Annotated in this window: 101 protein-coding genes, 4 tRNA genes and 1 pseudogene (2 of these 106 cut by a window edge); 69 read left to right on the top strand and 37 right to left on the bottom strand. The window is 61.8% G+C overall.

Annotated features, from left to right (window positions below):
- The 26 genes from O3297_RS24880 to tatC form a co-directional block, all read left to right on the top strand.
- On the top strand, positions 1-656 hold the 3' end of the coding sequence (locus tag O3297_RS24880; RefSeq protein WP_099390114.1) for a glutamate synthase-related protein. Its footprint begins 4,045 nt before the window's first position; only the last 656 of its 4,701 coding nucleotides appear in the window; its start codon lies off the left edge, out of view; it ends in the stop codon at positions 654-656.
- Positions 657-735: 79 nt separating this feature from the next.
- Complete coding sequence (locus O3297_RS24875) at positions 736-2,199, top strand: glutamate synthase subunit beta (protein ID WP_070257787.1); 1,464 nt, start codon at positions 736-738, stop codon at positions 2,197-2,199.
- A gap of 259 nt (positions 2,200-2,458) precedes the next feature.
- Positions 2,459-3,268 carry an ABC transporter ATP-binding protein gene (locus O3297_RS24870; protein ID WP_034781028.1) on the top strand — a complete coding sequence of 270 codons (810 nt, stop codon included), beginning with the start codon at positions 2,459-2,461 and terminating at the stop codon, positions 3,266-3,268.
- Complete coding sequence (gene mlaE, locus O3297_RS24865) at positions 3,265-4,047, top strand: lipid asymmetry maintenance ABC transporter permease subunit MlaE (RefSeq protein WP_034780952.1); 783 nt, start codon at positions 3,265-3,267, stop codon at positions 4,045-4,047. Before O3297_RS24870 ends, mlaE begins: the two co-directional genes overlap by 4 nt.
- A 79-nt stretch (positions 4,048-4,126) precedes the next feature.
- Positions 4,127-4,597 carry an outer membrane lipid asymmetry maintenance protein MlaD gene (mlaD, locus tag O3297_RS24860; RefSeq protein WP_034753810.1) on the top strand — a complete coding sequence of 157 codons (471 nt, stop codon included), beginning with the start codon at positions 4,127-4,129 and terminating at the stop codon, positions 4,595-4,597.
- Complete coding sequence (locus O3297_RS24855) at positions 4,594-5,478, top strand: VacJ family lipoprotein (RefSeq protein WP_305050607.1); 885 nt, start codon at positions 4,594-4,596, stop codon at positions 5,476-5,478. The genes mlaD and O3297_RS24855 overlap by 4 nt, the downstream gene beginning before the upstream one ends.
- 71 nt (positions 5,479-5,549) lie before the next feature.
- Complete coding sequence (locus tag O3297_RS24850; protein WP_305050605.1) at positions 5,550-6,185, top strand: phospholipid-binding protein MlaC; 636 nt, start codon at positions 5,550-5,552, stop codon at positions 6,183-6,185.
- A gap of 52 nt (positions 6,186-6,237) precedes the next feature.
- The gene (locus tag O3297_RS24845) at positions 6,238-6,585 is read left to right on the top strand and encodes a lipid asymmetry maintenance protein MlaB (RefSeq protein WP_034780949.1); all 348 of its coding nucleotides are present in this window, start codon (positions 6,238-6,240) and stop codon (positions 6,583-6,585) included.
- 211 nt (positions 6,586-6,796) lie between these two features.
- On the top strand, positions 6,797-7,714 hold the full coding sequence (locus tag O3297_RS24840; protein ID WP_034780948.1) for an ABC transporter ATP-binding protein: 918 nt from the start codon (positions 6,797-6,799) through the stop codon (positions 7,712-7,714).
- Positions 7,711-8,472 (top strand): ABC transporter permease, encoded by a 762-nt coding sequence (locus tag O3297_RS24835; RefSeq protein WP_034780947.1) that lies wholly within the window; start codon positions 7,711-7,713, stop codon positions 8,470-8,472. Before O3297_RS24840 ends, O3297_RS24835 begins: the two co-directional genes overlap by 4 nt.
- A gap of 46 nt (positions 8,473-8,518) precedes the next feature.
- Complete coding sequence (locus O3297_RS24830) at positions 8,519-8,755, top strand: BolA family protein (RefSeq protein ID WP_034753824.1); 237 nt, start codon at positions 8,519-8,521, stop codon at positions 8,753-8,755.
- 4 nt (positions 8,756-8,759) lie between these two features.
- Positions 8,760-10,010 (top strand): UDP-N-acetylglucosamine 1-carboxyvinyltransferase, encoded by a 1,251-nt coding sequence (gene murA / locus O3297_RS24825; RefSeq protein ID WP_070257789.1) that lies wholly within the window; start codon positions 8,760-8,762, stop codon positions 10,008-10,010.
- A gap of 12 nt (positions 10,011-10,022) precedes the next feature.
- Positions 10,023-10,691, top strand: a complete 669-nt coding sequence (hisG, locus tag O3297_RS24820; RefSeq protein WP_034780945.1) for an ATP phosphoribosyltransferase — start codon at positions 10,023-10,025, stop codon at positions 10,689-10,691.
- Positions 10,692-10,717: 26 nt separating this feature from the next.
- Positions 10,718-12,043 (top strand): histidinol dehydrogenase, encoded by a 1,326-nt coding sequence (hisD, locus tag O3297_RS24815; RefSeq protein WP_070257790.1) that lies wholly within the window; start codon positions 10,718-10,720, stop codon positions 12,041-12,043.
- On the top strand, positions 12,040-12,972 hold the full coding sequence (locus O3297_RS24810) for a site-specific DNA-methyltransferase (RefSeq protein ID WP_370385446.1): 933 nt from the start codon (positions 12,040-12,042) through the stop codon (positions 12,970-12,972). Before hisD ends, O3297_RS24810 begins: the two co-directional genes overlap by 4 nt.
- A gap of 33 nt (positions 12,973-13,005) precedes the next feature.
- Positions 13,006-14,100, top strand: a complete 1,095-nt coding sequence (gene hisC / locus O3297_RS24805) for a histidinol-phosphate transaminase (RefSeq protein WP_305050602.1) — start codon at positions 13,006-13,008, stop codon at positions 14,098-14,100.
- 19 nt (positions 14,101-14,119) lie between these two features.
- Entirely contained in the window at positions 14,120-14,710 is a 591-nt protein-coding gene (gene hisB, locus O3297_RS24800; protein ID WP_010402123.1) for an imidazoleglycerol-phosphate dehydratase HisB, read from the top strand.
- Between the two features lie 38 nt (positions 14,711-14,748).
- On the top strand, positions 14,749-15,387 hold the full coding sequence (hisH, locus tag O3297_RS24795) for an imidazole glycerol phosphate synthase subunit HisH (protein ID WP_305050601.1): 639 nt from the start codon (positions 14,749-14,751) through the stop codon (positions 15,385-15,387).
- 69 nt (positions 15,388-15,456) lie between these two features.
- Positions 15,457-16,230, top strand: coding sequence for a 1-(5-phosphoribosyl)-5-[(5-phosphoribosylamino)methylideneamino]imidazole-4-carboxamide isomerase (hisA, locus tag O3297_RS24790; RefSeq protein ID WP_034780937.1), 774 nt, complete (start codon positions 15,457-15,459; stop codon positions 16,228-16,230).
- A gap of 60 nt (positions 16,231-16,290) precedes the next feature.
- Positions 16,291-17,052 (top strand): imidazole glycerol phosphate synthase subunit HisF, encoded by a 762-nt coding sequence (gene hisF / locus O3297_RS24785; protein WP_034753845.1) that lies wholly within the window; start codon positions 16,291-16,293, stop codon positions 17,050-17,052.
- 34 nt (positions 17,053-17,086) lie between these two features.
- Positions 17,087-17,524 carry a phosphoribosyl-AMP cyclohydrolase gene (gene hisI / locus O3297_RS24780; protein ID WP_034753847.1) on the top strand — a complete coding sequence of 146 codons (438 nt, stop codon included), beginning with the start codon at positions 17,087-17,089 and terminating at the stop codon, positions 17,522-17,524.
- Positions 17,521-17,892 carry a phosphoribosyl-ATP diphosphatase gene (locus O3297_RS24775; protein ID WP_070257793.1) on the top strand — a complete coding sequence of 124 codons (372 nt, stop codon included), beginning with the start codon at positions 17,521-17,523 and terminating at the stop codon, positions 17,890-17,892. Before hisI ends, O3297_RS24775 begins: the two co-directional genes overlap by 4 nt.
- A 16-nt stretch (positions 17,893-17,908) precedes the next feature.
- The gene (locus O3297_RS24770) at positions 17,909-18,280 is read left to right on the top strand and encodes a histidine triad nucleotide-binding protein (RefSeq protein WP_305050595.1); all 372 of its coding nucleotides are present in this window, start codon (positions 17,909-17,911) and stop codon (positions 18,278-18,280) included.
- 80 nt (positions 18,281-18,360) lie between these two features.
- Complete coding sequence (tatA, locus tag O3297_RS24765) at positions 18,361-18,597, top strand: Sec-independent protein translocase subunit TatA (RefSeq protein ID WP_305050594.1); 237 nt, start codon at positions 18,361-18,363, stop codon at positions 18,595-18,597.
- A 48-nt stretch (positions 18,598-18,645) separates the two neighbouring features.
- The gene (gene tatB / locus O3297_RS24760) at positions 18,646-19,179 is read left to right on the top strand and encodes a Sec-independent protein translocase protein TatB (RefSeq protein WP_034780928.1); all 534 of its coding nucleotides are present in this window, start codon (positions 18,646-18,648) and stop codon (positions 19,177-19,179) included.
- On the top strand, positions 19,176-19,931 hold the full coding sequence (gene tatC / locus O3297_RS24755; RefSeq protein WP_034780926.1) for a twin-arginine translocase subunit TatC: 756 nt from the start codon (positions 19,176-19,178) through the stop codon (positions 19,929-19,931). Before tatB ends, tatC begins: the two co-directional genes overlap by 4 nt.
- An 84-nt stretch (positions 19,932-20,015) precedes the next feature.
- On the opposite strand, the gene O3297_RS24750 is transcribed toward tatC, so the two are convergent.
- The 5 genes from O3297_RS24750 to O3297_RS24730 form a co-directional block, all read right to left on the bottom strand.
- Positions 20,016-20,396 carry a hypothetical protein gene (locus O3297_RS24750; RefSeq protein WP_305050593.1) on the bottom strand — a complete coding sequence of 127 codons (381 nt, stop codon included), beginning with the start codon at positions 20,394-20,396 and terminating at the stop codon, positions 20,016-20,018.
- Between the two features lie 170 nt (positions 20,397-20,566).
- Positions 20,567-22,426, bottom strand: coding sequence for a DUF885 domain-containing protein (locus tag O3297_RS24745; protein WP_099390206.1), 1,860 nt, complete (start codon positions 22,424-22,426; stop codon positions 20,567-20,569).
- A gap of 169 nt (positions 22,427-22,595) precedes the next feature.
- The gene (locus O3297_RS24740) at positions 22,596-23,084 is read right to left on the bottom strand and encodes a hypothetical protein (protein ID WP_099395782.1); all 489 of its coding nucleotides are present in this window, start codon (positions 23,082-23,084) and stop codon (positions 22,596-22,598) included.
- A gap of 69 nt (positions 23,085-23,153) precedes the next feature.
- Entirely contained in the window at positions 23,154-27,335 is a 4,182-nt protein-coding gene (locus tag O3297_RS24735) for a DEAD/DEAH box helicase (protein WP_305050592.1), read from the bottom strand.
- A complete protein-coding gene (locus tag O3297_RS24730; protein ID WP_305050591.1) occupies positions 27,332-29,275 on the bottom strand; it encodes a S9 family peptidase in 1,944 nt (647 codons plus the stop codon). The genes O3297_RS24735 and O3297_RS24730 overlap by 4 nt, the downstream gene beginning before the upstream one ends.
- A gap of 200 nt (positions 29,276-29,475) precedes the next feature.
- On the opposite strand from O3297_RS24730, the gene hemE reads away from it, so the two are divergent.
- Positions 29,476-30,561, top strand: coding sequence for a uroporphyrinogen decarboxylase (gene hemE / locus O3297_RS24725; protein WP_034780918.1), 1,086 nt, complete (start codon positions 29,476-29,478; stop codon positions 30,559-30,561).
- Between the two features lie 571 nt (positions 30,562-31,132).
- Here the strand turns inward: hemE and O3297_RS24720 are convergent.
- Positions 31,133-31,267, bottom strand: coding sequence for a hypothetical protein (locus O3297_RS24720; RefSeq protein ID WP_256607843.1), 135 nt, complete (start codon positions 31,265-31,267; stop codon positions 31,133-31,135).
- A 135-nt stretch (positions 31,268-31,402) separates the two neighbouring features.
- On the opposite strand from O3297_RS24720, the gene O3297_RS24715 reads away from it, so the two are divergent.
- On the top strand, positions 31,403-33,460 hold the full coding sequence (locus O3297_RS24715; RefSeq protein WP_305050589.1) for a primosomal protein N': 2,058 nt from the start codon (positions 31,403-31,405) through the stop codon (positions 33,458-33,460).
- Between the two features lie 13 nt (positions 33,461-33,473).
- On the opposite strand, the gene O3297_RS24710 is transcribed toward O3297_RS24715, so the two are convergent.
- Entirely contained in the window at positions 33,474-34,364 is an 891-nt protein-coding gene (locus O3297_RS24710; RefSeq protein WP_305050588.1) for an ArgP/LysG family DNA-binding transcriptional regulator, read from the bottom strand.
- Positions 34,365-34,492: 128 nt separating this feature from the next.
- On the opposite strand from O3297_RS24710, the gene O3297_RS24705 reads away from it, so the two are divergent.
- Positions 34,493-35,941 (top strand): dihydrolipoyl dehydrogenase, encoded by a 1,449-nt coding sequence (locus O3297_RS24705; protein WP_034780910.1) that lies wholly within the window; start codon positions 34,493-34,495, stop codon positions 35,939-35,941.
- Between the two features lie 166 nt (positions 35,942-36,107).
- Positions 36,108-37,229 carry an HD-GYP domain-containing protein gene (locus O3297_RS24700; RefSeq protein ID WP_254672077.1) on the top strand — a complete coding sequence of 374 codons (1,122 nt, stop codon included), beginning with the start codon at positions 36,108-36,110 and terminating at the stop codon, positions 37,227-37,229.
- 9 nt (positions 37,230-37,238) lie between these two features.
- On the opposite strand, the gene O3297_RS24695 is transcribed toward O3297_RS24700, so the two are convergent.
- Positions 37,239-37,724: an SRPBCC family protein gene (locus O3297_RS24695; RefSeq protein ID WP_034780908.1), complete on the bottom strand. Its 486-nt coding sequence runs from the start codon at positions 37,722-37,724 to the stop codon at positions 37,239-37,241.
- A 209-nt stretch (positions 37,725-37,933) separates the two neighbouring features.
- Here O3297_RS24695 and O3297_RS24690 point away from each other — a divergent pair, with 209 nt between their 5' ends.
- Complete coding sequence (locus O3297_RS24690; RefSeq protein WP_051991465.1) at positions 37,934-39,994, top strand: UvrD-helicase domain-containing protein; 2,061 nt, start codon at positions 37,934-37,936, stop codon at positions 39,992-39,994.
- 7 nt (positions 39,995-40,001) lie between these two features.
- Here O3297_RS24690 and O3297_RS24685 read toward each other — a convergent pair whose 3' ends face one another.
- Complete coding sequence (locus O3297_RS24685; protein WP_305050587.1) at positions 40,002-40,358, bottom strand: addiction module antidote protein; 357 nt, start codon at positions 40,356-40,358, stop codon at positions 40,002-40,004.
- Positions 40,355-40,708: a type II toxin-antitoxin system RelE/ParE family toxin gene (locus tag O3297_RS24680; RefSeq protein ID WP_305050651.1), complete on the bottom strand. Its 354-nt coding sequence runs from the start codon at positions 40,706-40,708 to the stop codon at positions 40,355-40,357. The genes O3297_RS24685 and O3297_RS24680 overlap by 4 nt, the downstream gene beginning before the upstream one ends.
- Before the next feature lie 193 nt (positions 40,709-40,901).
- Here O3297_RS24680 and O3297_RS24675 point away from each other — a divergent pair, with 193 nt between their 5' ends.
- From O3297_RS24675 to ahpF, 22 genes and pseudogenes are all read left to right on the top strand, one after another.
- Complete coding sequence (locus tag O3297_RS24675) at positions 40,902-41,120, top strand: SlyX family protein (RefSeq protein ID WP_305050586.1); 219 nt, start codon at positions 40,902-40,904, stop codon at positions 41,118-41,120.
- Positions 41,121-41,274: 154 nt separating this feature from the next.
- On the top strand, positions 41,275-43,440 hold the full coding sequence (locus O3297_RS24670) for a M3 family metallopeptidase (RefSeq protein WP_305050584.1): 2,166 nt from the start codon (positions 41,275-41,277) through the stop codon (positions 43,438-43,440).
- A gap of 224 nt (positions 43,441-43,664) precedes the next feature.
- Positions 43,665-45,818 carry a M3 family metallopeptidase gene (locus O3297_RS24665; RefSeq protein ID WP_305050583.1) on the top strand — a complete coding sequence of 718 codons (2,154 nt, stop codon included), beginning with the start codon at positions 43,665-43,667 and terminating at the stop codon, positions 45,816-45,818.
- Between the two features lie 109 nt (positions 45,819-45,927).
- Positions 45,928-46,140, top strand: a complete 213-nt coding sequence (locus O3297_RS24660) for a VF530 family protein (protein WP_305050581.1) — start codon at positions 45,928-45,930, stop codon at positions 46,138-46,140.
- A gap of 11 nt (positions 46,141-46,151) precedes the next feature.
- Positions 46,152-46,430: a DUF4404 family protein gene (locus O3297_RS24655; RefSeq protein WP_034753883.1), complete on the top strand. Its 279-nt coding sequence runs from the start codon at positions 46,152-46,154 to the stop codon at positions 46,428-46,430.
- 357 nt (positions 46,431-46,787) lie between these two features.
- On the top strand, positions 46,788-49,049 hold the full coding sequence (locus tag O3297_RS24650) for a YgiQ family radical SAM protein (protein WP_305050649.1): 2,262 nt from the start codon (positions 46,788-46,790) through the stop codon (positions 49,047-49,049).
- A gap of 291 nt (positions 49,050-49,340) precedes the next feature.
- Positions 49,341-49,445 (top strand): annotated as a pseudogene (locus O3297_RS28775) (zinc-ribbon domain-containing protein); the annotation flags it as partial.
- Between the two features lie 186 nt (positions 49,446-49,631).
- Entirely contained in the window at positions 49,632-50,387 is a 756-nt protein-coding gene (locus tag O3297_RS24640; RefSeq protein ID WP_305050578.1) for a hypothetical protein, read from the top strand.
- Between the two features lie 45 nt (positions 50,388-50,432).
- Positions 50,433-51,158: a hypothetical protein gene (locus tag O3297_RS24635; protein ID WP_139144208.1), complete on the top strand. Its 726-nt coding sequence runs from the start codon at positions 50,433-50,435 to the stop codon at positions 51,156-51,158.
- A gap of 66 nt (positions 51,159-51,224) precedes the next feature.
- Positions 51,225-52,340: a zinc ribbon domain-containing protein gene (locus tag O3297_RS24630; RefSeq protein WP_092613221.1), complete on the top strand. Its 1,116-nt coding sequence runs from the start codon at positions 51,225-51,227 to the stop codon at positions 52,338-52,340.
- Positions 52,341-52,348: 8 nt separating this feature from the next.
- Positions 52,349-53,413 carry a zinc ribbon domain-containing protein gene (locus O3297_RS24625; protein ID WP_305050573.1) on the top strand — a complete coding sequence of 355 codons (1,065 nt, stop codon included), beginning with the start codon at positions 52,349-52,351 and terminating at the stop codon, positions 53,411-53,413.
- Positions 53,414-53,574: 161 nt separating this feature from the next.
- On the top strand, positions 53,575-54,456 hold the full coding sequence (locus O3297_RS24620; protein WP_305050572.1) for an EamA family transporter: 882 nt from the start codon (positions 53,575-53,577) through the stop codon (positions 54,454-54,456).
- A 208-nt stretch (positions 54,457-54,664) separates the two neighbouring features.
- Positions 54,665-55,624, top strand: coding sequence for a sugar ABC transporter substrate-binding protein (locus tag O3297_RS24615; protein ID WP_034780889.1), 960 nt, complete (start codon positions 54,665-54,667; stop codon positions 55,622-55,624).
- Between the two features lie 84 nt (positions 55,625-55,708).
- Positions 55,709-57,259 carry a sugar ABC transporter ATP-binding protein gene (locus O3297_RS24610; protein WP_092613231.1) on the top strand — a complete coding sequence of 517 codons (1,551 nt, stop codon included), beginning with the start codon at positions 55,709-55,711 and terminating at the stop codon, positions 57,257-57,259.
- A 17-nt stretch (positions 57,260-57,276) separates the two neighbouring features.
- Positions 57,277-58,248, top strand: coding sequence for an ABC transporter permease (locus tag O3297_RS24605; protein ID WP_034780885.1), 972 nt, complete (start codon positions 57,277-57,279; stop codon positions 58,246-58,248).
- 14 nt (positions 58,249-58,262) lie between these two features.
- Positions 58,263-59,321, top strand: a complete 1,059-nt coding sequence (locus O3297_RS24600; protein WP_305050571.1) for a LacI family DNA-binding transcriptional regulator — start codon at positions 58,263-58,265, stop codon at positions 59,319-59,321.
- Complete coding sequence (rbsK, locus tag O3297_RS24595; RefSeq protein WP_305050569.1) at positions 59,318-60,226, top strand: ribokinase; 909 nt, start codon at positions 59,318-59,320, stop codon at positions 60,224-60,226. The genes O3297_RS24600 and rbsK overlap by 4 nt, the downstream gene beginning before the upstream one ends.
- A 13-nt stretch (positions 60,227-60,239) precedes the next feature.
- Positions 60,240-60,632: a D-ribose pyranase gene (rbsD, locus tag O3297_RS24590; protein ID WP_034780878.1), complete on the top strand. Its 393-nt coding sequence runs from the start codon at positions 60,240-60,242 to the stop codon at positions 60,630-60,632.
- 134 nt (positions 60,633-60,766) lie between these two features.
- Positions 60,767-63,610 carry an EAL domain-containing protein gene (locus O3297_RS24585; RefSeq protein ID WP_305050567.1) on the top strand — a complete coding sequence of 948 codons (2,844 nt, stop codon included), beginning with the start codon at positions 60,767-60,769 and terminating at the stop codon, positions 63,608-63,610.
- A gap of 170 nt (positions 63,611-63,780) precedes the next feature.
- The gene (locus O3297_RS24580; RefSeq protein ID WP_034780875.1) at positions 63,781-64,185 is read left to right on the top strand and encodes a DUF3597 domain-containing protein; all 405 of its coding nucleotides are present in this window, start codon (positions 63,781-63,783) and stop codon (positions 64,183-64,185) included.
- Between the two features lie 188 nt (positions 64,186-64,373).
- The gene (gene ahpC / locus O3297_RS24575; protein ID WP_034780873.1) at positions 64,374-64,937 is read left to right on the top strand and encodes an alkyl hydroperoxide reductase subunit C; all 564 of its coding nucleotides are present in this window, start codon (positions 64,374-64,376) and stop codon (positions 64,935-64,937) included.
- Positions 64,938-65,035: 98 nt separating this feature from the next.
- Complete coding sequence (ahpF, locus tag O3297_RS24570) at positions 65,036-66,631, top strand: alkyl hydroperoxide reductase subunit F (protein ID WP_305050565.1); 1,596 nt, start codon at positions 65,036-65,038, stop codon at positions 66,629-66,631.
- Between the two features lie 68 nt (positions 66,632-66,699).
- On the opposite strand, the gene O3297_RS24565 is transcribed toward ahpF, so the two are convergent.
- The 8 genes from O3297_RS24565 to O3297_RS24530 all read right to left on the bottom strand — a co-directional run bounded on the left by O3297_RS24565 (position 66,700) and on the right by O3297_RS24530 (position 72,020).
- Positions 66,700-67,038 (bottom strand): CzcE family metal-binding protein, encoded by a 339-nt coding sequence (locus O3297_RS24565; RefSeq protein ID WP_305050563.1) that lies wholly within the window; start codon positions 67,036-67,038, stop codon positions 66,700-66,702.
- Positions 67,039-67,174: 136 nt separating this feature from the next.
- Positions 67,175-67,801: an ATP-binding cassette domain-containing protein gene (locus O3297_RS24560; RefSeq protein WP_305050562.1), complete on the bottom strand. Its 627-nt coding sequence runs from the start codon at positions 67,799-67,801 to the stop codon at positions 67,175-67,177.
- A complete protein-coding gene (locus O3297_RS24555; protein WP_305050561.1) occupies positions 67,792-68,889 on the bottom strand; it encodes a hypothetical protein in 1,098 nt (365 codons plus the stop codon). Before O3297_RS24555 ends, O3297_RS24560 begins: the two co-directional genes overlap by 10 nt.
- A gap of 112 nt (positions 68,890-69,001) precedes the next feature.
- Positions 69,002-69,078: transfer RNA gene (locus tag O3297_RS24550), tRNA-Asp, on the bottom strand.
- A gap of 57 nt (positions 69,079-69,135) precedes the next feature.
- Positions 69,136-69,211 (bottom strand) — tRNA-Val (locus O3297_RS24545).
- Positions 69,212-69,428: 217 nt separating this feature from the next.
- A tRNA-Asp gene (locus tag O3297_RS24540) sits at positions 69,429-69,505 on the bottom strand.
- Positions 69,506-69,559: 54 nt separating this feature from the next.
- A tRNA-Val gene (locus O3297_RS24535) sits at positions 69,560-69,635 on the bottom strand.
- A gap of 210 nt (positions 69,636-69,845) precedes the next feature.
- Positions 69,846-72,020 carry a S9 family peptidase gene (locus O3297_RS24530; protein ID WP_305050560.1) on the bottom strand — a complete coding sequence of 725 codons (2,175 nt, stop codon included), beginning with the start codon at positions 72,018-72,020 and terminating at the stop codon, positions 69,846-69,848.
- 173 nt (positions 72,021-72,193) lie between these two features.
- On the opposite strand from O3297_RS24530, the gene dinB reads away from it, so the two are divergent.
- Together dinB and O3297_RS24520 are read left to right on the top strand one after the other, a co-directional pair.
- A complete protein-coding gene (gene dinB, locus O3297_RS24525) occupies positions 72,194-73,348 on the top strand; it encodes a DNA polymerase IV (RefSeq protein ID WP_305050647.1) in 1,155 nt (384 codons plus the stop codon).
- Positions 73,349-73,466: 118 nt separating this feature from the next.
- The gene (locus O3297_RS24520; protein WP_034754435.1) at positions 73,467-74,363 is read left to right on the top strand and encodes a recombination-associated protein RdgC; all 897 of its coding nucleotides are present in this window, start codon (positions 73,467-73,469) and stop codon (positions 74,361-74,363) included.
- 135 nt (positions 74,364-74,498) lie between these two features.
- On the opposite strand, the gene O3297_RS24515 is transcribed toward O3297_RS24520, so the two are convergent.
- Both O3297_RS24515 and O3297_RS24510 read right to left on the bottom strand, forming a co-directional pair.
- Positions 74,499-77,234, bottom strand: coding sequence for a TonB-dependent receptor (locus tag O3297_RS24515; RefSeq protein ID WP_305050557.1), 2,736 nt, complete (start codon positions 77,232-77,234; stop codon positions 74,499-74,501).
- A 520-nt stretch (positions 77,235-77,754) separates the two neighbouring features.
- Entirely contained in the window at positions 77,755-78,240 is a 486-nt protein-coding gene (locus tag O3297_RS24510) for an asparaginase domain-containing protein (RefSeq protein ID WP_034781194.1), read from the bottom strand.
- A gap of 178 nt (positions 78,241-78,418) precedes the next feature.
- Between O3297_RS24510 and O3297_RS24505 the strand changes: the two genes are divergently transcribed.
- A complete protein-coding gene (locus O3297_RS24505) occupies positions 78,419-79,192 on the top strand; it encodes a hypothetical protein (RefSeq protein WP_034781196.1) in 774 nt (257 codons plus the stop codon).
- Here the strand turns inward: O3297_RS24505 and O3297_RS24500 are convergent.
- Entirely contained in the window at positions 79,180-80,193 is a 1,014-nt protein-coding gene (locus tag O3297_RS24500) for a D-2-hydroxyacid dehydrogenase family protein (RefSeq protein ID WP_305050553.1), read from the bottom strand. The genes O3297_RS24505 and O3297_RS24500 overlap by 13 nt on opposite strands.
- 356 nt (positions 80,194-80,549) lie before the next feature.
- Here O3297_RS24500 and O3297_RS24495 point away from each other — a divergent pair, with 356 nt between their 5' ends.
- On the top strand, positions 80,550-82,421 hold the full coding sequence (locus tag O3297_RS24495; RefSeq protein ID WP_070280132.1) for a phosphoenolpyruvate carboxykinase (GTP): 1,872 nt from the start codon (positions 80,550-80,552) through the stop codon (positions 82,419-82,421).
- Between the two features lie 185 nt (positions 82,422-82,606).
- Here the strand turns inward: O3297_RS24495 and uvrA are convergent, their stop codons facing one another.
- A complete protein-coding gene (gene uvrA, locus O3297_RS24490) occupies positions 82,607-85,456 on the bottom strand; it encodes an excinuclease ABC subunit UvrA (RefSeq protein WP_070258657.1) in 2,850 nt (949 codons plus the stop codon).
- A gap of 381 nt (positions 85,457-85,837) precedes the next feature.
- Here uvrA and ssb point away from each other — a divergent pair, with 381 nt between their 5' ends.
- Both ssb and O3297_RS24480 read left to right on the top strand, forming a co-directional pair.
- A complete protein-coding gene (ssb, locus tag O3297_RS24485; RefSeq protein ID WP_034781209.1) occupies positions 85,838-86,347 on the top strand; it encodes a single-stranded DNA-binding protein in 510 nt (169 codons plus the stop codon).
- A 139-nt stretch (positions 86,348-86,486) separates the two neighbouring features.
- Positions 86,487-88,214, top strand: coding sequence for an Ig-like domain-containing protein (locus tag O3297_RS24480; RefSeq protein ID WP_305050550.1), 1,728 nt, complete (start codon positions 86,487-86,489; stop codon positions 88,212-88,214).
- Between the two features lie 100 nt (positions 88,215-88,314).
- On the opposite strand, the gene O3297_RS24475 is transcribed toward O3297_RS24480, so the two are convergent.
- From O3297_RS24475 to O3297_RS24465, 3 genes are all read right to left on the bottom strand, one after another.
- Positions 88,315-88,731 (bottom strand): hypothetical protein, encoded by a 417-nt coding sequence (locus O3297_RS24475; protein ID WP_305050549.1) that lies wholly within the window; start codon positions 88,729-88,731, stop codon positions 88,315-88,317.
- Between the two features lie 135 nt (positions 88,732-88,866).
- Positions 88,867-92,448, bottom strand: coding sequence for a M1 family aminopeptidase (locus O3297_RS24470; RefSeq protein WP_305050548.1), 3,582 nt, complete (start codon positions 92,446-92,448; stop codon positions 88,867-88,869).
- A gap of 10 nt (positions 92,449-92,458) precedes the next feature.
- On the bottom strand, positions 92,459-93,376 hold the full coding sequence (locus O3297_RS24465; RefSeq protein WP_070280125.1) for an ABC transporter ATP-binding protein: 918 nt from the start codon (positions 93,374-93,376) through the stop codon (positions 92,459-92,461).
- Positions 93,377-93,630: 254 nt separating this feature from the next.
- Between O3297_RS24465 and O3297_RS24460 the strand changes: the two genes are divergently transcribed.
- Complete coding sequence (locus O3297_RS24460) at positions 93,631-94,140, top strand: GNAT family N-acetyltransferase (RefSeq protein ID WP_305050546.1); 510 nt, start codon at positions 93,631-93,633, stop codon at positions 94,138-94,140.
- Between the two features lie 6 nt (positions 94,141-94,146).
- Here the strand turns inward: O3297_RS24460 and O3297_RS24455 are convergent, their stop codons facing one another.
- Entirely contained in the window at positions 94,147-94,995 is an 849-nt protein-coding gene (locus O3297_RS24455) for a MipA/OmpV family protein (RefSeq protein ID WP_081345816.1), read from the bottom strand.
- Between the two features lie 168 nt (positions 94,996-95,163).
- On the opposite strand from O3297_RS24455, the gene O3297_RS24450 reads away from it, so the two are divergent.
- A complete protein-coding gene (locus tag O3297_RS24450) occupies positions 95,164-95,739 on the top strand; it encodes a GNAT family N-acetyltransferase (protein ID WP_370385445.1) in 576 nt (191 codons plus the stop codon).
- Entirely contained in the window at positions 95,736-96,473 is a 738-nt protein-coding gene (locus O3297_RS24445; protein ID WP_305050544.1) for a metallophosphoesterase, read from the top strand. The genes O3297_RS24450 and O3297_RS24445 overlap by 4 nt, the downstream gene beginning before the upstream one ends.
- Here the strand turns inward: O3297_RS24445 and O3297_RS24440 are convergent, their stop codons facing one another.
- The 5 genes from O3297_RS24440 to O3297_RS24420 form a co-directional block, all read right to left on the bottom strand.
- Positions 96,474-97,817 carry a sigma-54 dependent transcriptional regulator gene (locus O3297_RS24440; protein ID WP_034781227.1) on the bottom strand — a complete coding sequence of 448 codons (1,344 nt, stop codon included), beginning with the start codon at positions 97,815-97,817 and terminating at the stop codon, positions 96,474-96,476.
- Positions 97,810-99,720, bottom strand: coding sequence for an ATP-binding protein (locus tag O3297_RS24435; protein ID WP_305050543.1), 1,911 nt, complete (start codon positions 99,718-99,720; stop codon positions 97,810-97,812). Before O3297_RS24435 ends, O3297_RS24440 begins: the two co-directional genes overlap by 8 nt.
- 121 nt (positions 99,721-99,841) lie before the next feature.
- Positions 99,842-100,834 (bottom strand): porin, encoded by a 993-nt coding sequence (locus O3297_RS24430; protein WP_034781233.1) that lies wholly within the window; start codon positions 100,832-100,834, stop codon positions 99,842-99,844.
- Between the two features lie 108 nt (positions 100,835-100,942).
- The gene (locus O3297_RS24425; RefSeq protein ID WP_034781235.1) at positions 100,943-102,256 is read right to left on the bottom strand and encodes a dicarboxylate/amino acid:cation symporter; all 1,314 of its coding nucleotides are present in this window, start codon (positions 102,254-102,256) and stop codon (positions 100,943-100,945) included.
- A gap of 385 nt (positions 102,257-102,641) precedes the next feature.
- Positions 102,642-104,987: a catecholate siderophore receptor Fiu gene (locus O3297_RS24420; RefSeq protein WP_070280121.1), complete on the bottom strand. Its 2,346-nt coding sequence runs from the start codon at positions 104,985-104,987 to the stop codon at positions 102,642-102,644.
- A gap of 293 nt (positions 104,988-105,280) precedes the next feature.
- On the opposite strand from O3297_RS24420, the gene nudC reads away from it, so the two are divergent.
- Together nudC and folE are read left to right on the top strand one after the other, a co-directional pair.
- Positions 105,281-106,120, top strand: coding sequence for an NAD(+) diphosphatase (gene nudC, locus O3297_RS24415; protein ID WP_305050645.1), 840 nt, complete (start codon positions 105,281-105,283; stop codon positions 106,118-106,120).
- Between the two features lie 74 nt (positions 106,121-106,194).
- Positions 106,195-106,761, top strand: a complete 567-nt coding sequence (gene folE / locus O3297_RS24410; protein WP_034781250.1) for a GTP cyclohydrolase I FolE — start codon at positions 106,195-106,197, stop codon at positions 106,759-106,761.
- Positions 106,762-106,815: 54 nt separating this feature from the next.
- On the opposite strand, the gene O3297_RS24405 is transcribed toward folE, so the two are convergent.
- Entirely contained in the window at positions 106,816-107,634 is an 819-nt protein-coding gene (locus O3297_RS24405) for a helix-turn-helix domain-containing protein (RefSeq protein WP_370385447.1), read from the bottom strand.
- 196 nt (positions 107,635-107,830) lie between these two features.
- Here O3297_RS24405 and O3297_RS24400 point away from each other — a divergent pair, with 196 nt between their 5' ends.
- Positions 107,831-108,259, top strand: a complete 429-nt coding sequence (locus O3297_RS24400) for a hypothetical protein (RefSeq protein WP_305050540.1) — start codon at positions 107,831-107,833, stop codon at positions 108,257-108,259.
- 112 nt (positions 108,260-108,371) lie between these two features.
- On the opposite strand, the gene O3297_RS24395 is transcribed toward O3297_RS24400, so the two are convergent.
- Positions 108,372-108,737, bottom strand: a complete 366-nt coding sequence (locus tag O3297_RS24395) for a hypothetical protein (protein ID WP_046683244.1) — start codon at positions 108,735-108,737, stop codon at positions 108,372-108,374.
- 73 nt (positions 108,738-108,810) lie between these two features.
- On the bottom strand, positions 108,811-109,239 hold the full coding sequence (locus O3297_RS24390; protein WP_305050537.1) for an EamA family transporter: 429 nt from the start codon (positions 109,237-109,239) through the stop codon (positions 108,811-108,813).
- Positions 109,240-109,522: 283 nt separating this feature from the next.
- Here O3297_RS24390 and O3297_RS24385 point away from each other — a divergent pair, with 283 nt between their 5' ends.
- Complete coding sequence (locus O3297_RS24385) at positions 109,523-111,175, top strand: methyl-accepting chemotaxis protein (RefSeq protein ID WP_151091708.1); 1,653 nt, start codon at positions 109,523-109,525, stop codon at positions 111,173-111,175.
- Positions 111,176-111,179: 4 nt separating this feature from the next.
- On the opposite strand, the gene O3297_RS24380 is transcribed toward O3297_RS24385, so the two are convergent.
- Entirely contained in the window at positions 111,180-111,605 is a 426-nt protein-coding gene (locus O3297_RS24380) for a hypothetical protein (RefSeq protein WP_034781263.1), read from the bottom strand.
- A 177-nt stretch (positions 111,606-111,782) separates the two neighbouring features.
- On the opposite strand from O3297_RS24380, the gene O3297_RS24375 reads away from it, so the two are divergent.
- The gene (locus O3297_RS24375; protein WP_092613294.1) at positions 111,783-112,481 is read left to right on the top strand and encodes a glutathione binding-like protein; all 699 of its coding nucleotides are present in this window, start codon (positions 111,783-111,785) and stop codon (positions 112,479-112,481) included.
- A gap of 7 nt (positions 112,482-112,488) precedes the next feature.
- Here O3297_RS24375 and uraH read toward each other — a convergent pair whose 3' ends face one another.
- On the bottom strand, positions 112,489-112,899 hold the full coding sequence (gene uraH / locus O3297_RS24370; RefSeq protein ID WP_099395750.1) for a hydroxyisourate hydrolase: 411 nt from the start codon (positions 112,897-112,899) through the stop codon (positions 112,489-112,491).
- 11 nt (positions 112,900-112,910) lie between these two features.
- Positions 112,911-113,405, bottom strand: coding sequence for a heme-binding protein (locus O3297_RS24365; protein ID WP_305050536.1), 495 nt, complete (start codon positions 113,403-113,405; stop codon positions 112,911-112,913).
- A gap of 138 nt (positions 113,406-113,543) precedes the next feature.
- Here O3297_RS24365 and O3297_RS24360 point away from each other — a divergent pair, with 138 nt between their 5' ends.
- Together O3297_RS24360 and O3297_RS24355 are read left to right on the top strand one after the other, a co-directional pair.
- Positions 113,544-114,254: a heavy metal response regulator transcription factor gene (locus O3297_RS24360; RefSeq protein WP_034781281.1), complete on the top strand. Its 711-nt coding sequence runs from the start codon at positions 113,544-113,546 to the stop codon at positions 114,252-114,254.
- On the top strand, positions 114,251-115,343 hold the 5' portion of the coding sequence (locus O3297_RS24355; protein WP_305050533.1) for a heavy metal sensor histidine kinase. It continues 308 nt past the right edge of the window; only the first 1,093 of its 1,401 coding nucleotides appear in the window; the start codon lies at positions 114,251-114,253; the stop codon falls past the right edge of the window. The genes O3297_RS24360 and O3297_RS24355 overlap by 4 nt, the downstream gene beginning before the upstream one ends.

Raw genomic sequence — 115,343 nt, 5'->3', positions numbered from 1 at the left:
CGATCGACCTGGTGGGTGAAGGCAACGATTACGTGGGCAAGGGCCTGTCGGGCGGGCGCATCATCGTGCGGCCGAATACGGAATTCCGTGGCTGGGCCGTGGATAACATCATCATCGGCAACACGGTGCTGTACGGCGCCATCGCCGGCGAAGCCTTCTTCAATGGCGTGGCGGGCGAACGCTTTGCCGTGCGCAACTCGGGCGCCACCACGGTGGTCGAGGGCCTGGGCGACCATGGCTGCGAATACATGACGGGCGGCACGGTGGTGGTCCTGGGCAACACGGGACGCAACTTCGCGGCAGGCATGTCGGGCGGCATCGCCTATGTGTATGACCCGGCCGGCGACTTTGCCAGCAAGTGCAACACGGCCATGGTCAGCCTGGACAAGGTCGTGTCCGCAGCGGAACAGCATCTCGACCGCGATGCCTGGCATACGCAGCACCGCGACGGCGTGCCGGAAGCCGACGAGGTCATCCTCAAGCGCCTGATCGAGCGTCACTTCAAGCACACGGGCAGCACCCGCGCCCGTGTCCTGCTGGACGACTGGGCCGCGGCGCGCGGCAAGTTCGTGAAAGTCTTCCCGAACGAATACAAGCGCGCGCTGATTGAGATGGCTGCCGATGCCGCCATGGAAGTCCAAGCCGTCGCCGCCTGAGCCAGCCAAGATCAATCGCATAGAGCAATGACAGGGAGCGGCCAAGCCGCTCCCAGCCAGCAAATACAAAGGAAACATCGTGGGTAAAATTACCGGCTTCATGGAATTCAAGCGCCAGGACGAACACTATCTGGAGCCTGCCGCGCGTCTGAAGAACTACAAGGAATTCGTGCTGCACCTGTCGGATGCGCAAGCGACCGTGCAAGGCGCGCGCTGCATGGATTGCGGCATTCCCTTCTGTACCACGGGTTGCCCCGTGAATAACATCATTCCCGACTGGAATGACCTGGTGTACCGCGGCGCCTACCGCGAAGCGCTGGACATCTTGCATTCGACGAATAACTTCCCGGAATTCACGGGCCGCATCTGCCCGGCGCCGTGCGAATCGGCATGTACCCTGGGCATCCACGAAGATCCGGTCGGCATCAAGTCGATCGAACATAAAATCATCGATATGGGCTGGGAACACGGCTGGGTCACGCCGCAGCCGGCGGGATTCAGCACCGGCAAGAAAGTGGCCATCGTCGGCTCCGGCCCCGCGGGCCTGGCGGCGGCGCAGCAGCTGGCGCGCGCCGGCCATGCCGTCACCGTTTTTGAAAAGAGCGACCGGGTCGGTGGCTTGCTGCGTTACGGCATCCCCGACTTCAAGATGGAAAAATCGCACATCGACCTGCGCGTGAAACAGATGGAAGCCGAAGGCGTGGTCTTCCGCACCAGCGTGCTGGTCGGCAAGGATTTCCCGGCCCACGTCAACAACTGGGCCAAGGAAACCATTTTCCCGGAAGACCTGGAAAAAGAATTCGACGCCGTCATCATGGCCGGCGGCGCCGAGCAGCCGCGCGACCTGCCCGTGCCGGGCCGCGAACTGAAAGGCGTGCATTTCGCCATGGATTTCCTGCCGCTGCAAAACAAGGTCAACGCGGGCGACAAGCTCAAGGACCAGATCAAGGCGACGGGCAAGCACGTGGTAGTGATCGGCGGCGGCGACACGGGTTCCGACTGCGTCGGCACCTCGAACCGCCATGGCGCCGCCTCGGTGGCCCAGTTCGAACTGATGCCGCAGCCGCCGGAACAGGAAAACAAGCCGCTGGTCTGGCCTTACTGGCCGACCAAGCTGCGCACCTCGTCCTCGCACGAGGAAGGCTGCGAGCGCGACTGGGCCGTGGCCACCAAGCGTTTCGAAGGCAAGGGCGGCAAGGTGGAAAAGCTGATCGCCTGCCGCGTCGAATGGAAAGACGGCAAGATGAGCGAAGTGCCGAACTCGGAATTCGAGATGAAGGCGGACCTGGTCTTCCTGGCCATGGGATTTGTTTCCCCCGTGCAACAAGTGCTGGAAGCGTTCGGCGTCGATACGGATGCGCGTGGCAATGTCAAGGCGACAACGGATGGCGCCGGCTGCTACCAGACGTCGGTGGCCAAGGTGTTTGCGGCAGGCGACATGCGCCGTGGCCAGTCGCTGGTGGTGTGGGCCATCCGCGAAGGGCGCCAGTGCGCGCGCGCCGTCGATGAGTTCCTGATGGGCGCATCCCTGCTGCCGCGCTAAAAAACGAGCAATTGTTCGTTTTTTGCCAGGGCCACGGCGCGGATCGCGACGTGGCCTTTGTTCTTTTTACTTGTCAAGTCAACAGCCATGCATGCCATCGGGCAGGGACGCGATGTGGCGGCCGAATTTCCACTACAATATCTGACTTTCGATTCATTAGTGTTGTATTCTTCCCCTTTACGGGGCTGTCCCAAGGGGTGTCTCAGCAGAGGTTGGCGTTTCTGCACTACAATACGCCATTAAAATAGTGAGCTTCGTCGTGCCAAATCTTGTTGAGATCCGTGATTTACACTTTGCCTATGGAGAACGTTCGATTTTATCGGGCCTTCAAATGGATTTCCCACGTGGAAAAGTTGTGGCCGTCATGGGTGGCTCCGGCAGTGGCAAGACGACCGTATTGCGCCTGATCGGCGGGCAGCTGCGTCCCAGTTCCGGTTCCGTGAATGTCGACGGCCAGATCGTGCATACGCTGGGGACCGACGAGTTATACCAGTTGCGCCGCAAAATGGGCATGCTGTTCCAGCACGGCGCCCTGTTTACGGACTTGACGGCGTTCGAGAACGTGGCGTTTCCCCTGCGCGAACACACGGACTTGAATGAAGAGCTGATCCGCACCCTGGTGCTGATGAAGCTGCACGCCGTGGGACTGCGCAATGCGGCGCAATTGAAGCCGGCCGAGATCTCGGGCGGCATGGGCCGCCGCGTCGCGCTGGCGCGCGCCATCGCGCTCGACCCCGAACTGATCATGTATGACGAGCCGTTCGCCGGCCTGGACCCGATTTCCATGGGCGTGACGGCGAATTTGATCCGCAATCTGAACGATGCGCTGGGCTCCACGTCTATCCTGGTATCGCACGATGTGAAGGAGTGTTTCGCCATCGCTGATTATGTCTATTTTCTGTCATCGGGCAAGATCGTGGCGCACGGCACGCCGGCCGAGATGGCCGTGTCGACGCATCCGTACGTCAAGCAGTTCGTCAATGCCGAGGCCGATGGCCCCGTGCCGTTCCATTATCCGGGCAAGTCGCTGGCCGACGACCTGGGTCTGCAGACGGGGGGCGGCCGATGATCGCGCGTTTCCTGGCGGCGATCGGTGCATGGTTGCGCAATTCGGTACAAGACCTCGGCTTTGCCGTGCGTTCGTTTTTTATCATCATCGCCTCGTCGGGCGGGCTGTGGCGCCGTCCGCGTCTGGTGATTGAGCAACTGTTTTTTATCGGTAACCGCTCTCTGGTGATTACCGCCGTCTCCGGCCTGTTTGTCGGCATGGTGCTGGGCTTGCAAGGGTATTACACCTTGACCACGTACGGCGCCGAACAGTCGCTGGGCTTGCTGGTGGCGCTGTCCCTGACGCGCGAACTGGGCCCGGTCGTCACGGCGCTGCTGTTCGCGGGCCGCGCCGGCACGTCGCTGACGGCGGAAATCGGCCTGATGAAGGCGGGCGAGCAATTGTCGGCCATGGAAATGATGGCCGTAAACCCGATCCAGCGCGTGCTGGCGCCCCGTTTCTGGGCCGGCGTGATCGCCATGCCGATCCTGGGCGCCATCTTTACGGCCGTCGGCATCATCGGCAGCTATCTGGTCGGCGTGGTGCTGATCGGCGTCGATGAAGGCTCGTTCTGGTCGCAGATGCAAGGCGGCGTGGATGTCTGGAAGGAAGTCGGCAATGGCACCATCAAGAGCCTGGTGTTCGGTATTGCCGTGACCTTCATCGCGCTGTTCCAGGGTTACCAGGCACAGCCGACGCCGGAAGACGTGTCCGGCGCCACCACGCGCACGGTGGTCATTTCATCGTTGATGGTGTGGTGGCTCGATTTCATGATGACGGCGTTGATGTTTAGCAAGTAATTGCCGATCAGCTACAAACAGCGGGCCTGGGCAAGATGTTGCGCAGGCGGCAGCAAGTAAAAATTATTTAGGATTGTTTATGCAACGTAAATCTTTGGATGTCTGGGTCGGCTTGTTCGTCTTGCTGGGTGTGGCGGCATTGATGTTTCTGGCGCTCAAGGCCGGCAATATGAGCTCGCTGTCTTTCAGCAAGACGTATACCATTAGCGCCAAGTTCGACAATATTGGCGGCCTCAAGCCGCAGGCGCCCGTCAAGGGTGCCGGCGTGGTCGTGGGCCGGGTCTCGGAAATCGTCTTTGACGACAAGACCTACCAGGCGCTGGTGAAACTCGACATCGAAGATGGCTACAAATTTCCGAAAGACAGCTCGGCCAAGATTTTGACGGCCGGTTTGCTGGGTGAGCAATATATCGGCCTGGAAGCAGGCGGCGATTTGGCGAACCTGGCAGAGGGCGACAAGATCGCCCGTACTCAATCGGCCACAGTGCTGGAAGACCTGATCAATCAGTTCATCTACAGCAAGGCAGCGGAAGGAAAGGACAGCAAATGAGCGAGTCGACCAAGCAATCCCAAGGCAGCCTGGCGCGTATCGCCATGGCCATGGCCATCGCCGCCAGCGTGAGCGCTTGCGCCACCGGCACCAACCCGCGCGACCCGCTGGAAGGGTATAACCGCGCCATGTTCAAGTTCAACGACACCGTTGACCAGGTGGCCCTGAAACCGGTCGCCACGGCTTACAAGAAAGTCACGCCATCGTTCGTGCAAACGGGCGTGGGCAACTTCTTCGGCAACTTGTCCGATGTGTGGAGCGCTGTAAACAACTTATTGCAAGGCAAGGGTGAAGCGGGCTTGCAAGACGTCGTGCGCGTCAGCATGAACTCGACTTTCGGTATCCTTGGCCTGATCGATATCGCCTCGCAGGCGGGCATCCCCAAGCACAGCGAAGACTTTGGCCAGACCCTGGGCTGGTATGGCGTCCAGTCTGGTCCGTACGTGATGCTGCCGCTGCTGGGCCCATCGACCGTGCGCGACACGGTGGCCCTGCCGCTCGATATCGCGGGCGACCCATGGCGCTACAAGGATCCGGTCAATGTGCGCAATATCGGCACGGTGACGCGCGTGGTCGACAAGCGCGCCGCGCTGCTCGACGCGACCAACCTGATGGAAGCGGCCGCGCTGGACCGTTATGAATTCATCCGCGACGGCTTCCTGCAGGCGCGCGAAAGCAAGGTTTTCGATGGCGATACGGACCGCCGCGACCGCAAAGTGCCAAAAAACGACACCAGCGATTACGAGCTGGAGTACGATGCGAAACCCCAGGCGGCCCCGGTAGAAGCGCCGCCCGCCAAGGTTGCCGCCCAGCTGGCACCTGCGGACCTCGTAACATCTGGTAGCAATACCGTTGCATCCGAGGCCAAGTCGCAGGAGTAAACTCCGGTACAGGAACACCACGGCTGCGATCAACGCCAGCCGGTGCATAGCAACACCATGAAAGGTAAACCATGAAATTGATGAAACAACTGCTGGCGATGGCCACCATCGCCTTTGCCACCGCCGCCCAGGCCGCCCCCGCCGTGGAAGCGCCGGACGTATTGGTCAAGCGCATCAGCCAGGACGTGATCGACACGGCCAAGTCGGACAAGGCCATCCAGGCTGGCGATATCAAGCGTGTCACGGAATTGGTGGAAAGCAAGATCTTGCCATACGTGGATTTCCAGCGCATGACGGCCCTGGCCGCCGGCCGCCACTGGCGCGATGCCACGCCCGATCAGCAAAAGCAGCTGGCCGCGGAATTCCGCACCCTGCTGATCTACACGTACTCGGGCGCCCTGTCGCAGATCAAGAACGAGACCGTGGAATTCAAGCCGCTGCGCGCCGATCCTAGCGATACGGAAGTGGAAGTGCGCTCGCAGGTGAACGTGGCGCGCGGCGAACCCGTGCCCCTGAACTACCGCGTGGCGAAAACTCCGTCCGGCTGGAAGATCTATGACATCAACGTGCTTGGCGCGTGGCTGGTGGAAACGTACAAAAGCAGCTTCGCCAGCGAGATCAGCAAGGGCGGCATCGATGGCCTGATCAAGACCTTGCAGGCAAAAAACAAGGCCCTGGCCAGCCGTCCCGCTGCCAAAGCCAAATAATCGGCTATCATATAGCTCCTGACCCAGCTCCAGACCAGCGCAGCCCGACGCCATGCCAGACTCTCTCGACACCTTGCAGTCCCTGACTTCCCTGACCGTGCACAATGCCACTTCGGCATTGGAGCAGGGTCTGGACGCCATCCGCTCGGGTCAGACGAAGTTTGACTTGCGCAACGTCAAGGCCGTCGATTCGGCAGCCGTCTCCGTCATGCTGACGTGGCAACGCGCCGCGCAGGATGCCGGCGGCGTGCTGGAGCTGAAAAATCTGCCGAACAACCTGAAAAACCTCACCAAGCTGTATGGCGTCTGCTCGCTCGTCTCGAGCACCCTGAGCGCCGACGACTGCGCCAGCGCCGGCGGCCACGCCGAACGCAGCCCGTCCGACCTGCATCATCATTGATCCTGTCCCACTCCCCGCATCAGCAGTAGCTTTCAAGCCGGCAGGCCAGCAGCGCCGCCGGATTGATCTCCAAGTGTTCCACGAATTTTCCAACTATAATTGACTGTTGCGCCGTCCTCGCCTGAAGGCGGCGCCCTGCACCGGCCTGCCGGCCTGGATGTCTCCGGCAACTGGCGCATCACACCAGACGCATTACACTTGAAACAAGCACATGACCGCAATTCAAATAACGAATGTAGAAAAGAGCTATAAATCGCTCAAGGCGCTGGGCGGCGTGTCGCTGGCCATCGAGGAAGGCGAATTTTTCGGCCTGCTCGGCCCGAATGGCGCCGGCAAGACGACCCTCATTTCCATCATCGCCGGCCTGATACGCCCCGACGCGGGCACCGTCAAGATCCACGGCCACGATGTCGTCACGGACTTCCGCAATGCGCGCCGCAACCTGGGCGTGGTGCCGCAGGAACTGGTGTTCGATCCATTCTTCACCGTGCGCGAAACCCTGCGCCTGCAGTCCGGTTACTTCGGCCTGCCGAACAACGACAAGTGGATCGACGAGGTCATGGAAAACCTCGACCTCACCGGCAAGGCCGACACGAATATGCGCGCCCTGTCCGGCGGCATGAAGCGCCGCGTGCTGGTGGCCCAGGCGCTGGTGCACAAGCCGCCCGTGATCGTGCTCGATGAGCCGACTGCCGGCGTCGACGTGGAACTGCGCCAGACCCTGTGGAAGTTCATCTCGCGCCTGAACCGCGAAGGCGGCCACACGGTTGTCCTGACCACCCACTACCTGGAAGAGGCGCAAGCCATGTGCCAGCGCGTGGCCATGCTGAAGACGGGCAAGGTGGTGGCGCTCGACACCATGTCGGCCCTGATCCGCCGCATCGCCGGCTCGCAGCTGCAGGTGCACCTGAAACACGGCGCCTTGCCGGCCGACCTGCAGCACCTGGTGCTGCACCCGGAAGAACAGCAGGCGCCGAACAAGTTCAGCCTGCGCGTCAACGAATACAGCGAAGTCGAAAAAATCCTCGCCCGCCTGCGCGAAGCGGGCACCGAGATCGATGAAATGCAATTGCAACAAGCCGACCTGGAAGATATCTTCTTGCAGATCATGGATAAAGGTACCGTATGATTTCGACAGGATTTCGCACCCTCGTCTACAAAGAGACGCTGCGCTTCTGGAAAGTGGCGACGCAAACCGTGGCCGCGCCCGTGCTCACGTCGATGCTGTACCTGCTGGTATTCGGCCATGTGCTCGATGGCCGCGTGGAGCCGAGTCCCGGCGTCAGCTACACGGCCTTCCTGATCCCCGGCCTGGTGATGATGAGCGTGCTGCAAAACGCGTTTGCCAATTCCTCGTCCTCGCTGATCCAGTCGAAGATCACGGGCAACCTGGTGTTCGTGCTGCTGACGCCCCTGTCGCACTGGGAAATCTTCTCGGCGTATGTACTCGCTTCCGTCGCGCGCGGCCTGGCCGTGGGCTTTGGCGTGTTTGCCATCACTTGCTGGTTCGCCGACCTGTCGTATGTCGCGCCGCTGTGGATCGTCGTCTTCGCGTTTCTTGGCGCCGCGATGCTGGGCACCATGGGCCTGATCGCGGGCATCTGGGCCGAGAAATTCGACCAGCTGGCCGCCTTCCAGAACTTCCTGATCATGCCGGCCACCTTCTTGTCGGGCGTGTTCTATTCGATCCATTCGCTGCCGCCATTCTGGCAGACGGTGTCGCACCTGAACCCCTTCTTCTACATGATCGACGGCTTCCGCTACGGCTTCTTCGGCGTGTCCGACGTCAGCCCGTGGCTCAGCCTGTCCATCGTCGCCGGCTTCCTCGTGATCCTGGCGCTGGCGTCGATCCGCCTGCTGAAAAGCGGTTACCGATTACGCCACTAATTGTGGCATACCCCATCACTACATTATTCAATATCAAGGACTTATCGTGACCACCACTCCAGAACTGATCCACGGCTATCTGTCGGCCGGCCTCGAATGCACGCACCTCGAAGTGGAGGGCGATGGCCAGCACTTCCAGGCCGTGATCGTCTCGCCCGCGTTTGCCGGCAAGCGTTTGATCCAGCGCCACCAGATCGTCTACGCGGCGCTGGGCGACCGCATGCGTGAAGAAATCCACGCGCTGTCGATGAAAACCCTGACACCTGAAGAATTCCAAGGATAAGCACATGGACAAGCTCCTCATCAACGGCGGCAACCGCCTGAACGGCGACATCGCCATCTCCGGCGCGAAAAACGCCGCCCTGCCCATCCTGTGCGCCGGTCTGCTGACCGCGGGCGACCTGGACCTGACCAACGTGCCGCATTTGCACGACGTGGCCACCATGTTGAAACTGCTGGGCCAGACGGGCTTGAAAGTGCAGCAGGACGGCGACCGCGTAGTCCTCAACGGCAGCGCCATCGACACCCTGGAAGCGCCGTATGAACTGGTGAAAACCATGCGCGCCTCGATCCTCGTGCTGGGTCCCATGCTGGCGCGCTTCGGCGAAGCCAAGGTCTCGCTGCCGGGCGGCTGCGCCATCGGTTCGCGCCCCGTCGACCAGCACATCAAGGGTCTGGAAGCGTTGGGCGCCGAGATCCGCATCGAGGCGGGCTACATCTACGCCAAGTGCGCCAAGCTGAAAGGCGCGCGCATCGTCACCGACATGATCACCGTCACCGGCACCGAGAACCTGCTGATGGCCGCGACCCTGGCCGAAGGCGAGACCATCCTGGAAAACGCCGCCTGCGAACCGGAAGTGACCGACCTGGCGCACCTGCTGGTGGCCATGGGCGCGAAGATCGACGGCATCGGCACCAGCCGCCTGGTGATCCAGGGCGTGGACGCCTTGCACGGCGCTTCCCACGCGGTGATCGCCGACCGTATCGAAACGGGCACCTTCCTGTGCGCCGTGGCGGCCACCGGTGGCGATATCACCCTGCGCAATGTGCGCACCGATATCCTCGACGCGGCGCTCGACAAGCTGCGCGCCATGGGCCTGACGATGACCTTCGGCGCCGACTGGATCCGCGCCGAAATGTCGGCCCGTCCGAACCCCGTCAGCTTCCGCACGACGGAATACCCGGGCTTCCCGACCGACATGCAGGCGCAGTTCATGGCCGTGAACACGATCGCCAATGGCGCCAGCCGCGTCACCGAGACGATTTTCGAGAACCGCTTCATGCACGTGCAGGAAATGAACCGCCTGGGCGCCGATATCACCATCGAGGGCAACACGGCCATCATCGCCGGCGTCAAGCAGCTGCGCGGCGCGCCCGTGATGGCGACCGACCTGCGCGCCTCGGCGTCGCTGGTGATCGCGGCCCTGGCCGCCGACGGCGAAACGCTGATCGACCGCATCTATCACCTCGACCGCGGCTACGACCGCATGGAAGTGAAGCTCTCCGCCGTCGGCGCGAACATCGTACGCATCAAATAACAAGGAACGAGCATGAACGGATCGAACACGGGCGACAATTCGCAGCTGATACTGGCGCTCTCGAAAGGCCGCATTTTTGAGGACACCATGCCGCTGCTGGAAGCGGCCGGCATCCGGGTGCTGGAAAACCCGGAGACCTCGCGCAAGCTGATTTTGGCCACCAACGATCCGAACGTGCGCGTCATCATCGTGCGCGCCAGCGACGTGCCGACCTACGTGCAGTACGGCGCGGCCGATTTCGGCGTGGCGGGCAAGGATGTCCTGCTCGAACACGGTGGCGAAGGCCTGTACCAGCCGATCGACCTGAATATCGCCGCTTGCCGCATGTCGGTGGCGGTGCAGGCCGGTTTTGATTACGAAAAGGCCGTGCACCAGGGCGCGCGCCTGCGCGTGGCCACCAAGTTCGTGCACACGGCGCGCGAGCACTTCGCCGCCAAGGGCGTGCACGTCGACCTGATCAAGCTGTATGGCTCGATGGAGCTGGCGCCTTTGGTCGGCCTGTCCGATGCCATCGTCGACCTGGTCAGCACGGGCAGCACCTTGCGCGCGAATAACCTCGTCGAGGTCGAGCACATCATGGAAATCTCGTCGCGCCTGGTGGTCAACCAGGCTGCGCTCAAGCTCAAGCGCGAGCGCTTGCAGCCGATTATCGAGGCGTTTGAACGCGCCTCGCAAGCCTAGACACATTCAGTAGCAGAAAGCCGATTATGCCGATACAGATACGCAAGCTCGATTCAAGCCAGGATGGTTTCCAACAATCGCTCGACACGCTGCTGGCGTTCGAGGCGGGCACCGATGCAGCGATTGAAATGTCGGTCGCGAAAATCCTGGCCGATGTGAAAACGCGCGGCGATGCCGCCGTACTGGAATATACCAACCGTTTCGACCGCATCCCGCATGGCGGCGCGGCGGAAATGGCGGCCTTTGATATTTCGCAAGCCGAATTGCAGGCGGCCCTGAACGGCTTGCCGTCGGCGCAGCGCGAGGCGCTACAGATCGCCGCACAGCGCATCCGCGCCTTCCACGAACGCCAGCGCGAGGAATTGCGCGGTTTTAGCTATACCGAGCCCGATGGCACGGTGCTGGGCCAGAAGATCACGCCGCTCGACCGGGTCGGCATCTACGTCCCGGGCGGCAAGGCTGCCTACCCGTCGTCCGTGCTGATGAACGCCATTCCCGCGCACGTGGCGGGCGTGGGCGAGATCATCATGGTGGTGCCGACGCCGGACGGCGTGAAAAACCAGATGGTGCTGGCCGCCGCGGCGATTGCCGGCGTGACGCGCGTGATCACCATCGGCGGCGCGCAGGCCGTTGGCGCGCTGGCCTACGGCACGCAGACGATTGCCGCCGTGGATAAAATCGTCGGCCCCGGCAACGCCTATGTGGCCGCCGCCAAGCGCCGCGTGTTCGGCATCGTCGGCATCGACATGATCGCCGGGCCATCGGAAATCCTGGTGCTGTGCGACGGCACGACGGACCCCGACTGGGTCGCGATGGATCTGTTTTCGCAGGCCGAGCACGACGAACTGGCGCAGGCGATTCTGCTGTGCCCCGACGCCGACTACATCGCCCAAGTCGAAGAGAGCATCGCCAAGCTGCTGCCGACGATGCCGCGCCAGGCCACCATCAGCACCTCGCTGCAGGACAGGGGCGCGCTGATCAAGGTGCGCAGCATGGAGGAAGCGTGCGAGATCGCCAACAGCATCGCCGCGGAACACCTGGAAATCTCGGCGGAAAACCCGCAGCAGTGGGCCGAGCAGATCCGCCATGCGGGCGCCATGTTCCTGGGCCGCTTCTCGTCCGAATCGCTGGGCGACTATTGCTGCGGTCCCAATCACGTGCTGCCGACTTCGCGCACGGCGCGCTTTTCGTCGCCGCTGGGCGTGTACGATTTCCAGAAGCGCTCGTCCATCATTCACGTCAGTGAAGCGGGCGCGCAAACCCTGGGCCGTGTCGCCGCCACCCTGGCGTATGGCGAAGGCTTGCAAGCGCACGCACGCAGCGCCGAACTGCGTCTGAAGCCGCAGCCATGACGAATATGGCGGAGCAGCCGGACTGGGTCAACCGGGTCTATTGCGAAGATGCGCTGGCAGGGCTGGCGCGCATTCCCGATGGCTCGGTGGACCTGATCCTGACGGATCCGCCGTACAACCTGGGCAAGGATTACGGCAATGCCTCGGACCAGCAGTCGGTGGCCGACTACCTGCGCTGGACGGAAGAATGGATCGATGCGGCGCTGCCCAAGCTGAAAGCCAACGGCAGCCTGTATATCTTCCTCACCTGGCGCTATTCGCCGGAGATCTTCGTCATGCTGAAACAGCGCATGGCGATGATGAATGAAATCATCTGGGACCGCCGCGTGCCGTCCATGGGCGGCAGCGTGCGCAGCTTTTCATCGGTGCACGACACCATCGGCTTCTTCGTCAAGCGCAAGGATTACTACTTCGACCTTGACGCGGTGCGCATCGCCTACGACGCGGCCACCAAGAAAGCCCGTTCGCGCTCGATCTTCATCGGCGCCAAATGGCTGGAAGTGGGCTACAACCCGAAAGACTTGTGGAGCGTGTCGCGCCTGCACAAGGAACACCCGGAACGGGCCGACCACCCGACGCAAAAGCCGCTCGAGATCATCGAGCGCATGCTCAAGGCGTCGTGCCCGCCCGGCGGCTTGGTGCTCGACCTGTTCATGGGCAGCGGCACCACGGCCCTGGCGGCGAAGCGCTGCGGGCGCGATTTCGTCGGCTTTGAACTGAACCCCGACTACTGCGCCATCATCGAACAGCGGCTGGCGGCATTGACGCAGGAACTGGCCGCGCCGGCCGCGACCAAGCCCGCCAAGGCGGCAGCGAAGAAACCGGCAGCGGCCAAAAAATCGGCGGCCGTGAAAAAACCGCCCGCCGCGAAAAAAGCACCGGCCCGCAAGGCGCGCAGCGCCGCCGTGCCGGAAGACGTCGTCATTTAGTCTCCATTTAATTCCATCAGGAGTGTTTGCAGCATGTCTTTCCTCGATCAGTTAATCAGCAACACCGTGCGCTCCGATGTGCGGGCCGTCAAAAGCTACCAGGTAGCCGATGCCAGCGGTTACATCAAACTCGATGCGATGGAAAATCCGTATCCGCTGCCGGCGCAGCTGCGCGAGGAGCTGGGCGCGCGCCTGGCCGGCGTGGCGCTGAACCGCTATCCACCGTCGTACGCCAGCCTGCAGGCGGCCATCTGCGCCAAGCTGGGCGTGCCCGCCGGCTTTGACGTCATGCTGGGCAACGGCTCCGATGAGCTCATTTCCATCCTGGCCATGGCATGCGCCCGCCAGGAGCCGGGCAAGCGCGCCGTGCTGCTGGCACCCGTGCCCGCCTTCGTCATGTATGCGCGCTCGGCGCAGTTTGCCGGCATGGATTTCGTCGGCGTGCCCTTGCAGGCCGACTTCAGCCTGGACATGCCGGCCATGCTGGCGGCGATCGAAGAGCACCGCCCGGCGCTGGTCTTCCTCGCCTATCCGAATAACCCGACGGGCAACCTGTTTGCCGCTGCCGATATCGAACGCATCCTGGCGGCCCTGGGCGACACGGGCATCGCCGTCGTCGACGAAGCGTATGAGCCGTTCGCGCAGCACAGCTTCATGGGCCGTTTGCCCGAGTTCGAAAACCTGGTGGTGATGCGCACTGTGTCGAAACTGGGCCTGGCCGGCATCCGTCTCGGCTACATGTCGGCCGCGCCGGCCCTGCTGGCGCAATTTGAAAAAGTGCGCCCGCCGTATAATGTGAATGTGCTGACGCAGGCGGCGGCCGAATTCGCGCTCGATCATCTCGACGTGCTCAATGCCCAGGCGGCCCTGCTCAACAGCGCGCGCGACGACCTGGCGCTGCGCCTGGCGGAACTGCCCGGCGTGACCGTGTTTCCCTCGAAGGCAAATTTTCTTCTGATTCGTGTGGCTGATTCCGACGATGTTTGCGCAAAACTGCTTGCCCGCAGGGTTTTAATTAAAAATATGAGTAAAATGCATGTTGCGCTGGCCAATTGCCTGCGCATCAGCGTCAGCACCCCGGAAGAAAATTCCCTTTTTTACGATGCCTTCAAGGCATCCCTCGTTTAGCCTATCGCCAGAGCCTCCCATGAACCGCACCGCAGAAATCACGCGCAACACCAATGAGACGCAAGTTCGCGTCGCCCTCAACCTGGACGGCACGGGCCAGCAAAAGCTCAATACGGGCGTGCCCTTCCTCGACCATATGCTGGACCAGATCGCCCGCCACGGCTTGATCGACCTGGATATCGAAGCGACGGGCGACGTGCATATCGATAACCACCATACGGTGGAAGACGTGGGCATCACCCTGGGCATGGCCGTGGCCAAGGCCATCGGCGACAAGAAGGGCATCCGCCGCTACGGCCACGCGTATGTGCCGCTGGACGAGGCGCTGTCGCGCGTGGTGCTCGATTTCTCGGGCCGCCCGGGCATCGAATACCACATCCCGTTTACGCGCGCCATGATCGCCGGCTTCGACGTCGACCTGACCCTGGAATTTTTCCGCGGCTTCGTCAACCATGCGGGCGTGACATTGCATATCGACAACCTGCGCGGCACGAATGCCCACCATCAATGCGAAACCGTGTTCAAGGCCTTTGGCCGCGCGCTGCGCATGGCTGCCGAGCTCGACGAGCGCGCGGCCGGCATCATTCCATCGACCAAGGGCAGCCTGTAAGCGCCGCTCTCGCTATATTGTAGATTCCGGGATCAAACATGAATAAAATTGTGGTGGTGGATTACGGCATGGGCAATTTGCGCTCGGTAGCGCAAGCGCTGCGCGCCGTGGCGCCGGAAGCCGACGTACGTATTTCCGGTACGGTGGAAGACATCGACAGCGCCGACCGCATCGTCTTGCCGGGCCAGGGCGCCATGCCTGACTGCATGCGCAGCCTGCGCGAATCGGGCGTGCTCGAAGCGCTGCTGCGCGCCGCCGCCAGCAAGCCCGTGCTGGGCGTATGCATCGGCGAGCAAATGTTGTTCGACGGCAGCGAAGAGGGCAATGCGGCCGGTCTGGGCTTGTTGCCAGGCAAAGTCGTGCGCTTTCAGTTCGACGGCCAGGTGCAGGAAGATGGCTCGCGCTTCAAGGTGCCGCAAATGGGCTGGAACCAAGTGCGGCAGACGGCGTCCCATGTCATGTGGGATGGCATTGCCGACAACGCGTATTTTTACTTCGTGCACAGCTATTTTGCTCAACCTCAAGAGGCGGCGCACACGGTGGGCGAGACTGTCTATGGTGCGCCGTTCGCTTGCGCCGTCGCTCGTGATAATATTTTCGCGACACAGTTTCACCCTGAAAAAAGTGCTGCCGCTGGCTTGCAGCTGTACAAGAACTTTGTTCACTGGCAACCCTGACGTACCCTATTGATGCACCTTCGTGGCCTACCGGCTTCGCTTTTCACTCACTCTGATACCACACTGACCATGCTGCTCATTCCCGCCATCGACCTGAAAGACGGTCACTGCGTACGCCTGAAACAAGGCGATATGGAACTCGCCACCGTATTTTCCGAAGACCCGGCCGACATGGCCCGCCATTGGCTGATGCAAGGCGCGCGCCGGCTGCACCTGGTCGACTTGAACGGCGCCTTTGCCGGCAAGCCGAAGAACGAAGGCGCCGTCAAGGCCATCCTGAAAGCCGTGCAGGATTTCGCCGTGGAAAACGACATCGAGGAAATCCCCGTGCAGCTGGGCGGCGGCATCCGCGACCTCGACACCATCGAGCGCTACCTCGACGCCGGCATTACCTACATCATCATCGGCACGGCGGCCGTGAAAAGCCCCGGTTTCCTGCACGATGCCTGCAGCGCCTTCCCGGGCCACATCATCGTCGGTCTCGATGCCAAGGATGGCAAAGTGGCAACGGATGGCTGGAGCAAGATGTCGGGCCATGAAGTGATCGACCTGGCGAAAAAATTCGAAGCCTACGGCGTCGAATCGATCATCTATACGGACATCGGCCGCGACGGCATGATGGGCGGCATCAATATCGAGGCCACCGTCAAGCTGGCGCAAGCCGTCAAGATTCCCGTCATCGCCTCGGGCGGCCTGCACAATATCGGCGACGTGGAAGCGCTGTGCGCGGTCCAGGCCGAAGGCATCGAAGGCGTGATCTGCGGCCGTTCCATCTATGAAGGCACGATCGACCTGGCGCAGGCGCAGGAACGCGCCGACGAACTGACCGACGCCGCCGTTTAAGCCTGCCTGGCCGGGGCGTGCGCGTGCATGCCCTGACCTGGCGACAATCTGGATACCATCATGCTTGCAAAACGTATCATCCCCTGCCTCGACGTGACGAATGGCCGCGTTGTCAAAGGCGTCAATTTCACGGAATTGCGCGACGCCGGCGACCCGGTGGAAATTGCCCGCCGTTATGACGAGCAGGGCGCCGATGAAATCACTTTCCTCGACATTACCGCGTCCAGCGACAACCGCGGCCTGATCTTCGACATCATCGAAGCCGTGGCGTCGCAAGTGTTCATTCCGCTGACCGTGGGCGGCGGCGTGCGCGTGGTGGAAGACGTGCGCCGGCTGCTCAACGCGGGCGCCGACAAGGTCAGCATCAACACGTCGGCCGTGACGAATCCCCAACTGGTGTACGAAGCCTCGCAAAAGCACGGCTCGCAATGCATCGTCGTCGCCATCGACGCCAAGCAGGTGTCGCCCGGCAAGTGGGAAGTGTTTACCCATGGCGGGCGCACTGCCACGGGCCTGGACGCGTTCGAGTGGGCGCGTAAAATGGAAAGCCTGGGCGCCGGCGAAATCTTGCTCACCAGCATGGACCGCGATGGCACCAAGGTCGGCTTCGACCTGGGCCTGACGCGCGGCGTATCCGATGCCGTCAGCATTCCCGTCATCGCCTCGGGCGGCGTGGGCGGCTTGCAGGATCTGGTCGATGGCATCAAGGTGGGCCGCGCGGACGCCGTGCTGGCCGCCAGCATCTTCCACTATGGCCAGCACACGGTACAGGAAGCCAAGCGTTTCATGGCGCAGCAGGGCATTCCCATGCGCCTGGCGTAAAGATCAGCAGTAAATACAGGCAGGATAGAAGAACATGCAAAACGGAACCATCGTAGCAAGCAATGCCAAGTGGCTGAAAAAGGTCAAATGGGACGAGCACGGCCTGGTGCCCGTGATCGCGCAGGAAGCGGGCAGCAATGACGTGCTGATGTTCGCCTGGATGAACCGCGACGCGCTGGCGCGCACGGTGGAACTGGGCGAGGCCGTGTACTGGAGCCGTTCGCGCAAGAAACTGTGGCACAAGGGCGAAGAATCGGGCCACACGCAAAAGGTGCTGGAAATCCGCCTCGATTGCGACGAAGACGTGGTCTTGCTGAAAATCGAGCAAGCGGGTGGCATCGCCTGCCATACGGGCCGCCATTCGTGCTTCTTCCAGAAGTTCGAAGGCGACGAAAAAACGGGCGAATGGCAAGTCACCGACCCCGTCCTGAAAGACCCCGAGACGATTTACGCGGAAAGCAAGAGCAAATGAGTGAAACGTTAAAACGCCTGGCCGCCGTGATCGAATCGCGCAAGCTGGCCAATGGCGGCGACCCCGCCACGTCGTATGTCGCGCGCCTGTTTGCCAAGGGCGATGACGCCATCCTGAAAAAAATCGGCGAAGAGGCGACGGAAACCGTGATGGCCGCCAAGGATGCGCGCCGCGACAACGACTCGTCGAAGGTTCTGTATGAATGCGCCGACCTGTGGTTCCACTCGCTGGTGATGCTGGCGCAGTTCGACCTGACGCCGCAGCAGGTGCTCGACGAGCTGGCGCGCCGCGAAGGCCTGTCCGGCCTGGAAGAAAAGGCGGCACGCAAGGATGAGCTGCGCGACGCCGGCGAAACAGACAAACACTGACCTGATTGGAGCGTGCGTGGATAACTGTATTTTCTGCAAGATTGCTGCAAAACAAATTCCCTCGACCATCGTGTATGAAGACGAGGACTTGCTGGCCTTCAAGGACATCAACCCGGCCGCCCCCGTGCATCTGCTGTTGATCCCGAAGCACCACGTGGCCAGCCTGTCCGATTGTGACGATAGCCACACGGAAATGCTGGGCAAGCTGCTGCGCCTGGCGCCGAAACTCGCCGCCGAGTTCGGCTGCGCCGTCAGCTATGACGCCGATGGCACGCCTGCCGGCGGCTTCAAGACCATGATCAACAGCGGCCCGAACGGCGGGCAAGAGGTGTATCACCTGCACATGCACGTGTACGGCGGCCCCCGTCCCTGGCGCGGCCAGCACTGATTTCGCCGTGCGCCGGGTTCACGTGTATACTACCGGCATTGGTTGACGCTATTCGGGCACCGTCCCGCAAGGAGAATGTGATGGGTTCATTGAGTATTTGGCACTGGGTGATCGTTCTGGTCATTGTGATGCTGGTCTTCGGCACCAAGAAACTGGGCAATATCGGCGGTGATATCGGCAAGGCCGTCAAAGGCTTCAAGGATGGCGTCAAGGGCGAAGATGACGCTCCGGTAGCCAATACCCCTCCTGCTGCGCCATCGCAAGTGGCCGACAAAAGCACCATCGACGTCGAGACGAAAGAGAAAAGCAAGTTCTGATAGCGTGGCGGGGCGCTTGCCTCGTCCGGTAACAGCCCTTGTCCGCTTATGATCGATCTCGGTCTCTCTAAAATCGCCATCATCGGCGTGGTTGCGTTGATAGTCATCGGCCCTGAAAAGTTGCCGAGAGTGGCGCGCATGGCCGGTACCCTGTATGGCCGCGCGCAACGCTATCTGAACCAGGTGAAATCCGAAGTGTCGCGCGAAATTGAGATGGAAGAGCTGAAAAACCTGCAGAAGGAAGTGCAGGATGCGGCCCATTCCGTCAAGCAAAGCGTGGAGAAATCCATGCATGGCGTGGAAAACTCGATCTCCGGCAACCTGGCCGAGGTGGAAAATGCCTGGCGCGGCGATTCCAGCTCGTATGAGGGGCATCACGATGCCCATGAAGCCATGCTGCGCGCCACCAACGATGACCTGGCCCGCAAGGCGCGCGAATTCCGCCGCAAGAAGCTGGTGCGCAATTCCGCCATCCCTGGCTGGTACAAGCAGCGCCATGGCGGCAAGCTGCACGTGCAGTCGGCGGCCGCCCGCGTGGCGCGCTTCCGTCCGCGCGCCAGTTCCTCCTCCTTTTACTCATGAGTAGCAAATCTCCGGTGGAAGAAACTTTTATCTCGCATCTTGTCGAGCTGCGCAACCGTCTGGTCAAGGCCTCGATCGGCATCGCCGTCGTCTGTGCCGTGCTGTTCTACTGGCCCGGCCCCTCGCAAATCTACGATTTTATTGCGGAGCCGATGATCGCCTCGCTGCCGGCCGGCTCGAAAATGATCGCCACCGGCGTCATTTCGCCGTTCCTAGTGCCGATGAAAGTGACGCTGGTGATCGCCTTCATCGTCGCTTTGCCCTGGGTGCTGTACCAGATGTGGGCCTTCATCGCCCCCGGTCTGTACACGCATGAAAAGCGCCTGATCGCGCCGCTGGTCATCTCGTCGTCGCTGCTGTTCATCGCTGGCGTGGCTTTCTGCTATTTCTTTGTGTTTGGCCGCGTCTTCCACTTCATCAGCGACTTTTCGCCATCGTCGATCGCAGTGACTCCCGATATCGAAAACTATCTCGATTTCGTCATGTCGATGTGCCTGGCCTTTGGCGCCACCTTCGAAGTGCCCGTGGTGGTGGTGATCCTCGTGCGCATGGGGCTTGTGTCCATCGCGAAACTCAAGGAAGTGCGTCCCTACATCATCGTTGGCGCCTTCGTGATTGCCGCCATCGTCACGCCGCCGGACGTCGTCAGCCAGTTCTCGCTGGCCATCCCGATGTGCCTGCTGTTCGAGCTGGGCTTGCTGGTGGCGCCCATCTTCGTCAAGGCAACCCAGGCGCCAGAAGAGGCGTCCTAGACGGCCCGCAACGCGTGCCGATACGAGCCGCTGACCTCCCTCGGGAGCCGCGGCTTTTTTATCGCCAAGAAAGTTGGTGGGTGCTTACTGCAGCATCAGTTTGCTGAGGATGCCCAGGTTGAGCAGGATCAGGGTGCTCATCATCCAGTACACGTGTTTCATGTCGGCGCCATGGCGCAAGTCCAGGCGTTCCAGGCGGGCGTCGAGTTTTTGCTCCAGTGCATCTATTCTGGTATCGAATTGCAGTTCCAGCGCATCCACTCTGGTATCGACCTTTTGCGCCACCAGCTTGATTTCCCCCAGCAGATTGCGCTCCAGCGCCGCCAGTTCGCCATGCACGACCACGGCAGAACCCAGTACTTCACCCAGCGCCGTCGCGTGCGCTTCCGCCTGCTGGGTGGGCACGCCGGCCGAGGCGAGGCGTTTGGCGTAATCGAGGGTGTCGAACTGGATGGGCATATGCATGGACGCTCCTATATCCAGCCTAGCAGGAAAATCGGCAATTGCCAGTGAGGAGTACGGTGGCGCCTGCCTTCCCGTCAGCTTAATGGACAGGGCAGCCGGTGGTTTGCGATAGCGCAAACCCATGCAAAAGGGCGCCGCAGCGCCCTTTGCAAGGTCGTGATGCGTGCGCGTTAATTCATCAGTTCCTTGATGACTTTCACGGGCGCGCTGCCGTAGCTGAGGAATTGCTCATGGAAATCCTTCAGTACGAATTTGTTGCCCAGCGCTTGCTTGCGCTGTTCGCGCAAGTCCATGATTTCGCTGTAGCCGCTGAAATAGCTGGTCAGTTGTACTGAGCTCAGCTGCACGCGGCGCCATTTCTCTGTCGCTTCACGCTTGGTCTGGAAGGCCTGGCGCGTCAGCAGGTCGAGCGCTTGCGCTTCCGTCATGCCCAGCACGTGCACGCTGTAGTCGAGGATGGTATTGGTGACGCTGCGCAAGTTCCACTTCGAATACATCAGCCACATTTCCGGCGCGTTATTGCCATAGCCCGATTCGAGCATCATGCGTTCGCCATACACGGCCCAGCCTTCGATCATGGCGCCGTTGCCGAAGATGGACTTGACCAGCGACGGCGACTTGTTGGCGTACACGAGCTGCGTGTAGTGGCCGGGGATGGCTTCGTGGATATTCAGGATCTGCAAGATCCAGTGGTTGTATTCGCGCAAGCTGCTTTCCGCCTGCTCCGGTGTTTCGCCATCGAGCGGCGTCACATTGTAGTAGGTGCGGTCTTGCGGGCGGTACGGGCCGGGCGCCTCGATGCTGGCGCCAGCCACGCCGCGCTGGTAGGCAGGGGTTTCACGCACGACCAGGGGCTTTTTCGGATCCATCGTCAGCAGGTTGTGGCTGGTTACCCATTCCTGCAATTGCGGGATCTGGCGGCGGATTTCCGGCACGAAATCGGCGGCCGCCACGTGGTTGCTGGACAGCTTGTCGATGACCATGCCGATCTTTGCCGTGCGGTCCGCCGGCTTGGCCGTATTGCCCATGGTTTTCACCCACAGCTCGTCGGACAGGCTATCCATGTGTTCGAGCAGCTTTTCGCGCGCGGCCAGGGCTTTCTGGTACATCTGCTCGGCGCTCACGCTGGCCTGGATATCGTAGGCGAATTTCTGTTCATACAGTTCCTTGCCGATGCGGAAGGAGCGCGCATTGCCGTTCTGCGCCAGCGCGGCATCCTGTTCCGTCAGCCAGGCCGCGTAGCCTTGCACGGCCGTGCGGGCCGCGGCGATGCGCGCGTTGTACAGCTGTTTTTCCGCCGGCGTCAGGATGGAACCCTGCGCCGTCTTGTTCAGGTCATCAAGCACGCTGAGCACGCCGGCGCTCTGGGCGATGGCCAGCTGCGTGTGTTCGCGCGTGGGATTGACGATGCTGGCGCGCGCGGCCGCATAGTATTGCGGCACGCTGGCGATGCGCTTGAGCAAGGTGCGCAGGCGCTGCGGCTGGGCCGCGTATTCCGTGTTCAGGATAAAGTCGATGGAGCCGGCCACGTTGTACTGGGCGGGATTCCATTCGAATTCGCGGAAGGTGGTCAGATACCAGCGGTCCGCTTGCAGTTTATTCGTCAGCAAGGCCAGGTCGGTACGTTGCTTGTCCGACATTTTGCCGGCATTCAGCTTGCCGAACTTGCCCAGCCATTCTTCGATGAAGGCCAGCTGCTTCTGGCGGCTGGCCGCGTCAGGAATGCTCAGGTTGGCGGCGCCATCGTACTTGCCGACGGAAATCGCGCTTTCCGGGTCCAGGCGCCACAGGGCCGTGAGGAACTGGCCGCTCAGGTTATTCATGGAACGGTCGCTGCTGTTCTCGCTGGCCACGGCCGCTACCGTGGCTGCCGTGGCGGCGCTGACGACGGCCGCCTTCTTGGCGACGGTTTTTTTCTTGCTGCTGCTGCTCGTTGCCTTGCCTTGCTTCTGCGGCTTCTTGGCGGCGCTGGCCGGTGCCAGGGTAAAGGCCATCATCAATGCGGCGAGCGCAACTTTATTTTTTATCAGCATAGTTTATCTCTTGAATATTTTGCTGTTTGTCCTCATCAGAAAATAATAAACTGATAATATAAGTAACAAACAACTATTGAAAGGTTGGCCTTGCTTGCCTGGGCGGCCCAAAGATTAGCATTAATTGCCGCCGCTGCGCAGTTTTTTGCGCCGGGCGCGCGCGGCGCTAGACGACGATGGCGCTGCCGCGCAGCATCTCCTGATGGCGCGCATTCAGGGCCGCCACGGCATCCTTGCCGCGCGCCATGCCGGTGGCGTGGATTTCCGTTTCCTGCGTGTAGCGTTGGCTGACGCGCACCGTATAGGACTGGAACAGCCAGCTCCAGAAGTTCGTTTCATAGACGGCTTCATCCATGTCGCGCCATTTCACGCCAGCGAGTTTCTTTTTCCAAGGCAAGATGCCGGACGCCAGCCAGACGCCCGCCTCGTCGTAGTACAGCTGGTAGCTGCGGATGGTCAGCAGGCGGTAGCCGACGATCAGGGCCGAGCCGATCAGCACCACGAAAGCGGCGCGCGCGTTGTACTTGAAGGCCAGCGGCAGGGCGGCAAAGAATAGCAGCACGGCAATCAGGAAGGTGCTGACGTAGGCGGTCCAGGATTTGCCGCACAAAAAGGTGGCGCGCTGGCCGGCGCTGGTGGCGATATAGTCGGTCATGGCATGGGAGGGCAACAGGGAAAAACGATCATCGCATGGAACGCGGTGGCGCCGCTCATTTTTTCAATCTCATTGCTTCAAGCCCTCCTGCAGCATGCCCAGCATGTCATTGGCCGACATACGCGCGGCCGCATCGCTGCCTTCCAGCAAGCTGTCGGCCAGGTCGCGCTTGTGCTGGTGCAATTCGACGATGCCTTCCTCGATCGTGTGTTTCGCCACCAGGCGGTAAATGGTGACGGGGCGCAATTGCCCCATGCGGTGGGCGCGGTCCGAGGCCTGGTCTTCCACGGCCGGGTTCCACCACGGGTCCATGTGGATCACGTAATCGGCCGCCGTCAAATTGATGCCCATGCCGCCCGCCTTCAGGCTGATGAGGAAAACGTCGCCCTCACCCGCCTGGAAGGCATCGACCCGGCGCTTGCGCTCCTGCATGGGCGTGCTGCCATCGAGATACTGGTAGCGCACGCCATGCTGCTCCAGGTGCTGGCGGATCAGGGTCAGGTGGTCGACGAACTGGCTGAAGACGAGCACCTTGTGGCGGTTTTCCAGCAAGCCCGATAGCAGTTGCGCAAAGGCCGCCAGCTTGCTGCTGGCCAGGCCCAGCTCGGGCGCCACCAGTTGCGGATTGCAGCAGGCGCGGCGCAGTTTCATGATTTCCGCCAGGATCTGGATGGCCTTTTTCGACGCCGGCCCTTCCACCATGGCCAGCTTTTCCAGCGCTTCGCGGCGCAAGGATTCGTACAGCGCTGTTTCCTGCGGCGACAATTCCACTTCCAGCACGATTTCCGTGCGCGATGGCAATTCCGACAGCACTTGCGTCTTCGTGCGGCGCAAGATGAATGGCGCGATCAGGCGGCGCAAGCGCAAGCGCGCCCCGGCCGCCGCCCGCTTGTCCTGATCTTTCTCAATGGGCCCGGCGAAGCGCAAATTAAACTGGTCGAGGGTCCCCAGCAAGCCGGGGTTGATGAAGCGGAACAGGTTCCACAATTCGCCCAGGTGGTTTTCCAGCGGCGTGCCGCTGGCCACCATGCGGAAGTCGCCCTGCAGGGCCATCACGGCTTGCGAGCGCTTGGTGGCGCCATTCTTGATGGCTTGCGCTTCGTCCAGCACGATCGTATGCCAGCGCACGCCGGCAAACATAGTGGCTTCCTGCTGCAGCAAGCCATAGCTGGCCACCACCACGTCGAACGGCTGCAAGGTATCGAGCATGTCGGCGCGGTCGCCGCTGCCGAACAGTTTGATGTTCAAGGTGGGCGCGAAGCGCTGCGCTTCGCTGATCCAGTTCATGCACACGGATGTGGGGGCGACGACGAGGGTGGGGCCGTGCGGTGCGCGCGCCAGGATCAGGGCCAGCGCCTGTAAAGTCTTGCCGAGTCCCATGTCGTCGGCCAGGCAGGCGCCCACGCCCCAGTGCGCCAAGCGCGCCAGCCAGTTAAAACCGGCCAGCTGGTAATCGCGCAAGTCCGCCTGCAAGGTGCTGGGCAACTGCGGTTGATAGTCGTCGAGGGCGCGCAGGCGCAGCAAGTGTTCGCGCCACAGTTTGTCGGCTTTGACGCCGCCCGCGTCGTTGGCCAGCTCTTCCAGCGCGAAGGCGGCCAGCGGGTGGATATGCACACCGTCGGCATGCGCCTCGCCATACGCGGCCAGCTCCGACAGGCGGCGGTGCAGTTCGTCGCTCAGAGCCAGGAACTGGTTGTCGCCCAGGGCCACGAAGCGGCTTTTGTTGTTCTGCATCAAGTCGAGCAGGGCGCGTAAATCCATCACCTTGTCTTCGTCGATCTGCACTTCGCCGCTGGTGGCAAACCAGTCTTTTTCGCTCTTGATATTCAGGCGCATCTGGCCGCTGTCGATGCGTTTCGACACGCGCATGGTTTCGCCTTCCGGCCACGCCAGCACCATGCCGTCCGGCTCCAGCGCCTGCAATTCCACCAGCAATTGCAGGCCCAGCGCAGGCTGGCCCAGCAGCCACTCGCCATGCTCTTCCTCCGCTTCTTCCAGCACCAGGCATTTGCCAATGAGCTGGCGCTGCGCTTCGCGTTCCGCATTCAGGTCGCGCCGCGCCTGCACTGCCCGGCCCGCCACGTCGGCAAACACGCTTTCGGCACCGCTGCCGGGGGCGTAATAGGCGCCGTTGTCGAGCAGTGGCCGCACGAGGATCTGCATTTTCAGGCCCTGCTGGTAGGGCAGCAGGTGCACGTGCAGGCGGTGGTCGGCCGTGATCGCTTCCGCGTCGCCGGCGCCGCCGCCGATGTCCGATTGCACGGTCACCATGGACGAAATGGCGCCGATCGCCTGCATCACCTGTTTCTCGGCATGCAGGGGCACGGACAGGCCCAGGCCCACGATGGCGCCGATGCGCCGGTGCTCGTCGAGGATGTGCACCACGCGCAGGCGCGTCGGCGTTTCGCGCTGCACCACCACATTGCTGCCGTTGTCGGGCAGCGGCGGTTGCATGCCCAGCCACAGCTGCCCTTCGTGCGACTTGATCAGGAGCTCGGGCGCGCCGGCGATCAGTTCCACGCGCGTGTCGGGATGGTCGAGCCAGAACACGAGCGGGTGGCCCACCAGCAAGACGGCGGCCTTGTCGAGCTCGATTTCATAGCGGGGCGCCGACGAATAATACTGTTTGAACGGCGCGATGCTGCCCGCCGCGCGCGCGTCTTGCGGCGTGAGAAAATCGATGTCGCCGGCCTCTTCGGCCAGGCGTTTGAGACCCATGGCGCGGCCCTTGCTCCAGCCGCCCCGCGCGTCGCGCTTCTGCTCGCGCACTTCCACGACCGTGAGGCCGAAGCGCGGGTCGAATGCCACTAGCCACACGAGGCGCGACACGCCGCCCAGCGCATCGGCGGGCGCGTTCTGCTGCAGGTTGATCAGCGCGCTCAGCTGGCGCTGCCACGCTTCCTGGCGCTCGAACCACGGCGCCATGTCCGTCAAGCCGTGTTGCGCCCGCTTGGCCGTCGCATAGCGCTCCTGCTGCGGTTCACCCATCAAGCCCAGCAAGCCGGCCGCCTGCGCCGCGATCAGATCGTAGCCGGCCGCGTCCGCCTGCTGCACCAGCGACCGCAGCTGGTCCTTGCGTTCGCTCAATTGCGGTAGCGCCAGCCAGTAGTACAGCAAACCCTGGAACAGCTGCGCCTGCAAGCCCGTTTCCCAGTTGCGCGTGGGGATGCTTTCCGCCAGCTGCACGCCGCCGCGCACCAGGCGCAAGGTGTTCAGTTGCTGGTAGACGATGCTGTCGTGGTTCGGCTGCGCGTGCAGGGCGATATCGAGGTAGGTTTCCGCGCTTTTCAGCAGCTTGGCGTCGTTACCGCGCAGCAAAGCCAGCACGTACAGGTGGCCGCCGATGCCCGTAAAGCACAGCTTGCGCTTGCCCGCCTCCTTGCGCAGTCCTTTCAAGGCCGTCTCGAAGCCCGCCACGGCGTGCGCATGTTCGCCGCGCAACAGGGCGATGCTGCTGTCGACAAACAGCGCCTGCGGTCCCTGCTGGCCAGCCAGGTAGCGCGCGGCCGCGTCGAGTTCGCCGCACAGCAGGGCGTCTTCGGCCAGGGCCAATGGCAGGGCGGCACCGATATGGTCGCCGGCGGCCGCCTGGCGCGCATGATGCGCGCGCGCGTATGCGCGGATGGCGTGCGCCGTGGCCGGCTCGCGCGGGGCGTTGCCCAGCAGCACGGCGAGGATGTCATCCTGCAGTTGCGGCATGACGAAAGACAACATTTCCGGTTCGAACGGCCGGCCGAAGATCTCGATCAGCGGATGCAGCTGCTGCGCTTCATAGCACGCCATGCAGGCGGCCAGGATGGCGGCCACGTGGCGCACCTCGTCATTGCGCAGCAGGGCGATGCGCAGGCGCGCCACGCCTTGCCGGTAGCTGCGCAGTTCCACATAGCCATCCCAGTTGCGCCGCACGGGGTTGATCAGCTCGATGGCCTGGCACAGGTCGCGAAACACCAGGTGCTCGATGGCCGCGCGCATGGCGGGCCAGCGCAGCCTCGCTTCGCAGGCAAAGCCCCGCCCGACGATCTCGGACGCCAGCGCCAGGCGCGTCAGCCGCTGCAGCATGTTGGTCACCACCAGCAGGGAAAACGGCGTGCCGTCCGGCTCGACGACATTGGCGCGCTGCAAGTGTTCATACACGGCATGCTTGCCCACCGGTTCGCCCGTGATCGCCAGCAAGGCCAGGATCATCTGTTCATGCTGCTCCAGTGCGGCGAACTCGTCCAGCAGGTGTTGGTCACCATTCTGCTCGCTCATGCGGACAAGTTGGCGATCTGCACGGGAGGCTCGCCGGCCGCCACGGGCAGGCCGAACACGCGCTGGTAGAAATACAGTTCCGCCTCCAGGGTGCGCACAATGTTTTCCGCCTTGCGGAAGCCGTGCCCCTCGCCTTCCAGCGGTACATACGCGACGGGCACGCCGCGCGCCTGCAAGGCGTCGACCATCAGCTGCGACTGCTGCGGCGGCACGACCTTGTCATCGAGGCCCTGGAAGAAGATCATCGGGCGCGACAATTTATCCGTGTGGTGGATGGGCGAGCGCTCGCGGTACAGCGCCTCGGCCTGCGGTTGCGAGGCGATCAGGTAGTCGGTGTAGCGCGATTCGAATTTGTGCGAATCGTCGTCCAGGCCCTTCAGGTCGGACACGCCATAGTAGCTGGCGCCCGCCTTGAAGACGTCGTGGAACGTCAATGCGCACAGGGTGGTCAGGCCGCCCGCGCTGCCGCCGCGGATGATCAGGCGTTCCGGGTCGGCCAGGCCGTTGGCCGCCAGGTAGCGCGCGCCGGCGATGCAGTCTTCCACGTCGACGATGCCCCATTGCCCGCGCAGCGCGTCGCGGTATTCGCGGCCAAAGCCGCTGCTGCCGCCATAGTTGACGTCGAGCACGCCGATACCGCGGCTGGTCCAGTACTGCGTTGCCAGTTTCAAGGTATTGCTGGCCATGCTGGTGGGACCGCCGTGACTGATGACGATGACGGGCGGCAATGTTCCTGCCGGCGCCTGAACATCGCCATTCGTAGGCGCATAAAAGAAGGCGTAGGCCGTGCGGCCATTGCTGCTAGGAAAACTCAAGCTGCGCGGCACGGAGAGATAGTCGAGCGCGGGCAGGGCCGTGATCGACTGCGCCAGCACTTCCAGCTCATGGTTAGCCAAATCGATGCGCGCCAGTTCCAGCGCAATGGTGGGGCTGCCGCCCAGCAGTGCGACGAAGCCGGGCCCCACGCGCAGTTCGCGGATTTCCTGGTATGGGTGGGAAATCGGCTCCAGCTTGGCCGCCGCCACATTCAATTGCGCCAGGTAGCTGATGCCGGCCTGGATATACGTGCAGACGATCTCGTCGTCGGAAAGAAAGCCGTACATGCTGCCGCCGAAGGTCCAGTGCGGCGTGGCAAATTCCGCTTCCATCGGGCACAGTGCCTCGATGTCGGCGCCGTGCAGGCGGTACAGATTCCACCAGCCGCTGCTGTCGGAGACGAAGTGCAGCAAGCCGCTGGGCGACCATTCCGGCTGGCAGATCGATTCGCGCGCGCCGCCGGCGATCAGGCGCGGCGAACCGAGGCTGCCGTCCGCATGCACGTCGGCCAGCCACAGTTCCGTGCCTTGCCATGGCAGGCGCGGGTGATCCCAGCTGATCCAGGCCAGCTGGCTGCCGTCCGGCGACAAACGCGGCGCCGCATAAAAGTCGTGGCCGCGCGCCAGCACCGTTTCGCGCCCGTCGAAGCCGACGGCCACCAGGCAGTTTTCCGGATGCGCGTGGCCTTCCGCCGGATGCTGCTCGCGCACGGCGATCAGGCGGGAACGGTCCGCATCGACCACAAAATCCGCATGGCGCGTGCTGCCGCCCGTGGTGAATGCTTCCGGGGTGCCGTCGCCGTCCACGCGGTACAGGCAATTATCGGCGAAATGCGAGAAATACACGCTATCGCCCGCAACGGCATACGCGCCGCCGCCGTATTCATGCACGCGGGTGCGCACATTGAAGGGCGCCGGCGTCAGTTCATCGACACGCGCGCCGCGCTGGCGCAGCAGGGTGTTGCGGCCCGCCTCGCTGGCGCGTCCGGCCAGCCAGAACACGTCGCTGCCATCCGCACCGCCCAAGGCCAGCTGCGTCAGCGGCGAGGCGCCGGCGGCGACGATGGCCGCGCTGATCGGCGATGGCCAGATGCCATAAGGGGTGCTGGATGCGGTCGAGGTCATGCGGGCTCCGTGTAGTGAGGGGATCAAGGGCCGCCAGGCAGGGTCAGGGCGCGCGGCGGCGTGCATCATCATAATGGAAGGGCAGGCACAACGAAAGTCATCGCTGTGCGTGGCAAATGCTGCAAAGCGGCACCGGAATCAATGAAATGGCGGCGATTGGATGCGATAATACCGCTTCTCCAAGCTATTGATTGCCTTCCATGCCACAATTTGCTCCGCTCCAGAATGATACTTTCCTGCGCGCCTTGCTGCGCCAGCCGACCGAGCATACCCCTGTCTGGCTGATGCGCCAGGCGGGCCGCTACTTGCCCGAATACCGCGCCACGCGCGAGCGGGCTGGCTCCTTCCTGGGCCTGGCAAAGAATCCCGATTACGCGACGGAAGTCACCTTGCAGCCCCTGGAGCGTTTCCCGCTCGACGCGGCGATTTTGTTTTCCGACATCCTGACGGTGCCCGACGCCATGGGCCTGGGTCTGTATTTCGCCGACGGCGAAGGCCCGAAGTTCGAGCGCCCGCTGCGCACGGAACAGGATGTGAAGGCCTTGCAAGTGCCGGACCTGGCATCGCTCGACTACGTCTTCAAGGCCGTCACGCAGATCCGCACGGAACTCAACGGCCGCGTGCCGCTGATCGGTTTTTCCGGCAGCCCTTGGACCCTGGCCTGCTACATGGTGGAAGGCGGCGGCTCGAAAGAGTTCCATACCATCAAGAAGATGCTGTACAACCGCCCGGACCTGATGCACCACATCCTGGCGATTAACGCCACCTCCGTGGCGCAGTACCTGAACGCGCAAATTGATGCCGGCGCGCAAGCTGTGATGATTTTCGACTCCTGGGGCGGTGCGCTGGCGGACGGCGCCTACCAGGAATTCTCGCTGGCCTACATGCAGCAAGTGGTGGCGCAGCTGAAACGCGACAAGGATGGCGTCAAGATTCCCGCCATCGTGTTTACCAAGGGCGGTGGCCAATGGATCGAGCAGATCGCCGACATCGGCGCCGATGCCGTGGGCCTGGACTGGACCGTCAACCTGACGCGCGCGCGCCAGCTGGTCGGCCATAAAGTGGGCTTGCAGGGCAATCTCGACCCGGCCATCCTGTTCGCCAGCCCCGAGCAGATCCGCGCGGAAGTGGCGAAAGTGCTCAACGCCTTTGGCGCGCCATCGGCCGGCACGGGCCATGTATTCAACCTGGGCCACGGTATTTCCCAGTTCACGCCACCGGAATCCGTGGAAGCGATGGTGGAAGCCGTGCACAGCATGAGCCGCGCCATGCGCAGCGGGCAGTAATTTCAGCGCCTCCCCTCGCGCAGGGACAGAAAAGGCAGGCTTTCCAGCGGAAGCCTGCCTTTTTCTTTGCTGCGCCCTAGCAAGAAATACCGACTTATGCACAATTTTTTTTGCTGCGGAAATAAGAGGCAGTCGAAAAGCCATGCCCGGGGATGCTTTGCAAGTGCTTGATTATTAAGAAATAAAAAATGCCTTGTTCGGCGGACTTTGTTGCTATTGATAAGGTTATTCTTTCGTTCGCAGGCCTTATTCCTTCATTGTCCACAAAGTTATCAACAGATTCTGTGGATAAAATTGAAAAGTAATTTGTTAACCGATACTTAGCGTCGATGTTCAGGTTTCACGTGAAGTGTATGTTGCAGTGCATGATAATTGAACAATGTTTCGCCGCCCGGCAGGTAAAAACGAACGCTTGCCCGGCAATTGTCAACTTTGCCGCAGGCCGCCCCCGGTTTTCCCGATCGGGTGCCTCAAAGTGGTGCTGATTTCTGTATAAATAAATTACAAATGGTTCAGTTATGCACAGCGGCGGAAATGTCCTGTGGATTTGTAGCCTCCCGGGCATCAATTTTTAAGCCATTGATTTTAAATGGTTAATTTTTCTTGCGTGCCGCTCTTGACGGCGATCGAAATTTTCTGTCCACATTTTTCTGAAAGTTAATTTTGCTTTGTCCACAAAGTTATCCACAGAATTTTCTTCAGGCATGATGACATGCTGTCCTGTCCGCCGTTAGGCGTTTGATAGGTGAAACCAGTATCATGGCCCGCTGGCTTGATGCCGGACATCCCGCGCGCCATTTCCCCTGCGGCGCGCTTTTTTATTGAGATAGGCCCTACTTCCATGTCGCAGTGCATTTTGACGTCGTGCATCCTGAAAATCGCGCTCGACACGCCCTTGAACGCCCTGTTCGACTACCGCTGGAACGCGGCGGTGGATGCCGGTGCGGACGCTGTCGTTGTACTGCCGCAAGTGGGGCAGCTGGCGCTGGTACCGTTCGGCCGGCGCGAAGTGATGGGGCTGATCGTCGGCGTGTCCGACAGCACCGACGTGCCCGCCGCGAAATTGAAGGATGTGCTGGCCGTGCGCAGCCAGCTGGCGCCCCTGTCGGAACAGTGGCTGGCGCTGGCCGCCTTTGCCGCCGATTACTACCAGCGTCCGCTCGGTGAAGTGGCGCTGCCGGGTTTACCGAAGAATCTGCGCGTGCTCACCACCGTGGCGCTCGACCGCGCCATCAAGAAGCTGGGCAAGCTGGCCGACGCGCATGACGGCACGCCGTTGAACATGCCGGCGCTCAACCCGGCGCAGCAGGAAGCGGCGGACGCCATCGGCGGCGCCCAGGGTTTCAAGCCAACCCTGCTGTATGGCGTGACGGGCAGCGGCAAGACGGAAGTGTATCTGCAAGCCTGCGCCCAGGTGCTGGCGCGCGAGGACGATGCGCAAATCCTGATTTTGGTGCCGGAAATTAACCTTACGCCCCAGCTGGAAGGCAATATCCGCGCGCGCTTTCCCGGCGTCATGCTGGCCACCCTGCACAGCAGCCTGTCCGAAGGCGAGCGCATGCTGCACTGGCTGGCCGCCCACCAGGGCCAGGCGCGCATCGTGCTCGGCACGCGATTGGCCATCCTGGCGTCCTTGCCGAAACTTAAACTGATCGTCATCGACGAGGAACACGACCCGTCCTACAAGCAACAGGAAGGCTTGCGCTATTCGGCGCGCGACCTGGCTGTGTGGCGCGCCTGGCAATTGCAGATCCCCATCGTGCTCGGTTCGGCCACGCCGTCGCTGGAAAGCTGGCACCATGCACAGACGGGGCGCTACCGCAAGCTGGAATTGCGCGAACGGGCCGTCAAGAATGCGGTGTTGCCGCGCGTCAAGATTTTGGACATGGAGCGCGACAAGCCGAAAGACGGCCTGACTTCGCATCTGGTAGCCGCCTTGAAACTGCGCATGGAGCGCGGGGAACAGTCGCTGCTGTTCTTGAACCGGCGCGGCTATTCGCCCGTGATCTGCTGCGAATCGTGCGGCTGGATCAGCAATTGCACGCGCTGCACTTCGTTCATGGTGCTGCACAAGCCCGAGCACCGCTTGCGCTGCCACCATTGCAGCCTGGAACTGCGTATTCCCCGCCATTGCCCCACCTGCGGCAACGTCGACCTGCAGCCGCTGGGACGCGGCACGCAACGGGTGGAAGAAGGCTTGCAGCAATTGTTTCCCGAGGCACGGATCTTGCGCATCGACGCCGATTCCACGCGCAAGAAGGGCAGCGCGCAGGAAGCGTTCGACACCGTGCACCGGGGCGAAGTGGATATCCTGATCGGCACGCAGATGGTGGCCAAGGGCCACGATTTCAAAAAACTGACCCTGGTCGGTATCTTGAATCCGGACACGGCCCTGTTTTCCCAGGATTACCGGGCCAGCGAACGGCTGTTCGCCCAGCTGATGCAGGTGGCGGGCCGGGCCGGGCGCGCCGCGCAGACGGAAGGGGGCAGCGTGTCCGAGGTGCTGATCCAGACGCGCTATGCGCGCCATCCCCTGTACGACGCCGTCGTCAACCACGATTACGACCACTTCGCCACGACCTTGCTGGAAGAGCGGGCCCAGGCGGCGCTGCCGCCGTATCTGTTCCAGGCCCTGCTGCGCGCCGAGGCGCCCGAACTGGCTACGGCCATCGAGTTCCTGCAGGCGGCGAAAGAGTGCATGGAACACCCGCAGGTGACCATCAATGACCCGATTCCCATGAGCATGACGCGCGTCTACAACGTGGACCGTGCCCAGCTGCTGCTGGAATCCCCCTCGCGGCCCGCGCTGCAGGCGTTTTTAAAAGAATGGCTGGCGGAATTGCGCGCCATGAAGACGCGCGTGAAATGGTCGCTGGAAGTGGACCCGCTGGATATTTAATGAATTCACTGAATTAGTTCAGATAGTCGCGCGCCGACTTGACGATCTGCTCGGACAGCAGCTTGGTAAACGGCGTGTCCAGGGTCCACGCATGCCAGCTCAGCGGCACGTCCAGGGTGCTGCCCGGCATCAGATCCACGAGACGGTCTGTTGCCAGCGCCTGCGCGGCCAGGCGCTGCGGCATCAAGCCGTAGGCGAGGCCATCCTGGACACAGCCGCGGCGCGTCGCTTCCACGGGTAAGGTGTGGTGCGGAAACGGTTCACGCATGCTCAATTGTTCAGCAAGGAAACGCGCCAGCAAGCCGTGCTGGCCCACCACGGCGGGCGCCAGTTGCACCGCCTCGGCAATAAAACCACCGCCGAACCAGTGGCCGGCAAATACGGGTGTTGCCACGCAGACATAGCGCAAGGTGCCCAGCGGCGTGACGCTGGTGGCCGCGGCCGCATCGATCGCTGTGCCGGACTCGGCTGCTACGCAGCCGAACACGGAGCCGTCGCGCACCATCTGCAGGGCGCTGTCGCTGTCGGCCAGGCGCACGTCGAGCTGGCAGCGCGGTGGCGCCAGCAGGGCGGACAAGGTGTCGGGAAACCACGTGGCCAGGCTGTCGGCATCGATGGCGATGGCGATTTCCGGCATGCTGACGCTGTTGCCCAGGTCGATGTCGAGCGACGCTTCCATCAGCTTGACGTTGCGGTGATGCACGATCAGGCGCTGGCCCAGTCCCGTCGGCACGGCAGGCTGGCCACGGATGATCAGCAGGCGCCCGCTGGCGTCTTCCAGCGCCTTGATGCGCTGCGAGACGGCCGACTGGGTGATGCCCAGCGCCAGGGCGGCCTTGTCGAAACTGCCATGGCTGGCAACGGCGTCCAGCACGGCCAGCGCGCGATAATCGAGTGATCCCATTAGCTCAGCTTATAAATTTTGAAAATGATTAGTTATACTAATGCATATATTGCTGCAAAGTAAAACCTTATTTTTGGCAAACGGGTAGTATCGAACGCTGTGAGCAACCTCAGTGGATGGATAGCACCATGAAGACGATACGAGTGGATGTGGCCGTGATCGGCAGCGGCACGGCCGGCATGACGGCGCACAAGGCGGCGCGCATGCAGGGCAAGCGCGTACTGATGATCGAAAGCGGACCGTACGGCACGACTTGCGCGAGGGTGGGCTGCATGCCCAGCAAACTCCTGATCGCGGCGGCCGAGGCGGCCCATGCCGTGGCTGCCGCGCCGGCTTTTGGCGTGCACCCGGGCCCCGTGCGCATCGATGGCCGGCAAGTGATGGCCAGGGTGCGCAGCGAGCGCGACCGTTTTGTCGGCTTCGTGCTCGACGGCGTCAACGCCATCCCTGACGAAGAAAAACTGCGCGGCCATGCGCGTTTTATTTCCCCCGGCACATTGCAGGTGGATGAGCATACGCTTGTCGAGGCCACCAGCGTGGTGATCGCCACCGGTTCCACGCCCATCGTGCCGCCCGAGTGGCAGGCGGCGGGAGACAGGGTCATCACCAGCGACGCCGTGTTCGAGTGGACGGATTTGCCAGGCTCCGTGGCCGTGGTCGGCAGCGGCGTCATCGGCCTGGAACTGGGCCAGGCGCTGGCGCGGCTGGGCGTGCGCGTGACCTTGTTTGCGCGTGGCAATAAAGTCGCGCAGCTGACGGACCCGCTGGTGCTGCGGGAGGCGGATGCCGTGCTGGCGCGCGAACTCGATATCCGATTCATGACCAAGGTTGCGCACATGGCAAAAGCGCCGGACGGCAGCGGCATCCTGCTCACCAGCAGCGATGCCGCCGGCGTGGAAAAAACCGAGCAGTTCGAGTATGTGCTGGCCGCCATCGGCCGGGCGCCGAACGTGGACAAGATCGGCCTGGAAACGGCGCAAATCGAACTCGACCGCCACGGCATTCCCCTGCATGACCCGCATACCATGCAGTGTGGCAAGAGCGCCATCTTCATTGCCGGGGATGCCGACAACGCACTGCCGCTGCTGCCCGAGGCGGCCGACGAGGGCCGCATCGCGGGCGACAACGCGGCGCGCTTTCCTGACGTCAAACCAGGCTTGCGCCGCACGCCGTTGACGATTGCCTTCACGGAGCCGCAGATCGCCACCCTGGGCGCGACGTACCAGCAATTGTGCGTGAGCCATGCAGGCCGCTTCGCCGTCGGTGCCGTGTCATTCGGCAACCAGGGCCGCAGCCGCGTGATGCTGCAAAACCAGGGCTTGCTGCGCGTGTATGCGGAATTTGGCAGCAAGCGCTTTCTCGGCGCCGAGCTGATCGGCCCAAGGGCGGAACACCTGGGCCATCTGCTGGCCTGGGCATGCCAGGCGCAGCTGACGGTGCCAGCCATGCTCGACATGCCGTTTTACCACCCCGTCATCGAGGAAGGTGTGCGCACGGCCTTGCGCGAGCTGGCGCTGCACCTGGAAAAAGACCCGGAACACGCGCCCGGCTGCGCCGATTGCACACCTGGGCCCTGAATGCAACTTTATGATTTATATAATTTTGTAGACAAGCTCACATGATTGCGCGATCATCGCTGCCACATTGAAATATTGATTAAAAGCAAAAAACATTTCAATTGGCACATGCCGCCCATGCCGCAATGGTAAAAAGGGTAGCGGCTGGCGATGGCACGGAGACGATGTGAAAATTCGGCGCATTTACGCGGGAGAACTCGCCCTGGGCGTGGCCCTGCCCTGGGACGTGCACGGCGAGACGGGCAGCCTGCTGGCCAGGCTGGGCCATGTCATCAGCAGCGAGAACCAGATCGCATTGCTGCTGGCGCATGGCGTCATCGCCGATACCAGTGCGGACGTGCCGCGCACGGCCACGGAAGCGCCGTCGGCCCTGCGCATGCTGAACCTTGTCACGGCAGGCCTGGCCCTCGTCCTGCCGGCCATTGCCGCCGGGCAGGCGGGCAGCCACCTATCCCTCGCGCCGCTGGCGCAGCTGGTGGAAGAGGCTGTTGCGCTGGATGCGGACGTGGCGCTGGCTTGCATCCTGCACAACCAAGGCGCGGGCGACTTTGCCGTGCGCCACAGCGTCGACACGGCCGTTATCACGGCCCTGCTGGCGCGCGCCCTGAAACTCGATGATGGCGTGATCCGCAGCGTGGTGCTGGCCGCGCTGAGCATGAATGTGGGCATGCTGGAACGCCATGCGGATTTCCAGCACAAGGCGGGACCGCTGGACGCGCAGGAGCGGGCCTATTTGCGCGCTCATCCGCAAGCCGGTGTCGACCTGCTGCGCGCGGCGGGCGTCACGGACGCCGTCTGGCTGCAGGCCGTACTGCAGCACCATGAAAATATCGATGGCAGCGGCTATCCGCTGGGCACGCAAGGCGAGGCGATCGGCATCGGCGCGCGCCTGATCATGCTGGCCGACCGCTATTGCGCGCGCGTTTCGAAGCGCAGCTACCGCCAGCCCTTGCTGCCGAACGTGGCCCTGCGCGAAATGCTGATGGCCGACAAGGCCACGCTGGATGCGCCGCTGGCGTCCCTGCTGGTGCGCGAGCTGGGCATCTACCCGGTCGGCACCTTCGTCAAACTGCTCAATGGGGAAATCGGCGTCGTCACGCGCAAGGGCTTGAATGCCGCCACGCCGCACGTGCAGTCGCTGATCGGCCCCCGCGGCGCGCGCCTGGACGTGCCGCTGCGGCGCGATACGCGCGTGGACTTGCACGCCATCCGCGAAGTGCTCAGTGCGGAGCAGGCGGGTTTGCAGTTTCGCCCTGATCAGCTGTGGGGCCGCAGCGCGCGAATGTAGCCCAGGCGTTTAATTCAGCAAGCCCGCATCCAGCCGTCCTTCGACTGCCAGTTCGCGCATGATGCGCACGGTGTCGATGTCGGACTCCTTGTAGGCGGAACGGCGGAAGTCGTCGTACAGGGCGTTGGCCGCATCGGTGGCCGCGTCGTGGCCGTCGTCGTACTGGAAGCGTACCCACATGCTCGCTTCGTCGGGCATTTCGATGGTCATCACCAGCGAGGACGCGCTGATATCCTTTTGCGCCGGCACTTCGTAGCGCACCTGCAATTGCGGCACCAGCACCACCCTGTCGTTGATGACCAGCTCGCCATAGCGCAGGCTGCGCGCGAAGCCGGTATCGCTGCGCTCGCTGATCTGGCATTCATCGAGGTGCGGCACGAACAGTTTCGGCGACTCGGCGCGCAAGACCAGGCCGCGCCAGACTTGCTCCAGGGTCAAGGTGTCGATCAGCGGGTTCAAAGGATCGTTGATTTCAATCAGGTGTTCAAATTTCATGGGACTGCCATTCGGTAAGTGGGCGCACACGGGCGATATAGGCGGAATGGTACTCCAGGCGTGGCCGTGCCGCACGCATTGCATGGGTCAAGATGGCGTCAGATGGCGATATATCAATGCCATTGCCTGTTTTTCAGGCATGGCCCGCCATGCAAATAGCCTGCGCGACGCTGTTACAATGGGCTGCTGTTCCCTGCGGAAATACCCTGATGTCCAAAGCACCACAGTTCGGTCTGAATGCGCCCCAAAGCGAAGCGGTTACCTACCTCGACGGCCCTTGCCTGGTGCTGGCGGGCGCCGGCTCGGGCAAGACGCGCGTGATTACGCAAAAGATCGCCCATCTGATCGAAGACCGGGGCTATGACCCGCGCACCATCGCCGCCTTGACCTTCACCAACAAGGCGGCGCTGGAAATGCAGGAGCGCATCGCCAAGCTGTTGAAACAGCCGCGCCAGGCCAAGCAGTTGACGGTGTCGACCTTCCACTCGCTGGGCGTGAAAATCCTGCGCCAGGAAGCCAATGGCGTGGGGCTGAAGGACCGCTTTTCCATCATGGATAGCGACGACTGTTTTTCCCTCGTGCAAGACCTCGCCATTACCACCGATAAACAGGTCATTCGCGGCATCCAGAACGCCATGTCCTTGTGGAAAAATGGCCTGATCGACCCGGACATGGCGCTGGCACAAGCCAAGGATGAGGACGAGGCGAACGCGGCACGCATCTACCGCAGCTATGTGGCAACGCTCTCCGCCTACCAGGCCGTCGATTTCGACGATCTGATCCGCTTGCCGGTGGAACTGTTCCGCAACAACGGTCCCGTGCGCGACAAGTGGCAGCGCCGCCTGCGCTATCTGCTCGTCGATGAATACCAGGATACGAACACCTGCCAGTACGAACTGGTGAAACTGATGGTGACGGGCATCGGCAAGAAACCGATGTTTACGGCCGTGGGCGACGACGACCAGGCGATCTATGCGTGGCGCGGCGCCACCGTGGAAAACCTGAAGACCCTGGAGACGGATTTCCCCGATTTGCGCGTGATCAAGCTGGAGCAGAATTACCGCTCCACCATGCGCGTGCTCAATGCAGCCAATGCCGTCATCGGCAACAATCCTAAACTGTTTGAAAAGTCGCTGTGGTCCGAACATGGCCTGGGCGAGCCGATCAAGGTGCTGGGCATGCAGACGGACGAGCAGGAGGCGGAACAGGTGGCCATCATGATCTCGGCCGACCATTTTGAACGCAAGAATAAATTTTCCGATTACGCCATTTTGTACCGGGGCAACCACCAGGCGCGCATTATCGAGCAGTGCTTGCGCAAGGAACGCATTCCGTACACGATTTCGGGCGGCCAGAGCTTCTTTGACAAGGCCGAGATCAAGGACATCATCAGCTATCTGCGCCTGCTGGCCAACGAGGATGACGACCCGGCTTTCATCCGCGCCGTGACGACGCCGCGCCGTGGCGTGGGGCAATCGACCCTGGAGGTGCTGGGCGCGTTCTCGGGGCAGTGGCAGTGCTCGCTGTTCCAGGCCGTCTTCAAGGGCGGCATCGAGGCCAAGCTGACGGACCGCCAGCTGGGGCCGCTGCGCGACTTCTGCAACTTCATCAACGACCTCGAATCGCGCGCCAGCCGTCCTGGCGCGGCCGGCAGCGGCGACAACGCGGCCGAAGTGCTGGATGACATGATGAAGGAAATCCACTACGAATCGTATCTGTACGATGCCTTCGAGGAACGCCAGGCGCAAAGCAAGTGGCAGAACGTGCTGGAATTCGTCAACTGGCTCAAGGAACGGGGCCGGGGCGGCAAGGACCGCGATGGCGAAGAAAAGAACGTGCTGGAATTGACGCAGATGGTGGCCTTGATGACCATGCTCGAGGGCAAGGACGAGGAGCAGGACGCCGTGCGCATGTCGACCCTGCACGCGTCGAAAGGTCTCGAGTTTCCGCACGTGTTTCTGGTCGGCGTGGAAGAGGGCATCTTGCCGCACAAGGGCGACCCTGACGCGCCGGCCGAAACCATCGCCGCGCGCATCCAGGAAGAGCGGCGTTTGATGTATGTGGGCATCACGCGGGCCCAGCGCACCTTGCACATTACGTGGTGCAAGAAGCGCAAGCGGGCTGGCGAGCAAGTCCATTGCGACCCGTCGCGTTTCATCAAGGAAATGGAACTCGACGTGGGCGACGCCGTGCCGACGGAAGCGGAAGTGATTTCGCCCAAGGAGCGTTTGGCGCGCATGAAGGCGCTGTTGGCCGCGCCGAAAGGGTAAGCGGCGCTCAGGCTTCCACTGCGCCGTCTGGCGTGTTTTTTGGCACGATGGCCAGCTGCATGCCCAGCGCATCGAGCATCTTTAAAATGGTTTCGAAGCGCGGCTTGCTGCCTTCGCGCAAGGCTTTATACGCGCCTTCGCGCGTGATGTCGGCCCTGGCCGCCACCTTGCCCATGCCGTAGGCGCGCACCACGTCGTTCATGGCGGACTGGAACAGTTCGGCATTGCCAGTGGCGACGATTTCGCTCATGTAGGCGGCCACGGCGGCCTTGCTGGTCAGGTGTTGTGTCGGGTCAAATTTGCTCAGTCCCAATGCTTCCAGGTCGTCGAGGTCGAAGGTGTCGTGGTCGATGTCGTGGTTCATTTCTTTCGTGCTCCTGTGGAGGGGCTTGCCGCCGCTTTTTTGAGGGCCGCCTGCCGGGCTTTCAGCTCCCGGAGGATCGCTTGCGCCTGCTTTATGTCACGCTGCTGGCTGGATTTGTTGCCGCCCAACAGCAGCAAGATCAGGGTGCCCCGGTTCGTTTCATGAAAATACACGCGCCAGCCTGGCCCCGTCTGTAAAAAGCGCAGCTCGCACACGCCTTCACCCACTGGCCGCCAGTCGCCCTTTTTGCCGTGCTGCAAGTGCTTGATGCGCGCGTCGATGGCGGCGGCCGCAACATCGTGCAGCGAGTCTTCCCAGCGCCGGTATTTGGCCGTCTTGCGCGTGTCGATCAGCGGTGGTTCGGGTGGCGTGGATGCAGTTATTGTAATCGTTTGTTCTCATTCGTCAAGCGATTTGAGAGGGCCAAACGAAAGAATAGGCAGCAATGGCCGTCTGACCGATGGCGAATGGACGAGGTTTGTCCTGGCTCACGCTACTGCGGCGGTAGAATGCCGCTTTCAGTCAGAAATGAGCAGAAGCACCATGGACAATGCAGAACAGATGGAAGTACGTTTCGTCGATATTGAAATCAAGCTGGCGCAGCAGGAAGACCTGGTCGAGTCGCTGAACCAGATGGTGTACCAGCAGGGCAAGCGCATCGACCAGCTCGAGGCGATGCTGCACAAGCTGGGTGAACATGTGGGCGATGGGGCGCAGCAGGCAAATGGCGGGCTGGTCAACGAACGTCCGCCGCATTACTAAATCGGCATCGTGGAGCGGGACGCATGAAAACCATTCATTACCCGCCCACCCGTTAAGGTCAGTCGTTGCGGGTGACGCAAGTGTGTCAGGCTGTTATTATTTCAAGCTGGCCCGCGACACAATCGCGGCTCTCTTGCGCTCCTAGAAAGTAGACATGACCCGTCCAACAATGCTCGTCATCGCCGCCAGCCTGATGCTGGCGCCAGCCGCTGCCGCTTTTGCTGCCACCGCCACTACAGCACCTGCCACTGCCGCTACCGCGGCGGCAACGCTGCCCGCTTCGAACCCGTTTGCGCAGGCCAGCAGCCTGCCATTCAACTATCCGCCGTTCGACAAGGTACAGGACGCCGACTACGCGCCCGCCTTTACGGCAGGCATGGCCGCCAACCTGGCGGAAATCAACGCGATTGCGAATAACAAGAAGCCAGCTACCTTCGACAACACCATCGTGGCCATGGAACGCTCGGGCCAGTTGCTGAGCCGCGTGCGCACCGTGTTTTCCGTGATGTCCGGTTCGAATACGAATGAGACGATCCAGGGCCTGGAACGCGAACTGGCGCCGAAAATGGCGGCCCATAGCGACGCGATCATGCTCAACGACAAATTGTTCAAGCGCATCGACACCCTGTACGCCAAGCGCGACAAGCTGGGCCTGGATGCGGAATCGAAACGCCTGCTGGAACGCTACCACACCGATTTTGTACGCGCCGGCGCCAAGCTGTCGGCGGCGGACAAGGAAAAGCTGCGTGCCTATAACGGCCAGCTGGCTGCCCTGTCGACCAAGTTCGCGCAGAACGTGCTGAAGGAATTGAACGCCTCGGCCGTCGTCGTCGATACGCGCGAAGAACTCGACGGCCTGTCGCCGGCCGCCATCGAGGTGGCTGCCGGCCTGGCCAAGAAGCGTGGCCTGGATGGCAAGTATGTGATCGCCCTCGTCAACACGACGGGCCAGGCGCCGCTGTCGCTGCTGACCAACCGCGCCCTGCGCGAACGCATCATGGCCGCTTCGCAAGCGCGCGGCAGCCGTGGCGGTGAATTCGACAATACCCAGGAAGTGCTGGAACTGGCAAAACTGCGCGCCGAACGTGCCGCGCTGATGGGCTACCCGAACTACGCGGCGTATTCGCTGGAAGACCAGACGGCGCACGACACGACCGCCGTGAACGCTTTGCTGGGCGAATTGGCGAAGCCGGCCGTCGTCAACGCGCGCCGGGAAGCGGACGATATCCAGAAGGTCATCGATGCAGGCAAAGGCGGCTTCAAGGTGGGCGCTGCCGACTGGGCCTTCTATAGCGACAAGGTGCGCGCCGAACGCTACAACTTCGACGAGACTCAGTTGAAACCGTACTTTGAAATGCACAGTGTGCTGACCAAGGGCGTGTTCTTTGCTGCTGGCAAATTGTATGGCTTGACCTTCAAGCAGCGCACCGACTTGCCCGTCTACAACACCGACATGCTGGTGTACGATGTCTTCAATGAAGACGGCACGCAGCTGGCCATCTTTACGCTCGACCCTTACGCGCGCAGCAACAAGCGCGGCGGCGCCTGGGCGAATGCCTACGTGGGCCAGTCGAGCTTGTTGAACCGCAAGCCGGTCATCGCGAATAACCTCAACATTCCAAAGCCGGAAGCTGGCCAGCCGACCCTGATGACGTTTGACGAAGTCAACACCATGTTCCACGAATTCGGCCATGCGCTGCACGGCATGTTTTCGAACGTGAAATACCCGCGCTTTGCCGGCACCAGCGTGCCGCGCGACTTCGTCGAATACCCGTCGCAAGTCAATGAAATGTGGGCGCTGTGGCCGGAAGTGCTGCAAAACTATGCCAAGCACTATCAGACGGGCGCGGCCATCCCGGCCGAGCTGCTGGCAAAAGTGACGGCGGCCGACAATTTCAACCAGGGCTATAAAACCACGGAATACCTGGCATCGGCCCTGCTGGACCAGCGCTGGCACCAGCTGACCCCGGCACAGATCCCGACCGACGTGCTGGCGTTTGAAAAAGCCGCCTTGACGGATGCCGGCGTCGATTTCGCCCCGGCGCCGCCGCGCTACCGCACCACGTATTTCTCGCACGCGTTCGCGGGCGGCTACTCGGCCGGCTACTACGCGTATCTGTGGTCGGAAAAGCTCGATGCCGACACGGTCGAGTGGTTCAAGGAAAACGGCGGCCTGACGCGCAAGAACGGCGACTGGTTCCGCAATAAACTGCTGTCGCGTGGCGGCAGCGCCGATGCGCTCGACATCTACCGCAACTTCCGCGGCCGCGATGCGAAGATCGAGCCGCTGCTGGAACGCCGTGGCTTGAACGCCAAGTAATGCCCGTTCACCGGCCTGGCCGGTACTGAACATCGATGGCCGCCCTGCAACGGGCGGCCATTTTTATTTGGCGATTCTGTTCATAAACCGTGGTAAACCGCGCATTTGGCGTGATGCACCACAGGATCGCCCATGTTGGATGACGCCTGTGTGACAGACTGCTATGATCTACCACTGGCCCGCGACGCGATCGCGGTTCTTCCCCGCGCTTCCTGAAAGATGTCATGATCCGTCCACAACTGCTCGTCATCGCCGCCAGCGTCATGCTGGCCCACGCCGCTCCGTCCGCCATGGCTGCCGCCACCGCAAAATCCGCGCCCGCCGCCGCCGTCAGCGCGCAGAACCCCCTGCTCAAAGCCAGCCCGCTGCCATTCCAGATGCCGCAGTTCGGCCTGATCAAGGACGCGCACTATGCGCCGGCGTTTGCCGAAGGCATGAAACGCCAGCTGGCCGAAGTCAACGCGATTGCCAGCAACCGCCAGGCGCCCACGTTTGAAAACACCATCGTGGCGCTCGAGCGCACGGGGCAGTTGCTGCACCGCGTGCAAAGCATCTTCAGCAATATGACCTCGACCAACACGAACAGCGTGCTGGAAGCGGTGGAAGTGGACGTGTCGCCGAAGCTGGCCGCGCACGCCGATGCGATCACCCTGAATCCGAAACTGTTTACCCGCATCGACACCCTGTACGCCAAGCGCGACAAGCTGGGCCTCGATGCCGAATCCCTGCGCTTGCTGGAACGCTATCACACGGATTTCGTGCGCGCCGGCGCCAAGCTGTCCGATGCGGACAAGGAAAAATTGAAAGCCTACAACGCCGAGCAGGCGGGCCTGGAAACGGCCTTCGCGCAAAACGTGCTGAAGGAAACGAATGCCAAGAGCATCGTCGTCGACACGCGCGCCGAACTGGCCGGCATGACGGACAGCGATATCGATACGGCCGCCTCGGCAGCCAAGGAGCGCGGCTTGACGGGCAAGTTCGTCATCGCCCTCGTCAACACCAGCGGCCAGCCGCCGCTGGCCGTATTGACGGATCGCAAGACGCGCCAGCGCCTGATGGATGCGTCGCTGAACCGCGGCAGCCAGGGCGGCGAGTTCGACAACCGCGCCATCGTGCTGAAGCTGGCCAAATTGCGCGCCGAACGGGCCACCCTGCTCGGTTACGCCAATTACGCCGCCTACTCGCTGGAAGACCAGACGGCAAAGACGACCACGGCCGTCAACACCCTGCTGTCGGAATTGGCGAAACCGGCCGTTGCCAACGCGCGCCGCGAAGCGGCCGACCTGCAGCAAGTGGTCGATGCCGAGAAGGGCGGCTTCCAGGTGGCGGCCGCCGACTGGGCCATCTACACGGACAAGCTGCGCAAGCAACGTTTCAATTTCGATGAAAACGAGCTGAAACCGTACCTGGAATTGAACAGCGTGCTGAACAATGGCGTCTTCTTTGCCGCCAATAAACTCTACGGCATCAGCTTCAAGCAGCGCACTGATCTACCGGTGTACAACCCGGACGTGCGCGTCTACGACGTGCTCGACGCCAACGGCAAGCCGCTGGCCCTGTTCATCGCCGACTTCTATGCGCGCGGCAACAAGCATGGCGGCGCGTGGATGAATGAATACGTGTCGCAATCGTCGTTGATGGGCACGCATCCCGTCGTCGCCAACCAATTGAACATTCCGAAGCCGCCCGCCGGCCAGCCGACCTTGCTGACGTTCGATGAAGTGACGACCATGTTCCACGAATTCGGCCATGCGCTGCACGGCATGTTTTCGAACGTGAAATACCCGCGCTTTGCCGGCACCAGCGTGCCGAGCGACTTCGTCGAGTATCCATCGCAAGTCAATGAAATGTGGGCTGTCTGGCCGGAAGTGCTGCAAAACTATGCCAAGCACTACCAGAGCGGCGCGGCGATGCCGCAGGAATTGCTCGACAAGGTCACGGCCGCCAAGAAATTCAACCAGGGTTTCATGACGACGGAATACCTGTCGGCCGCCCTGCTGGACCAGCGCTGGCACCAGCTGGCGCCGAGCCAGATCCCGACCGATGTGCTGGCTTTTGAGGCGGCATCGCTGAAGGATGCAGGCGTCGATTACGCACCCGTGCCGCCGCGCTACCGCACCAGCTACTTCTCGCACAGCTTCTCGGGCGGCTACTCGGCAGCGTATTACGCCTACCTGTGGTCGGAAAAGCTGGACGCGGAATCGGTTAACTGGTTCAAGGAAAACGGCGGCCTAACGCGCAAGAATGGCGACTGGTTCCGCAGCAAATTGCTGTCGCGCGGCGGCAGCGTCGATGCGCTGCAACTGTTCCGCGACTTCCGCGGCCGCGATGCCACCGTGGAACCATTGCTGGAACGTCGCGGCTTGAACGCGAAGTAAGGCGTCCCCATCAGAAGCTTGCGTTGCGTTGACATGGCGCACGCAAGCTTTCCGTGCCGGCGGCGTAGAATTGAGTAAGATGTAAATAAGAAGGCAGTCGAAAGAGTATATGAGTCAGCAAGATTTGAATGGCATTACCCTGGAAGGTATCGTGACGCGTCTGCAGGCCCACTACGGTTGGGACGGCTTGGCCAAGCACATCGATATCAATTGCTTCATCAGCGATCCCAGCATCAAGTCGAGCCTGAAGTTTTTGCGCAAGACCCCGTGGGCCAGGAGCAAGGTGGAACAGCTGTACCTGGGCACGCAATTTACTGACTGACAGGAAAAAACATGGATAGCAAACTCAAGGAATCGCTGCAACAACTGCATTCGACACTGGAAACCAGCGGCCCCGTCGATGAAGAACTGCATGGTTTGCTGCAAAAACTCGATGTCGACATCAAGTTGCTGATGGAAAAGCGCGCCGCGCAGGAACAGGAAGAAGAATCGACCACCTACGGACTGGCCGAGCGGAGCCAGGAATTGTCGGCCAAGTTTGCCGTCAAGCATCCGAAACTGGAGCCGGCCTTACGCGAATTGGGTGAGATTCTCGCCAATATGGGTATCTGATGCACCTCTGAAAACCTACTGCGCAGCCCACTGCCGGGCATCCGTTGCTCACCGTACCTTCGTACGGTTCCGCTACTCAACCCGGCATTGAGCTTGCTCGCTACGGTTTTGAGAGGCGCCGAGACGGTATTGATGTAATGATAAAAAACTGCTCCTCAGTCACAATTTCTCGATGGGAATTTCCCAAGTGATTGAAAAATAAACGTTTTTTGTACTGAAATCCAACAGTAAAAAGCAGGCCGTCAGGTTGGAAATGGCCAATTCCGGTACAATCCGTACCCTATGAGCTCCCCTACCAATTTATTTGCGACCGTTCCCAAGCGGTCTGCCCGCGCTGCCGTGGCGCCTTTCCTGCCGATGTCGCGTGCCGAGATGCACGCGCTGGGCTGGGACCAGTGCGACGTCATCCTCGTCACGGGCGACGCCTACATCGACCATCCGAGTTTCGGCATGGCCCTGGTCGGCCGTCTGCTCGAAGCGCAGGGTTACCGAGTCGGCATCATCAGCCAGCCGGACTGGCTGTCGGCCGACGCGTTCCGCATCCTCGGCAAGCCGCGCCTGTACTACGGCATTACCGCCGGCAACATGGATTCCATGGTCAACCAGTATACGGCCGACCGCAAGATCCGCTCCGACGACGCCTACACGGCGAATGCCGAACCGAACAAGCGCCCGGACCGCGCCGTCACCGTGTACGCCCAGCGCGCGCGCGAAGCGTATCCCGACGTGCCCGTGGTCATCGGCAGCATCGAGGCATCCCTGCGCCGCATCGCCCATTACGATTACTGGTCGGACAAGGTCCGCCGTTCCGTCTTGCCCGATTCCAAGGCTGATTTGTTGATCTTCGGTAATGCCGAGCGGGCGCTGGTCGACCTGACCCATCGCCTGGCCGCCGGCGAATCGATCAAGGATATCCGTGACTTGCGCGGCACGGCCTTCATGGTGCCGTCCGGCTGGTTGCCCGGCGACGACTGGGGCGTGCACAATTCCACCCGCGTCGACGTGCCCGGCAAGATCGATCCGCACTACAGCCCGTACGAGATGGTGCAGGAAGACAAGACCGCCTGCGCCACGGAAAATGCGTCGAAATCGGCCGAAGTCATCAAGCCGATCCGCATCATGAGCCGCGAAGAGCGCCTGGCCATGGCCAAGGAAAAGCACGACAAGACGGTCGTGCGCCTACCCGCCTACGACGTCGTCAAGGATGACCCCGTCATGTATGCGCACGCGTCGCGCGTATTCCACCTGGAATCGAATCCCGGCAATGCGCGCGCCATGGTGCAGGCGCACGGCGAACGCGACGTGTGGCTCAACCCGCCGCCGCTGCCGCTGGCCATGGACGAGATGGATGGCGTGTACGACATGAATTATGCGCGCGCGCCGCACCCGAGCTATGGCAAGGCGCATATCCCCGCCTGGGAAATGATCCGCTTTTCCGTCAACATCATGCGCGGCTGCTTCGGCGGCTGTACTTTCTGCTCGATCACGGAACATGAAGGCCGCATCATCCAGAGCCGTTCGGAACCGTCGATCCTGCGCGAAATCGAGCATATCCGCGATAAAACCAAAGGCTTTACGGGCACCATTTCCGATATGGGTGGTCCGACGGCGAATATGTACCGCCTGGCGTGCAAAGAGAAAGAGATCGAAGTCTCGTGCCGCCGCCTGTCCTGCGTGTACCCGTCCATCTGCGTGAACCTGGGCACGGACCACAGCAAGCTCATTTCCCTGTACCGCAAGGCGCGTGCCATTCCCGGCATCAAGAAAGTCTTGATCAGCTCGGGCTTGCGCTACGACCTGGCCGTGCGTTCGCCCGAGTACGTGAAGGAACTGGTGACGCACCACGTCGGCGGCTTGCTGAAGATTGCGCCCGAGCACACGGAAGAGGGGACTTTGTCGAAGATGATGAAGCCCGGCATCGGTGCTTACGACGAGTTCAAGGAAATGTTCGACCGTTTCTCGCTGGAAGCGGGTAAGAAGCAGTATTTGATCCCCTACTTTATCGCCGCCCATCCGGGCACGACGGACACGGACATGCTGAACCTGGCCCTGTGGCTGAAGAAAAACAATTTCAAGCTGGACCAGGTGCAAACCTTCATGCCCACGCCGATGGCCATGGCGACGACCATGTATCACACGCGCAAGAATCCTTTGCGCAAGGTGACGGCAGACTCGGAAGTGGTGGAAACGGCCCGCAGTGGCAAGATCCGCCGCACGCATAAAGCGTTCCTGCGCTATCAGGACCCGGCCAACTGGCCGATCCTGCGCGAAGCACTGGTCAACATGGGCCGTGGCGACTTGATCGGCAATGGCGACAAGCATTTGATCCCGGCCTGGACGTCATCGGAATCGGGCGGCCTGGCCGCAGGCGAACGCAGCCGCCAGACGCATGGCGCCGGCACGCCGGACAAGTTCAAGGTTACGCCAGGCAAGAACCGCATCGCCCTGGGCGGCACGGCCGCCGCACCGAAGGCGAGCGCCGTCGAATCGAAAGTGCGTCCATCGATCTTGTCGACCATCAAGACCAAGGCCAAGCCGGCCGCCGTGCCGATGGGCCGTGGCAGCAAGCCGCCAGCCAAGGGCGGCCATGCTGCGCCGGCACGGGGCGGACGCAAGTAAGCCAGCGTCACTGTTCCCGGCACCTGGGGCATCCTCTCGAAACCCGGCAACGCGTACTGCGTTGCCGGGTTTTTTGCTATCTGCGCCCCGGGATGGCGTGGCGGCAAGCCTTGGCAGCAGGATTTTTACCAATATTTAAAAAATGAATAGAGCAAAAGGCAATTTTCCCTTGTGGCAACTCAGTGTTTGAAAATATACTCGTTGGATATTTAGCCGTACGGCAACAAAGCTGCCATTCTGGCAAGCGCCAGCGTACGCGCCACCCAGTGTTTAGATGAAAAGAGATGCCAATTGAAATGCCTTTCCTGCCAGGCCGAGAATAAGCCGGGCGCAAAATTCTGTTCTTCCTGCGGCACGACGTTTGCCGCCGCTCCTGCCGCCGCCCCGCTGCCGGGCAAAGCCTGTGGCCAATGCGGCCATGACTGCAAGCCCGATGCCAAGTTCTGCCCCAAGTGCGCATTCTGCTTTGCCGTGGCGCCAGTGGCGTCGCCGGCACCGGTTCTTGAGCCGATTATTGAGCCCATTCCTGAGGTTATTCCTGAGCCGATTCCTGAACCGGTGCGTGCGTTCGTTCCTGAGCCCGTGCCTGTGGCAGAAGTGGTCGCGGAAGCTGTCCCGGAACCGATTCCCGTTTCCATCCCGGCGCCAGTCGCACCGCCGCCACCGCCCGTGCTGGAAAAGCGCCGTGCCGATCCCGTGCCTGCACCGGAACCAGAAGCCACGCCCGCACCCGTGGCAGACAGCGTTCCCGACACGCCGGTTGACAGCCAACCGGGCGGCAAGCGCAAGAAACTGGTCGCCGCAGCCGTCGCCGCGGTGGTGCTGCTGGGCGGTGCGGGCGCTTACTATTTCTTGTCAGGCAAGCCGGCTGCACCGGCATCCGAACCCGCTCCAGCCTTGCCCGCGCTGGAGGACCCTGCGCCTGCCACCGAGCAGCCGCTGGCCATTAGCGACCCTGCGCTCGATGGCCCCGCGACGGCCGATTTTGCCGCGACACCTGCCGCGGCTGCGGACGAACCCGCGTCAGTACCGGCGGCAGCACCTGCACCGGTGCCTGCTCCGGCACCGGCACCGGCACCCGTCGTGGAAAAACCAGCCAAGCCCGTCAAGGTGACCCCGCCACCGGCGCCTGTCAAACAGACGACCGGCCTGGAAAGCGTCATCACGGACAGCCTGTCGGAAGCGAGCCATTGCATGAGCCAGCGCAAATACGACTGTGCCATTGCCAACGCGAATGCCGTGTTGCGCATGGACACGGGCAACCGCTACGCGCTCGATATCAAGCGCAAGGCGAAAGAAGCGCAGGACAAGGCGCTGTCGCAAATTCAGATCGAGTAAGCCGCTGCTTGCCTCCCCACTATTTTGATCCTCCTGGAGAATGACGTGAAAAACTTGAAACAAATTGCCAAGCCCATGGTGGCGATGCTGGTCGTGTCCTCGATGCTGGCCGGCTGCGCCGCGCCGGGCGGCCCTGGCGCCACCGGCAATACCACCACCGCAGGCACGGAAGCGGCCAGCGGCGAATGCAATACGGCCATGCTGGCCGGCATCGGCGCCGTCGTGGGCGGCTTGCTGGGCGGCGGTAACAACACCGTGCGCGGCGCGGCGCTGGGTGCCAGCCTGGGCGCGCTTGCCTGCGTGGCCTTGAATTATCAAAGCCAGCAAGTCAAGACGGCGCAGCAGGTGCAGACCGACTACAAGGTGGCCAACAAGGGCAAGCTGCCCGAGCAGTCGACCCTGGTGAAGTACGAGACGGGCTTTACGCCATCTTCCGTGCGTCCGGGCCAGAAGGCGCAGACCAATTCGTATATCGAAGTGGCGGCCGGCACGCGCGATCCGAACCCGCTGGTGGAAGAGGAATTGAGCCTGTACAAGCCAAATGGCGAGCTGATCAAGACTGTGCGCAAGGTAGTCAGCAGCAATAACGGCAGCGGCGCCTACAAGGGCGGCTTCTCGATTCCCATGCCGGAAGGCGTGCCGCAGGGCATTTACCCGGTGCGCACGGCCCTGTACCTGAATAGCAAGCGCGTCGGCGGCCAGGACGTCAAGCTGCAGATCGTCCAGCGCCAGGCGCCCGCAAGCGAGCTGCAACTGGCGCTCGCCTACTAACACCTTGGTACCACGGGGCGGCCCGGCAGGCCGCTCCATTCCCGATTCATTTCCACTAGGCTTTACATGACCACTTCCACCGAAGCACATCAACCTCTTCCCTTTTCCTCCGCCGTGGGCTCGCTGATCGAAGCGACCGATGCCATCAAGAACTTCCGCGCGATTGCCCTGCTGGCCCTGACCTTCATCGGCGCCGTGCTTGTCGGTGGCGTGCTGGCGACGCTTGCCGGCGGCATGAGCAGTCCGCTGCTGGCCTTTTTCGGCGGCTTGATGGCCTTCCTCGTGATGTTCTACGGTTCCAACGCCGTGGGCATCCTGCTGATGCGCGATGCGCAAGGCCAGCCGGGCATGAGTCTGGTGGATGCCGTGCTCGTTTCGCTGTACACGAGCCATCGCCTGATCGCGGTCGTCTTCCTTGAATTCCTGATCGTACTGGCGGCCATGATCGCCATCGCCATTATCTTGTTCGTCTGCAAGATCCCCGTGCTCGGCCCCGTGCTGTACACGGTTGTCTTCCCGCTGTCGGCCATCGTGCTGGGCGTGCTGGTGTTTGCGCTGTTCTACGTGATGCTGCCGCTGGCCGGTCCTGCCGCCTGGTCGGGTGCCAGCGTGTTCCAGATCATTGCCCGTCTGAACCTGATCGTGCGCACCAAACTGGTGTCCGTGATCTTGCTGGAAGTGCTGCTGTTCCTGATCACCTCGTTTGTGGCCCTGCTGATCTTTGGCGTGCTCGGTACCGGCGTGTCGCTGACCAGCGGCATGTCCGCAGGCATCCTGGGCCTGGGCGGCCAGATGAACATGTATTCCCTGGCTTCGGGTCTGAGCGGCGGTTCCGGCTACATCATCGCAGCCGGCCTGGGCGGCGGCTTGCTGCTGGCGGCCGCGGCCGTAGTGCCTGGCCTGATCTTTACCAAGGGCGTGTGCATCATTTACCTGAACGCCACGCGCAATGTCGATTTCAGCGCCTCGGAAGCAAGCCTGAACGACGGCCTGGCCACGGTCAAGAAAAAAGCCGAGGAAGCGCGTGAACGCGCGCGCGCCCTGGCCGAGCAGGCGACTGCCCCAGCCGCACCTGCCACGCCGGCTGCCGCACCTGTTGACAGCCTGCAATGCCCAAGCTGCAAGGCACCGGTCGCGTCCGATGACGTGTTCTGCGGCGAATGCGCGCATAAACTCAAGTAAGGCATACCATGGCTCACTTCTGCACCAAATGCGGCACCGCCTATGTCCCCGGCGCGCGCTTCTGCGATGAATGCGGCAAGGCCGTGAACGCCGCCGCAGCCGCGCCGGCCAGGCCGGCTGGTGTGCAGCGGCGCCACCTCATCCTTGCCGGCGGTGCGCTGGCGGTGGTCATCGTGGCCGGTGGCGCCCTGGCGTGGCTGCTGGCGCCAGAGGCGGCCTCGGCCAGCAGTTTCAGCCGCGCCATCGATACCCACCTGGCGGCCGACGAGGCGGTGCGCGACAAGCTGCTGTGCCTCACCAACTTGCCGTACCAGAAGGAAGAGATCCGCGTGGCGTCGTATGACAGTTCAACCCGGCAATGGCTCGATATTCTCGTGCGTAGCGGACTGTACAGCGCTCCCGTGGAGCAAAGCAGCGGTGGCTGGGTTGCGCAATCGCAATTTGTCTACGCGCTGGCAGCCCCGGGCAAGGCGGCCTTGCGCGGCGACAAGCTGTGCGTGGCCAAGGGCGTGAAAGTGGCCAAGGTCAGCGGCTACGACCAGGTGCGCGACCTGGGCGCACAGCAAGTGGCGATGGCCAAGGCCACCCTGGTATTGACCGATGAGGCGGCATGGTTCGCCAAGTCGGCGGACCGCGCGCTGATCCTGCAACGCTTGCCGGATGGCGACCTGGAAGTGCGGTTGCCGCTGGCGCTGGTCGACAAGCAGTGGCAAGTCATCGACGAAGCGCAGATGAGCCAAGCGGCCATGACCGGTGCGCTGGGCAAAGCGCCGGCCGGGCAGGGCGCGGGCATGCTGGACAAGCTGAAGAGCGCGTTCCGTTTTGGCGGCCACCCGGCGGTGGGGAAATGGCAGGCGGCGATGGGTAATGTCCTGGAATTTACAAGTGACAGCGTGATCAATAACGGGACGTCGACCAAGGCCACCTTCACCACCAAGGGCAATACCGTGACGATCGCGCCGCAAGGCGCGGGCGAAGCGGCCATGGAGATTATCGTCAGCGACGATGGCAGCACGGCGCAGATCAGCATGGGCGGCATGCGGGTGACGACCCTGCGGCGCATGCGCGATTAAGTCCTGATCCAGGCGGTGCAGCTTGCCGCCTTGTATCCTTCGCGGAGCCCGGCCATGCCGGGCTTTTTTACGCTTGTCAGCCGGCGGCGCACGGTTGTTTTATCTTGACATCAAGATAGTTCGCCACCACACTCGCTTTATCTTAATATCGAGATAGTTGTATGGCCTCTTCCTCCGTCCGTCCCGCCTGGGGCGACATTCTGCTCACGGCGCTGGCGCCCCTGATCTGGGGTTCCACGTATATCGTCACGTCCGAACTGCTGCCGCCGGACCGGCCCTTCACGGCGGCCCTGATCCGCGTGCTGCCGGCCGGCTTGCTGTTGCTGCTGCTCATGCGGCGCCTGCCCGCGCGGCGCGACTGGATCCGCGTACTGCTTCTGTCCGCGCTGAATATCGGCGTGTTCCAGGCCCTGCTGTTCGTGGCCGCCTACCGCTTGCCGGGCGGCCTGGCGGCCGTGGTGGGGGCCATCCAGCCGCTGCTGGTGATGGGCCTGGCCTGGGGCGTGGAAGGGCGCCGTCCGGCCCGCCTGGCCTTGCTTGCCAGCGTGCTGGGCGTGGCCGGCATGGGCGTGCTATTGCTGTCGCCGCGCACGGTATGGGAACCCGTCGGCATCGCCGCCGCGCTGGGCGGCACGGCGTGCATGGCGGCCGGCACCTACCTGACGCGGCGCTGGAAGCCGGACTTGCCCGTGCTGGCGCTGACGGGCTGGCAATTGCTGCTCGGCGGCCTGATGCTGGCGCCCGTCGCCTGGCTGGCCGACGCACCGCTGCCGGCCTTGTCGTTGCGGCAAGTATTGGCCTACGCTTACCTGTGCCTGGCCGGCGCCCTGCTGGCGTATGCGCTGTGGTTCCGCGGCATCGCCCACCTGTCGCCCGTGGCCGTGTCCTCGCTGGGACTGCTCAGTCCCCTGATGGCCGTCGTGCTGGGCTGGGCCGTGCTGGGGCAGGCCATGACGGGCTGGTCGATGCTGGGATTGCTGCTGGTACTGGCCAGCGTGCTGGCCGTGCAGTGGGCCAGCGCCCGTCCCGCAACAAAGTCCTGACATCCGCGCATTTCCCCTCGGCAGGCTGATCGCATCAGCCTGTCCCTTTCCCTCTGGGCGCTGCCTTTTTGCTGCACCGCACATACAGTTTTGCTTGCACTGTAATAGGGCATTGAGGCACTATTCGCTTCGCGCAAACGTTTGCGCGCAACGAATTTCCTAAAAAGCATGCAGTACACGTGCTTGACCAACAACTCTGGAGACGCTCATGACATCCCGTATTCGCCTGAAAATGATTGCCGCCGCTGTCCTCGTGTGTGCCTTGCCCGCCGTGCCGGCGATGGCGCAGACGCCAGCCAAACCAAAGGTGGCATTGGTGATGAAGTCGCTCGCCAATGAATTTTTCCTGACCATGGAAAATGGCGCCAAGGCGCATCAGAAGGCCAATGCCGCCAAGTACGACTTGCTGTCGAACGGCATCAAGGATGAAACGGATACGTCGAGCCAGATCAAGCTGGTCGAGCAAATGATCGTTTCGCGCGTCAACGCGCTGGTGATCGCGCCGGCCGATTCGAAAGCGCTGGTGCCGGTGCTGAAGAAAGCCATCGACGCGGGCATCATCGTCGTCAATATCGACAACAAGCTCGACGCGGGCGCCCTGAAAGAGAAGGGCATTTCCGTGCCATTCGTCGGCCCGGACAACCGCAAGGGCGCCAAGGTGGTCGGCGATTACCTGGCCCAGCAGATCAAGAAGGGCGACCCCGTCGGCATCATCGAAGGCGTGTCCACCACCTACAACGCGCAGCAGCGTACCCTGGGTTTCCAGGACGCCATGAACGCGGCCGGCGCCAAGGTCGTCAGCGTGCAGTCGGGCCAGTGGGAAATCGCCCCGGCCAACACGGTGGCGGCCGCCATGCTGAATGCCAATCCGAATATCAAGGCTTTGCTGTGCGGTAACGACAACATGGCCATCGGCGCCATTTCCGCCATCAAGGCGGCCGGCAAGACGGGCAAAGTGCTCGTCGTCGGCTACGACAACATCAACGCCATCAAGCCGATGCTGGCCGATGGCCGCGTGCTGGCTACCGCCGACCAGTTCGGTTCGCAGCAAGCCGTGTTCGGCATCGAGACCGTGCTGAAAGCCCTGGCGCAGAAGAAGAAACAGGCCGAGCTTGGTGGCGTCATCGAAACCAAGGTCGAACTGGTCGCCAAGGGCGCCAAGTCCTGATCGTTTGATCCCGCCGGGGCCGGCGCCTGCGTACTCACCGAGTAGGCGGCGCCGGCCCCGCCGCCACTACCGCGGAGTTTTATCATGCCCACCGACATTTCACCGGCGCCAGCCGCCATCCCCTTGTTAACGCTCGATAACATCGGCAAGTCCTATGTCGGCCCCGTCCTCGGTGGCGTGGGCCTGCGCTTCGCCCCTGGCCAGGTGCTGGCGCTGACGGGCGAGAACGGCGCGGGCAAGAGCACGCTGTCGAAGATCATCTGCGGCCTGGAGCAAGCCACCACGGGCACGATGTTGCTCGACGGCAAGCCTTACCAGCCCGCCTCGCGCGGCGCCGCCGAAGCGCTGGGCATCCGCATGGTGATGCAGGAACTCAATCTGATTCCCACCCTGTCGATCGCGGAAAACCTGTACCTGAAAAACCTGCCGCAGCGTTTCGGTTTCATCGACCGTACGCGCCTGGAGCGCGACGCGCGCGAACAGATGGAGAAAGTGGGCCTGGGCGGCCTCGATCCGTGGACTTTGGTCGGCGAACTGGGCATCGGCCACCAGCAGATGATCGAGATCGCGCGCAATCTGATCGGTGCCTGCCGCCTGCTGGTGCTCGACGAGCCGACGGCCATGCTGACGCACCGCGAAGTGGAATTGCTGTTCCTGCAAATCGAACGCCTGAAAGCCGAAGGCGTGTGCATCATCTATATTTCCCACCGCCTGGAAGAACTCAAGCGCGTGGCCGACCGCATCGCCGTGCTGCGCGATGGCCAGCTCGTGTGCGACGACGATATCGCGGGCCACTCCGCCGCCGACCTGGTCAGCCTGATGGTGGGCCGCTCGGCCGACGATGCCGTCGACTTGAGCGGGCGCACCATCGGCGCGCCGCTGCTGCGCGTGCGGGGCTTGGCGCGCGGCAAGGTCGTCAACCCGACCTCGTTCGACCTGCGCGCCGGCGAAATCCTCGGCATCGCCGGCCTGATCGGCTCGGGCCGCACGGAATTGCTGCGCCTGATCTTTGGCGCCGACCGCGCCGACGCGGGCGAGGTGTTCCTCGGCGACAGCGCGACGCCCGCCGCCTTGCACTCGCCGCAGGCAGCAGTGAAAGCCGGCATCGCCATGATCACGGAAGACCGCAAGGGACAAGGCTTGTTGCTGCGCCAGTCGATTGCCGTCAACACGACCCTCGCGTCGCTCGATACCGTCAGCGGCGCCGGCTGGCTCAACGATACGGCCGAAGCATCGGTGGCCGACGACTATATCCAACGCCTGGGTATCCGCTCGCGCAACAGCGCGCAAACGGTGGCCGAGCTGTCCGGCGGCAACCAGCAAAAGGTGGTGATCGCCCGCTGGCTGTACCGCGACTGCCCCGTGATGCTGTTCGACGAGCCCACGCGCGGCATCGATATCGGCGCCAAGTTTGATATTTATCAGGTGCTGGCCGAACAGGCGCGCCAGGGCAAGGGCCTCGTCATCGTCTCGAGCGACTTGCGCGAACTGATGCTGATCTGCGACCGCATCGCCGTCATGAGCGCGGGCAGCATCGTCGACACCTTCGAGCGCGGCGCCTGGAGCCAGGACGCCCTGCTGTCGGCCGCCTTCTCCGGCTATTTGACCCCCACTTCCACTCCAGCTGCGGCCTGATCGCCGGAAAGATTCCCATGACCACCAATTCCTCTCCTTCGTATCTGCAGCGCAGCCTGGCCGACCTGAAAAACTATGCGGGCCTGATCGGCGCCCTGGTCGCCATGTGCGTGCTGTTCTCGTTTGCCAGCGAAAACTTCTTTACCCTGGCGACCTTGAGCACCCTGTCGAACAACATCCCCACCCTGGTGGTGATGGCGGTCGGCATGACGTTCGTGCTGATCATCGGCGGCATCGATTTATCGGTCGGTTCCGTGATGGCGCTGGCCGCTTCCGTGCTGTCGCTGGCCGTCGTGCACTGGGGCTGGCCCGTGTGGAGCGCCGCCCTGCTGGGCATGTTCGTCGCCGCCCTGTGCGGCGCCACCACGGGCCTGATTTCCGTCGGCTGGCGCATTCCCTCGTTCATCGTGTCCCTGGGCGTGCTGGAAATGGCACGGGGCCTCGCGTATCAAGTGACGAACTCGCGCACGGAATACATCGGCAGCGCCGTTGACGGCATCAGTTCGCCGATCGCCTTCGGCCTGTCGCCCGCTTTCATCGCCTCGATCGCCATCGTTGTCATCGGCCACCTGGTGCTCACGCGCACGGTGCTGGGACGCCACTGGATCGGCATCGGCACGAATGAAGAAGCCGTGCGTTTGTCCGGCATCAATACAAAACCGTCGAAAGTACTGGTGTTTGCCTTGATGGGCTTTCTGGCCGGCGTGGGCGCGCTGTTCCAGGTGTCGCGCCTGGAAGCGGCCGACCCGAACGGCGGCGTAGGCATGGAATTGCAAGTGATCGCCGCCGTCGTGATCGGCGGCACGAGCCTGATGGGTGGGCGCGGTTCCGTCATCAGCACCTTTATCGGCGTGCTGATTATTTCCGTGCTGGAAGCGGGCCTGGCGCAAGTGGGCGTGTCCGAACCCGTGAAACGCATCGTCACGGGCCTGGTGATCGTCGCGGCCGTGGTGCTCGACACCTACCGCCGCCGCGGCGAACGCGCCTAAGCGCCACATCGCCCATGGCAACCATCAAACAAGTGGCGCAGGCGGCGGGGGTGTCGTTTACCACCGTCTCGCACGTCCTCAACAATACCCGCCCAGTCAGCGACGAGGCGCGCCGCGCCGTGCTGGCGGCGGCGGAGCAATTGCATTACGTGCCCAGCGCGCTGGCGCGTTCCTTGCGCAGCCGCAGCACGGGCACTATCGGCCTGATCATTCCGAATAATACGAACCCGTATTTCTCGGAAGTGGCGCGCGGCATCGAGGACAGTTGCTACGCGGCCGGCTACAGCGTGATCCTGTGCAATTCCGATGACGACCCCGTCAAGCAGCGCGACTATCTGAACGTGCTCTTGACCAAGCGCTGCGACGGCCTGATTCTGTCCGCGCTGGCCGACAGCGATGGCGAATTGCTGCGCAAGATGAAGGTGCCGGCCGTGCTGCTCGACCGCGCGCCCAGCGACCTGTCCATCGATGCCGTGGCCGTCGACAACCGCGCCGGCGGCGTGCTGGCCGCGCGCCATCTGCTGGAGCTGGGACGCCGGCGCCTCGCCTGCATCGCCGGTCCCCGTGAAGTGAGCATCTCGAATGAACGCATAGCCGGCATGCGCGGCGCCATGGCGGACGCGGGCGTGGCTCTGGCCGACGCCCTGTGCCGCCATGGCGATTTTACGAGTGCGGGCGGCTATGCGGCCGCGCTGGACTTGCTGGCGCTGCCGCCAGGCCAGCGCCCGGACGCCTTGTTCTGCTGCAATGACTTGATGGCCTTCGGCGCCTTGCGCGCCGCCGCCGAGCGCGGGATTGCCGTGCCGGGCGAACTGGCCGTCGTCGGCTTCGACGATATCGACCTGGCCAGCTTCGTGCATCCGGCCTTGACCAGCGTGGCGCAAAATACGCGCGAGCTGGGCCGCATCACGGCCGCCTGCCTGCTGGCGCGCATCGCCGATCCCGCCTTGCCGCGCCAGCAGCGCAGCATTGCGCCCGCACTGCACGTGCGCGGCTCCAGCGTGGCTGCCGCTGTAACTTCTTCCGCACCTACTTCTTCACCTGCAACTGAACTGATGGGAATGACATCATGATCGTGGTTATCGGCAGCATCAATATGGACCTGGTCTTGCGCGTGCCGCGCATGCCCCTCCCCGGCGAGACCCTGACGGGCGGCGCTTTTCGAACCATTCCTGGCGGCAAGGGCGCCAACCAGGCCGTCGCCTGCGCCCGCCTGAGCGGCAAAGTGGCGGGCGCCCAGCAAGTGGCCATGGTCGCTTGCGTGGGCGACGACGCGTTCGGTGCCACCTTGCGCGCGGCGCTGGTGGGCGACGGCATCATCGACAGCCACATCACCACCTTGCCGGGCGTGGCATCCGGCATCGCTTCCATTCTGGTGGACGACAATGGCCAGAACAGCATCGTCATCGCCGGCGGCGCCAACGATCTGCTCAGCCCTGCGCACATCGACGCGGCGCAAGGCTTGATCGAACAGGCGGATATTGTCGTGCTGCAGCTGGAAACGCCGATGGCCACCGTTGTGCACGCGATCAAGCTGGCCCGTTCGCTGGGCAAGACCGTGGTGCTGAACCCGGCCCCGGCCGCCAGCCTGCCGGAAGGCGTGCTGGAACTGGTTGACTACCTGATCCCGAATGAAATCGAAGCGGCCATGCTGGCCGGCGTCAGCCCGGAAGGCGCGGATGCCAAGGCGCTGGCCGCCGCGCTGCAAAAGCTGGGCAGCGACAACGTCATCATCACCCTGGGTGCCAAGGGCGTGCACGCGGCCCTGTACGGCGGCGACTTCACCTTCCCCGCCGAAGTGGTGAAAGCCGTCGACACGACGGCCGCCGGCGACACCTTCATCGGCGGTTTTGTGGCAGGCCTGGCCTCCGGCATGGACGAGGCGGAAGCGATCCAGCAAGGCCAGCGCGCGGCTGCCTGGAGCGTCACCAAGCCCGGCGCGCAAACGTCGATCCCCCACTTGCACGAGCTGTTCTAACGACACCACGCCCATGAAAAAATCACCGCTGCTTAATATCGCACTGTCGCAACTGATCGCATCGCTGGGCCATGGCGACATGCTCGTCATCGGCGACGCGGGCTTGCCGTCGCAACCGGGCGTGCCCCTGATCGACCTGGCCCTGACGCGCGGCATCCCCGGCTTCATCGATACCGTCAACACGGTATTAAGCGAAATGCAGGTGGAATACCATTTGCTCGCCAGCGAGTTACCGCAGCATAATCCGGCCATGGCGGCGCAGGTGGCGGCCCTGGCTTTGCCCGATGCGCGCCAGGTGACGCACGACGAGTTCAAGCAATTGAGCAAGGGCGCGCGCGCCATCGTGCGCACGGGCGAGTGCAGTCCGTACGCCAACGTGATTTTGGTGGCCGGCGTCGTGTTCTAGCGCAAACAAACGCGAAATTGTTTGCCAAAAACATCAACGCTATTGTCCTCACTGAAATAATTATCCATCGGCAAAAGGGGCGGCTACAATAGCCTTACCCCTGCCAGCTCGGCAGCTTCCTGTGGTGTTCCGCCATGCCGATGAAAGCCCCCGACGCTTTCCGCTTTGTCTTGCCGCTCGCCGGCAGGCTGGCGCACGGCTGGCGCGGCTTTTTCCTCCTGCTGCTGTGCCTGGCCACACCAGCCCGGGCGCTGGAACCCGTTACCCTGCAACTCAATTTCACGCACCAGTTCCAGTTCGCCGGCTATTATGCGGCCATCGAGCAAGGCTATTACCGCGAGGCGGGGCTGGAGGTCAAGCTGGTCGAAGGCGGTGGCGGACGGCTGGCCGAGGCGGCCGTGCTGACGGGCCAGGCCGAGTATGGGGTGGGCAACAGCACCTTGTTGCTCAGCCGGCTGGCGGGCAAGCCCGTGGTGGTGCTGGCCGTGGTGTTCCAGCATTCGCCCAGCGTGCTGCTGATGCGCCAGCATGGCGGCGCGCCCGACGTGCGCAAGCTGGTGGGGGCGCCCGTCATGATCGGTGCGGCCACCGACGTGGCGCTTGCGGCTGATGAAGTGTCGCTGTTCCTGGCGAAAATGGGCGTCGCGCCGCAACAGATGCGCCACTTGCCGCCCAGCTACCGTATCGAGGATTTGATCGATGGCAAGGTCGATGCGATTGCCGCATATTCCACCAACGAACCGGATTACCTGGACCGGGCGGGCTTTTCCTACTACCAGTTTACGCCGCGCACGGCCGGCATCGATTTCTACGGCGACAACTTGTTTACCAGCGAGTACGAACTGCGCCGCCATCCCGAACGGGTCAAAGCGTTCCGCGCGGCCAGCTTGCGCGGCTGGCAATATGCGATGGCGCACCGCGAGGAAATGGCGCGCGTGATCCTTGCCAAGTACAGCCAGCGCCACGACCGCGCGCACCTGCTGTACGAGGCGCAGCAGATGGAATTGCTGCTGCAGCCCGTGCTGGTGGAGCTTGGCTACATGAATCCCCAGCGCTGGCAGCACATCGCCGACACGTATGCCAGCATGGGCGTGCTGCCGCGCAATGCCACGGACAGCCGCGTCTACAAGGGGTTTTTGTACCGTGCCGTGCCAGGCGCCGACCTGGGCTGGCTGTACCTGTCGCTGGGCCTGGCGGGCAGCTTGCTGGCCGTGTCGGCCGCCTTTCACTTCAACAACCTGGCGCGCGAGCGCCGCCGCACGGAGGACACCATCCGCCAGGGAGAATTGCGCTTTCGCACCATGTTCGAGGAAGCGCCCATGGGCATCGCCCTGATCGATACCGTGAGCGGACAGTTTCTCGACATCAATCCGCGCTACCTGGCCATCAGCGGGCGCAGCCTGGAACACATGAAGCAAACGAGCTGGATGGAAATCAGCCATCCCGACGATGTGGCCGGCGAGCAAGAGCAGGTGGCGCAGTTGCTGGCGCGCAGTCTGCAAGGCTTTCGCCATGCCAAGCGCATCGTGCGGCCCGATGGCGGCGTGGTGTGGGTCGACGCTTCCGTGACGGCCATCGCCACGACGCGTCACGGTGGCCCGCACCACCTGTGCATGCTGGAAGACGTGACGGACAAGCGGCAAACGGAAGCGCTGATCTGGCAGCAAGCCAATTTCGATACCCTGACGCAATTGCCGAACCGGCGCATGTTCCACGAGCGCCTGCGCCAGGCGCTGGCCCAGGGGCGGCGCGATGCGAGCCGCGTGGCCATCCTGTTCATCGACCTCGACCACTTCAAGGAAGTCAACGACACCCTGGGCCACCACCAAGGCGATATCTTGCTGATCGAGGCGGCGCGGCGCATCCGCGTGGGCGTGCGCGAGACGGATACGGTAGCGCGCCTGGGTGGCGATGAGTTCACGGTAATCCTGTCCGACCTTGATGATCTGCAGCAAGTTGACCGCATCGCGCGGCAGATACTCGACGGCTTGCTGGCGCCGTTTCTGCTGGGACAGGAGCAGGCGTTCGTCTCGGCCTCGATCGGCATCACCCTGTATCCGGACGACGCGGGCACGATCGAGGATTTGCTCAAGCAGGCGGACCAGGCCATGTATGTGTCGAAAGGGGCGGGGCGCAACCGCTACAGTTACTTTACGCCTGCCATGCAGGTGGCGGCCGTCAACCGCATGCGCATGGGGGCGGATTTGCGCACGGCCCTGCGCGAACAGCAGATGCAGCTGTATTACCAGCCCATCGTCGAGCTGCATAGCGGCAAGCTTGCCAAGGCGGAAGCCTTGCTGCGCTGGCATCATCCGCAGCGGGGTGTGGTATGTCCGCCGGATTTCCTGGCGCTGGCCGAAAGCAGCGGCTTGATCGTGGAGATCGGCGACTGGGTGCTGCACACGGCGGCCGCGCAACTGCTGCACTGGCGCGCGCAGGGCCATGCCATCGGTTTGCCGGGGCTGCAACTGTGCCTGAACCAGTCGCCGCTGGAGCTGCAGCGCGAAGTGGAGGCGCCCGGCACCTGGCTGCGCCAGCTGATGGCGCTCGATGTGCCGGCCTCGGCCATCGTGCTCGACATGCGCGAAGATGTACTTTTACCTAGCGGCAATAGCATGGCGCCCCGCCTGCAGCACTTGCGCGAAGCGGGTCTGCAGATCGCCCTTGACGACTTCGGCAGCGGCCATGCCTCGCTGACGCAGCTGCAGCAGTGCGGCATCGATTACCTGAAGCTCGATGGCGTGTTGGTGCGCAAGCTGGCGCCCGGTGCCAGCGAACTGGTGCTGTGCGAAGCCATCGTCACCATGGCCCACAAGCTGGGCTTGCAGGTCATTGCCGAAGGGGTAGAGACCGAAGAGCAGCGCGCGCGGCTGCTGGAGATCGGCTGCGATTTTGCGCAAGGCGAGCTGTTTGCGCCGCCGCTGACCATCGAAGCGTTCGATGCCCTGCTGCACGCGCAGCGGCCCTTGCACCCTTGAAACAGGCGTCGCCGGCCACCAGATCTGACGCAAGCCTGCGGGACAGGGCTCCCGGCTTGAACGGGCTTATACTCGATGGGCTGGCGCCTGCGCCCGGCTTTGCTGTCACCGGTACCTACACCGGGTGCGCAGGCAATATTTCTTCCATTCACTCAACTCGAGGTGACCTCATGGGCATTTTCAGCAATATCTACAACAAGATCTTCCACCATTCGTCCGACGCTGCCCCGGCAGCCACGCCGGCCGCCGCCACGACAGCACCTGCCGCAGCACCGGCGGCCGCACCTGCACCTGCTGCGCCAGCGGCTGCCGTGCCCGTGGTGGACGTGGAAGTGGTGCTGGTCGACCTGGCCAGCAAGAACGCGGAAAAACTCAATTGGCGCACATCCATCGTCGACCTGATGAAACTGCTTCAACTCGACAGCAGCCTGGCTTCGCGCAAGGAACTGGCGCAAGAGCTGCATTTCACGGGCGACACCAATGATTCGGCCAGCATGAATATCTGGCTGCACCGCCAGGTGATGATCAAGCTGGCGGAAAACGGCGGCAAGGTACCGGACGAACTGAAGAACTAAACACCTGGCGGCGGCAGGGGTATCCACTGTCACCGCTATCCAATCCTGTGGGAACTGCCTATCATGGAGTTCCCATGGCGTCGTGATAGCTAAAACTAATTGAAACTATTGTGACAATCAATTTTGCATATGGAATAAAACCCCTTACACTAGGGTCTTACTGATTCACCACACGAGAGGAAATGACTATGTCGCTCATCAATACCCAAGTTAAACCATTCAAGGCAACCGCATTCCACAATGGCAAATTCGTCGACCTGACGGAAGCGTCGCTGAAAGGCAAGTGGTCGGTATTCGTGTTCTACCCAGCCGACTTCACCTTCGTTTGCCCAACCGAACTGGAAGATCTGGCCGATCACCACGCTGAATTCCAGAAGCTGGGCGTCGATGTCTACGGCATCTCGACCGATTCGCATTTCGCGCACAAAGCATGGCACGACACCTCGGACGCGATCAAGAAAGTGCAATACGCACTGATCGGCGACCCAACCGGTACCCTGTCGCGCAACTTCGAAGTCATGATCGAAGAAGAAGGCATGGCACTGCGCGGTACCTTCGTCATCAACCCGGACGGCTTCATCAAAGTACTGGAAGTGCATGACAACGGCATCGGCCGTGACGCATCGGAACTGTTGCGCAAAGTTAAGGCAGCTCAATACGTTGCCGCTCACCCAGGCGAAGTTTGCCCAGCCAAATGGACGGAAGGCGCAGCAACCCTGACCCCATCGCTGGACCTGGTTGGCAAGATCTAAGTCTCGATGCAGCACGTAGCAAACAAGTAGTTACCGCGATGCCGGACCGGGCGTCCGGCCCGGCATTCGCCTAAATATTTGTAAAGGAAGAAAAAATCATGTTAGATGCAACCCTCAAAACCCAACTGAAATCCTACCTGGAAAAAGTGGTGTATCCGCTTGAGCTGGTCGCCTCTCTCGATGACAGCGCAAAAGCCCGCGAGATGAAGGAATTGCTCCAGGAAATAGTCCTGTTGAGCGACAAGATCACGCTGGTCGAGCGCCTTGACGCTGGCGTACGGGCCCCGTCGTTCAGCATCAACCGTACCGGCTCCGACATCGGCGTGCGTTTCGCCGGTGTGCCGCTGGGCCACGAATTTACTTCGCTGGTGCTGGCGCTGCTGCAAGTGGGCGGCCACACCATCAAGTTCGACGACGCCGTGATCGAGCAGATCCGCAACCTCGACGGCGATTACGAGTTTGAAACGTTTATTTCGCTCTCCTGCCATAACTGCCCGGAAGTGGTGCAGGCATTGAATGCCATGGCCGTGATCAACCCGCGCATCAAGGTCACCACCATCGATGGCGGCGTGTTCCCGAAAGAAGTGGAAGCGCGCCAGATCATGGCCGTGCCGACGATGTTCCTGAATGGCGAACACTTTGGCCAGGGACGCACGAATGTCGAGGAAATCCTCGCCAAGCTCGACACCAACGCCGGTGCACGCCAGGCGGAAGCGCTGAACAAGAAAGACGTCTTTGATGTCCTGATCGTCGGCGGCGGCCCTGCCGGCGCGGCAGCAGCCATCTACGCGGCCCGCAAAGGCATCAAGACGGGCGTGCTGGCCGAGCGTTTCGGCGGCCAGGTGCTCGACACTCTTGCCATCGAGAATTTTATTTCGGTCAAGGAAACGGATGGTCCGAAGTTCGCCATGGCGCTGGAACAGCACGTCAAGGAATACGAAGTCGACATCATGAACACCCAGCGCGCCGCGAAATTGACGCCAGGCAAGTTGGTGCAGATTGAAACGGCCAATGGCGCCATCTTGAAAGCCAAGACCGTCATCCTGGCCACGGGTGCCCGCTGGCGCGAAATCAACGTGCCGGGCGAGAAGGAATACCGCAACCACGGTGTCGCCTACTGCCCGCACTGCGATGGTCCGCTGTTCAAGGGCAAGCGCGTGGCCGTGATCGGCGGCGGCAACTCGGGCGTGGAAGCGGCGATCGACCTGGCCGGTCTGGTGAAGCACGTGACCCTGATCGAATTCGGCGCGGAACTGCGCGCCGATGCGGTGCTGCAACGCAAGCTGCACAGCTTGCCTAACGTGACCGTGATCACGTCGGCGCAAACCACCGAAATCCACGGCGACGGCAAGATCGTCAATGGCCTGAGCTACACGGACCGGGTCAGCGGCGAGTCGAAAAAGGTCGAGCTGGAAGGCGTCTTCGTGCAAATCGGCCTGGTGCCGAACACGGAGTGGCTGAAAGGCACGGTAGCGTTGTCGCGCCACGGCGAAATCGAAGTCGATGCACGTGGCCAGACTTCGATCCCCGGCGTGTTTGCGGCCGGCGACGTCACCACGGTGCCGTACAAGCAGATCATCATCGCCACCGGCGAAGGCGCCAAGGCAGCTTTGTCCGCCTTTGATCACCTGATCCGCTCGGATGACGAGGAAGTGGTCGAAGAGTCTGCCGCCAAGGAAGCACTGACGGCGTAACTATTAGCCGTATCAAGAAAAACCGGAACGCCGCAAGGTGGTTCCGGTTTTTTTATGGGCGCAGGAAATCAGCTGCCCGCGTACAGCGGGTTGCCGGCCACATACACTTGAATCCCATCGACGGGCATGTCCTTCGGCGCGATCTCGGCCAGGGCGAAGACGGTCTTGTTGTTGAAGGTTTGCACGTGCCACGTAAAACGCTGGCCGGCGCGCGCGATGGTGACGGTTTCGCCGTGAGTGACGTTGATGTGGCGCGTGTCGGGCTGCAGGTCGATGCTGCGCTGGGCGGCGGCGTGCGGGGCGCTGCTGCCATAGTCGGCGGCCGTGCCTGTCGGACCGGCCGCGATGGCCGAGGCGGCGAAGGCGGCGCACAAAATCGCCAGGGCGCTGCGGTGGGTGTTCAACATAGTAATCTCCAAGAATAAGCCTGGCGCGGTGAATAAGCGCGCCGTGTTATGGGTAATGGCTGCACCGGGATCGCCGGATTTTGCAACACGGCATCGTAAGCTGTCCTTGGTCGATCTGCAAAGCTGTATTTCCTGTCTATATTTCCACCGTGGCTGCCAGCGGCACATCCGGCGCCAGGTGGCTGGTCAGCACGATGCACTGGCGCGCCAGGCGGGCGGGATCGGCCAGGCGCGCGCGCAGGTACAGCATGGCCGCCGCATCGAGGCCGTTGAACGGTTCATCGATCAGCAGCAGGCGCACGGGCAAGGCCAGGGCCAGCGCCAGTTGCAGTTTTTTATGCTGGCCCAGGGACAGGGCGTTGATGCTTTGCTGCAAGGTTGATGTCATGGCAAACGCGCTCAGCTCGTCGTTCAGCAGGGACTGGTCGCTGCCCGGATACAGGGCCAGATGCAGGTCGAGAAATTCGTGCACTTGCAGCCAGGGCAGGGCGGGTGCGTCGCCGCCGCAATAGAACGCTTGCGCGCGGTAGGCCAGCGGCATGAAGCCGCTGTCGATACCGTCCAGGCGGATGGCGCCGCGCGCGGGCAGCAGGGCGCCGCCCGCCAGCTTCAGCAGGGTTGTCTTGCCGGCCCCGTTCGCGCCGCGCAGCCAAGTGATGCCGGGGCCGAATTGCAGATTGCAGCCCTGGAAGACGCTGTGCGTGGGGAAGTGGAAATCGAGGTGTTCGATCTGCAGGGTGGGGGACGACAGGTTCAATTCCATAATTCGCTTCCGATGGCGCTCAAGGCAAGGATGGACAGGACGACAAGGGCGACTCGGCCACGCGCCGTGAGGCGGGGCAGGCCGACGATGGCCAGCAGGGCCGCGCTGGCGGTGATGGCGTACACGCTGGTGACGCGCTGCCGCAAGGCGGCGGGATCGGTGGCGTACAGCAAGACGGCGCCTGCCAGCAGCACGGCAAGCGGCGGCAGCAGGCTGGCCGCGCAGGCCAGGCGCGTCAAGGCCGTGCTGGCCATGGGCCAGGCGTTCAGCGTGGGGCGCAGCACGGCGATCTGCTCGCGCACGGCCTTGTCGCCCCGGTCCGTCAGAATGACCAGGCTGGCGCTGGCCAGCAAACCCAGCAGTGGCGCGGGCACGAGCGGTGCGCGCAGCAGCCAGGCCAGCATGCTGGCGCCAGCCGTGGCCAGCAGCACGCTTTGCTGCAGGCCGATCACATTGTCATTGCGCCAGAACGGCAGCCAGAACAGCTGGCGCCACAGGAACCCGGTGCGCCAGCGGGGCCGTTGCGGCACATACGCGGTCATCGTTGGCGGGCGCGCCCTTGCTGCGGGCCGCGGCGCGCGCAGCCGCTGCGCCACGATGAGCGTTGTCAACAGCCAGGCCAGTAGCCAGACGGTGATGGTGGCAGCGATGCCGGGCGCGGCAATCGGGCGCAGCCAGGGAGGCGACTGCGCCAGCCAGATGCTGGCCGAGACGGCATAGGCGAGTCCCAGCGGCAGCATCAGCAGGCCGGCCACGGCCACGTCGGCTTGCCAGCGCAGGCGCCGCGGCAAGGGCAGCTGGCGCAGCCAGACGGCGAGGGGGGCCGGCAACAATCGCTTGCGCAGCAGCCAGGCGGGCAGGCAAGTGAACAACGCTTGCGCGCCCAGTAGGCCCAGGGCGGCGGGCCAGGGCAGGCCCACGGCGAGAAAGCCGGGCAGGGCGATGACGCTGAGCAAGCCCAGCAAGACGGGGCCGGCCAGGAAAAAGAAGATTTCCATGGAACTGGTCAGGCTGGCGGCAAATTGCAGCAAAGCATGATGGGCCAGGCGCAGCCGCAGAGCGATATAGGGATGAGTACTACGGGGCAAGCGCATCGAGGCAGGAGCGGCAGAGTCAGCAGGAGCGCTGATTCTAGAGCATTTGTGGTCCCAGAATGGGAAAAGCCCTTCGGTTCAGAGAACCAAAGGGCTTTTCTTTTATTGGCGGAGCGGACGGGACTCGAACCCGCGACCCCCGACGTGACAGGCCGGTATTCTAACCAACTGAACTACCACTCCAAGCTCGTATGATCTGTGTTGCTGATCCATGAAGCACTGGATAATTTTCTGTATTGGTGGTGGGTGCTGAGAGGCTCGAACTCCCGACCTACGCCTTGTAAGGGCGCCGCTCTACCAACTGAGCTAAGCACCCGCATACCCAGAAAACTATCCCGACGTTTGTCACCACGTCTGGAAGAGGCACTATTATAGGGGGCGCTTTCCTGCTTGTGCAACTATTCTTGAGGGGTAACTGCAGTTTTTTTGCTGAAAAGCGCAAAAATGTTCCTGGAAGGGCGTCGTGACGTGTTTTTGGCTTCTGAAATGGGAAAAGCCCTTCGGTTCAGAGAACCAAAGGGCTTTTCTTTTATTGGCGGAGCGGACGGGACTCGAACCCGCGACCCCCGACGTGACAGGCCGGTATTCTAACCAACTGAACTACCACTCCAAGCTCGTATGATCTGTGTTGCTGATCCATGAAGCACTGGACAGTTTTCTGATTTGGTGGGTGCTGAGAGGCTCGAACTCCCGACCTACGCCTTGTAAGGGCGCCGCTCTACCAACTGAGCTAAGCACCCGTTGCTTGTCTCAGAAAACTATCCCGACGTTTGTCACCACGTCTGGAAGAGGCGCTATTATAGGACGGGCGGAATCCTTCTGCAAGCGCTTTTTTCAAAAATGCGGTTGGGAGCATCTGAAAAAAGTTCAGGGCAAGGCGCATTGCCGAAGACAGTACGAATAGTACGGCGAGGCAATGTAACGCTGCCATGGGCTTTTTCTCAGGGCTCCTATTCCGTGATGCCCCATTGCGACAGCATCCACGCTATATTGAACGCATTCTCGGCGATAGCGTTATAGCGGCCCGAGGCGCCGCCGTGGCCGGCGCCCATATTCGTTTTCAGCAGCAGGGGATTGCCATCCGTTTTGTACGCGCGCAGCTTGGCCACATACTTGGCCGGTTCCCAGTACATGACCTGGCTGTCGTTGAGGCCCGTCGTCACCAGCATGGCTGGGTAATTCTTGCGCGCAATGTTGTCGTACGGCGAGTAGCTGAGCATGTAGTCGTAGGCCGCCTTCTGGTTCGGGTCGCCCCATTCCAGGTACTCGCCCGTCGTCAGCGGCAGGCTGGCGTCCATCATGGTGTTCATCACGTCGACAAACGGCACGGCCGCATGCACGGCGTGGAACAGGTCCGGGCGCATGTTGACGACGGCGCCCATCAGCAAGCCGCCCGCACTGCCGCCCTGGATGATCAGGCGGTTCGGGCTGGTCCATTTTTCGCGCACCAGGTAGTCGGCGCTGTCGATGAAGTCATTGAAGGTGTTTTTCTTCTTCATCAGCATGCCGTCTTCATGCCAGGCTTCGCCCATGTCGGTGCCGCCGCGGATATGCGCCTGCGCATAGATGACGCCACGGTCCAGCAGGCTGATGCGGCTGATGGCAAAGCTCGCTTCCGTGGAAATGCCATACGAACCATACGAGTACAGCAGCAGCGGCGCGGAACCGTCGAGCTTGACGCCTTTCTTGTAGACGATCCACAGCGGTACTTGCACGCCATCGCGCGCCTTCACCCACAGGCGCTGCGTGGTGTAGCGGCTGCCGTCAAAGCCGCCGACGATTTCCTGCTGCTTCAGCACCGTGCGCTTGCCGTCTTGCATGCTGACGTCGATGATGGTGGGCGGCGTGACGGGCGACTGGTAGGACATGCGAAATTGCGTGGAGGAAAATTCCGGCGTACCGACGGATGTCGCCAGGTAGACGGGGTCGTCGAACTGCACCGTTTTCCAGTTTTTATGCGCGAAATCAAGGATGCGCGCGCGGTTCAGGGCACGGGCCTTTTCCATCACCACCAGGTAGCCCTGGAAGACGTCGATGGACTGGATCACGGCATCCTTGTTGTGCGGCACGACGATCTTCCAGTTCTTCGGCTGCGGCGCGGACAGCGGCGCGCTGACGACACGGAAATTCTTCGCCTCCTTGTTGGTCAGAATATACAGCTGGCCATCGCGGTGCTCGATGCCGTAGCGGTGGCCTTTTTCACGTTTCAGCACGGATTGAAAGGTGCCTTGCGGCATGCTCGTTGGCAGCAGCAGCACTTCGCTCGTATCCGTGCTGCGCGCGGTGAGCACAAAGTAGCGATGGTCGCGCGTGCGGCTCACGCCGATGGCGAACTGTTCCACCGGCTCGTGGTAGACCTGCTGCAAGGTGCCGCCCAGCGGCAGGCGGAACAATCGGTCCGCGCGCTTGGTGGTGGCGTCTTCCTGCGTCAGCATCAGGGTCGCATTGTCCGCCGCCCAGGCCAGGGACGTGACTCGAGGCATGGTATCGCCCAGCAACTTGCCCGTCTTCAAGTCCTTGACATGCAGCTCGTACTGGCGGAAACCCGTCGTGTCGGTGGTGTAGGCCAGCAACTGTTCATTCGGGCTGATGCTGAATGCGCGCACGGCAAAGAACTTCTGGCCTTCGGCCAATTGATTCTGGTCCAGCAAGATTTCTTCAGCCGCCTGCGCATCGTAGGCGCCGTTCTTGCCGACGGGGCGGCGGCAGTGAATCGGGTATTGTTTGCCCGCTTCCGTGCGCGTGTAATAGTAGAAATTGCCCTGGCGCGCAGGCACGGACAGGTCCACTTCCTGCATGCGGCCCTTGACCTCCGCAGTCACCTTGTCGGCCAGCGGCTGGATCGGCGCCGTGACGGCGGCCGTGTAGGCGTTTTCCGCATTCAGGTAATCGATCACGGCAGGATCGGTTTTCTTTTGCAGCCAGCGGTAGTCGTCCGTGACGACCGTGCCGTGGCGCGTTTCCTGCCACGCCGTCTTGGCGGCGACAGGCGCGGTGGCGAGGGTGGCGGCAACGGTGTTGGTGGCGTCGGCCAGCGCGGATGGCGCCAGTGTGGACAGCAGCAGGGCCGGCAGGATGGATAACCAGGCGGACCGGCGGCGCGAAGCGTGATGGGCGATGGACAAGGCGATTCCCTTTCATAGTTGTGTCAGGATTGTAATCTTGCTATTGAGAAAAGCAACCGCCGTGCTTGTGCGTTTCAACTTGCATCCACGGACATTTGCAGTGATACTGTATATAATTACAGTATCCGACAGCATCCCGCCGCGAGGTGCCCTTGACCACATCTGCCCTTACATTGCCTGAAACCCGCCGCTGGATTGCCCACCTGGACATGGATGCCTTCTTTGCCTCCGTGGAACTATTAAAATATCCGGAACTGCGCGGCGAAGCCGTCGTCATCGGCGGCGGGCGCTTGCAGCAGCCCGTGCTGCAGGAAGACGGCACGCGGCAGTTTGCGCGCATGCGCGATTACGTGGGGCGCGGCGTCGTCACCACGTCGACCTATGCGGCGCGCGCGTTTGGCGTGTTTTCCGCCATGGGCATCATGAAGGCGGCCAAGCTGGCGCCCGACAGCATCCTGTTGCCGGCTGACTTCGAGGCTTACCGCGAGTATTCGGCGCGCTTCAAGCAGGCCGTGGCCCAGTTGTGCCCCATCATCCAGAACGTGGGCATCGATGAAATCTATGTCGACCTGACGGAGTATGGCGAGCAGGCGCCGGCCATGGCGGCGCGCCTGAAGGCGGCCGTGTCCGAGGCGACGGGCCTGTCGTGCTCGATTGGCCTGGCGCCCAACAAATTGCTGGCAAAAATCTGTTCCGACCTGGAAAAACCGGACGGTCTCACTATTTTGCAGCCCGAGGATATCGAAGCGCGCGTGTGGCCCTTGCAGGCGAAAAAGATCAATGGCATCGGCCCGAAGGCGACGGCCAAGCTGGAGGCCCTGGGCATAGTCACCATCGGCGAGCTGGCACGGGCCGACATGGCCATGCTGCGCACGCAGTTCGGCGACTTGTATACGGGCTGGCTGCGCCAGGCGGCGCTGGGCATCGATGACCGACCTGTGCAGACGAGCCGGGAAACCAAGTCCGTCAGCCGCGAAACGACGTTCGAGCGCGACTTGCAGGTGGTGCGCGACCGCGCCACCCTGTCGGAAAAGCTGGAAAGCCTGTGCACGCGCGTGGCCGGCGACCTCGACAAGCAATCGCTGGCCGGGCGCACGGTGGGCATCAAGCTGCGCTTCGAGGATTTCAGCACCGTCACGCGCGACATCACCTTGCCCAGCGCCACGGCGGACGCCGCCGCCATCCTGCGCGCCAGCCGCGATTGCTTGCGGCGCGTGCCATTTGAAAAGAAAATCCGCCTGCTGGGCGTGCGCATCTCGACCTTGTCCGATCCGGCCATCGTGACGCGGCAGGCGCCGGCCCAGGCGGAGCTGTTCCCCGCCCTGTAGCGGCATTCCCCATGCATCAACAACACCGCGCCAGTCCGCGCTTTTGACGGCATTCCCGTGTCGAAAGTGTAGAATGGCGTTCCCCTGGCACTACTGAAACAAACGGAAGACAAAAACTATGTGGTTCAAGAATCTTCAGATTTACCGCCTGCCCGCACCTTGGGCCTATACGCCAGAACAACTGGAAGAGGCCTTGTCCTCGAACAAATTTACGCCGGCGACCAGCATGGATCTGATGCGCCAGGGCTGGGATACGCCACGCCCGAACGGCGGCCTGGTCCACGTGGTCAACAAGCAGATGCTGATCTTGCTGGGCACGGAAAAGAAACTGCTGCCAGCGACCGTCATCAATCAGGTGGCCAAGGCCCGCGCTGCCGAGATGGAAGAAGCACAAGGCTTTGCGCCTGGCAAGAAAGCCATGAAGGAATTGAAGGAACGCGTGGCCGACGAGTTGCTGCCGCGCGCCTTCAGCATCCGCAGCAACGTCTGGACGTGGATCGACCCCGTCAATGGCTGGCTGGTGGTCGATGCCGCCAGCCCGGCAAAGGCCGATGAAGTCATCAAGCTGCTGTTGAAAGCCGTCGACAAATTGCCGCTGGAAAGCCTGCGCGTGCAGCGCTCGCCCGTGGCGGTGATGACGGAATGGCTGCAGGCCGACGATGCGCCTGCCGGCTTCACGGTCGACATGGATACGGAATTGCGCGCCACGGGCGAAAGCAAGGCCACCGTGCGCTACGTGCGCCACACCCTGGAAGCGGACGACGTGCGCCGCCACATCGCGGCCGGCAAGCAGTGCACGCGCCTGGCGATGACGTGGAACGACAAGATTTCGTTCGTGCTGACGGAATCGCTGGCCATCAAGAGCGTCAAGCCGCTGGACGTGATCAAGGAAACGGAATCGAGCACGAAGAACGACGAAGAACGTTTCGACGGCGACGTGATGCTGATGACGGGCGAACTGAGCAAGCTGATGGCCGACGTGGTCGAAGCCCTGGGCGGCGAAGCGACGGCGTAAGCGCGGTCATGCTGTGACGAAAAAGGAGCTGCGGCTCCTTTTTTTTCGCCTGTGCAATATGTTGCAACATAAAAAAAGCGCCTTGCACGGTGAAGTGCAAGGCGCTTTTCAGACAAGCTAATTCAAAACGTCAAATTAGAACTTGTAGTTGCCGGTGATGTAGAACGAACGCATCATTGGATCGGCGTAGCGTGGGTCGAAACCGATCTGGTGGCCCGACGAAGCGCGCAGCGACAGCGGTGGAGCACGGTCGAACAGGTTCTTGATGCCTGCGCGGATCGTGGTTTGCTTGTCAAAGGCGAAACGTGCTTGCCAGTCGAACGTCGTGTACGACGGTACTTGCAGGCGGAAGTTTTTCTCTTCTTTTTGGGTCGCCAGGTTGTACACGGTTGCGGCTGCATCGGTGTAGCCGTTACGGTAGTTGACGGTTACCGTGTTGCTCAGGCGGCCCGTGTCCAGGGTCGTCGTCAGCTTCATCAGGTTGCGGAACGTGACTTCGTTGGTGTCGCCGAAGAAGTTCATGTTGCTGGTGTAGATATCGTCGCTACCGGCTTTGGTGTAGTTGGCGTGCAACATGTGCGTACCGCTCAGTTGGGCCGTCAGCTTACCGAAGTCAAACTTGTGGTTGGCCGACAGATCCCAGTCGATACCACGGTATTCCTTCTTGCCGATGTTGACCGACAGTTTCTTGAACGCGTAGTAAGCGATACCGGTCGATGGCTCGATGTATTCGCCGAAGCTCGACGCATACTTGACCGGATCGGCAAATGCTTGCTCTTCGGAGACTTCCGATACGGCATTGCGCAGCTTCACATCCCACAGGTCGGCGCCGAACGAGAAGGCCGAGCTAGGCTCTACACGGAAACCCAGGGTGAACTGCTTCGATTTTTCCGATTGCAGATCTGGATTGCCTTGCGATACCGCGTTGTATTGCGTTGCTTCTGCGCGGCAAAGTGGCGAACCTGGGTAAGGGCAATCAAATTTCTTGGCGGTAAAGCCGGCATTGACCAGTGGCTGAGCAATTTCCAGCATGCTTGGCGCCTTGAAACCCGTGCCGTACGAACCGCGGATCAGCACGGTCTGTACTGGCTGCCAGCGTGCCGATACCTTGTAGGTATTGGCGCTGTCTTTTTTGCCGACAGTTTTGTTGTTCAGCTTGTCATCGATTGCCTTGACAGCATCGTGACGGCCACCAACGGTCATTTCGAACGACTTGGTCAACGGTGCCAGTAACTCGACGAACGCGCCGTAGGTGTCGCGGCTCATGTCGTAGGCGGCCTTCGTGTTGAAGTTGTAGATGTCGTCGCCGGTGGCATTGCTGCCAGGCGATTGTTCATAGGTATAGGTGCGGTAGTCGCCACCGATACCCAGGCTGGCCTTGCCGCCTGGCAAGGAGAACAATTCACGCGAACCGTGCGTGTCGACGCCGCGCATCGTGGTCGATGCGGTACGCACCGAACCGACGAATTGCGCGCCAGCGACTTGCGCTTGCACGGATGGCTTTTGCGTCGCTGCAAACGGGTTGAAGTCCGGATTGGCGAGGATGTTCTTGAACTCCTGGCTCTTCTGGTAACCGCCCGTGTAGCGCTCGTCGATCGAGTTTTGCGACCAGGTCAGGCCGCTTTCGAAGTTCCACGCGCCCAGTTCGCCTTCCACACCAACGACCATGTGTTTGGTTTCGGTGATGGTGTTGCTGGCGCGCAGGCCGAAGTCGGTGCTGCGGTAGTTGGCGGTCACCGATTTGACGTCGGCGCGTTGCGCTGGCGTCAGGTATGGCGCCACATAGTCTGCGTAAAGAGCGCTTTTCGTCGAGATCGCAATCGGGATCGGATTGGCGGCGATACGCGCGGTCAGGTCGTAGCGCGAGTAGGCGACTTCGGCGAATGCGTTCAGGTTGTCGTTCAGCTTGTACGTTGCTTTGGAGAACAGGCTGTCGCGTTTCGATTGCGGCACGATTTCCACGGTGGAGCCAGTGTCGAAGCCACAAGCGCGTGCATTGGCGGTGGTGATGTCGAAACCGTCAGGGCAATTGAGACCGCCGGTTTTAGCCAGGTATGGCGAAAACGCGGTCGATGGCGCACCGCTCTTGTAGGCAACGGTGGCGCCTGCTGGCGAACCCGAGGTGCTGGTGCGGTCCCAGATGTAGTTATTGCCGTTGCGGCTGAATGGCACATACGAGGTAGCGGCGAACTTGCGGTCAGTGGCGCGCAGTTTCGATTGCTCGTCGTGGCGGTACGATACCAGCACGTTGAAGCGGTCTTCGTCCAGGTCGCCGAAACCGTAGGTAACGCTGGTATTCCAGGCGTTGCCGCCCTTGTCTTCCGGACCGCCATAGGTGGCTTCCAGGGTGGCGCCTTGCTGGTTTTTCTTCAGGATGAAGTTCAGTACGCCGGCAATGGCGTCCGAGCCGTACAGGGCCGAAGCGCCGTCGGTCAGGATTTCGACGCGCTCAACCGCGCTCATCGGAATGGCGTTCAGGTTGACCGTGGTGCCGGAGCCTTGTGGCGCGATGCGGCGGCCGTTCAGCAGTACCAGGGTGTAGGACTCGCCGATACCGTGCAGCGATGCACTGGTATTGCCGCCCGAATCGGAGCCGGCAGCAACTGCGCCGATGGTGAAGCCTTGCATGGCTGGCAGGGCCTGGATCAGGTCGGCTACCGAAGTGGCGCCCGATTTGGCGATCGCTTCTTGCGACAGGCGTTGTACAGGCAGGGCGCCTTCGACGGCGATACGTTTGATACTCGAACCGGTAATTTCAACTTTTTGAATTGCTTCGTCCGCCATGGATTGGCCAGAGAACAAGACGCTACCTGCCAGTACGGTCAGGGCCAGGCGTACGCTGCGCACGCCAATTTTTTCTTTAAATGCCATTATAACAATTACTCCGTAGTAGTTTTAATAACGACAAGCAGTACACGAGCACGTATCAAACCATCGGATAGATGGTCAGCGGCGGCGTGTACGGTAGGCGGAACCACGTCTGGGGGAGGTGGAAGACTACTTAGCGCAATATTGTTATAAATGCACTTCTTACTTGTCGAGGCAAACATTATGTCGTCTCAGCAAGAAAAAATGCACCTCAACCGTGTTGGATTTGGCAATAAATTGTAGATACAGAAGAATATTTAATTTAAATGTTAAATTGCAGTTTTATATTTATATATATCGTCGTTTTTAAAAATGATCAATGGTGTTTTTTTACAACATAAAATTATTCTATTGGCAATTCGATGTTTTACCTACAATAATTCGAGAAAAACTATTGCTTTGCAGAATTTATGAAAGGTAAAAAAACGTAAAAAAAGCCCGTTAAAACGGGCTGGTGGAATTGTGACAGAGTGTCAGTCAGACCGTGTGCCGGTCTGCTTGCCGCGCCCCGTCTGCCAAAGGCTTACAAGGGTTGGAATACGCCGGCGGCGCGGTTCTTTTGCACATTGTCCCAGGCGAAGATCTGGCCATTCATGGCCACATATACGCCGGCTGGCAAGGTTTGCGCCACACCGCAGGCAAAGCCCAGGTTGAACAAGGCATCGGAGTTGTCGATTTCGTAGGGAATCATGGCGCCCGTCAAGATCACCGTCTGTTGCAGGTTCGCCGCGCCCAGCACTTGCGCCGTTTCGCGCATGGTGTCGGTGCCGTGGATGATGACGATGGCTTTTTCCTGTGCCGCGCGGCACGAGGCCAGCACGCGCTGGCGGTCCGCATCCTGCATGTCGAGCGAATCGAGCAGGGGCAGTTGCTCCAGCGCCACGGGCGCCGTCATGCGCGCACGGGCAATCGCTGCCGGCAAATGACTGTCGGAAAAGCCCAGGGTACCGTTCAATTCGTTGTAGTGTTTGTCGAAAGTGCCGCCAGTGGCGAGTATGCGCAAAGTCATGATGTGGTCACGATGTCAGTGGAGAATGACGCGCATGATAGCGTGGATTGGCACCGTTGCGTGAATGCCGCCGCAGATGGGGCAGCGTGCCTGCCGCCCTGTGCCAGCACCGCATCTGGAAAATTTGGCCATCTGTGAGTACACTGGTTTCTTTGTTTGCCTGCCACCCCGACTCCGTATGAAAGCGCTCGCTCCCGGCACCGTCATTTTTCACCGCCACCGCGGCTACGGGGTGATTACGTCCGTCAATTTGCTGACGGGCTGGATCGCCGCCCGTTTCGGCAGCGAAGCGCGGACCCTGGACCTGAACCTGTCGACCGACGACGTGCAATTCGCCGATGGCGAAGCGATCCTGTTTCGCCGCGCGCCGCCGGACCGCATGCCGCATGCACGCCTGATGGCCATGGTGCGTGAGCTGCACCAGGCTGGCTATCAAAAACTGTATCTGTATTCCTGGCCCAAGCCTTCCGGTCTGCACTGGCGCTGGCATTTGTTTGCGGGGCCGCGCGACTGGATGCAGCGGCCCTGGCGCGAAGGCTGGTACGGCTCGGGCGCCGATTACAACGTCAACCCCGTGATGGGTTGGGGCGATACGCCCGGCGCCACCACTGGCGAGCTGATCGATGCCCTGGCCCGTTTCGATCCGCAAGGCCTGGCGCAGGCGCTAGGGCGCGACGACGACCATAGCGACTGGTTTGGCCGCGTCTGCGATGCTTTATTGCCTAATTACATGTACAGCCTGGACATGCAGCGCACGCCAGGCGAGCCCTTGCAAGACATGCCGCCCGTGCCGGTCGTCGCCGTGCGCGCCGGCGTGGCGCCGTACGGTGGGCCGGACATCGCCTGGCCGCCCGGCTGGGCCGGCCTGTGGCGCGGCCGGCACGTGTTGCCGGCGCCCGCCATCCGCATCACGGGCGAGCCCGATTTGTTGAAGGGCTTTCAGCGCTCCTGAGGGGCTTGCCGCGCGTGTTGCAATGCCTCGGGATTGAGCAGGCGCGTGCATTGACCCTGCGTAAAATCGACGATGTTTTGCAAGGCGTAGCGGAAATACAGCTCATAGCTGTCACGCTCGACGTAGCCCAGGTGTGGCGTGGCCAGCACGTTCGGCAGCAGCAGCAATGGCGAGCCTGGCGGTAGCGGCTCGTCCGTAAACACGTCCAGCGCCGCGGCGCCCGGGCGTCCCTGCGGCAGTGCCGCTTCCAGTGCCCCATCGGCGACCAGTTCGGCGCGGCTGGTGTTGACGAACAGGGAAGTCGGTTTCATGCGCGCCAGGTCCTCTTTTGTGACCAGGCTGCGCGTCCTGTCGGACAGGCGCAGGTGCAAGCTCAGCACGTCTGCCTGCTCGAAGAAGGCTACACGCGATTCTGCCGCCGTATCGCCTGCCGCCACGGCTGCCGCGCGGCTCGCTTCGCTGCCCCACACGAGGATGGTCATGCCGAAGGCGCGGCCATAGCCGGCGATCAATTGACCGATCTTGCCGTAGCCCCAGATGGCCAGGGTGCGCCCTTTCAATACCGTGCCGAGCGTGTTGCGCGCCGGCTCGATGGATGACGTTTGCCACAGCCCTTCCTGTAAATGTTGCGCGTACGGCACGATCTTGCGTTGCGCCGCCATGATCAGCGCCCACGTCAGTTCGGCCGGCGCCGTGGGCGAGCCGATGCCTTCCGCGATGGCGATGCCCAGCTCGGTGGCGGCCGGCACATCGATGTGTCCGCTGACCTTGCCCGTTTGCGAAATCAGTTTCAGATTCGGCAGTTTCGACAGCAAGGCCCGGTTGAAACTGCTGCGCTCACGGATCAGCACCAGCGCATCGAACGGCGCCAGACGGATCGCCAGCTGGCCCAGGCCCCGCGCTGTATTGCTGAACACTTTGACCTCATGGCCATCGAGTAACTGGAAACAATCGAGGCTGCGCACGGCATCCTGGTAATCATCAAGTATGGCAATTTTCATGTTGGATGGCCGATTTTAGTGAGGATTTGGTAGGGAAATAACAGGATACGGGAAATGCTGAATAGCCTACTACATTAGTCAAGCTATTCTCCTACATTTTTGCGAGAATAGCTGTTTGGCGGGTGTACAATCGCCGGCACTTTTGAAGCTTCCTGATTATAGTTATAGCGCAAACTGTTCTTGCAGCCTGGGAGCATGATCCAGGTAAATGCCGCTGGCGCGAACGCCGCGGCTGACACGACACCAGAGCCCTGCCCGCGTGAACACGCCGCCCGCAGTGAGCCGCAGCCACCTCTCAACGATGCTGCCTGTCTTGCAGAACGACCAGAATTTCTTTTATTGGTATTGGAGGTAATATGAATCAGCCCGTCATGGGTGGCGTCGCCGCACTCAACGTCCCAGCTTATATTAAACAACAGAAACTGATCAACTGGGTGGCCGACATTGCTGCGCTGACCAAGCCAGAGCGCATCTACTGGTGCGATGGTTCGCAAGAAGAGTACGAGCGCCTGTGCGCCGAAATGGTTGCCAGTGGCACCATGAAAAAACTGAATGCGCAAAAGCGCCCGAATTCCTACCTGGCCTGCTCCGACCCGAGCGACGTGGCCCGCGTCGAAGACCGCACGTATATCTGCTCGGCAACGAAAGAAGCGGCCGGCCCGACGAATAACTGGACCGAGCCCGGCGAAATGCGCCATACCTTGAACGGCCTGTTCGATGGCTGCATGCGCGGCCGCACCATGTACGTCGTGCCGTTCTCGATGGGCCCGCTGGGCTCGCCAATCGCGCACATCGGCGTGGAACTGTCCGATTCGCCTTATGTCGCCGTCAACATGAAGATCATGACCCGCATGGGCCGTGCCGTGTACGACGTGCTGGGCACCGATGGCGAGTTCGTGCCATGCGTGCACAGCGTGGGCGCCCCGCTGGCCGCTGGCCAGGCCGACGTGAAATGGCCGTGCAACAGCACCAAGTACATCGTGCATTTCCCGGAAACGCGTGAAATCTGGTCCTTCGGTTCGGGCTACGGCGGCAACGCCTTGCTGGGCAAGAAATGCTTCGCCCTGCGCATCGCCTCGAACATGGGTTACCAGGAAGCGCAATCGGCCGATAACAATCCGGGCTGGCTGGCCGAACACATGCTGATCCTCGGCGTGGAATCGCCGGAAGGCAAGAAGCATTACGTGGCGGCAGCCTTCCCATCGGCTTGCGGCAAGACCAACTTCGCCATGCTGATCCCGCCGGCAAGTTTTAACGGCTGGAAAGTGACCACCATCGGCGACGATATCGCCTGGATCAAGCCGGGCGCCGATGGCCGTTTGTACGCTATCAACCCGGAAGCGGGCTACTTTGGCGTGGCGCCGGGCACGAACGAAAAAACCAATTACAACTGCATGGCCTCCATGCGCGACAACACGATCTTCACCAACGTGGCGCTGACGGACGATGGCGACGTCTGGTGGGAAGGCTTGACGAAAGAAGCACCAAGCCACCTGATCGACTGGCAGGGCAAGGACTGGACGCCAGCGTCCGGCACCAAGGCCGCGCACCCGAACGCGCGCTTCACGGTTGCGGCAACGCAAAACCCAGTGATCGACGCTGCCTGGGACGATCCGGCCGGCGTGCCGATCTCGGCCTTCATCTTCGGCGGCCGCCGCTCGACCACCGTGCCGCTGGTCACGGAAGCGCGCAACTGGGTTGAAGGCGTCTACATGGCCGCCACCATGGGCTCGGAAACGACGGCCGCGGCCGTGGGCCAGATGGGCGTCGTGCGCCGCGATCCATTTGCCATGTTGCCGTTTATCGGCTATAACATGAGCGATTACTTCCAGCACTGGCTGGACATGGGCGTCAAGGTGGGCAAGGTCAACCCGGCCGCCCTGCCGAAGATCTACTGCGTCAACTGGTTCCGTACGGACGAGGCTGGCAAATTCGTCTGGCCTGGCTTTGGCGACAATATGCGCGTGCTGAAATGGATGCTCGAGCGTATCGAAGGCAAGGCGGGCGGCGTGGAAAACCTGTTCGGCACGACACCGCAGTATGGCGACCTGAACTGGGATGGCTTGCCATTCACGCAGGAACAGTTCGACACCATCACCTCGATCGACAAGGCCGCGTGGGTGGAAGAATTGAAATTGCATACGGAGTTGTTTGAAAAACTCGCGTATCATCTGCCGCAAGAATTGGCAGATAACAAGGCTGCGCTGGAAAAGCGGCTGAGTGCATAAATAAGTTAGCGTAAAGCGCGCCTGACAAGCTTGTCAGGTGTGGAGAGTTGTAGTGGGGGAGAAACACGCCGGCAAAGACTGGCGTGCGATAAATGACACGCCGGCAATGACTGGGGTGCTAGCAAAAAGAGAAACGGCGCGGATTGCATGAGCAATCCGCGCCGTTTTTTATTGCGCTGCCGTCGTTACTGCTTCAGCAGCGGTCCCAGGTACTTGCCCGTCACGCTGGCCGGGTTCAGTGACACGTCTTCCGGCGTGCCGGTGGCGATGATCTGCCCGCCGCCGGCGCCGCCTTCCGGGCCCAGGTCGACGATCCAGTCGGCCGTCTTGATGACGTCGAGGTTGTGCTCGATGATGACGAGGGTGTTGCCCTGGTCGCGCAGGCGGTGGATGACTTTCAGCAGCAAGTCGATATCGTGGAAGTGCAAGCCCGTCGTCGGTTCATCGAGGATGTACAGGGTGCGGCCCGTGTCGCGCTTGGACAGTTCCAGCGACAATTTCACGCGCTGCGCTTCGCCGCCGGACAGGGTGGTGGCGCTCTGGCCCAGCTTGATGTAGCCGAGGCCCACGTCGAGCAGGGTTTGCAGCTTGCGCGCGATCAGTGGCACCGGCTTGAAGAATTCATGCGCCTCTTCCACCGTCATGCCCAGCACTTCCGTGATGTTCTTGCCCTTGTATTGCACTTCCAGCGTTTCGCGGTTGTAGCGCTTGCCGTGGCAGACGTCGCATGGCACGTAGACGTCGGGCAAGAAATGCATCTCGACCTTGATCACGCCATCGCCCTGGCACGCTTCGCAGCGTCCGCCCTTGACGTTGAACGAGAAGCGGCCCGCGCTGTAACCGCGTTCCTTGGCTGTCGGCACGGTGGAGAACAGGTCGCGGATCGGCGTAAACAAGCCCGTGTAGGTAGCCGGATTCGAACGTGGCGTGCGGCCGATCGGTGCCTGGTCGACGGAAATGACCTTGTCGAAATGCTCCAGGCCGCTGATCGAATCGTGCGGCGCCGGTTCCGTCTGCGAACCATACAAATGGCGCGACAGGGCAGGATACAGGGTATCGTTGACCAGCGACGATTTGCCTGAACCGGACACGCCCGTCACGCACGTCATCAAGCCCACCGGCAAGCTCAGCGACACCTTTTTCAGGTTGTTGCCCGTCGCGCCCGTGATCACCAGCTGCTTCTCCGGATTGCTGGCGTGGCGCTTGGCGGGCACGGCGATTTTCAGCTTGCCGTTCAGGTATTGCGCCGTCAGCGATTTCTTGTTCTTCAAGATCTCGGGCAGGGTGCCTTCGGCGATGATTTCGCCGCCGTGCACGCCCGCGCCGATGCCCATGTCGACGATATAGTCGGCCGTGCGGATGGCGTCTTCGTCATGCTCGACCACCAGTACGCTGTTGCCGATGTCGCGCAAGTGTTTCAAGGTTTCGATCAGGCGGTCATTATCGCGCTGGTGCAAGCCGATCGACGGTTCATCGAGCACATACATGACGCCCGTCAAACCGGAGCCGATTTGCGACGCGAGGCGGATGCGTTGTGCTTCGCCGCCGGAAAGCGTGTCGGCGCTGCGGTCCAGCGACAGGTAGTCGAGGCCCACGTTGTTGAGAAATTTCAGGCGCGAAATGATTTCCTTGACGACCCTGTCGGCGATCTCTTTCTTGGCGCCCGTCAGTTTCAGTTTTTCAAAGAATTCCAGCGTCTCGCGCAGCGGTTTTTCCGCCACTTCATAGATGGCCCGTTGCTGCTTGCCTGTGCCGACCTTGACGAAGCGCGCTTCCACGCGCAGGCGCGCGCCATCGCATGAGGGGCAGCATTTTTCATTGATGAACTTGGCCAGCTCTTCCTTGACGGCCATCGAATCCGTCTCGCGGTAGCGGCGCTGCAGATTGTTGACCACCCCTTCGAACGTGTGTTCCTTGATGACGGTGCGGCCCCGTTCGTTGACATAGCTAAACGGAATCACTTGCTTGCCGGAACCGTACAGCACGGCTTGCTGTGAGTTCAAGTCCAGCTGCTCGAACGGCATGTCCAGGTCGAACTCGTAATACGCGGCCAGGTTCGACAGCATCTGGAAGTAAAACTGGTTGCGACGGTCCCAGCCCTTGACGGCGCCGGAAGCGAGCGACAGGTTCGGGAACGCGACGATGCGTTTTGGGTCAAAGAATTCAATGTGTCCCAGGCCGTCGCATTCGGGGCAGGCGCCCATGGGGTTGTTGAACGAGAACAGACGCGGTTCCAGTTCCTGCAGGGAATAGCCACACACATTGCAGGCAAACTTGTTGGAGTACACGTGTTCTTGGGCGGTATCCATTTCGTAGGCAATGGCGCGGCCATCGGCCAGACGCAGGGCCGTCTCGAAACTTTCCGCCAGGCGCTGCTTGATCTCCTGGTTCACCTTGACCCGGTCGATGACGACGTCGATCGTGTGTTTTTCCGTTTTCTTCAGTTTCGGGAGGTCATCGACTTCATAGATCTTGGCCGCATGCGTGCCGCTCTGCACGCGAAAGCGCACGAAGCCCTGCGCCTGCATCTGCTCGAACAGGTCGACATGTTCGCCCTTGCGGTTGGCGACGACGGGCGCCAAGATCATCAGCTTGGTGTCTTCCGGCATGGCCAGCACGGCGTCGACCATTTGCGATACGGACTGGGCCGCCAGCGCGTTTTCCGGGTGGTCGGGGCAGTAGGGTGTGCCCACGCGCGCATACAGCAGGCGCAGATAATCGTGGATTTCCGTCACGGTGCCCACCGTCGAGCGCGGGTTGTGTGAAGTTGCCTTCTGTTCGATGGAGATGGCGGGAGATAGGCCTTCGATCAGGTCGACGTCGGGCTTTTCCATCAATTGCAGGAACTGGCGCGCATAGGCCGACAGCGACTCGACATAGCGGCGCTGTCCTTCCGCGTACAAGGTGTCGAAGGCCAGCGAAGACTTGCCGGAGCCGGACAAGCCGGTAATCACGATCAGCTTATTGCGCGGCAAATCGAGATTGATATTCTTGAGGTTATGCGTGCGAGCGCCGCGAATGCGGATCTGTTCCATGTGATTGCCTTGCTTTCAGTGAGTGGTGCGGCCGGCGCATTGTGCCTGGGTGCGGATGAGGAGCCACAACGGGTCAACCTGTAACTATAGCCGGGTTTTGCTCTGCATGCCTGGGGCAGCCACGGGCGGATTGCGCCGCCAGGCGAACGTGCCCTGACAAAGTTTGATACAGATGCGTGCAGACGTTTAAACACTGTATATAATACCAGTATTCAAGTTTCTTGTTTTCACCTGCCGTGAAAAAAACGTGCTGCCGCACGGGAGAGGGCGTCCGCCAGAAAGCGGGTGCTTTGCGCCGCGTGGTCGCTTATAATCCTCGTTTAGTACACTAAACTAACGCGCGGGACACCGGCTCCCGCTGCAGTTCATCAGGAGTTATTCATGGCATCAGTCAACAAAGTCATCATCGTCGGCAATCTGGGCCGTGACCCGGAAATCCGCTACATGCCTAGCGGCGACGCGATCGCCAACATCGCCGTGGCCACTTCGTACAAATCGAAGGACCGCAACACGGGCGAACAAAAAGAATTGACAGAGTGGCACCGTATCTCGTTCTTCGGCCGCCTGGCGGAAATCGTCGGCCAATACCTGAAAAAAGGTTCGTCCGTCTACGTCGAAGGCCGTTTGCAAACCCGTAAATACACGGACAAGGACGGCGTCGAGAAGTACGCAACCGACATCATCGCGGAACAGATGCAAATGCTGGGCGGCCGTTCCGGCATGGGCGGCGACGCCGGCGGTGGCGATGACAGCTACGGCGGTGGCGGCGGCTACGAAGCCCCGGCCCCGCGCCAGGCACCGGCTCCGCGCCCAGCCCCGGCACCGGCGCCACGCCCGGCACCGAAGCCAGCACCGAACTTCTCGGATATGGATGACGATATTCCATTTTAATATCCAGTCATTCGACGTTTGTCATCAAAGCCCTGCAAGTTTATTACTTGCAGGGCTTTTTTTGCGTAAAAATACATTTTTTTGCATTTGATAAATATATATAATTTTGCAATAAAAAATCTTCTCATGACAAACAGATATGACTCAACGTGCATTGGTTGTAACCTTGATTCTGGCGCTGTCTTTCCTGGCCGGTTGCGGTGGCGGAGGGAGTTCAACGTCGCCGGACACGCCACCGCATCCCCCGCCACCCGTCATCACGCCGCCACAGCCGGCGTTTGCCGTGTTGTACGGCACGCCCGCCGATGCTGCCACACAGGTACCGCGCGGCAGCGGCCTGGCCGCGACGCTCAGCGTGGCGCCCGATCCAGTTTCGATCCATGCCAGCAGCGTAAGCTTGCTCGGGCCGCAAGGCAACCCTGTGCCCGGCACGCTGTCCGTATCCGGCAATGAAATCAGGCTGCAGCCTGCGGTGGCACTGCCTGGCGGTACCCAATACACGCTCAATTTTGCCACCGGTATCAAGGACGTGGCGGGCCGCCCCCTAAGTGCGGCCGTTAGCCGATCGTTTACGACGGCTGCGCAAACCTGGGGGGCGACGAGCCGCCAGCTTGCAGAGATGCCGTATTTCACGGGAGGTGTCGTACCCACGGTGGCAGTCGATAAAGCCGGCGATGTGACCGTCGTCTGGCAGCACAATGTAAGCGGCATTGCGACTGTCTTTGCTGCTCGCATGGATCACCGGACGGGGAACTGGAGCGCACCAGTGAACATCCACTCGGCCGCGAACATGTTTGGGGGGATGGGCCCATTGAGTATGGTGGCCGACGGTAGCGGCAATGTGTACGTGCTGTGGTTCGACGCGGCGGACCCTCAGCAGTCAGTCTGGATGGCGCGGTATGTGGCGGCGGCATCGGCGTGGCTTGCTCCCGTCGCCATCAAGGGCTTGCCTGGCGGGACATCTTTCAATGCCGTCCTTCCTGCCGTCGATGCGAAGGGTATCTTGACGGTGGTGCTGCGTTCGTATGTGTGGGATGGCTTGTATAGCATGCGCTACGATGTTGCCTCTGGCGCATGGAGCGTGCCGCGTGAGATATTGCCGCCAAGCGCTGATAACTTTGTCCACAATCTCGATCTGGCGGTGGATGGCGTCGGCAATCTTTTCCTGGGATGGGTACAGCGTGGCAACGTCGGCGATGCCTCCAATGGCTTGAATGTGGTGCGCTACAGCTCGGACACGGGCAACTGGAGCGGCCCCCATGTGCTGGACGATAATCTGATCTCGGAGCCCTATGCCTTGGTGGCGGATGCGCAGGGCGGCGCCACCATCGCCTGGACGCATGGTTCGGGCATCATGGATACGCCCGCCATTCATGCTGCCAGGTTTGATGCCAGCGCCATGGCCTGGGGCCTGCCGGTTGTGCTCAGCATTACCGCAGATGGCTTTGGCGCGAACAGTCCCGCGGTGGCAATCGACGCCAGCGGTATCGCCACAGTGGTCTGGGCGCAGCAGCGCGGCATTTACGGGGTGCGTTCCTCTCGTACGTCTGCCGCTTGGACAGTGGCCCAGCGTCTCGGAACAGCAATACCCGGCAACGCGCCCTTTGCCATCACAGCCGATATTGCCGGCAATGTTGCGTTGCTGTATGAGCAGGATGGCGCCATCTTGGCGATGCCATATTCCGCGACTCAGGCGCAGTGGATGACACCCACGGCCATCGCTAGCCCGGATGGCGGCCAGAACATGTTTGCCAACGCGCCTATTGCTGTCAGGGATGCCAGCAGCAACGTGACGGTCGTCTGGTTGGCGCAAATTTCCGTGGGCGGCATACCGCGTTACATTGTTGCCAGTAACAGTCTTCGCTAGGAGCCGCCAGACCCTTGCTGTCCATCTTTATCCCCCTTTTTGTCGCCCCGCATGTTGCTGGCCTGGCCACGCAACTGCCGGGGACTTCTGCGCCGCGGCCTCAGTCGCGCAAGGCCAGCGCCAGGTTATAGCTGGCCACCGCATTCCTGCGTGCCGCATTGCGCATCAAATACACCTGCACCGTGTACTCGCCATCGGCCGGCAGTGCCGCCTGGTAAGTGTTGCCGCTGGTCGAGCCGATGAACAGGGCTTCATCCTGGCCTGGCTGGCGGAGGTTGAAGTAGTTCGATGGCTGATTGGTTTTCAGCTTGACGCTGAAGGTCTGTCCCGCCTTGCCTGACACCGTGTATTCGGCCGTGGCATAGCCCTTGATCTTGCCCTTGACCGTATGCGTGGCCTGGTTCGCCGTCAATGTCACGCTTTCCTTGTGGATGGGATCGGCGCTCCAGGCGGGCGTGGCAAAGACGAGCGCCGCCAGCAGCAGGCTGGCGCGGATGGGCAGTGGACGATGCGGCATGCGGTTTTCCCCTTGAAGTGGACACCAGCGCGGTTGCTGGCGATGCTTGCCATCTTACGCCAGCCACAAAAACCGGCCGCGCACTGGTCGAAGGCGCGGCCGGTTTGCGTTGCGTCAAGCACGTTGACGCAAGCCTTAATTGAAACTGACTTCCTTGCGGTTATCGCGCGAGACCCGGTCGATCATCTTGTTGTACGGATCAACACCCACCTCAAACGGTTTTTCCTTCACCGTGATGGTGATCACCGGGTCGCTGCCGGACAACATGCGCTTGTCGGTGAACACGACTTTTTCATCTTTCTCCTTGGCGCCCGGCGCGCGCGCGAAGATGGCGATTTCCACCGGCTCGTCATAGGCGCGCGCGCTTTCCTTGCCCTTGCCGTCGGACTCCAGTTTGGCCAGGTGCAACTGCATGGTGACATCCCACTGGCCATCCGGGCGCTTGACGGCCGTCGCTTGCGTGACGCGGTTGTCGTAGAAGACGATCTTTTCGAACAGGTCCGTGATCAGGGCTTGCTTGTCCTGCGGCGCTTCGGCGCGGATGTACGCCAGCAATTCCGACGAGGTGGTGAACGGCGCCTGCTGGTAGCCCTTGTCCTGCAGATAGCGTTTCAGGGCACGGTTCAAGCCAGCTTCGCCGATTTCGTCGCGCAGGCGATAGAACACCAGGCTGCCCTTGTTGTAGTGGATGTATTGCTGTCCTTCCACGCGCGCCAGCGGCAATTCCTCGATGGCTTCGCCGCCGCGTCCGCTCAGATAGCGGTCCAGTTCATAGCGCAGGAAGCGGCGCATTTTGTCGCGGCCGTATTCCTTTTCCATCACCATCAGGGCCGAGTATTGCGACAGCGATTCCATCAGCATGCTGGCGCCTTGCACGTTTGCGCCGATCACCTGGTGACCCCACCACTGGTGCGCCATTTCATGCGCCGTGACGTAGAACACATAGTCGATGTCATCCTTGTCGCGCAGGTCGGCGATGAAGCCGATGCCTTCCGAATACGGAATCGTATTGGCAAACGACTGCGCAAAGCTCTGGTAGCCGGGGAATTCCAGGATGCGTACCTGCTTGTGCTGGTAGGGCGTGAATTGGGTCGTGTAATAGTCGAGCGACTTTTGCACGGACGTGATCATGCGGTCCGTGTTGTAGCCGTGTTTCTTGTCGACATAGATTTCGATCGGCAAGCCGTGCCACTCGCCTTTATTGACTTCCCAGCGCGCCGACAGGTAGGCAAAGAAGGGCAGCATCGGCTGGTCCATCTTGTAGCGGTAGTAGCGGCGGCCATCCTTTTCCCAGCTGCCTTGCAGATAGCCGGGCGCCAGGGCGATCTGCTCGCCGCTGGTGGACACCGTCGTGTCGAAATGGATCCAGTCGGCATCGCCGCCCAGCACCGTGTTGCCATACGCGGAAGAGTCTTCCAGCTTGGCCATGCGCTGTGGCTCGCCCAGGCCCCGCTTGCGGCGTTCATTGCGGTCCAGCAATTCCATTTCCTTGGCATAGCCGAAGTGGGGAAAAAAGGCCTGGTTGTTGAAGAAGCTGCCGTTCAGGTTGAGCTGGTCCGGCGCGCCGCTGTTGGTGAAACCCTGGTGCGTGACGGCCACCGTGAAGTCCAGCGGCAGCGTGGCGCCGGGCGCCAGGGGCTGGGCCAGCTTGAGGATGCTGAAACCGAGTTCCTTGTCGTCCAGTTCGACCTTGTGCGCGGGCAAGTTCAGCCATGCCGTTTTCAGCTCGGGGTCGAGCTGGATACGCAGGGTGTCGAGCGCTTGCGATGTCTTGTTTTGCAGCACGTAGTGGCCCTTGATCAGCACCTGGCGTTGTTCAGGATAAATATCCACATTGGCCTGGACTTCCGTGATCTTCGGCTGCGGCAAGTGCTGGTACCGCTTGTACAATTTTTCGTAGCGCGCCTGCTTGTCCATGCCGATGTTCGATGTCTCGTACCGGTTCAGCACATTCGTGTTGTAGAAGATCCAGCTGCCCGTGCCTATCCAGCACAGCAGCACCGCTGCCAGCGCGGCACCCGTACGGCCTTGCAATCGCTGGCCGGCCAGGCGCACGCGTGCCCGCCAGCCGTTGGACAGGCCGCGCACCCAGAACGCTTGCGCCAGCATGACGAGGGCCACGGTAAACAGGCTCCAGTACAGCGCAAACCAGGCCCAGCCCGTCAGGAAGTGGCCATAGCCGTTCATGTCTGAATACTTGATGGACGGCGTGGCGGCGAAGTTGTACAGCTTGTGTTCGAAGTGCAGCATGCCCTGCACGGCTTGCGCCACCATCAGCAGGATCACCAGCAGGTAGCCGATGAACTTGTTGTTCGACAGCACTTGCAGGGTCAGGGCACACAAGCCCATCAGCACGAAGAAGAGCGCGCCCAGCAAGGTGCCTTGCAGGTACAGCCCCAGTTCCACGGGCGCGCCTCCCTTGACGAGCTGGAAGCCGATGGCCGTGAGGACGCCCGCCAGCAGGTAGCCGGCGATGACGCCGATTAAAGCCGTGCATTTGGCCAGCAGGGGCACCCAGTCGGGCACGGGCATGGCGTCGCCGACGTCGGCGATCCTGGCTTGCCGTTCCTTGAAGATCAGCTCGCCTGCATAGAAGGTGACGATGATGATCAGGAGGAAGCTGAAGCTGTTGCTGATTTGCTGCAACAGCAAATGCGTCATCGGATACACGGCCGTGCCATACATGTTCTTGTCGACATTGGCGGCCGCGATCAGGTTGATCATGCCGAACAGCAGCATGACGAGGAAGGGCAGGCTCTTGAAGACGCCGGCGGCGTCGAAACGCAGGATGTGCCACCACTGGCGCCAGGCTGTCGCGGCAGTAAATGCGGGGGTGCGGCGCGGCAGGTGCAGCGGCGCCGTGACGGCCGGTGCGGCTGCCACGGCCTTGGCCTTGCCGAACAGGCGTTTTCCCGTCCCCGTGCGCTGCGGCTTGAACAGCACGACGGTGGCGAGGAATAGCAGCGCCGTGATGCCCAGCCACAGCAAGCGGTTGGCCAGCAGGAAACCGGAAAACGGCGGCAGGCCCGCGTTCGATTCGGCGGAGGTGAAGTAGCGCGTCATGCGGCCAAAGGCGCGAACGCCGAACGGGTCGAGCAGGACGGCAAGCCATTCGTTGTTGATGTCGCGGGTAAAGGCGCCGGCCACGGCCCACAGCACGAAGAATCCCAGCACGCCCACGTAGACGAGCATCATCGAACGCGTGGTGGCGGCCAGCAGCATCAGCAGGGCGCCGATGAAGAGCAGGTTGGGGATGACCAGGACGGCGAAGCTCCACGCATAGGTGTGCAGCGAGAACGCGCCCACGCGCTGGGGATCGACCCATGGCATGAGGGGCCCCAGCATGGTGGCCAGGGCGATGGCGACAAAGATCACCAGGCAGGCGACGAAGCCGGCGCCGAAGCGGCCGAACAGGTAATCCCACTTGCGCATGGGCGTGGCGAACAGCATGTCGGCCATGCCGACTTCGCTGTCGCGCAACACGGCGCCGGCGATGAAGACGGTGACGAGAAACATCGCCAGCAGGCTGAAGATCCCCAGCATCTGCGCCACCACGGTGGGCGCATTGCGGTTGATATTGCTGATGGCGCCGCCGATCTGGATCGAATCGCTGCTGCTGGCGCCAAAGGCCATCAAGGCCATGACGGCGGCAAATACCCACAGCAGCGGCTGTTTCAGCTGATAGCCGAGGTCAAACTTGAAAAATTCCTTCCACATGGTGTGCTCCTTACGCCGCGACGGCGGATGGTGCCTCAGCGGGAACGGCAGCGCCGTCGCGGGCCGCGTTGCGCACGTGCAGGAAGTACACGTCTTCCAGGTCCGGAGCGATCTGCACGAAGCCGCTGTCGGGCTGGCTGTCGGCATACACATTGATTTGCGGTTTGCCGCCCACCAGGCGCGTCGACAGCACATTGTGCGACTGCTGGTACTGCGCCAGTTCTTCCATGCTGACGCTGCGGCGCCACACCTTGTTGTGCAAGGTGTCGATGGCCGCCTGCGGCTCGCCCTGCACCAGCACTTGACCCTTGACGATCATGGCCATGCGCGGGCACAGGTCCGTCACGTCGTCGACGATGTGCGTCGACAGGATCACCACCACCTGCTCGCCGATCTTTGCCAGCAGGTTCAGGAAGCGGTTGCGCTCATCCGGATCCAGGCCGGCAGTGGGCTCGTCGACGATCACCAGGCGCGGCGCGCCCAGCAGTGCCTGGGCGATGCCGAAGCGCTGGCGCATGCCGCCCGAATACGTGCCCAGGTTGCGCTTGCGCGCTTCCCACAGATTGGTTTGCTGTAACAAGGCTTCCACGGCTTCCTTGCGCGGCCCCTTCTCCGTCAAGCCTTTCAGGACGGCAAAGTGGTTGAGCAGGGTTTCCGCACTGACCTTCGGATACACGCCGAAATCCTGTGGCAAATAGCCGAGCTGGCGGCGCAAGCCGGCCTTGTCCTGCAACACATCGACGCCGTCGAAATGGATGCTGCCGCTATCGGGATCTTGCAATGTCGCAATGGTACGCATCAGCGAAGACTTGCCTGCGCCATTCGGCCCCAGCAAGCCGAACATTCCATTGGGAATTTCCAGGCTGACATTGTTGATGGCCTTGACGCCATTGGCATATGTTTTGTTCAGCTGTTTGATCTTTAGCATGCAGCACTCTCCAGGACATGGGTCTAAAAGCCGGCAGATGCATGCCTGCCGGCCTGTGGAAGGGGATCCCCCTTGTTTTTATCAGCCGCGATGGCGGACGTTGCTTAAAAATAATAATGTATATGCAACTGAAAGGAAAAGAATGGTTTTGCGACCAAGGGAGGAAATGCAGGCATGAAATGCCGGAGGGCGGGGATGAGTGACGATGATAAGATCGCGGACTGGATCAACGCCATCGTGCGGGAAAGTTCTTCATGCATGCAATAAACAAGGTCATCGCGTTGCGCGCCATTGCCCCGGGCGAAGAGGGCGCATTGGCGCGGCTGTTCCAGCTCTACTGTTATGACAATTCCGCCTGGAGCGGCGAGGCGCTGCTGGCCGGTGGCCGCTACGATGTGTGCGATGCGGGGCTGGCGTCGTATGTGCATGGCGCCGGCCACACGGCCAGCTGGATCGAGGTCGATGGCGAACTGGCCGGCTTTTTCATCACGGAGCCTGGCATGGCGGGCGAGCTGGCCGTGCAGGAGTTCAGCGACTTTTTCATCCTGAAGAAATACCGGCGCCGGGGCGTGGCGCTGGAAGTGGTGCGGCGCGTGCTGCTGGACAGCGCGCAGACATGGCTGGTGGCGACGTTTCGCGACGATGCCGCTGCCTGCGCGTTCTGGCGGCAGGCGTTCGCGCGCCTGCCGTTTGCCAGCGTCGAGGCGTGGGACGATCCGGCCTTGCCGCAGTTCCAGCTGACTTTGCTGAAACCGGCGGCTTGAATTCGTTTAGAAGCGCACTTTCACATACGCCGATGGCCCCGTCAGTCGCACGTTCAAGTCGGCATCGCGTTCGCTGTCGCGGTGCAGCTTGATTTTCGAGATGCCGTAATCGGCCACGAAGCCAATGTTCTTGAATGGAAACCATTCCACGCCAATATTGCCGCCGTAGATGTGGCCGTTGATGCGCCCGCCATTTTTCTTGATGCCCGACGCTTCCGCATACATGCGCAAGTCCGGCGTGAAGGCGTGGCGCCAGCCCACTTCCAGCAGCGGCGCGAACGCGTGCTCGCCGATGGAATCGCGCGCCGTGGCTGTCTCACCATTGACGACGCCGGTGGCCGTGCCGTTCAGGTTGGCATTGTAGTAGGCGGCACCCAGGCCGATGCCGAAGGTGTCGTTGCCGCTGCCCAGCCACCAGCGGTAGGACATCTTGGCCAGGTCCAGCTTCAGGTCGGCGTCCGCCGTGGCGGTGCCGGAAACCGGCTGGCCATTGATGGTGGTCTGGCCGGTCAGCGTTGGCGTGTAGGATTTGTCGTAGCGGTAGTAGTCGAATGCCAGGGCATGATGGTCGCCGATCAGCAATTCGGCCTTGATGCGGGGAATGGTGGTGCGGCTGGGATTCGATTCGGGCGCGTCGATGCGGCCAAACTGCGTGTCGGCGCCGACATTGATGCGCGGATCGGCGGAAAACGCTCCCACCGAAATGCTGACACGGTCCAGGGTCGGCGACGGTTCGGCCCGCGCCGTGGCGGCGGCCGTGGCAATCCCCAGCATGCCCAGCATCATGGCGCCGCGCAAGGCGAGGTGGTGCGGGCGTGGTGGGGACAGGCGGGTGGACACGGACATGGCAGACATGGGGCTACTCCTCAAGATAAAGTGAAAACTGTCGCGACGCTTTGGGCAACAGTGCAATGAGGAAATGGTAGCAATTGTTACTTTTAAATTACGTAGCCGCACGTCGCAAGTGGCCGTCGGACTTGTCCTACCGCCGGTAAATTCACTGTAACGACTGGTAAGGAAGGGATGGAAACGATGCAGGAGATCATGGAACTGGTGACGTCGCGACTGGTGCTGCGGCAATGGCGCGACAGCGACCTGGCGCCGTTCGCGGCCCTGAATGCCGATCCCCGCGTGATGGCATATTTCCCGACGGCCCTGTCGCGCGAAGCCAGCGACGCCATGGCGCGGCGCTGTAGCGGCTTGATCGACGAGCGGGGCTGGGGCTTATGGGCAGTTACCTTGCGAGAAAACGATGCCTTCATCGGCATGACGGGCTTGCATATTCCCGCTGCGCAACTGCCATGTTCGCCGTGCGTGGAAATTGGCTGGCGCCTGGCGTTCGATTACTGGGGACAAGGTTACGCGCAGGAAGCGGCGCAGGCCGCCTTGCACGCAGGTTACGAGCGCTTGCAACTGCCGGAAATCGTCGCGTTTACGGCGCTGCCCAACGTGCGCTCGAGCGCGCTGATGGCGCGTCTGGGCATGCGCCGCGAGGCCGGCACTTTCGAGCATCCGGCCTTACCGCCAGGACATGCATTGCGTACGCATTGCCTGTATCGTCTGACGCGTGCAGAATGGTTGCACAGGGAGGTAACATGAGAATCGCCGCTATTTCCGATATCCACGGCAACCTGGATGCGCTTGAAGCCGTGCTGGACGACATCGCCCGGCGTGGCGTGGACGTGACTGTCAACCTTGGCGATATCGTTTCGGGCCATTTGCAGCCGCGCGCCACGGCGGCGCGTCTGATGGCGCTCGATCTGCCCACCATCCGCGGCAATCACGAGCGCCAGTTGCTGGGCGATTCGGCCCGCATGGGCGTCTCGGATGCCTATGCGCGCGCGCAACTGCTGCCGCGGCAACTGGACTGGATCGCGGCACTGCCCGCCACCGTGCGCCTGCGGCAGGACGTGCTGCTCGTGCATGGCACGCCCAGCAGCGACCTCGTATATTTTCTCGACAGCGTCACGCCGCAAGGCAGCCGCGCGGCCACGCCGGAGGAGGTGGCCGAACGGGCCGGTATGACGGACGCGGCCTTGATCCTGTGCGGCCATACGCACATGCCGCGCCAGGTGCGCCTGTCCGATGGGCGGCTGATCGTCAATCCGGGCAGCGTGGGCTTGCAAGCCTACGACGACGACCATGGTTATCCGCACGTGATGGAAAACGGCACGCCGCATGCCCGCTATGCCATCGCCGAACAGGGAAGCGATGGTGCCTGGACGGCGCAGCTGCATGCCGTGGCATATGACTGGGAAAAGGCGGCCCGGCTGGCGCTGGCGAACGGGCGGCCCGACTGGGTCACGCCTTTGCGCACGGGCCGGGTCGGCTGATCAGCGAAACTCTTCCGCTACCAGGTTGTACTTTTGCATCTTGTGATACAAGGTCTGTTTCGGCAAGCCGAGCACTGTGCTCACTTCGCTGACGTTGCCGGAATATGCGCGCAGTTCCTGTTCGATCAGCGCGCGTTCGAAGCCGTTGACCTGTTCCGCCAGCGACAGGGGACTGGCCAGCCCGGCCGCCAGCAGGCTTGAGGCGCCACCGGCGATGCCCAGCACGAAGCGGTCGGCGATATTGCGCAACTCGCGCACATTGCCGGGCCAGGAATGCGCCATCAGGTTGCGCATCTGCGCGCTGGAGACCACGGGCGCGGCGCGGTTGTAGCGGGCGGCGGCGGCCAGCACGAAGTGTTCGAACAGGATGGGAATGTCCTCGCGCCGCTCGCGCAGCGGCGGCAGATGCAGCACGATCAGATTCAGGCGGTAGTACAGGTCGCTGCGGAATTTCTGTTGCTGCGACAAGTCTTCCAGGTCCAGTTTGGCTGCCGCGATGACGCGCACGTCGACGGGAGTGGGCACGTTCGAGCCCAGGCGCTCGATATAGCGTTCCTGCAGTACACGCAGCAATTTGACTTGCAGGGACAGGGGCAGGCTTTCGATTTCGTCGAGGAAAAAAGTGCCTTGATCTGCGTGCTCGATCTTGCCCACCTGCCGCTTGGCCGCGCCCGTAAACGCGCCCGGTTCGTGGCCGAAGACCTCGCTTTCAAATATGCTTTCCGGAATCGCGCCGCAGTTCACGGCGACGAAGTTGTGCTTGCGGCGGTGGCTGAAGTCGTGCAGGCAGCGGGCCACCATTTCCTTGCCTGTGCCCGTGTCGCCATAGATCAACACGTCGGCCGGTTCGTCCGCAACGTCGAGGATCAGGCGCCGTATGTCGCGCATTGCCACGGAATTACCCAGTAACCGCGATTCGATGCCGCCGCCGTCTTCCAGTTGCCGGCGCAAGCTGTGCACTTCCAGGGTCAGGCGCCGCGTTTCCAGCGCGCGCAGGATGACGTCGACCAGTTGCTCGGACGAATACGGCTTTTCGATGAAATCGTAGGCGCCCGTGCGCATGGCGTGCACGGCCATCGTGATGTCGCCGTGGCCCGTGACGAGGATCACGGGCAGGTTGGCATCGAGTGTCTTGACCGCTTGCAGCAATTCCAGGCCGCTCATGCCGGGCAGGCGCACGTCGCTGACCACGATGCCGGGAAAATCCGGCGTCAGCAGTTTATAGGCCAGCTCGGCCGAGTGAAACGCCAGCACGTCCAGGCCGGCCAGCTGCAGTGCCTGCTCGCTGCCCTCGCGTACGGTGGGGTCGTCCTCGACCAGCAAGACCTTCAAGCCGTCAAACATGTTTTTCCTCCTGCGTTGCAATCTGTAGTTCGATGGTGAAGATGGCGCCGCCGCCGGGGGCGTTCTCGGCGCGCAGCACGCCGCCGAACTGGCGCGTGATCTGTTCGGAAATGGCCAGTCCCAGGCCCAGTCCCAGGCCTTGCGGCTTGGTCGTGAAGAACGGTTCGAACAGGTGTTCGCACACTTCCGTGGACAAGCCGGGCCCCGTGTCGGCCACGTGGATCAGCACGTGCTCGGGCGTGCATTCCACGGCCACGCGCAGGCTGCGCACGTCGCTGCCATTCATGGCGTCGAGCGCATTGGCATACAGGTTCACCAGCACCTGCTCCAGGCGGTTGCTTTCGCACATGGCGAAGATGTCTTCGGGCGGCAGTTGCAGTGTAAAACGCACATTTTCCACCTGCAGCCGGCGTTCGACGAGGAACAGGGCGTTGCTGATCGCCGTAGGGATCGAGACGGAGGTCAGGCTGGTGGTCGACTTGCGCGCAAAAATCTTCAATTGGCCCGTAATGGTTCCCATCCTGGCCGCAATTTGCGAAATCTTCGCCAGATTGCGTCGCGCGTCGTCGAGCCGTCCCCGTTCCAGCAGGATGACGGCATTGTCGGACATGGTGCGCAGCGCCGTCAGTGGCTGGTTGAGTTCATGGGTGATGCTGGCCGACATTTGTCCCAGCACCGCCATCTTACCTGCTTGAAACAGTTCGTTTTGCGTGATGTGGAGTTTTTGCTCGGCCTTGCTGCGCACCTCGATTTCCTGGCTCAGACTTTGCGTCATGGCATTGAGTTCCGAGGTGCGTTCCTCGACCATGGCTTCCAGGTTGTCATAGGCATGCTGCAGATCTTCGCGGGCGCGCAGTTTTTGCGCCACGGCCGCGCGGCGCTGGCGCAGGTAAAAGAACAGCAGCATGAAAAAGCCCAGCAGCACGCAAGAGAAGGCGGCCGCAGCGCGCGCGCTGGCCTTCGCTTGCGCCAGGTCGGACAAATAAATAAAAGTCCAGCCTTGCGGGGATTTGAGCTTGATCTGCGTCATGACGCTGGAGCTGATCTTCGGTGGCGTGTCGGCATGTTCCTGTTCGCGCACGCTGATCACGCGCGCGCCATTGCCCAGCTGGCGGTCGGAAACGAAGGGGATCGCTGCGAGCTGCTTCGAATAATACTGGCGTGTACGGTTGAGTTCCTCGACGATCGCGGGCGACAGCGGCGCCAGGGTCTTGTACTTCCAGTCCGCCATGGAGCTCAGGAAGATCACGCCATGCTCGTCGGCCAGCATGACCTTGTCGGCGCCTTGCACCCAGCGTTTTTCCAGGTTTTCCAGATTCACCTTCACCGTTGCCAGGCCCAGCATGTGGCCATTCTGGTAGATGCCGTGGGCAAAGAAGTAACCGGGTTCCAGCCGCGTCGTGCCCACGCCATAGAAGCGGCCCGGCGTGCCGCGCAACGCGTCCTGGGCGTAGGGGCGGAACGAGATATTGTCGCCAATAAAGCTGTCGTGCTGCTGCCAGTTGCTGGCGGCCCGCGTGTTGCCGTCGAGGTTGCTGATGAAAATGGTCGAGGATTTCGCCTGGTCATTCATCTGTTCGAGGTAGTGGTTGACCGTATCGACCAGCACCGGGTCTTCCGGGTGCTGCAGCAGGCGAATCACGTCGCGGTTCAGCTCCAGCGTCTTGGGCAGGAAGTCGTATTTCTCCAGCGCATTTTCCAGGCTGCTGACATACACTTCCAGGCGTTGCGCACCGCTGGCCTGCAGCTTGCCGATGGCGATGCGTTCGGTCCAGAAATACACGAGCCAGACGGTGGCCAGACAGGCGGCCAGCACCACGCCCCAGGCCAGCGTTTCGCGGCCCGACCGTTGCGACAGGCGCTGGCGCCAGGAAAGGGAGGGTTTCGTAGTACTGCTATTCATAAAATCAGCTGCCAACTTGCAAGAACCCACAGTATCGCATTTAAATATTGCGTAAAAAGAAAAAGCCGCCGGATATGCATCCGGCGGCTCACACTTCTATGTCACGGACAGCTCGACGTCCTTAGAAGGTATGGCGCATGCCCAGGTTGAAGCCGCTGTTGCCGGTGCCATTGTCGGTGGCATTGCCGACGACGAAGGTGGCGCCGTTCTTGTTGCTGATGTGGCCGTAACCGGTGTACAGGTCGCTGCGCTTGGACAGGGCGTAGAACGCGCCGATGGCCCATTGCTGGGCGTCACGGTTGGCATTGCTCTTGTCGTTGTGGCGGATGTATGACGCGACCAGCTTGGTGGCGCCGAACGGTGCGCTGAAGCCGACCAGGATGTCGTTGCTCTTGCTGTTGTCGAGGGCGCGGTTGTCGGCGTAGCCGAAGTTACCTTGCAATACGCCAAAGTCGTAGCGCGTGGCCAGCAGGGTGTTGCGCGTTTGCTGGGTCGCCAACGCATTTTCCTTGCGGTGGTGCGTCAGGGTCACGTTCAGCGGGCCATCGATGTAATGCACGGCGCCGCCCATGCTGCGGTTTTTCGCATTGTCGCCAGCCACTTCGCCAAAGCCATACGCCAGGTCGGCCGACAGGTGGCTATAGGTTGGCGTGGTGTATTGCACCATGTTGTCAACGCGGATATTCGTCGCCATCAGGTTCGATGCCGTGCCGGCCAGGCCGATGACAAACGGATCGGCCACGTCGCGCAGGGCCAGGTAGTACGGCGAATATTGGCGGCCCAGGGTGACGGCGCCGGCGCTGCCGGTCAGGCCGACATATGCCTGGCGGCCGAACAGCAAGCCGCCCTGGCCCGAGGTGCCGGTGTCGATATTGAAACCGCTTTCCAGCACGAAGGTTGCGGCCAGGCCGCCGCCCAGGTCTTCCTTGCCTTTGAAGCCGATGCGCGAGCCCGAGGCGACGCCGGAAGCGACGCGGTTCAGGCGGTCTCCAGCCGCATCCTTGTCGAACACCAGGCCGGCGTCAGCCACGCCATAGATGGTCACGCTCGATTGGGCCAGCGCGCCGCCGGAAGCTGCGCCAAGGGCCAGCAGGGTAAACAGGACTTTTTTCATGAAAATCTCTCTAATAAGTTGGGATGACTACTGATCGCACTACCTGACTGCTTGTTACTCAACATGGACAACAAATAAATGGCCCGCTTGTGGCGGGCCATGGCGCTATCAGGCTTTGCTAGCGTGATCCGCTTCGCCCCAATGGCTTTCCGTGTTCTGGCTGGCCGCGTTGGCCGCGGCTGCTTCTTCCTCGGTGGCCAGGCCACCTTCCCACTTGGCGACGACGGCCGTGGCGACGGCATTGCCGACCGCGTTGGTTGCCGAACGGCCCATGTCGAGGAATTGGTCGACGCCCATCAGCAACAGCAGGCCCGCTTCCGGAATATTGAACTGGTTCAGGGTAGCGGCAATCACCACCAGCGAGGCGCGCGGTACGCCGGCCATGCCTTTCGAGGTCAGCATCAGCAGCAGCAGCATGGTGATCTGGGTGCCGATCGACAGGTCGATACCATAGGCTTGCGCAATGAACAGCACGGCAAAGGTGCAGTACATCATCGAACCGTCCAGATTGAAGGAGTAGCCCATCGGCAGCACGAAGCTGGAAATCTTGCGGTCCACGCCGAACTGGTCGAGCGCCGTCAGCAGTTTCGGATACGCCGCTTCCGAGCTGGCCGTCGAGAATGCCAGCAAGAACGGTTCGCGGATCAGGCCGACGAGCTTGAAGATGCGCGGACCGATGACGACGAAGCCGGCGCCGATCAGCAGGGCCCAGAGGCACAGCAGGCCTACGTAGAAGCCGCCCATGAACTTGGCAAACGTGACCAGCACGCCCAGGCCGTGGGTGGTGATGACGGAGGCCATGGCAGCGAACACGGCCAGCGGGGCCAGGTTCATGATGGTGCCGGTGATGCGCAGCATGACTTGTGCCAGCTGGTCGACGACGGCCGTCAGGGTCTTGCCCGATTCGCCCAGGCCGGCCAGTGCGCCGCCGAAGAAGATCGAGAACACCAGCACTTGCAGGATTTCATTGTTGGCCATGGCCTCGATCGGCGACTTCGGCACCAGGTGCGTGAAGAAATCTTTCAAGGTGAAGGCGGCCGTTTTCAGATTCGTCGACGCGTGGATGTCCGGCAATGGCAAACCGAGGTTGGTTCCCAGCTGCATCAGGTTCGACAGCACCATGCCCAGCGCCAGCGACACCAGCGAGGCAACGACGAACCAGCACATGGCTTTCAGGCCGATACGGCCCGCCGTCTTGCCGTCGCCCATGTGGGCGATACCGACCGTCAGGGTGGAGAACACCAGCAGCGCAATGATCATCTTGATCAGGCGCAGGAAGACGTCGGTGACGATGGAAATATTGCCAGCGATCTGAGCGCTGAGCTTGGCATCAGGGAAGGCGGTGTTGCATCCATAGCCCACGGCAATGCCGAGGATCATGGCAATCAGGATGTACAGGGTTAATGGCCGTTTCTTTTTCATTTTGACTCCTCCGGTGAAACGCCGCTGTGAGCGGATTATTGATAGCGAGCAACTCAAGCTTGGAGTCAATATTTCTCAAAAACAAGCCCTTGCGTGCCAGCGATTATTTGCAGCAAAACCTGTACATAGCAAAGGATATGCCTGAAATGGGAATTTGGAACCTAACTTCTTAAGTTGTTGATTTAAGGTCGTTTTTTTGTTGCTAGGATGTCGCAACTTCGCACGCTTGCGCGAAATATTGGACGCGCAGGCGCATCGCTGTATGACTTTTCATACGCTAGTCGCGGCAGGGTGGCGGTACGCCAAAAAAGGCAAGATTATCAGGACAATAAAAAAGCCCCTCCGAAGAGGGGCTTGATGTGGTGGAGTTTCTGTTCTATTGATTTTAGAACTTGATATTTGCCGTCAGGCTGAACGAACGGGGCTGGCCCGGGGTGTAGCGGAAGCCGGATTTGTTGATGGCCGCCACATAGGTCTTGTCGGCCAGGTTGTAGGCGTTCAGCTGCAAGTCGAGGTTCTTGTTGACGGTATAGGTTGCCATGGCATCGAAGACCCAGTAGGCATCCACGCGGGCCGGCGTGCCGACGGCGCCATCGGTGCCGCGCAGCATTTCACCCACGTAACGCGCGCCGCCGCCGATCTTCAGGCCGAACGGCAGGGTGTATGAAGTCCAGCTGGTGAACGCCTGTTTTGGCGTGTAGGTGAGGTTTTTGTCGCCGCTGGCCGTGAAGACCTTGTTCGACTCGACCTTGGTATTCATGCGGGTATAGCCGGCGCTGACCAGCCAGTTCGGCATGATCTCGCCCACCACGCCCAGTTCCAGGCCTTGCACGCGCTTCTTGCCGGTCTGGTAATAAATGGTCGAGATCACCGGATCCTGCTCCACTTCATTCTTGACGGTGGTCTGGTAGACGGCGGCCGACAGCGACAGTTTTTGCTTCAGGAAGTCCCACTTGGTGCCGATTTCCTTGGTGATGGTTTCCTGTGGGTCATAGTTCGGGTTTTGCGCGCTGCTGGCGGCGGCGCTCAGGGCGAAGTTGACGCCAGGTGGCGCTTTCGACGTGGCCAGCAAGGCGTACACGCTGCTGTCCGGCGTCGGCTTATACATGGCCGAGATCTTGCCGTTGGCCAGGGTGTCGCTCAGGGTCAGGTGGGTAGGAATCGGCGTGCCCACTGGCAATGGCTGTACCGCGGGCGCAGTCACGGCCGTTTGCAGGGTGATGGCGTCATACGTGGTATTGAAATGGTCGAAGCGCACGCCGCCGTTGAACAGCCACTTGTCGCCGAATTTGATGGTGTCGAAGACATACAGGCTTTGCGTGTTGACTTCGCCTTCCGTGAAGGCGCCGCTGCGTACGGGGTTATGGCCGGTGACGGTGTCACGCGGATTCGGGTTGTACAGGTTCGCTGCCGGCAAGGTACCCAGGCTGGCGGGCACATAGCTGTAGTTGGTCTGTTTTTCGCTGGTGAACTCGGCGCCGGCTACCAGGGAGTGCTTCAGCACGCCCGTGTCGAATTGCGCACTGACCACGGTCTGGTTGGTCAGGATCGTGTTTTCCTGGTCCTTGACGGTGCGCAGCGAGCGCGCCAGGGTCCAGGTCGACGGATTGTCTTTCACTGCGCCAGCTTTGTCCGTATTCAGGTTGGCGGTGTTGGCCATGAAGGCCGTCAGCAGGTAGTCCTGCTGGGTCTTGCCGTAGCGCGTGGTGTTCTGGATTTGCACGTTCGGCGAGAAATCATGGTCGATGCGCAAGGTGCCCATGTCGGCCTTGATCTTGTCGTAGTCCGAGGTGGAACCGTAGAAATTCTTCGGATCGACCTTGGCCGCGCTGTTCAGGTAGGTGCGGATGATCGGTTTGTCCTTCGTGGGGACGTCCGGCGTCGAGTAGCCAGGCAAGCCGATGGTCGGCACGCCACCGTCGGGCACGTTGTTTTGATCCACGTGCAGGTAGCTGGCCGTGATGCGCGTCGGCTTGCCGATACCGAAGGTGACGGTGGGCGCGAAGGCCCAGCGCTTGTTCTTGACTTCATCGCGCGCCGCGTTGCCGCTGTCCTGCGTCATCAGGTTCAGGCGCAATGCCGTGCCGGTATCGCTGTCGAGGATGCGGTTCCAGTCGGCCGTGGCGCGTTTCTGCTTGCCGCTGCCCGCCGTCAGCAGGGAATTGAATTTGTTTTCCATGGTGGCCGTCTTGCTGACCAGATTGATCGAGCCGGTCGGCGAACCGCGGCCGCTGTCCGTGCCCGCCGGGCCCTTCAGTACATCGATCTGCTCGATGTTGAAGACGTCGCGCGAGATGGAGCCCACGTCGCGCACGCCATCGACATAGATGCTGCCGGATGAATCAAAGCCACGCATGTAGACGGCGTCGCCCGTGTTGGTGTTGCCGTTTTCACCGAGGAAGAAAGTGCCGACGCCCGGCGTGTTGCGCAGCGCGTCCGTCAGGGTCAGCGCGCCTTGCTGCTCGATCAATTCCTTCTTGATCACGACGATGGTTTGCGGCGTATTGACCAGCTCTTCCGTGTATTTTGGCGACGAGGCTTTTTCGGCCTTGAAGTCGTTTTCCTTGGAACCAATGACCTTGACTTCGTTCAGGGTTTGCTGCGATGCCGGGGCGCTTTGGCCGGCCGGGTCTGCCGCCTGGGCGGCGACGGGCAGCAGCATCACGGCCAGGGCGGCGCCGATGTGCTGGTTGAAACGGGTTGGGGCGTGTTTGCGGCTCTTGATTGCCATCTTGCTCTCTCGATAAGGTCAGGTAGTGGTTCCTGGCTGGCTCTGCGCCGCTGTGCTTGGGCACGCGGGCAAGTGGCTGGCGATGGAGACGGAATAGGCCGTATTGTAATAACTGGGCGTTATTTCGTAAATGAGAATCGTTATCAGTATCGTTTACGCAACGGATTGGGTGTGCCGCAAAAAAAACACTGTCATGGCTCATGAATGCTTGCTTTGCGGCCTGGCCGCTGCTATGCGCGCAGGCGTCCGCCGGCGGGAGTATGATGAGCAACCTTTACAAATTTCCGCCAAGCATGCTGCAAACTCCCGATGCCTTTGTCCCTCTGATCGATCCTCCCGAACCGGCCCCGGCGGCAGCCGACACGCTCACATTCGTCTTTCACCGCGGACGTTTATTGTTGCGCACGTCCGAGCTGTCCTTGCCCAATGCCGCCGAGGCGGCCGCGCTCGATATCGACCTGAGCCGCGCCCAGCCCGTGGGCCTGTGGCAGGGCCGTTATTGCCAGACTGTCTGGACGGATGAGGAGCTGTTGCCCGCCGATAGCACTCTGGCCTGGCACGGCATGCGCTCACTGTTTAATGCCGTCGACGACGCTTTCCTGGGCCTGGCCAGCCGCGCCGCGCAACTGGCCGAGTGGGCGCGCACGCACCGCCATTGCGGCGTGTGCGCCACGCCCATGCAACGCACGCCTGGCGAGCGCTGCTTCACATGCGCCGCCTGCGGCATGCTCGCGTATCCGCGTATTTCGCCAGCCATGATGGTACTCATCCGCAAGGGCGACCAGGTGCTGCTGGCCATGCACAAGCATTCGCCATCGCAGCGTTTCAGTCCGCTGGCCGGCTTCCTGGAAGCGGGCGAATCGATCGAGGAAGCCGTGCACCGCGAAGTGATGGAAGAGGTGGGCTTGCGCGTGCATAACTTGCAGTACTTCATGAGCCAATCCTGGCCGTTTCCTCATTCGCTGATGATCGCGTTTACGGCCGATTACCTCGATGGCGAGATTCGCCTCGACGAGAATGAAATCGCAGAAGCGCGCTGGTTCGGCCCCGGCGATGCGTGGCCGGAAGCGAGTTCAAGCGTGTCGATTTCCGCGCTGCTGGTCGGCGCCCACCGTCCGCCGGCAGTGTCGTAAAGCGGGGACTGCTCGGGCAGCTTGCCGCATTTTCTATATACTGGCGGCAATTGAAAATTTTAGGGTGGTTTAGCATGTCTCAAGAAGAATTCTCCGAAAATGACTGGCGCCGGTTGATCAGCAGCCTTGGCGAAGATCCGCAGCGTCCTGGCTTGCTGGAAACGCCGGCGCGCGTGGCAAAAGCCTGGAAACACTGGACGTCCGGCTATGGCCAGGATCCGGTGGATTTGCTGAAAGCCTTCGAAGATGGCGCGGAACAGTACAACGAGCTGATCGTCGTGCGCGGCATCCCCGTCTACAGCCATTGCGAACACCATCTGGCGCCATTCTTTGGCAAGGCCACCATCGGCTACGTGCCCAACGGCAAGATCGTTGGCCTGTCGAAACTGACGCGCCTCGTCGATTGCTTCTCCAAGCGCCTGCAAGTGCAGGAACGCATGACGATGCAGATCGCCAATGCCTTGATGGAAGTGCTGGAACCGAAATCGGTGGGCGTGGTCGTACGTTGCCGCCACCTGTGCATGGAAAGCCGCGGCATCCGCACGCCGGGCGAAGAAACCATCACTTCGGCCATGCTGGGCGAGATGCAGCCGAACCTGGCGCTGCGCACGGAATTTCTGGCGCTGGCGCGCGAAGTCTGATTTTCAGCGACGATGCAAGATGAAGGCGGCATATACCGCCTTTTTTTATGCGTTCTATATTCTCTTCGATTCCCGTTCCGCCAGGTAGCGCGCCGGCGGCTTGCCCACGGCCTTGCGGAACATGGTGACGAAACCGCTGGTATTTTCATAACCGAGTTCCAGCGCCACCGCTTTCACGCTGCGCCCTTGCGCCAGCCGTTGCAAGGCAAGGATGACGTGCAATTGCCGGCGCCAGCGGCCTACGCTCATGCCCATTTCCTCCAGTGACTGCCGGGTCATGCTGCGCTCGCTCATGCCGATGCGGCTGGCCCATTCGGCCAGGGTACTTTTATCGGCAGGCTGCGCCAGCAGCAGGGAAGCCAGGCAGCGCAAACGCGCATCGCGCGGCATCGGCAGATGCAAGTCTTCCACGGGCGCGGCCGCCAGCTCGTCGAGCAAAGTGAGCACGAGGCGTTCCTGCGCGCCCTGCAGCACGGTCAGGGTGGGAAAACCGGCCGCCTTGGCAATCAGTTCGCGCAGCAAGGGCGAAACGGCCACGGTACAGCAGACGGCGGGCAAGGCTGGCGCCATGGCCGGCTCGATAAACAGGCAATAACATTCCGCCTCGCCCACGCCCTGCGCAGCATGCATCAGGCCACCTGGTATCCACACGGCGCACTGCGGTGGCACGATCCACACGCCGCTTTCCACCTCGCAATGAATCACGCCCCGCGTGGCATACAGCAACTGCCCCTTGCGGTGCTGATGCGGCGCCTGCTCCGCATCCTCGGGCACGCTGGCCAGGCCCACGGCCAGCAAGGGGCGCAGCACGCCATCGACGTCGAAATCGAGGATGGAGGCGTCGTCGTCCAGGCCCAGGTGGGCCGTCAGCATGCTGGGCAAGAGGGGATGGGGCATGGGAAAGACTTTGGCTGGATTGAATAATATTGTGGCTATTTTATGCAATGACGCGCAGCACTGCCAACGCTATCGTATGGGCATCCGCAGCCCCGCTTCAACGGCAACCGCCGCCGCCCGTGTTCTGATGAAGGTGAGGAGGAACGGCAACCCCCATTGAAGGAGTCATCCCATGCAACTCGATTTTTCCACATTCCCCCTCGTCTGGATGCGCCGCGACGGCACGGCAGCTGCCCAGGCCGATGTGCTGTTTGCCCAGTTCGACGCGCTGCTGGCGCGCCGGCAGGCGTTTGTCATTCTCAGCGAGGAAGGCTTTGACGAGGACGGGCATGAACACCCGCAGGCGGAGCGCAAGCGCGCATCGCTGTGGATGAAGCAGAACAAGGCCGCCATCCGCGCGTATATCCAGGGCATGGTGCTGGTCGAACCGAGCGCCGCCAAGCGCCTGGCCGGCAAGGCCTTTGCCGTGATGTTCGGCAAGTTCTGGGGCTATCCCCTGCATTTCGGCACCAGCCGCGACGACGCGCTCGACATCGCCCAGCATTTGCTCAGGGCGTGGCTGCCACCCCACAATGATCCGACAAGGCCTCAAGACGCCTGACCCAACCGTCGCGAGCGGAAGGAAGAGGTAGCCGAGAAGCGCAACCGTACTCTAGTACGGTGAGCATCGCAGGCTGCCTATACCGACGCGCAGCAGGTTGGGTCAGGTGGGACTAGTAGCGATAGTCGTTGATGAAATGCTTGGTGAAGTTGTACTTGCTGCCGCCGTCGAGCAAGTCGACCAGGCGTTTCGGCGCCGAGGCCGACATGAAGGCGTCGGCCGCCCCGCCCGTGCTGCGGAACTTCATACCGGGGCTGAGGATCTGGTTGGCACCGATTTTCAGGTGCTGGAAGCTTTTCGTTTTTTCATTGTTGAGGATGAAGTGCAATTCCTGCTTGAACGTCAGGAAGGGGATCTTCAGCCACCAGCCTTCGTCCGTGCCATAGCTGGCGACGCTGGCAAAATGCGTGTTCTTGTCCGTCAGGGTGGGTTTGCCCAGGCGGTCGTTGATGCGTTTCATGGCTTCATTCTTGGTCATGCTGTGCTTTCGTGATTCGATCTATGCGGCGTGCATTCTGACACAGGCGCGCCGCCGCGTGCCGGGGAATGCATTACAACAGCAAAATCAGCGAGCCGAGCACGATCAAGCCGCCGCCGATGGCCGCTTTCACGGTGAACGGTTCGCCCAGCACGAGCCAGCCGGCCAGCATCACCAGCGCCACGCTGAGTTTGTCGACGGGCGCCACCAGCGAGACGGGCCCCAGCTGCAGCGCACGGAAATAGCAGAGCCACGACAGCCCCGTGGCCACGCCCGAAGCGATCAGGCAAGTCCAGCCCACCCAATTGCCGCCGGACGGGCGCTGCCATTCCGCGCGCAGCGAGATGATGGCTGCCGTCACCAGCAGGATCACGCCCGTACGTATCAAGGTGGCCAGATTGCTGTTCAGGTGGGCTACGCCCAGCTTGCCCAGGATGGCCGTCAGGGCCGCGAACACGGCCGACAGGATGGCAAAGCCTTGCCAGGTGAAAGTGGTCGACATGGGGCTCCTTGCGCGGTGGCGACGTCAGATCGACTGTAGCGTAGCACGCTGATCGGGAAAAAACCTATTGCGGTGCAGCATCAATTCTCATCAATTGTCGCAACGCATTAACAACACTGGGCAAAATTCATTGCTTCCCGGCATTGTAAATATCGGTCGTTCAAGCGTATGCTGAAGCAGTCTGAACGGTGCCGCCAGAGCACCGTCGCCGCCGCATTCCTGGCCAGCCGAGCTGGAAGCGGGCCACGCCCCTTCGCCGCAAATAATTAGTTGGAGACACAGCATGAAGAAATTGACGTTCCAGCAGAAGTTATGGATTCCCCTGATTTGCAGCTTGTTGTGCATCACCGTTATTTTTGTCTATAACGCGCTGGAAGTGCGCAAGATCCGCATCGAAGAGCGCAGCGCCGACCTGAGCAATGCCGCCGACCTGGGCCTGGGCGCCGTCAAGATGTTCGGCGACCTGGCCGCCAGCGGTGCCTTGACGAAGGAAGAAGCGCAGAAGCAGGCCACGGCCGTCATCAAGAGCATGCGTTTCGGCGAAACCGGCTATTTGTCCATCATCAACCTCGATGCCGTCGTCGTGATGAATCCCGCCGCACCGCAAACCGATGGCAAGAACATGTCGGATTTTAAAGATGCCAACGGTACTTATCTGTACCGCGACATCGTTGCCGTCGGCAAGACCGATGCGGGCAAGGGCTTCGTCCACTATTATTTCCCCCGTCCCGGCCAGAAGACCCCGGAACCGAAGATGAGCCGCGTGGTGGCCTACAAGCCATGGAGCTGGACCATCGTGACGGGTGTGTACATGGATGATATCGATGCGGCCTTCCGCCAGTCGCTGCTGACTTCGCTGGGCGTGCTGGTCCTCGTGTGCGCGCTGCTGGCCGCCGTCGTCGTCGTGATCAACCGCAGCTTGCGCCATGCGCTGGGCGGCGATCCCGAGTATGCGGCCGACGTGGCCGAAAAGATCGCGAATAACGATTTGAGCGGCGTCGTGCGCACGCATGCCAACGACCGCCACAGCGTGCTGTACGCAATGAAAACCATGCAAGCCAACCTGGTCGACGCGATCAGTGAAATCCGCCACAGCGCCGAGACGATCGCCACGGCATCGAGCGAGATTGCCAGCGGCAATATGGATTTGTCGGCACGCACGGAAATGCAAGCCAGTTCGCTGGAAGAAACGGCGGCCTCGATGGAGGAATTGACCTCGACCGTGACACAAAACGCGGGCAACGCCGTGCAGGCGAATGAACTGGCGCAGTCCGCTTCCGCCGTGGCCCGCCAGGGCGGCGCCGTGGTGGCGCAAGTGATCGGCACCATGGATACCATCAATGCTTCGTCGCGCAAGATCGTCGACATCATCGGCGTCATCGATGGCATCGCTTTCCAGACGAATATCCTGGCGCTTAACGCTGCCGTGGAAGCGGCGCGCGCGGGCGAGCAGGGACGCGGCTTTGCCGTGGTGGCGTCGGAAGTGCGTAATCTGGCCCAACGGTCCGCTGGCGCGGCGAAGGAAATCAAGGAACTCATCGGCGCTTCTGTCGACAGCATCGCGGCAGGCAGCACGCTCGTCGCACAGGCGGGCACGACCATGGATCAGGTGGTGGCTTCCGTTTCGCGTGTGACCGACATCATGGCCGACATCACGGCCGCTTCGCACGAGCAAAGCACGGGCATCGGCCACGTCAACCAGGCGATCACGGAAATGGATAGTGTGACGCAGCAAAATGCGGCACTGGTGGAAGAGGCGGCGGCCGCAGCGTCGAGCATGCAGGACCAGGCAGCCGTGCTGGCGCAACTGGTGGCGCGCTTCAAGCTGTCGGCGCAGGAGCCTGGGACGGGGACGTCGCCGCGCCTGGCGGCAAGTTCGGCTGGCGCGCCACGCGCCGTGGCGAAAAAGCCGCTGCGCAGCCTGGCGGCGCGCTAGGACTTTATTGGGCTGGCGCCGCCGCTTGCGGCGCCGGTTCGAATTCCAGCTTGTCATCGACGACCACGAATTGCCCGACCGGCTGGCCCAGGTCGGCTTTCGGGTCGTTTTCCATTTCCGTCAGCGCATTGCAGGTATTCGTTTCCGCCTGCCACAGTTGCTTGCCCATGCGGATATTCCAGATGCCATCGCCGGCGGCAAACAGCTCGACCGTGATGTCGGCCGGCGCGTCCGTCGACAGGGTATGCAGGCGCTGGCATTGCGGCAGATTGGTCGCCATCAGCTGCACTTCCACGGTATCTTGCCAAAAATAACGTTGCTGGCGGCGCACGGTCAGGGAATGGTCTTGCCCATCGAACATGTAGATGGCGAAGTCCTGGACACAGCCTGACAGCAGGACGGACAGCGTGACGATCAGGAGTTTGCGCATGGTCGGCTTTCTTGGTTGGTGCTCGGGAATGTCGGGATGCCTGCGTGACGGCGCTAGTGAATGCTTGCGCCGTCTTGTTTTTCGCTTACGTGGCATTATATCCATGCATATCAGTTGCGGCGCGACAATAGTGATGCGGATGGCGCCTGCCCTACTTATCTACCTGGAAAGACCACGATGATCGACCTGTATTACTGGACCACGCCCAACGGGCACAAAGTGACGATGTTCCTGGAAGAAGCGGGCATCCCCTACAACATTATTCCCGTGCATATCGGCAAGGGCGACCAATTCAAGCCCGAATTCCTCGCCATCGCGCCGAACAACCGCATCCCCGCCATCGTCGACCAGGCGCCGGAAGATGGCGGCGCGCCCTTGTCCCTGTTCGAGTCGGGCGCGATTTTGCAATACCTGGCCGAGAAAAGCGGGCAATTCCTGCCGGACGACGTGCGGGGACGCGCCGAAGTGATGCAGTGGCTGTTCTGGCAAATGGGCGGCCTTGGCCCCATGGCCGGGCAAAACCACCATTTCGTGCAATATGCGCCCGAACCCATCGACTACGCCATCACGCGCTACGTTAACGAAACGAACCGGCTATACGGCGTGCTGAACAAGCGCCTGGCGGACCGCGCATTCGTGGCCGGCGACACGTATTCCATCGCCGACATGGCGATCTACCCGTGGATCGTGCCGCACGAGCGCCAGCGCCAGAAGCTGGAAGATTTCCCGCACCTGGCGCGCTGGTTCGCGGCCATTGCCGCCCGTCCCGCCACCGTGCGCGCGTATGCGCGGGCGGCTGAAATCAATGTGCAGCCCACCGTCAGTGGCGACGCGAAAAGCGTGCTGTTCGGGCAGACGGCGAAGACGGTGGCGTGATCAACGGTCAGTTTCCTCGGTAAGTGGAAAAACCGAAAGGGCTGAGCAGCAAGGGAATGTGATAGTGCTGGTCGGTCTTTTCCACGTGGAATTGCACGGGGATTTCCGGGAAGAAGGTTTCCTGTTTCAGGCGCGCATAGTGCTCGCCTGTCTTGAACACGATGCGGTAATCGCCCGCCTGCATGGGAGCATCCTCCGGATACATGGCCGCGATGCGCCCCTGCGCATTCGTCACGGCGCTGGCCAGCTGTTGCCAGCCTTCGCCTTTCTTTTGCTCCAGGGTGACCGTCACGCCCGCTGTCGGCTGGCCGCTCTGCAAGTCGAGGATGTGCACGCTCAAGGGATTGGCGGCGGCCAGGGCCATGCTGGACAGGCTGGCGAAGGCCAGGGCGGCGGTGATCTTTTTCAGGTACGTCATCGTCGTGTCTTTCAAAGGGTGGGGGAATCGAGTTCGGGGATGGCTGCCAGGGCAGCCTGGGCGCAGGCACGGTCTTGCTGCGCGCCACCGCCACCGGCCACGCCGATGGCGCCGACCACTTCGCCCTGGGCTCGCAAGGGCAGGCCGCCGCCCAGCAGCAACAGTTCCGGCACGGTGGTCAAATTACTCATGTCCGGATTGTTGCGGGCCGCCATGGCCAGCGTGTAAGTGTCGCTCTTGGTGGACAAGGCCGTGTACGCCTTGCGCCGGCTGGCTTCCGTGTTGTGCGGTCCGACACCGTCGGCGCGCTGGACCGTCACGACATTGCCGCCACGGTCCAGCACGGTAACGACGATATGCCGGCCTTGCGCCAGGCAAGCGGCCATGGCTGTGTTGGCCAGCTTGTTGGCCGCTGGCAGAGAAAGATCATCGACCTTGCGCAGCTGGGCGTGTGCGGAGCTGGCCAGCAGGCATAGCAGGGTACTGCCGAAAAGAAGGGTTTTCATGTGGCGTCCAGGGAATCAAGTGACGCCAGTATGGCCAGTGTTACCCTACGCGAAGATGATCGCCGCATGACATTTTTATCATCCGCGGCGCTGTGCGCGCGGCGTAGAATGGTCTTATATTCTCTTTAGAAAGTGGCCATGCGTATCCTGGTAATCGAAGACGAACCGAAGACTGGCGACTACCTGCTGCGTGGCTTGGCCGAGTCCGGCTTTACGGTGAGCCTGGCGCGCAACGGTCGCGACGGCTTGCACATGGCCGGTACGGAGTCACCCGATCTCATCGTGCTCGACGTCATGCTGCCCATCATGGATGGCTGGCAAGTCTTGCGTGCGCTGCGGCTGCAGGAGGGCGGTGCGGACGTGCCCGTGATTTTCCTCACGGCGCGCGACGAAGTGCAGGACCGGGTCAAAGGGCTGGAACTGGGCGCCGACGATTACCTGGTGAAACCGTTTGCCTTTGCCGAACTGGTGGCGCGCATCCGCACCTTGCTGCGGCGCGGGCCGCCGCGCGAGGACGACGTCATCCGTATCGGCGACATGGAAATCGACGTGATGAAACGCAAGGTCAGCCGGCAAGGCCAGCGCATCACCCTGACGGCCAAGGAATTCGGCTTGCTGCATCTATTGGCGCGGCGCCAGGGCGAGGTCTTGTCGCGCTCCATCATCGCCTCGCAGGTGTGGGACATCAATTTCGAGAGCGACACCAACGTCATCGATGCGGCCATCCGCCGCCTGCGCAGCAAGCTCGACGATCCATTCGAACCCAAGCTGATCCACACCTTGCGTGGCATGGGCTATGTCTGCGAATTGCGCGCGCCCACCGTGCCGGACAGCGGCGCCACGCAATGAAGCTGGCGCAACTCCGCCGCTCGCTGACCCTGCGCGTCACGCTCGTGTTCGTGCTGATCGTGGCGCTCGTGTCGGCCGGGCTGGGCATGCATTTGTACCGTTCATTCGTCGCGGAAATCGAGCGCCGCGATGACATTTTGTTGCTGGGAAAACTGCGGCAGATCCAGCAACTGCTGGGCAATGCGGGCACCCTCGACATCATCCGCGAGCGGCCCCAGTATTTCCGCGACACCATGAGCGGGCAAGAAAATTCCCTGGTCCGCATCGTGCGCGCCGATGGCACGCGTTTGATCGATGTCAATCCAAACGGCGAGACGGTGGCGCATCCTGTTCCCGTGGCCGTCGATGCGCCCGTCACGGACAGCGCCATCGTCAGCTGGACCAGCCGCGACGGTTATCCGGCCAGGGTAGTGGCGGCCAGCGCGCGCATTGGCGACCCGGCGCAGATGGCCGACATATCCGTCGCCCGGGTCTACGGAGACCGCACAGCCATGTTTGCCGCCTACCGCTGGCAAATCGTCGTGTCCGTCGCCGTCAGCGCGCTGGTGGCGGCTTTGTTGTCGAGCGTGATGTTGCTGCGGGGATTGCGGCCGCTGCGCAATATCGCCGCCCATGCGGCCCTCGTGCGGCCGGGCAAGTTGGAGCAGCAACTCGATGCACGCGGCGCGCCGACGGAGCTCTTGCCGCTGATCCATGCCTTGAATGCCATGCTGGCGCGGCTGCAGGAAGGTTATGCGCGGCTGTCGCAGTTTTCCGCCGACCTGGCGCATGAATTCCGCACGCCCGTCACCAATCTGCTGGGGCAAAGCCAGGTCATGCTGGCCCGTCCGCGCAGCGCGCAAGACTATGAACAGCTGGTCTCGTCGAATGTGGAAGAGCTGGAACGGCTGTCGCGCATGATCGACAGCATGCTGTTCCTGGCACGGGCGCAGCAGGATGAAATGGTGCTCGTCAAGCAAGTCTTGCCCGTGCAGGAAGAATTCTTGCGCCTGGCCGATTTCTTTGAAGGCTTGGCCGAAGAGCGGGGGCTGGCGCTGGCTTGCCACGGCAGCGGCAATGTGACGGCCGAGCCGCAACTGCTGCGCCGCG

The sequence above is a fragment of the Janthinobacterium sp. SUN128 genome, from assembly GCF_030587275.1.
Taxonomy (GTDB): Bacteria; Pseudomonadota; Gammaproteobacteria; order Burkholderiales; family Burkholderiaceae_D; genus Janthinobacterium; species Janthinobacterium lividum.
This window is presented reverse-complemented; position numbering and strand designations above follow the sequence as displayed.

Coding starts and splice junctions, on each gene's coding strand:
- mlaE (WP_034780952.1), top strand. CDS start 3,265: ATGATCGCGCGTTTCCTGGCGGCGATCGGTGCATGGTTGCGCAATTCG.
- mlaD (WP_034753810.1), top strand. CDS start 4,127: ATGCAACGTAAATCTTTGGATGTCTGGGTCGGCTTGTTCGTCTTGCTG.
- O3297_RS24855 (WP_305050607.1), top strand. CDS start 4,594: ATGAGCGAGTCGACCAAGCAATCCCAAGGCAGCCTGGCGCGTATCGCC.
- O3297_RS24850 (WP_305050605.1), top strand. CDS start 5,550: ATGAAATTGATGAAACAACTGCTGGCGATGGCCACCATCGCCTTTGCC.
- O3297_RS24845 (WP_034780949.1), top strand. CDS start 6,238: ATGCCAGACTCTCTCGACACCTTGCAGTCCCTGACTTCCCTGACCGTG.
- O3297_RS24840 (WP_034780948.1), top strand. CDS start 6,797: ATGACCGCAATTCAAATAACGAATGTAGAAAAGAGCTATAAATCGCTC.
- O3297_RS24835 (WP_034780947.1), top strand. CDS start 7,711: ATGATTTCGACAGGATTTCGCACCCTCGTCTACAAAGAGACGCTGCGC.
- murA (WP_070257789.1), top strand. CDS start 8,760: ATGGACAAGCTCCTCATCAACGGCGGCAACCGCCTGAACGGCGACATC.
- hisG (WP_034780945.1), top strand. CDS start 10,023: ATGAACGGATCGAACACGGGCGACAATTCGCAGCTGATACTGGCGCTC.
- hisD (WP_070257790.1), top strand. CDS start 10,718: ATGCCGATACAGATACGCAAGCTCGATTCAAGCCAGGATGGTTTCCAA.
- O3297_RS24810 (WP_370385446.1), top strand. CDS start 12,040: ATGACGAATATGGCGGAGCAGCCGGACTGGGTCAACCGGGTCTATTGC.
- hisC (WP_305050602.1), top strand. CDS start 13,006: ATGTCTTTCCTCGATCAGTTAATCAGCAACACCGTGCGCTCCGATGTG.
- hisB (WP_010402123.1), top strand. CDS start 14,120: ATGAACCGCACCGCAGAAATCACGCGCAACACCAATGAGACGCAAGTT.
- hisH (WP_305050601.1), top strand. CDS start 14,749: ATGAATAAAATTGTGGTGGTGGATTACGGCATGGGCAATTTGCGCTCG.
- hisA (WP_034780937.1), top strand. CDS start 15,457: ATGCTGCTCATTCCCGCCATCGACCTGAAAGACGGTCACTGCGTACGC.
- hisF (WP_034753845.1), top strand. CDS start 16,291: ATGCTTGCAAAACGTATCATCCCCTGCCTCGACGTGACGAATGGCCGC.
- hisI (WP_034753847.1), top strand. CDS start 17,087: ATGCAAAACGGAACCATCGTAGCAAGCAATGCCAAGTGGCTGAAAAAG.
- O3297_RS24775 (WP_070257793.1), top strand. CDS start 17,521: ATGAGTGAAACGTTAAAACGCCTGGCCGCCGTGATCGAATCGCGCAAG.
- tatA (WP_305050594.1), top strand. CDS start 18,361: ATGGGTTCATTGAGTATTTGGCACTGGGTGATCGTTCTGGTCATTGTG.
- tatB (WP_034780928.1), top strand. CDS start 18,646: ATGATCGATCTCGGTCTCTCTAAAATCGCCATCATCGGCGTGGTTGCG.
- tatC (WP_034780926.1), top strand. CDS start 19,176: ATGAGTAGCAAATCTCCGGTGGAAGAAACTTTTATCTCGCATCTTGTC.
- O3297_RS24750 (WP_305050593.1), bottom strand. CDS start 20,396: ATGCATATGCCCATCCAGTTCGACACCCTCGATTACGCCAAACGCCTC.
- O3297_RS24740 (WP_099395782.1), bottom strand. CDS start 23,084: ATGACCGACTATATCGCCACCAGCGCCGGCCAGCGCGCCACCTTTTTG.
- O3297_RS24735 (WP_305050592.1), bottom strand. CDS start 27,335: ATGAGCGAGCAGAATGGTGACCAACACCTGCTGGACGAGTTCGCCGCA.
- O3297_RS24730 (WP_305050591.1), bottom strand. CDS start 29,275: ATGACCTCGACCGCATCCAGCACCCCTTATGGCATCTGGCCATCGCCG.
- hemE (WP_034780918.1), top strand. CDS start 29,476: ATGCCACAATTTGCTCCGCTCCAGAATGATACTTTCCTGCGCGCCTTG.
- O3297_RS24720 (WP_256607843.1), bottom strand. CDS start 31,267: ATGCCTGAAGAAAATTCTGTGGATAACTTTGTGGACAAAGCAAAATTA.
- O3297_RS24715 (WP_305050589.1), top strand. CDS start 31,403: ATGTCGCAGTGCATTTTGACGTCGTGCATCCTGAAAATCGCGCTCGAC.
- O3297_RS24710 (WP_305050588.1), bottom strand. CDS start 34,364: ATGGGATCACTCGATTATCGCGCGCTGGCCGTGCTGGACGCCGTTGCC.
- O3297_RS24705 (WP_034780910.1), top strand. CDS start 34,493: ATGAAGACGATACGAGTGGATGTGGCCGTGATCGGCAGCGGCACGGCC.
- O3297_RS24695 (WP_034780908.1), bottom strand. CDS start 37,724: ATGAAATTTGAACACCTGATTGAAATCAACGATCCTTTGAACCCGCTG.
- O3297_RS24690 (WP_051991465.1), top strand. CDS start 37,934: ATGTCCAAAGCACCACAGTTCGGTCTGAATGCGCCCCAAAGCGAAGCG.
- O3297_RS24685 (WP_305050587.1), bottom strand. CDS start 40,358: ATGAACCACGACATCGACCACGACACCTTCGACCTCGACGACCTGGAA.
- O3297_RS24675 (WP_305050586.1), top strand. CDS start 40,902: ATGGACAATGCAGAACAGATGGAAGTACGTTTCGTCGATATTGAAATC.
- O3297_RS24670 (WP_305050584.1), top strand. CDS start 41,275: ATGACCCGTCCAACAATGCTCGTCATCGCCGCCAGCCTGATGCTGGCG.
- O3297_RS24665 (WP_305050583.1), top strand. CDS start 43,665: ATGATCCGTCCACAACTGCTCGTCATCGCCGCCAGCGTCATGCTGGCC.
- O3297_RS24660 (WP_305050581.1), top strand. CDS start 45,928: ATGAGTCAGCAAGATTTGAATGGCATTACCCTGGAAGGTATCGTGACG.
- O3297_RS24655 (WP_034753883.1), top strand. CDS start 46,152: ATGGATAGCAAACTCAAGGAATCGCTGCAACAACTGCATTCGACACTG.
- O3297_RS24650 (WP_305050649.1), top strand. CDS start 46,788: ATGTCGCGTGCCGAGATGCACGCGCTGGGCTGGGACCAGTGCGACGTC.
- O3297_RS24630 (WP_092613221.1), top strand. CDS start 51,225: ATGACCACTTCCACCGAAGCACATCAACCTCTTCCCTTTTCCTCCGCC.
- O3297_RS24625 (WP_305050573.1), top strand. CDS start 52,349: ATGGCTCACTTCTGCACCAAATGCGGCACCGCCTATGTCCCCGGCGCG.
- O3297_RS24620 (WP_305050572.1), top strand. CDS start 53,575: ATGGCCTCTTCCTCCGTCCGTCCCGCCTGGGGCGACATTCTGCTCACG.
- O3297_RS24615 (WP_034780889.1), top strand. CDS start 54,665: ATGACATCCCGTATTCGCCTGAAAATGATTGCCGCCGCTGTCCTCGTG.
- O3297_RS24610 (WP_092613231.1), top strand. CDS start 55,709: ATGCCCACCGACATTTCACCGGCGCCAGCCGCCATCCCCTTGTTAACG.
- O3297_RS24605 (WP_034780885.1), top strand. CDS start 57,277: ATGACCACCAATTCCTCTCCTTCGTATCTGCAGCGCAGCCTGGCCGAC.
- O3297_RS24600 (WP_305050571.1), top strand. CDS start 58,263: ATGGCAACCATCAAACAAGTGGCGCAGGCGGCGGGGGTGTCGTTTACC.
- rbsK (WP_305050569.1), top strand. CDS start 59,318: ATGATCGTGGTTATCGGCAGCATCAATATGGACCTGGTCTTGCGCGTG.
- rbsD (WP_034780878.1), top strand. CDS start 60,240: ATGAAAAAATCACCGCTGCTTAATATCGCACTGTCGCAACTGATCGCA.
- O3297_RS24585 (WP_305050567.1), top strand. CDS start 60,767: ATGCCGATGAAAGCCCCCGACGCTTTCCGCTTTGTCTTGCCGCTCGCC.
- O3297_RS24580 (WP_034780875.1), top strand. CDS start 63,781: ATGGGCATTTTCAGCAATATCTACAACAAGATCTTCCACCATTCGTCC.
- ahpC (WP_034780873.1), top strand. CDS start 64,374: ATGTCGCTCATCAATACCCAAGTTAAACCATTCAAGGCAACCGCATTC.
- ahpF (WP_305050565.1), top strand. CDS start 65,036: ATGTTAGATGCAACCCTCAAAACCCAACTGAAATCCTACCTGGAAAAA.
- O3297_RS24565 (WP_305050563.1), bottom strand. CDS start 67,038: ATGTTGAACACCCACCGCAGCGCCCTGGCGATTTTGTGCGCCGCCTTC.
- O3297_RS24560 (WP_305050562.1), bottom strand. CDS start 67,801: ATGGAATTGAACCTGTCGTCCCCCACCCTGCAGATCGAACACCTCGAT.
- O3297_RS24520 (WP_034754435.1), top strand. CDS start 73,467: ATGTGGTTCAAGAATCTTCAGATTTACCGCCTGCCCGCACCTTGGGCC.
- O3297_RS24515 (WP_305050557.1), bottom strand. CDS start 77,234: ATGGCATTTAAAGAAAAAATTGGCGTGCGCAGCGTACGCCTGGCCCTG.
- O3297_RS24510 (WP_034781194.1), bottom strand. CDS start 78,240: ATGACTTTGCGCATACTCGCCACTGGCGGCACTTTCGACAAACACTAC.
- O3297_RS24505 (WP_034781196.1), top strand. CDS start 78,419: ATGAAAGCGCTCGCTCCCGGCACCGTCATTTTTCACCGCCACCGCGGC.
- O3297_RS24500 (WP_305050553.1), bottom strand. CDS start 80,193: ATGAAAATTGCCATACTTGATGATTACCAGGATGCCGTGCGCAGCCTC.
- O3297_RS24495 (WP_070280132.1), top strand. CDS start 80,550: ATGAATCAGCCCGTCATGGGTGGCGTCGCCGCACTCAACGTCCCAGCT.
- uvrA (WP_070258657.1), bottom strand. CDS start 85,456: ATGGAACAGATCCGCATTCGCGGCGCTCGCACGCATAACCTCAAGAAT.
- ssb (WP_034781209.1), top strand. CDS start 85,838: ATGGCATCAGTCAACAAAGTCATCATCGTCGGCAATCTGGGCCGTGAC.
- O3297_RS24480 (WP_305050550.1), top strand. CDS start 86,487: ATGACTCAACGTGCATTGGTTGTAACCTTGATTCTGGCGCTGTCTTTC.
- O3297_RS24475 (WP_305050549.1), bottom strand. CDS start 88,731: ATGCCGCATCGTCCACTGCCCATCCGCGCCAGCCTGCTGCTGGCGGCG.
- O3297_RS24470 (WP_305050548.1), bottom strand. CDS start 92,448: ATGTGGAAGGAATTTTTCAAGTTTGACCTCGGCTATCAGCTGAAACAG.
- O3297_RS24465 (WP_070280125.1), bottom strand. CDS start 93,376: ATGCTAAAGATCAAACAGCTGAACAAAACATATGCCAATGGCGTCAAG.
- O3297_RS24460 (WP_305050546.1), top strand. CDS start 93,631: ATGCATGCAATAAACAAGGTCATCGCGTTGCGCGCCATTGCCCCGGGC.
- O3297_RS24455 (WP_081345816.1), bottom strand. CDS start 94,995: ATGTCTGCCATGTCCGTGTCCACCCGCCTGTCCCCACCACGCCCGCAC.
- O3297_RS24450 (WP_370385445.1), top strand. CDS start 95,164: ATGGAAACGATGCAGGAGATCATGGAACTGGTGACGTCGCGACTGGTG.
- O3297_RS24445 (WP_305050544.1), top strand. CDS start 95,736: ATGAGAATCGCCGCTATTTCCGATATCCACGGCAACCTGGATGCGCTT.
- O3297_RS24440 (WP_034781227.1), bottom strand. CDS start 97,817: ATGTTTGACGGCTTGAAGGTCTTGCTGGTCGAGGACGACCCCACCGTA.
- O3297_RS24435 (WP_305050543.1), bottom strand. CDS start 99,720: ATGAATAGCAGTACTACGAAACCCTCCCTTTCCTGGCGCCAGCGCCTG.
- O3297_RS24430 (WP_034781233.1), bottom strand. CDS start 100,834: ATGAAAAAAGTCCTGTTTACCCTGCTGGCCCTTGGCGCAGCTTCCGGC.
- O3297_RS24425 (WP_034781235.1), bottom strand. CDS start 102,256: ATGAAAAAGAAACGGCCATTAACCCTGTACATCCTGATTGCCATGATC.
- O3297_RS24420 (WP_070280121.1), bottom strand. CDS start 104,987: ATGGCAATCAAGAGCCGCAAACACGCCCCAACCCGTTTCAACCAGCAC.
- nudC (WP_305050645.1), top strand. CDS start 105,281: ATGCTGCAAACTCCCGATGCCTTTGTCCCTCTGATCGATCCTCCCGAA.
- folE (WP_034781250.1), top strand. CDS start 106,195: ATGTCTCAAGAAGAATTCTCCGAAAATGACTGGCGCCGGTTGATCAGC.
- O3297_RS24405 (WP_370385447.1), bottom strand. CDS start 107,634: ATGCTGACGGCCCACCTGGGCCTGGACGACGACGCCTCCATCCTCGAT.
- O3297_RS24400 (WP_305050540.1), top strand. CDS start 107,831: ATGCAACTCGATTTTTCCACATTCCCCCTCGTCTGGATGCGCCGCGAC.
- O3297_RS24395 (WP_046683244.1), bottom strand. CDS start 108,737: ATGACCAAGAATGAAGCCATGAAACGCATCAACGACCGCCTGGGCAAA.
- O3297_RS24390 (WP_305050537.1), bottom strand. CDS start 109,239: ATGTCGACCACTTTCACCTGGCAAGGCTTTGCCATCCTGTCGGCCGTG.
- O3297_RS24385 (WP_151091708.1), top strand. CDS start 109,523: ATGAAGAAATTGACGTTCCAGCAGAAGTTATGGATTCCCCTGATTTGC.
- O3297_RS24380 (WP_034781263.1), bottom strand. CDS start 111,605: ATGCGCAAACTCCTGATCGTCACGCTGTCCGTCCTGCTGTCAGGCTGT.
- O3297_RS24375 (WP_092613294.1), top strand. CDS start 111,783: ATGATCGACCTGTATTACTGGACCACGCCCAACGGGCACAAAGTGACG.
- uraH (WP_099395750.1), bottom strand. CDS start 112,899: ATGACGTACCTGAAAAAGATCACCGCCGCCCTGGCCTTCGCCAGCCTG.
- O3297_RS24365 (WP_305050536.1), bottom strand. CDS start 113,405: ATGAAAACCCTTCTTTTCGGCAGTACCCTGCTATGCCTGCTGGCCAGC.
- O3297_RS24360 (WP_034781281.1), top strand. CDS start 113,544: ATGCGTATCCTGGTAATCGAAGACGAACCGAAGACTGGCGACTACCTG.